Origin of the sequence: Vibrio sp. K4 (assembly GCF_051122595.1) — a bacterium.
Taxonomy (GTDB): Bacteria; Pseudomonadota; Gammaproteobacteria; order Enterobacterales; family Vibrionaceae; genus Vibrio; species Vibrio owensii.
The window spans coordinates 3690052-3805394 of the sequence record NZ_CP178577.1 but is presented as its reverse complement, the minus strand read 5'-3'; the positions used below and the strand labels follow the sequence as shown (position 1 = coordinate 3805394).

102 protein-coding genes and 14 tRNA genes (2 of these 116 only partly in view) are annotated in these 115343 nt (G+C 46.7%); 41 read left to right on the top strand and 75 right to left on the bottom strand.

What is annotated here, in order from left to right:
* A protein-coding gene (locus ACLIIY_RS17265; RefSeq protein WP_199483047.1) for a penicillin-binding protein 1A crosses the window boundary here: on the top strand, nt 1-1444 show its 3' portion. The gene continues 1127 nt to the left of window position 1, outside the view; 1444 of the gene's 2571 nt are visible here — the last part of the coding sequence; its start codon lies off the left edge, out of view; it ends in the stop codon at nt 1442-1444.
* 66 nt (nt 1445-1510) lie between these two features.
* Here ACLIIY_RS17265 and oxyR read toward each other — a convergent pair whose 3' ends face one another.
* Complete coding sequence (gene oxyR, locus ACLIIY_RS17260; protein WP_033005806.1) at nt 1511-2419, bottom strand: DNA-binding transcriptional regulator OxyR; 909 nt, start codon at nt 2417-2419, stop codon at nt 1511-1513.
* Nucleotides 2420-2594: 175 nt separating this feature from the next.
* Between oxyR and ACLIIY_RS17255 the strand changes: the two genes are divergently transcribed.
* The 3 genes from ACLIIY_RS17255 (at nt 2595) to ACLIIY_RS17245 (ending at nt 5691) form a co-directional block, all read left to right on the top strand.
* Entirely contained in the window at nt 2595-3323 is a 729-nt protein-coding gene (locus ACLIIY_RS17255; protein ID WP_005438421.1) for a redoxin family protein, read from the top strand.
* A gap of 227 nt (nt 3324-3550) precedes the next feature.
* A complete protein-coding gene (locus ACLIIY_RS17250) occupies nt 3551-5023 on the top strand; it encodes a dihydrolipoyl dehydrogenase (protein ID WP_434527948.1) in 1473 nt (490 codons plus the stop codon).
* Nucleotides 5024-5409: 386 nt separating this feature from the next.
* Nucleotides 5410-5691 (top strand): DUF3624 domain-containing protein, encoded by a 282-nt coding sequence (locus ACLIIY_RS17245; protein ID WP_027726698.1) that lies wholly within the window; start codon nt 5410-5412, stop codon nt 5689-5691.
* 154 nt (nt 5692-5845) lie between these two features.
* Here the strand turns inward: ACLIIY_RS17245 and argH are convergent, their stop codons facing one another.
* The 4 genes from argH to argC all read right to left on the bottom strand — a co-directional run bounded on the left by argH (nt 5846) and on the right by argC (nt 11093).
* Nucleotides 5846-7720, bottom strand: coding sequence for an argininosuccinate lyase (gene argH, locus ACLIIY_RS17240; RefSeq protein WP_005438408.1), 1875 nt, complete (start codon nt 7718-7720; stop codon nt 5846-5848).
* 250 nt (nt 7721-7970) lie between these two features.
* A complete protein-coding gene (locus ACLIIY_RS17235) occupies nt 7971-9185 on the bottom strand; it encodes an argininosuccinate synthase (RefSeq protein WP_009705512.1) in 1215 nt (404 codons plus the stop codon).
* A gap of 90 nt (nt 9186-9275) precedes the next feature.
* Nucleotides 9276-10067, bottom strand: coding sequence for an acetylglutamate kinase (gene argB, locus ACLIIY_RS17230; RefSeq protein WP_334423379.1), 792 nt, complete (start codon nt 10065-10067; stop codon nt 9276-9278).
* 21 nt (nt 10068-10088) lie between these two features.
* Complete coding sequence (gene argC / locus ACLIIY_RS17225; protein ID WP_434527947.1) at nt 10089-11093, bottom strand: N-acetyl-gamma-glutamyl-phosphate reductase; 1005 nt, start codon at nt 11091-11093, stop codon at nt 10089-10091.
* Between the two features lie 144 nt (nt 11094-11237).
* On the opposite strand from argC, the gene argE reads away from it, so the two are divergent.
* The 3 genes from argE to ACLIIY_RS17210 all read left to right on the top strand — a co-directional run bounded on the left by argE (nt 11238) and on the right by ACLIIY_RS17210 (nt 16266).
* On the top strand, nt 11238-12374 hold the full coding sequence (gene argE, locus ACLIIY_RS17220) for an acetylornithine deacetylase (protein ID WP_039842516.1): 1137 nt from the start codon (nt 11238-11240) through the stop codon (nt 12372-12374).
* Nucleotides 12375-12653: 279 nt separating this feature from the next.
* Nucleotides 12654-15287, top strand: coding sequence for a phosphoenolpyruvate carboxylase (gene ppc, locus ACLIIY_RS17215; protein WP_434527946.1), 2634 nt, complete (start codon nt 12654-12656; stop codon nt 15285-15287).
* A gap of 439 nt (nt 15288-15726) precedes the next feature.
* Nucleotides 15727-16266: a PadR family transcriptional regulator gene (locus ACLIIY_RS17210; RefSeq protein WP_009705507.1), complete on the top strand. Its 540-nt coding sequence runs from the start codon at nt 15727-15729 to the stop codon at nt 16264-16266.
* Between the two features lie 70 nt (nt 16267-16336).
* Here ACLIIY_RS17210 and metF read toward each other — a convergent pair whose 3' ends face one another.
* The 3 genes from metF to ACLIIY_RS17195 form a co-directional block, all read right to left on the bottom strand.
* On the bottom strand, nt 16337-17239 hold the full coding sequence (gene metF / locus ACLIIY_RS17205; RefSeq protein ID WP_005438398.1) for a methylenetetrahydrofolate reductase: 903 nt from the start codon (nt 17237-17239) through the stop codon (nt 16337-16339).
* Between the two features lie 272 nt (nt 17240-17511).
* Entirely contained in the window at nt 17512-19920 is a 2409-nt protein-coding gene (locus ACLIIY_RS17200; protein WP_434527945.1) for a bifunctional aspartate kinase/homoserine dehydrogenase II, read from the bottom strand.
* 17 nt (nt 19921-19937) lie between these two features.
* Complete coding sequence (locus ACLIIY_RS17195; protein WP_005438396.1) at nt 19938-21098, bottom strand: O-succinylhomoserine (thiol)-lyase; 1161 nt, start codon at nt 21096-21098, stop codon at nt 19938-19940.
* A 229-nt stretch (nt 21099-21327) separates the two neighbouring features.
* On the opposite strand from ACLIIY_RS17195, the gene metJ reads away from it, so the two are divergent.
* Nucleotides 21328-21648 carry a met regulon transcriptional regulator MetJ gene (gene metJ, locus ACLIIY_RS17190; protein WP_005432736.1) on the top strand — a complete coding sequence of 107 codons (321 nt, stop codon included), beginning with the start codon at nt 21328-21330 and terminating at the stop codon, nt 21646-21648.
* A 111-nt stretch (nt 21649-21759) separates the two neighbouring features.
* Here metJ and ACLIIY_RS17185 read toward each other — a convergent pair whose 3' ends face one another.
* The 12 genes from ACLIIY_RS17185 to fkpA all read right to left on the bottom strand — a co-directional run bounded on the left by ACLIIY_RS17185 (nt 21760) and on the right by fkpA (nt 31699).
* Nucleotides 21760-23037, bottom strand: a complete 1278-nt coding sequence (locus ACLIIY_RS17185; protein WP_009705505.1) for a malic enzyme-like NAD(P)-binding protein — start codon at nt 23035-23037, stop codon at nt 21760-21762.
* Between the two features lie 207 nt (nt 23038-23244).
* On the bottom strand, nt 23245-23721 hold the full coding sequence (gene bfr / locus ACLIIY_RS17180) for a bacterioferritin (protein WP_005438394.1): 477 nt from the start codon (nt 23719-23721) through the stop codon (nt 23245-23247).
* Nucleotides 23722-23795: 74 nt separating this feature from the next.
* Complete coding sequence (locus ACLIIY_RS17175) at nt 23796-23984, bottom strand: (2Fe-2S)-binding protein (protein ID WP_005451472.1); 189 nt, start codon at nt 23982-23984, stop codon at nt 23796-23798.
* 336 nt (nt 23985-24320) lie between these two features.
* Nucleotides 24321-25505, bottom strand: a complete 1185-nt coding sequence (gene tuf, locus ACLIIY_RS17170; RefSeq protein ID WP_005438393.1) for an elongation factor Tu — start codon at nt 25503-25505, stop codon at nt 24321-24323.
* A 155-nt stretch (nt 25506-25660) separates the two neighbouring features.
* Nucleotides 25661-27760 (bottom strand): elongation factor G, encoded by a 2100-nt coding sequence (fusA, locus tag ACLIIY_RS17165; RefSeq protein ID WP_005438392.1) that lies wholly within the window; start codon nt 27758-27760, stop codon nt 25661-25663.
* Between the two features lie 137 nt (nt 27761-27897).
* Nucleotides 27898-28368, bottom strand: coding sequence for a 30S ribosomal protein S7 (gene rpsG, locus ACLIIY_RS17160; protein ID WP_005438390.1), 471 nt, complete (start codon nt 28366-28368; stop codon nt 27898-27900).
* Between the two features lie 100 nt (nt 28369-28468).
* Nucleotides 28469-28843, bottom strand: a complete 375-nt coding sequence (gene rpsL / locus ACLIIY_RS17155) for a 30S ribosomal protein S12 (protein WP_004399892.1) — start codon at nt 28841-28843, stop codon at nt 28469-28471.
* A gap of 178 nt (nt 28844-29021) precedes the next feature.
* On the bottom strand, nt 29022-29297 hold the full coding sequence (gene tusB / locus ACLIIY_RS17150) for a sulfurtransferase complex subunit TusB (RefSeq protein WP_434527944.1): 276 nt from the start codon (nt 29295-29297) through the stop codon (nt 29022-29024).
* Between the two features lie 7 nt (nt 29298-29304).
* Nucleotides 29305-29661 carry a sulfurtransferase complex subunit TusC gene (gene tusC, locus ACLIIY_RS17145; RefSeq protein WP_005438386.1) on the bottom strand — a complete coding sequence of 119 codons (357 nt, stop codon included), beginning with the start codon at nt 29659-29661 and terminating at the stop codon, nt 29305-29307.
* Nucleotides 29658-30053: a sulfurtransferase complex subunit TusD gene (tusD, locus tag ACLIIY_RS17140; protein WP_434527943.1), complete on the bottom strand. Its 396-nt coding sequence runs from the start codon at nt 30051-30053 to the stop codon at nt 29658-29660. Before tusD ends, tusC begins: the two co-directional genes overlap by 4 nt.
* 2 nt (nt 30054-30055) lie before the next feature.
* Nucleotides 30056-30772, bottom strand: coding sequence for a helix-turn-helix transcriptional regulator (locus ACLIIY_RS17135; RefSeq protein WP_005438378.1), 717 nt, complete (start codon nt 30770-30772; stop codon nt 30056-30058).
* A 144-nt stretch (nt 30773-30916) separates the two neighbouring features.
* Nucleotides 30917-31699: an FKBP-type peptidyl-prolyl cis-trans isomerase gene (fkpA, locus tag ACLIIY_RS17130; RefSeq protein ID WP_009705500.1), complete on the bottom strand. Its 783-nt coding sequence runs from the start codon at nt 31697-31699 to the stop codon at nt 30917-30919.
* A gap of 128 nt (nt 31700-31827) precedes the next feature.
* On the opposite strand from fkpA, the gene ACLIIY_RS17125 reads away from it, so the two are divergent.
* Both ACLIIY_RS17125 and ACLIIY_RS17120 read left to right on the top strand, forming a co-directional pair.
* Complete coding sequence (locus ACLIIY_RS17125) at nt 31828-32814, top strand: WD40 repeat domain-containing protein (protein WP_434528563.1); 987 nt, start codon at nt 31828-31830, stop codon at nt 32812-32814.
* Nucleotides 32811-33038: a SlyX family protein gene (locus ACLIIY_RS17120; protein ID WP_005381455.1), complete on the top strand. Its 228-nt coding sequence runs from the start codon at nt 32811-32813 to the stop codon at nt 33036-33038. The genes ACLIIY_RS17125 and ACLIIY_RS17120 overlap by 4 nt, the downstream gene beginning before the upstream one ends.
* A gap of 79 nt (nt 33039-33117) precedes the next feature.
* On the opposite strand, the gene ACLIIY_RS17115 is transcribed toward ACLIIY_RS17120, so the two are convergent.
* The 5 genes from ACLIIY_RS17115 to kefG all read right to left on the bottom strand — a co-directional run bounded on the left by ACLIIY_RS17115 (nt 33118) and on the right by kefG (nt 37451).
* Nucleotides 33118-34059, bottom strand: a complete 942-nt coding sequence (locus tag ACLIIY_RS17115; RefSeq protein ID WP_039840868.1) for an isoaspartyl peptidase/L-asparaginase family protein — start codon at nt 34057-34059, stop codon at nt 33118-33120.
* Between the two features lie 130 nt (nt 34060-34189).
* Nucleotides 34190-34759, bottom strand: a complete 570-nt coding sequence (gene slyD, locus ACLIIY_RS17110; protein WP_005438368.1) for a peptidylprolyl isomerase — start codon at nt 34757-34759, stop codon at nt 34190-34192.
* Between the two features lie 88 nt (nt 34760-34847).
* On the bottom strand, nt 34848-35048 hold the full coding sequence (locus tag ACLIIY_RS17105; protein WP_033005797.1) for a YheV family putative zinc ribbon protein: 201 nt from the start codon (nt 35046-35048) through the stop codon (nt 34848-34850).
* 35 nt (nt 35049-35083) lie between these two features.
* A complete protein-coding gene (kefB, locus tag ACLIIY_RS17100) occupies nt 35084-36880 on the bottom strand; it encodes a glutathione-regulated potassium-efflux system protein KefB (protein WP_009705496.1) in 1797 nt (598 codons plus the stop codon).
* On the bottom strand, nt 36864-37451 hold the full coding sequence (kefG, locus tag ACLIIY_RS17095) for a glutathione-regulated potassium-efflux system ancillary protein KefG (protein ID WP_005438364.1): 588 nt from the start codon (nt 37449-37451) through the stop codon (nt 36864-36866). Before kefG ends, kefB begins: the two co-directional genes overlap by 17 nt.
* A 177-nt stretch (nt 37452-37628) precedes the next feature.
* Here kefG and ACLIIY_RS17090 point away from each other — a divergent pair, with 177 nt between their 5' ends.
* The 6 genes from ACLIIY_RS17090 (at nt 37629) to crp (ending at nt 43276) form a co-directional block, all read left to right on the top strand.
* Nucleotides 37629-39548, top strand: a complete 1920-nt coding sequence (locus ACLIIY_RS17090; RefSeq protein ID WP_434527942.1) for an ABC transporter ATP-binding protein — start codon at nt 37629-37631, stop codon at nt 39546-39548.
* The gene (locus ACLIIY_RS17085) at nt 39545-40024 is read left to right on the top strand and encodes a TIGR02444 family protein (RefSeq protein ID WP_009705493.1); all 480 of its coding nucleotides are present in this window, start codon (nt 39545-39547) and stop codon (nt 40022-40024) included. The genes ACLIIY_RS17090 and ACLIIY_RS17085 overlap by 4 nt, the downstream gene beginning before the upstream one ends.
* A 100-nt stretch (nt 40025-40124) precedes the next feature.
* Nucleotides 40125-41132: a hydrolase gene (locus ACLIIY_RS17080; RefSeq protein WP_285379083.1), complete on the top strand. Its 1008-nt coding sequence runs from the start codon at nt 40125-40127 to the stop codon at nt 41130-41132.
* 65 nt (nt 41133-41197) lie between these two features.
* Nucleotides 41198-41410, top strand: a complete 213-nt coding sequence (locus ACLIIY_RS17075) for a YheU family protein (RefSeq protein ID WP_005432763.1) — start codon at nt 41198-41200, stop codon at nt 41408-41410.
* Between the two features lie 124 nt (nt 41411-41534).
* Nucleotides 41535-42404, top strand: coding sequence for a phosphoribulokinase (locus ACLIIY_RS17070; protein WP_005438358.1), 870 nt, complete (start codon nt 41535-41537; stop codon nt 42402-42404).
* Between the two features lie 239 nt (nt 42405-42643).
* Nucleotides 42644-43276 carry a cAMP-activated global transcriptional regulator CRP gene (gene crp / locus ACLIIY_RS17065; protein ID WP_005381432.1) on the top strand — a complete coding sequence of 211 codons (633 nt, stop codon included), beginning with the start codon at nt 42644-42646 and terminating at the stop codon, nt 43274-43276.
* Between the two features lie 402 nt (nt 43277-43678).
* Here crp and ACLIIY_RS17060 read toward each other — a convergent pair whose 3' ends face one another.
* From ACLIIY_RS17060 to ACLIIY_RS17035, 6 genes are all read right to left on the bottom strand, one after another.
* Nucleotides 43679-44470: a DUF1338 domain-containing protein gene (locus tag ACLIIY_RS17060; protein ID WP_434527941.1), complete on the bottom strand. Its 792-nt coding sequence runs from the start codon at nt 44468-44470 to the stop codon at nt 43679-43681.
* A 262-nt stretch (nt 44471-44732) separates the two neighbouring features.
* Complete coding sequence (gene astD, locus ACLIIY_RS17055) at nt 44733-46190, bottom strand: succinylglutamate-semialdehyde dehydrogenase (protein WP_434527940.1); 1458 nt, start codon at nt 46188-46190, stop codon at nt 44733-44735.
* A gap of 28 nt (nt 46191-46218) precedes the next feature.
* Nucleotides 46219-47238 (bottom strand): arginine N-succinyltransferase, encoded by a 1020-nt coding sequence (gene astA / locus ACLIIY_RS17050; RefSeq protein WP_005438349.1) that lies wholly within the window; start codon nt 47236-47238, stop codon nt 46219-46221.
* A gap of 108 nt (nt 47239-47346) precedes the next feature.
* Entirely contained in the window at nt 47347-48558 is a 1212-nt protein-coding gene (locus ACLIIY_RS17045) for an aspartate aminotransferase family protein (protein ID WP_005432766.1), read from the bottom strand.
* 361 nt (nt 48559-48919) lie between these two features.
* Complete coding sequence (locus tag ACLIIY_RS17040) at nt 48920-49507, bottom strand: aminodeoxychorismate/anthranilate synthase component II (protein WP_434528562.1); 588 nt, start codon at nt 49505-49507, stop codon at nt 48920-48922.
* A gap of 189 nt (nt 49508-49696) precedes the next feature.
* The gene (locus tag ACLIIY_RS17035) at nt 49697-52645 is read right to left on the bottom strand and encodes an ExeM/NucH family extracellular endonuclease (protein WP_434527939.1); all 2949 of its coding nucleotides are present in this window, start codon (nt 52643-52645) and stop codon (nt 49697-49699) included.
* Nucleotides 52646-53173: 528 nt separating this feature from the next.
* On the opposite strand from ACLIIY_RS17035, the gene ACLIIY_RS17030 reads away from it, so the two are divergent.
* On the top strand, nt 53174-53548 hold the full coding sequence (locus tag ACLIIY_RS17030; protein ID WP_409593431.1) for a hypothetical protein: 375 nt from the start codon (nt 53174-53176) through the stop codon (nt 53546-53548).
* A gap of 62 nt (nt 53549-53610) precedes the next feature.
* Here ACLIIY_RS17030 and trpS read toward each other — a convergent pair whose 3' ends face one another.
* The 5 genes from trpS to nsrR all read right to left on the bottom strand — a co-directional run bounded on the left by trpS (nt 53611) and on the right by nsrR (nt 59421).
* Entirely contained in the window at nt 53611-54648 is a 1038-nt protein-coding gene (gene trpS / locus ACLIIY_RS17025; RefSeq protein WP_434527938.1) for a tryptophan--tRNA ligase, read from the bottom strand.
* Nucleotides 54649-54764: 116 nt separating this feature from the next.
* Nucleotides 54765-55451: a phosphoglycolate phosphatase gene (locus tag ACLIIY_RS17020; protein WP_005382834.1), complete on the bottom strand. Its 687-nt coding sequence runs from the start codon at nt 55449-55451 to the stop codon at nt 54765-54767.
* 124 nt (nt 55452-55575) lie between these two features.
* Nucleotides 55576-56319 carry a 23S rRNA (guanosine(2251)-2'-O)-methyltransferase RlmB gene (rlmB, locus tag ACLIIY_RS17015; protein ID WP_005438340.1) on the bottom strand — a complete coding sequence of 248 codons (744 nt, stop codon included), beginning with the start codon at nt 56317-56319 and terminating at the stop codon, nt 55576-55578.
* A gap of 72 nt (nt 56320-56391) precedes the next feature.
* Nucleotides 56392-58878 carry a ribonuclease R gene (rnr, locus tag ACLIIY_RS17010; protein WP_005438339.1) on the bottom strand — a complete coding sequence of 829 codons (2487 nt, stop codon included), beginning with the start codon at nt 58876-58878 and terminating at the stop codon, nt 56392-56394.
* 117 nt (nt 58879-58995) lie between these two features.
* Nucleotides 58996-59421, bottom strand: a complete 426-nt coding sequence (gene nsrR, locus ACLIIY_RS17005; protein ID WP_038896625.1) for a nitric oxide-sensing transcriptional repressor NsrR — start codon at nt 59419-59421, stop codon at nt 58996-58998.
* Nucleotides 59422-59532: 111 nt separating this feature from the next.
* Between nsrR and hmpA the strand changes: the two genes are divergently transcribed.
* Nucleotides 59533-60717, top strand: coding sequence for an NO-inducible flavohemoprotein (gene hmpA / locus ACLIIY_RS17000; RefSeq protein WP_434527937.1), 1185 nt, complete (start codon nt 59533-59535; stop codon nt 60715-60717).
* A gap of 106 nt (nt 60718-60823) precedes the next feature.
* Here the strand turns inward: hmpA and motX are convergent, their stop codons facing one another.
* Together motX and ACLIIY_RS16990 are read right to left on the bottom strand one after the other, a co-directional pair.
* Complete coding sequence (gene motX, locus ACLIIY_RS16995) at nt 60824-61459, bottom strand: flagellar protein MotX (protein WP_005432781.1); 636 nt, start codon at nt 61457-61459, stop codon at nt 60824-60826.
* A gap of 241 nt (nt 61460-61700) precedes the next feature.
* On the bottom strand, nt 61701-63017 hold the full coding sequence (locus ACLIIY_RS16990; protein WP_434527936.1) for an adenylosuccinate synthase: 1317 nt from the start codon (nt 63015-63017) through the stop codon (nt 61701-61703).
* A 173-nt stretch (nt 63018-63190) separates the two neighbouring features.
* Between ACLIIY_RS16990 and ACLIIY_RS16985 the strand changes: the two genes are divergently transcribed.
* A complete protein-coding gene (locus ACLIIY_RS16985) occupies nt 63191-63376 on the top strand; it encodes a DUF2065 domain-containing protein (RefSeq protein ID WP_005432777.1) in 186 nt (61 codons plus the stop codon).
* A gap of 113 nt (nt 63377-63489) precedes the next feature.
* Here the strand turns inward: ACLIIY_RS16985 and hflC are convergent, their stop codons facing one another.
* The 8 genes from hflC to tsaE all read right to left on the bottom strand — a co-directional run bounded on the left by hflC (nt 63490) and on the right by tsaE (nt 72656).
* Nucleotides 63490-64470: a protease modulator HflC gene (gene hflC / locus ACLIIY_RS16980; RefSeq protein ID WP_005438334.1), complete on the bottom strand. Its 981-nt coding sequence runs from the start codon at nt 64468-64470 to the stop codon at nt 63490-63492.
* A gap of 2 nt (nt 64471-64472) precedes the next feature.
* Nucleotides 64473-65678: an FtsH protease activity modulator HflK gene (hflK, locus tag ACLIIY_RS16975; RefSeq protein WP_045412746.1), complete on the bottom strand. Its 1206-nt coding sequence runs from the start codon at nt 65676-65678 to the stop codon at nt 64473-64475.
* 45 nt (nt 65679-65723) lie between these two features.
* Nucleotides 65724-67013, bottom strand: a complete 1290-nt coding sequence (gene hflX, locus ACLIIY_RS16970; RefSeq protein WP_005438331.1) for a ribosome rescue GTPase HflX — start codon at nt 67011-67013, stop codon at nt 65724-65726.
* Between the two features lie 38 nt (nt 67014-67051).
* Nucleotides 67052-67315 (bottom strand): RNA chaperone Hfq, encoded by a 264-nt coding sequence (hfq, locus tag ACLIIY_RS16965; protein WP_005438329.1) that lies wholly within the window; start codon nt 67313-67315, stop codon nt 67052-67054.
* Between the two features lie 192 nt (nt 67316-67507).
* Entirely contained in the window at nt 67508-68440 is a 933-nt protein-coding gene (gene miaA / locus ACLIIY_RS16960; RefSeq protein ID WP_434527935.1) for a tRNA (adenosine(37)-N6)-dimethylallyltransferase MiaA, read from the bottom strand.
* Nucleotides 68437-70455 carry a DNA mismatch repair endonuclease MutL gene (mutL, locus tag ACLIIY_RS16955; RefSeq protein ID WP_434527934.1) on the bottom strand — a complete coding sequence of 673 codons (2019 nt, stop codon included), beginning with the start codon at nt 70453-70455 and terminating at the stop codon, nt 68437-68439. The genes miaA and mutL overlap by 4 nt, the downstream gene beginning before the upstream one ends.
* 18 nt (nt 70456-70473) lie before the next feature.
* Entirely contained in the window at nt 70474-72198 is a 1725-nt protein-coding gene (locus tag ACLIIY_RS16950) for a LysM peptidoglycan-binding domain-containing protein (RefSeq protein WP_434527933.1), read from the bottom strand.
* Complete coding sequence (gene tsaE / locus ACLIIY_RS16945) at nt 72192-72656, bottom strand: tRNA (adenosine(37)-N6)-threonylcarbamoyltransferase complex ATPase subunit type 1 TsaE (protein ID WP_005438321.1); 465 nt, start codon at nt 72654-72656, stop codon at nt 72192-72194. Before tsaE ends, ACLIIY_RS16950 begins: the two co-directional genes overlap by 7 nt.
* A 284-nt stretch (nt 72657-72940) precedes the next feature.
* On the opposite strand from tsaE, the gene queG reads away from it, so the two are divergent.
* Nucleotides 72941-74068, top strand: a complete 1128-nt coding sequence (queG, locus tag ACLIIY_RS16940; protein WP_180824429.1) for a tRNA epoxyqueuosine(34) reductase QueG — start codon at nt 72941-72943, stop codon at nt 74066-74068.
* Between the two features lie 528 nt (nt 74069-74596).
* Here the strand turns inward: queG and ACLIIY_RS16935 are convergent.
* From ACLIIY_RS16935 to orn, 15 genes are all read right to left on the bottom strand, one after another.
* A tRNA-Met gene (locus ACLIIY_RS16935) sits at nt 74597-74673 on the bottom strand.
* Between the two features lie 155 nt (nt 74674-74828).
* Nucleotides 74829-74904 (bottom strand) — tRNA-Gly (locus ACLIIY_RS16930).
* Between the two features lie 34 nt (nt 74905-74938).
* Nucleotides 74939-75014: transfer RNA gene (locus ACLIIY_RS16925), tRNA-Gly, on the bottom strand.
* A 50-nt stretch (nt 75015-75064) separates the two neighbouring features.
* A tRNA-Gly gene (locus ACLIIY_RS16920) sits at nt 75065-75140 on the bottom strand.
* Nucleotides 75141-75243: 103 nt separating this feature from the next.
* Nucleotides 75244-75320 (bottom strand) — tRNA-Met (locus ACLIIY_RS16915).
* Between the two features lie 39 nt (nt 75321-75359).
* Nucleotides 75360-75435: transfer RNA gene (locus ACLIIY_RS16910), tRNA-Gly, on the bottom strand.
* Between the two features lie 18 nt (nt 75436-75453).
* Nucleotides 75454-75530: transfer RNA gene (locus ACLIIY_RS16905), tRNA-Met, on the bottom strand.
* A 39-nt stretch (nt 75531-75569) separates the two neighbouring features.
* Nucleotides 75570-75645: transfer RNA gene (locus tag ACLIIY_RS16900), tRNA-Gly, on the bottom strand.
* Between the two features lie 2 nt (nt 75646-75647).
* Nucleotides 75648-75724: transfer RNA gene (locus tag ACLIIY_RS16895), tRNA-Met, on the bottom strand.
* Nucleotides 75725-75763: 39 nt separating this feature from the next.
* Nucleotides 75764-75839, bottom strand: a tRNA-Gly gene (locus ACLIIY_RS16890).
* Between the two features lie 18 nt (nt 75840-75857).
* A tRNA-Met gene (locus ACLIIY_RS16885) sits at nt 75858-75934 on the bottom strand.
* A gap of 42 nt (nt 75935-75976) precedes the next feature.
* Nucleotides 75977-76052: transfer RNA gene (locus tag ACLIIY_RS16880), tRNA-Gly, on the bottom strand.
* Nucleotides 76053-76070: 18 nt separating this feature from the next.
* Nucleotides 76071-76147 (bottom strand) — tRNA-Met (locus ACLIIY_RS16875).
* 43 nt (nt 76148-76190) lie between these two features.
* Nucleotides 76191-76266, bottom strand: a tRNA-Gly gene (locus ACLIIY_RS16870).
* Nucleotides 76267-76422: 156 nt separating this feature from the next.
* Nucleotides 76423-76968 (bottom strand): oligoribonuclease, encoded by a 546-nt coding sequence (orn, locus tag ACLIIY_RS16865; protein ID WP_005443758.1) that lies wholly within the window; start codon nt 76966-76968, stop codon nt 76423-76425.
* A gap of 128 nt (nt 76969-77096) precedes the next feature.
* On the opposite strand from orn, the gene rsgA reads away from it, so the two are divergent.
* The 6 genes from rsgA (at nt 77097) to ACLIIY_RS16835 (ending at nt 86217) form a co-directional block, all read left to right on the top strand.
* Nucleotides 77097-78161: a small ribosomal subunit biogenesis GTPase RsgA gene (gene rsgA, locus ACLIIY_RS16860; protein WP_078608083.1), complete on the top strand. Its 1065-nt coding sequence runs from the start codon at nt 77097-77099 to the stop codon at nt 78159-78161.
* A gap of 116 nt (nt 78162-78277) precedes the next feature.
* A complete protein-coding gene (asd, locus tag ACLIIY_RS16855) occupies nt 78278-79135 on the top strand; it encodes an archaetidylserine decarboxylase (protein ID WP_005443754.1) in 858 nt (285 codons plus the stop codon).
* Nucleotides 79136-79395: 260 nt separating this feature from the next.
* The gene (locus ACLIIY_RS16850) at nt 79396-81450 is read left to right on the top strand and encodes a carboxypeptidase-like regulatory domain-containing protein (protein ID WP_434527932.1); all 2055 of its coding nucleotides are present in this window, start codon (nt 79396-79398) and stop codon (nt 81448-81450) included.
* A gap of 173 nt (nt 81451-81623) precedes the next feature.
* A complete protein-coding gene (locus ACLIIY_RS16845) occupies nt 81624-83039 on the top strand; it encodes an SLC13 family permease (protein ID WP_434527931.1) in 1416 nt (471 codons plus the stop codon).
* A 286-nt stretch (nt 83040-83325) separates the two neighbouring features.
* Nucleotides 83326-85206 carry a methyl-accepting chemotaxis protein gene (locus ACLIIY_RS16840; protein WP_041060860.1) on the top strand — a complete coding sequence of 627 codons (1881 nt, stop codon included), beginning with the start codon at nt 83326-83328 and terminating at the stop codon, nt 85204-85206.
* Nucleotides 85207-85329: 123 nt separating this feature from the next.
* Nucleotides 85330-86217: a DMT family transporter gene (locus tag ACLIIY_RS16835; RefSeq protein ID WP_434527930.1), complete on the top strand. Its 888-nt coding sequence runs from the start codon at nt 85330-85332 to the stop codon at nt 86215-86217.
* 119 nt (nt 86218-86336) lie between these two features.
* On the opposite strand, the gene gpmM is transcribed toward ACLIIY_RS16835, so the two are convergent.
* Nucleotides 86337-87869, bottom strand: a complete 1533-nt coding sequence (gene gpmM, locus ACLIIY_RS16830) for a 2,3-bisphosphoglycerate-independent phosphoglycerate mutase (protein WP_005425047.1) — start codon at nt 87867-87869, stop codon at nt 86337-86339.
* 486 nt (nt 87870-88355) lie between these two features.
* Here gpmM and ACLIIY_RS16825 point away from each other — a divergent pair, with 486 nt between their 5' ends.
* The 5 genes from ACLIIY_RS16825 to ACLIIY_RS16805 all read left to right on the top strand — a co-directional run bounded on the left by ACLIIY_RS16825 (nt 88356) and on the right by ACLIIY_RS16805 (nt 92774).
* Nucleotides 88356-88790, top strand: coding sequence for a rhodanese-like domain-containing protein (locus tag ACLIIY_RS16825; protein ID WP_005425033.1), 435 nt, complete (start codon nt 88356-88358; stop codon nt 88788-88790).
* Nucleotides 88791-88991: 201 nt separating this feature from the next.
* Nucleotides 88992-89456 (top strand): protein-export chaperone SecB, encoded by a 465-nt coding sequence (gene secB, locus ACLIIY_RS16820; RefSeq protein WP_005440506.1) that lies wholly within the window; start codon nt 88992-88994, stop codon nt 89454-89456.
* Nucleotides 89457-89661: 205 nt separating this feature from the next.
* Nucleotides 89662-90699 (top strand): NAD(P)H-dependent glycerol-3-phosphate dehydrogenase, encoded by a 1038-nt coding sequence (gene gpsA / locus ACLIIY_RS16815; protein ID WP_434527929.1) that lies wholly within the window; start codon nt 89662-89664, stop codon nt 90697-90699.
* A gap of 78 nt (nt 90700-90777) precedes the next feature.
* Nucleotides 90778-91599 carry a serine O-acetyltransferase gene (gene cysE, locus ACLIIY_RS16810; RefSeq protein ID WP_005440502.1) on the top strand — a complete coding sequence of 274 codons (822 nt, stop codon included), beginning with the start codon at nt 90778-90780 and terminating at the stop codon, nt 91597-91599.
* Nucleotides 91600-91625: 26 nt separating this feature from the next.
* A complete protein-coding gene (locus tag ACLIIY_RS16805) occupies nt 91626-92774 on the top strand; it encodes a murein hydrolase activator EnvC family protein (RefSeq protein ID WP_032803124.1) in 1149 nt (382 codons plus the stop codon).
* A 96-nt stretch (nt 92775-92870) separates the two neighbouring features.
* Here ACLIIY_RS16805 and ACLIIY_RS16800 read toward each other — a convergent pair whose 3' ends face one another.
* The 4 genes from ACLIIY_RS16800 to epmA form a co-directional block, all read right to left on the bottom strand.
* Nucleotides 92871-93827, bottom strand: a complete 957-nt coding sequence (locus ACLIIY_RS16800; protein WP_039840844.1) for an acetyltransferase — start codon at nt 93825-93827, stop codon at nt 92871-92873.
* 186 nt (nt 93828-94013) lie between these two features.
* Nucleotides 94014-94649, bottom strand: coding sequence for a TetR/AcrR family transcriptional regulator (locus tag ACLIIY_RS16795; RefSeq protein WP_005440488.1), 636 nt, complete (start codon nt 94647-94649; stop codon nt 94014-94016).
* A gap of 21 nt (nt 94650-94670) precedes the next feature.
* Complete coding sequence (locus tag ACLIIY_RS16790) at nt 94671-95045, bottom strand: VanZ family protein (protein WP_434527928.1); 375 nt, start codon at nt 95043-95045, stop codon at nt 94671-94673.
* 9 nt (nt 95046-95054) lie between these two features.
* Nucleotides 95055-96026 carry an elongation factor P--(R)-beta-lysine ligase gene (epmA, locus tag ACLIIY_RS16785; protein WP_009707851.1) on the bottom strand — a complete coding sequence of 324 codons (972 nt, stop codon included), beginning with the start codon at nt 96024-96026 and terminating at the stop codon, nt 95055-95057.
* A 449-nt stretch (nt 96027-96475) separates the two neighbouring features.
* Between epmA and frdA the strand changes: the two genes are divergently transcribed.
* From frdA to frdD, 4 genes are read left to right on the top strand one after another with little or no spacing between them, the layout of a single operon-like run.
* Entirely contained in the window at nt 96476-98296 is a 1821-nt protein-coding gene (gene frdA / locus ACLIIY_RS16780) for a fumarate reductase (quinol) flavoprotein subunit (RefSeq protein WP_434527927.1), read from the top strand.
* A complete protein-coding gene (locus ACLIIY_RS16775; protein WP_005440483.1) occupies nt 98296-99054 on the top strand; it encodes a succinate dehydrogenase/fumarate reductase iron-sulfur subunit in 759 nt (252 codons plus the stop codon). The genes frdA and ACLIIY_RS16775 overlap by 1 nt, the downstream gene beginning before the upstream one ends.
* A 2-nt stretch (nt 99055-99056) precedes the next feature.
* Nucleotides 99057-99440: a fumarate reductase subunit FrdC gene (gene frdC / locus ACLIIY_RS16770; RefSeq protein ID WP_005440480.1), complete on the top strand. Its 384-nt coding sequence runs from the start codon at nt 99057-99059 to the stop codon at nt 99438-99440.
* 12 nt (nt 99441-99452) lie between these two features.
* Entirely contained in the window at nt 99453-99830 is a 378-nt protein-coding gene (gene frdD, locus ACLIIY_RS16765) for a fumarate reductase subunit FrdD (RefSeq protein ID WP_434527926.1), read from the top strand.
* A gap of 91 nt (nt 99831-99921) precedes the next feature.
* Here frdD and ACLIIY_RS16760 read toward each other — a convergent pair whose 3' ends face one another.
* The 3 genes from ACLIIY_RS16760 to efp form a co-directional block, all read right to left on the bottom strand.
* The gene (locus ACLIIY_RS16760; protein ID WP_434527925.1) at nt 99922-100605 is read right to left on the bottom strand and encodes a nitroreductase family protein; all 684 of its coding nucleotides are present in this window, start codon (nt 100603-100605) and stop codon (nt 99922-99924) included.
* Between the two features lie 243 nt (nt 100606-100848).
* Complete coding sequence (locus tag ACLIIY_RS16755; protein ID WP_005440474.1) at nt 100849-102252, bottom strand: SPFH domain-containing protein; 1404 nt, start codon at nt 102250-102252, stop codon at nt 100849-100851.
* Between the two features lie 273 nt (nt 102253-102525).
* On the bottom strand, nt 102526-103092 hold the full coding sequence (gene efp / locus ACLIIY_RS16750) for an elongation factor P (protein WP_005440472.1): 567 nt from the start codon (nt 103090-103092) through the stop codon (nt 102526-102528).
* A gap of 32 nt (nt 103093-103124) precedes the next feature.
* Here efp and epmB point away from each other — a divergent pair, with 32 nt between their 5' ends.
* On the top strand, nt 103125-104147 hold the full coding sequence (gene epmB / locus ACLIIY_RS16745) for an EF-P beta-lysylation protein EpmB (RefSeq protein WP_434527924.1): 1023 nt from the start codon (nt 103125-103127) through the stop codon (nt 104145-104147).
* 94 nt (nt 104148-104241) lie between these two features.
* Nucleotides 104242-104739, top strand: coding sequence for an MgtC/SapB family protein (locus tag ACLIIY_RS16740; protein WP_005440468.1), 498 nt, complete (start codon nt 104242-104244; stop codon nt 104737-104739).
* A 97-nt stretch (nt 104740-104836) separates the two neighbouring features.
* Here ACLIIY_RS16740 and ACLIIY_RS16735 read toward each other — a convergent pair whose 3' ends face one another.
* The 3 genes from ACLIIY_RS16735 to ACLIIY_RS16725 all read right to left on the bottom strand — a co-directional run bounded on the left by ACLIIY_RS16735 (nt 104837) and on the right by ACLIIY_RS16725 (nt 107887).
* Nucleotides 104837-105400 carry a VC2662 family protein gene (locus tag ACLIIY_RS16735; protein WP_033006223.1) on the bottom strand — a complete coding sequence of 188 codons (564 nt, stop codon included), beginning with the start codon at nt 105398-105400 and terminating at the stop codon, nt 104837-104839.
* Nucleotides 105401-105876: 476 nt separating this feature from the next.
* Nucleotides 105877-107523 carry a chaperonin GroEL gene (groL, locus tag ACLIIY_RS16730; RefSeq protein WP_005440463.1) on the bottom strand — a complete coding sequence of 549 codons (1647 nt, stop codon included), beginning with the start codon at nt 107521-107523 and terminating at the stop codon, nt 105877-105879.
* 73 nt (nt 107524-107596) lie between these two features.
* On the bottom strand, nt 107597-107887 hold the full coding sequence (locus ACLIIY_RS16725; RefSeq protein ID WP_005440461.1) for a co-chaperone GroES: 291 nt from the start codon (nt 107885-107887) through the stop codon (nt 107597-107599).
* Nucleotides 107888-108115: 228 nt separating this feature from the next.
* On the opposite strand from ACLIIY_RS16725, the gene ACLIIY_RS16720 reads away from it, so the two are divergent.
* On the top strand, nt 108116-109495 hold the full coding sequence (locus ACLIIY_RS16720) for an MATE family efflux transporter (protein ID WP_039840837.1): 1380 nt from the start codon (nt 108116-108118) through the stop codon (nt 109493-109495).
* Nucleotides 109496-109602: 107 nt separating this feature from the next.
* Here the strand turns inward: ACLIIY_RS16720 and pfkA are convergent, their stop codons facing one another.
* From pfkA to ACLIIY_RS16705, 3 genes are all read right to left on the bottom strand, one after another.
* Nucleotides 109603-110565, bottom strand: coding sequence for a 6-phosphofructokinase (pfkA, locus tag ACLIIY_RS16715; protein ID WP_005440457.1), 963 nt, complete (start codon nt 110563-110565; stop codon nt 109603-109605).
* Nucleotides 110566-110850: 285 nt separating this feature from the next.
* Entirely contained in the window at nt 110851-111759 is a 909-nt protein-coding gene (gene fieF / locus ACLIIY_RS16710; protein ID WP_041060881.1) for a CDF family cation-efflux transporter FieF, read from the bottom strand.
* 123 nt (nt 111760-111882) lie between these two features.
* The gene (locus tag ACLIIY_RS16705; RefSeq protein ID WP_434527923.1) at nt 111883-112392 is read right to left on the bottom strand and encodes a CpxP family protein; all 510 of its coding nucleotides are present in this window, start codon (nt 112390-112392) and stop codon (nt 111883-111885) included.
* A 190-nt stretch (nt 112393-112582) separates the two neighbouring features.
* Here ACLIIY_RS16705 and ACLIIY_RS16700 point away from each other — a divergent pair, with 190 nt between their 5' ends.
* The 3 genes from ACLIIY_RS16700 to ACLIIY_RS16690 all read left to right on the top strand — a co-directional run.
* The gene (locus ACLIIY_RS16700; RefSeq protein ID WP_020194826.1) at nt 112583-113272 is read left to right on the top strand and encodes a response regulator; all 690 of its coding nucleotides are present in this window, start codon (nt 112583-112585) and stop codon (nt 113270-113272) included.
* Nucleotides 113272-114675: an envelope stress sensor histidine kinase CpxA gene (cpxA, locus tag ACLIIY_RS16695; RefSeq protein ID WP_005440446.1), complete on the top strand. Its 1404-nt coding sequence runs from the start codon at nt 113272-113274 to the stop codon at nt 114673-114675. Before ACLIIY_RS16700 ends, cpxA begins: the two co-directional genes overlap by 1 nt.
* A 72-nt stretch (nt 114676-114747) precedes the next feature.
* A protein-coding gene (locus ACLIIY_RS16690; RefSeq protein WP_434527922.1) for a superoxide dismutase crosses the window boundary here: on the top strand, nt 114748-115343 show its 5' portion. It continues 13 nt past the right edge of the window; 596 of the gene's 609 nt are visible here — the first part of the coding sequence; it begins with the start codon at nt 114748-114750; its stop codon lies beyond the right edge, outside the window.

Sequence of the window (115343 nt, the reverse complement as noted above, 5' to 3'; positions counted from 1 at the left end):
TTGGACTGGCATGAACTGGGCTCGCAAATACCTAACGGATGAACGTCAAGGTGCGGTGCCTAAATCAGCAAAACAGATTTTAGAATCAGGTCAACAAGTATGGGTTCGTGAAATCAGCACAACCGATAAAGAAGGCAACACCGTTAACAGCTGGAAGCTAAGCCAAGTACCAAGTGCCAACACTGCATTTGTGGCAATGAACCCAGAAAACGGTGCAGTACTTTCTCTGGTTGGTGGTTTCAACTTCGTTCACAGCAAGTTTAACCGTGCGACCATGTCTGTGCGTCAGGTAGGTTCAAGTATCAAACCTTTCATCTACTCTGCAGCACTAAACAAAGGTTTAACGCTCGCTTCACTTGTTAACGATGCGCCAATCAACAAGTGGGATGCTGGTTCTGGTTCAGCATGGCGTCCGAAGAACTCGCCACCGACTTACATCGGCCCTACCCGCCTACGTATCGGTCTTGCACAATCTAAGAACGTTATGGCGGTTCGTACGCTACGTGAAGTTGGCTTAGACGAAACCCGCGAATACCTAACTCGCTTTGGCTTTGATATTGACCAAGTGCCACGCTCAGAAACTATCGCGCTTGGTGCTGGTAGCTTAACGCCAATGAAAGTGGCGCAAGGCTACTCGGTGTTTGCGAATGGCGGTTACTATGTAGAACCGTTCTACATTGACCATGTTGAAGACTCGTTTGGTGAAGTGTTGTTTAAGGCAAACCCGAAAGTCATCTGCCAACAAGATTGTCCTCAAATGGAACAACATGTTCCTGCAGAAGATAAGTTTGCCGCTGAATTTGGCGAGCAAGACGTCGCGACAGAGAACATCGCTCCAGACAACGCACTTGAAAACGACACACCGCAATACGCGAAGCAAGTTATCTCAGCGCAAAACGCATTCCTGATGCGTGAAATGATGTACAGCAACATCTGGGGTGGCGGTAGCTGGCGTGATGGTACAGGCTGGAATGGTACTGGCTGGCGTGCACAAAAGCTTGAGCGTCGTGACATTGGTGGCAAAACCGGTACAACCAACGATTCGAAAGACACTTGGTACAACGGTTACGGCCCTGGCATCGTTGCGATTGCATGGGTTGGCTTCGATGATCACTCTCGTACACTAGGCCGCACAACAGTAAATAGCAACCTAGGTAAAGGCCAGATCTCTGGCGCTGAATCTGGTGCTAAAACGGCTGAGCCTGCGTGGATTGACTTCATGCGCGTTGCTCTTGAAGGTACTCCACAACAAGGTAAGAACATCCCTGGTGACATCGTACGTGTTCGTATCGACCGTGATAGCGGCCTACTGACACACAAAGTCGACGGTTCATCGATGTTTGAGTACTTCGAGAAGGGAACTGAGCCTACGGAGTACGTAGGTAACAGCCTTGAAGATAGCATCTACTCAGGTGGTGGCAGCGGTTCAGAAGAGCTGTTCTAACCTCATCATTGAGAGACTAAAAAGGGAGCCATTGAGCTCCCTTTTGTTTATTTGGCTTTTAGGCTATCAAGCAGCGATAGAGTCTTCTCTAGCCTCAAGTACACCTTTGATCATTGCGGCCAATGTTTCAAAGCGGGTACGTAATGGTGACCCCGGACGATAAACCAGTACGATACTGCGAGAAGGCGTTGGGTTAATTGCAGGAACGTAACACACGCCGTCTTTTTTCTTCTCATGAGGTACGGACAACTGAGGTAACAAAGTAATACCCGCGCCCGCTGCCACCATGTTGCGCAGCGTTTCTAAGCTCGTTGCTTTAAAACGCTCATCATCTTTCGCACCTGCCGCAAAACAGAATCCAAGTGCTTGGTCTCGTAAGCAGTGACCATCACCCAGAGCCAAAACTGTTCGGCCATTAAGATCCAACATATCGATATGATCTAGCCCAGCCCACTCATGGTCGCAAGGAACCGCCACGCTCAATGGTTCGTTGTAGACTTCAATCTCTTTAAATGGAGCCGTCTCATCCACTGAAGCTAATACTAGGCAATCCAGTTTGCCCTCTTCTAGCTGACGAACCAACTGATGGGTCTGCGCCTCATGTAAAAACAGTTCCAATTCAGGAAACTCTTCTTTTAGTCGAGGAACGATTTTAGGTAAGAGATAAGGACCAACAGTCGGAATAAAGCCGATGTGCATCGGGCCAGTCATAGCACCACTTTGACCACTCGCCATATCTTTAAAGGTTTTCACTTCACTTAAGATACGTTTTGCTTGCTCCACCAATTGCAAACCTGAATCGGTAAACAAAACACGACGACTGCTGCGCTCCAGCAATGCCGTACCTAATTCGTCTTCTAGTTTACGAATTTGGCCACTTAAAGTCGGTTGGCTGACAAAACAGGCTTCCGCTGCTTTTCGAAAATGCTTGTGCTCCGCAAGCGCCACCAAGTACTCAAAATCTCGGATATTCATAACGTACGATTCGCTTCTTGTTTGGCGATAGAAATAATCTATCAAAACCATAGCATTAAACGATTAGAGCTATCAAAGTTTTTTTTCAATAATGAGCTCAACAAAACGAAACTGAGCGCCAAATAACGCTAAGCTCGAAAACGAATTATTTCATAAATTTAAAAAGGAAATCATCATGTTTGCATCAAAAGAAGGTCAAGCTGTACCACAAGTTACTTTTCCGACTCGTAAAGGTGACGCATGGGTGAACGTAACCACGGAAGAACTGTTTAAAGACAGAACGGTTATCGTATTCAGCTTGCCAGGTGCGTTTACTCCGACGTGTTCATCAAGCCACCTACCTCGTTACAACGAATTGTTCTCAGTATTTAAAGAACACGGTGTGGATGAAATTCTATGTGTATCAGTTAACGATACGTTTGTAATGAACGCATGGAAAGCTGACCAAGAAGCAGAAAACATTACCTTCATCCCAGATGGTAACGGTGAGTTCACAGACGGTATGGGCATGCTAGTGGACAAAAACGACATCGGTTTTGGCAAGCGTTCATGGCGTTACAGCATGCTAGTTAAAAACGGCGTGGTTGAGAAAATGTTCATCGAACCAAACGAGCCAGGCGACCCGTTCAAAGTTTCAGATGCAGACACAATGATGAACTACGTAGCACCTGAGTACAAAACTCAAGAATCTATCACTGTGTTCACCAAACCAGGTTGTCCTTTCTGCATGAAGGCGAAACAAAATCTGATTGACCACGGTCTTCAATATGAAGAAGTGATTCTGGGTAAAGACGCAACAACAGTAAGTCTACGTGCAATCTCTGGTCGCACAACGGTACCTCAAGTATTTATCGGTGGTAAACACATCGGTGGTAGCGAAGAGCTAGAAGCGTACCTAGGTTAATAGTTTGCCTAATGGGCTTGGGTTGGCAATCTCGCTGTCCAGAACTCAGCCCTAGGTCTCCCGGAGCATCCCTCGCCCGGGAGACCATCCCTCTCAATCACTTCCTATGCTTAGTCTTGATAACTGGTCGTCTTCACCGTTCGACCAGTTATCAAGATTAATGAACTCAAATTCACTCATCCAGACTTAGTCACTTCAACTAGGTTTGGGAAAAACGAGAATCCATTATGAAACAGTTAAATGTCGACGTAGCAATTATTGGTGGTGGTACTGCAGGTCTTGGCGCATACCGCGCAGCAAAAGCACATACAGACAGTGTTGTGATGATTGAAGGTGGCCCTTACGGCACGACATGTGCTCGTGTCGGATGCATGCCATCGAAGCTATTAATCGCCGCAGCAGAAAGCGTACATCAAATCGAGAAAGCACCGGGCTTTGGTGTACACCCACAAGGCGAGATTTACATTAACGGTCGTGAAGTAATGGATCGAGTAAAGCGTGAACGTGATCGCTTTGTAGGCTTTGTGTTGGAAGGCGTCGATGAGATTCCTGCTGAAGATAAAGTGTCGGGTTACGCTAAGTTTGCCAACGACAACACGTTAATCGTTGATGACCACACTCAAATCACAGCTAAGCGTATTGTGATCGCAACAGGTTCGCGTCCTGCTTACCCTGCGGTATGGAATGAACTCGGCGACCGCTTAGTGATTAACGATGATGTGTTCGATTGGGATGACTTGCCAGAATCCGTTGCCGTATTTGGCCCTGGTGTGATTGGTCTTGAATTGGGTCAAGCGTTGCACCGTTTAGGTGTAAATGTGAAGCTATTTGGTCTTGGTGGTCAAGTAGGGCCATTGACCGATCCTGAAGTGATGGCGTACGCCGATAAAGCCTTCAAAGAAGAGTTTTACCTTGATGCCGATGTAAAAGTCGAAAGCATGAAGCGTATTACTTCGCCAGAAAATGACGGTGAAGATAAAGTCGAAATCCAATTCATCAACCACGATGGTGAACTAGAAACCTTTATTGTCGATTACGTATTGGCAGCAACCGGTCGTCGCCCGAATGTGGATAAACTCGCGATTGAAAACACCAATGTGGCACTAGATGAGCGCGGCGTACCAACGGCGGATCACTATACATTGCAAACTTCGGTAGAGAGCATCTTCATCGCAGGTGATGCAAGTAACCAAATTCCATTGCTGCACGAAGCGGCAGACCAAGGTCGTATTGCTGGTGACAACGCAGGCCGTTTCCCAGATATTCGTGCGGGTCTACGTCGCTCACCAATCTCTGCTGTGTTCTCAGACCCGCAGATTGCAATGGTAGGCGAAACCTTTAAGCAGTTGGAAGCTCGTCTAGGTAGCTGCGGCTGCTTTGCAACCGGTCAAGTATCGTTTGAAAATCAAGGACGTTCACGCGTGATGCTCCGAAACAAAGGCATTCTGCACGTCTACGGTGAACAAGGTACAGGTCGCTTCTTGGGTGCAGAAATGATGGGGCCAAACGCCGAGCACTTAGCCCACCTACTTGCTTGGGCACATCAGAATAAAATGACGGTTTCTGAAATGTTGGATATGCCGTTTTACCACCCTGTTATTGAAGAAGGCGTTCGTACTGCGCTACGTGACCTGAATGCGAAACTTCACTTAGGTCCAGAGACAATTAAGCACTGCCTAGATTGCGGACCTGGCTGCTAATACTCACTCTCTTTAGCTTCTCACAAAAAACAAAAGCCTCGTCTATGACGAGGCTTTCTCATTCCAACTCTATCAGTTCAAAACTGAGCAAAGTGGTTGTTTAAGCAGTCATCATTGCATAACGGCTTACAAGCACAATGGCAGTAAAACCAATTGTGAAGAAACCACCAGCAAGGCCTAGTGCTACTTTAAGTTCTGTCGACATTATAATTTTTCCTATTGTCAGGCTGACAGCGCACCATACACCAATTACGTGCTACACATTTTTAACCAAGTTAATTTTCCATTTTTGGTTCGATAGACACGACATAGAATCCTGACAAAGAGAAACTCAAACATGAGTTAGCCGTTATAATCAGGGACAAATAGATAGTGTGGATAGAACAATGGCTTGTCGAAGTTGCCAAGAGCACTGGTTTTGGAAAAAGATCGGACGTTGCCAACGATGCATGGATCAACTGACGGTACTTTCTGTTTTGTGTTGGATCGTGTGGTGGTTTGCGTTTAAAGATGATCCGCAAAGTATTGAATCGATCGCACTGATCTTTGCCGGATTTGCATTTAACGGCTTACTGTTTTTGCACCTATGGATGCGCTTTGTGGTTTTGCCGTGGCAACGCCGTCGTGGAAAAGAAAGTAAGGATGATCATCACTCAGATGATAGATAGAAAAAAGCCCCAAAACCAATACCGGTCTTGGGGCTCTCTTAGATTCTTCTAAGAAAAAGCAGTGGTACTTTAATAGACTGGGCTTCCTCTCAAAGGTTCCAAGTTTTTTTCCAATTTTTTTAGTATTTTCTTAAATACTAATAGAATCATCAACCTAGGCTACGTTACTTTTCTGGATCAATTGTTCGAACAAGTTGATCTCTAGTGCAACTTCATCACACGCATGCTGACGCGGACACTGATCGCAATCTTTCAGGACTTTCTCAGGCAACAATGACTTCGACGTTGGCAAGAAGCTCTGCTTCATAAAGAACTCTGGCGTACGTGTCAGCACAAAGACTTTCTTGATGGCCATTTGGCGCGCTTTCTCAACCAGATAGTTCACAATCGCACTGCCCTGCCCTTGGCCTTGCCAACCAGCTTCAATACCTAGAGAGCGAATCTCTGCCAACCCTGAGTCATAGACATACAAAGATGCACATCCGGTTACTTCTCCGTGGTGCTCGGCAACCGCGAAGGAGCCAATATCACGTACCAACTCATTGCGTGAGCGTGGTAAGTTTTCACCCATGTTTGCCCAGTATGCCACCATGCCTTCTAACGTTTCGATGTCCGTTAAGCGAGCAGGGCGAACGTTGACTGCTGATGTATCGCGTTGAGACAGACGCTTGTCTGCTTGGTCAACAGCGTAAGCCACTTGTTGAGGAGACACACCACCTAGTGCACAACGTTTCTCAAGACACGAGTCGATGGTTAAGATGTCATACACATCCGCTTCAATCACTTCAGAGAAAGCTTTCAGCTCATCAATCGACAGCTCTTCTAGTGCACATCCTTTGGCAATCGCACCAACGACGGCAACGCCAACGATATGGTGCGCTTCACGGAATGGGATACCTTTCGCTACTAGGTAATCAGCAAGCTCAGTCGAGTTTGCGTAACCTTGCTTCGCGGCTTCTAACGTACGCTCACCATTGACCTTGATGCCATCAAAACACAGTGCTGCCATTTCCATGCAGTCGTTCCATGTATCAAGTGCATCGAACAGGCCTTCTTTGTCTTCCTGCATGTCTTTGTTGTAAGCCAGTGGCAGCGCTTTCACTGTCATCATCATGCCAGCAAGTGCACCATATACACGGCCAGTCTTACCACGAATAAGCTCTAGGGCATCTGGGTTTTTCTTCTGTGGCATCAGAGAAGAACCTGACGTCACGGTATCGGCTAGTTCAATAAAGTTAGACTCACCCGAGTTGTAGAAGATCATGTCTTCTGCCAAACGAGACAGGTGCAGCATCGAGATAGATGCCACAGACATCAACTCCATCACATGGTCACGGTCAGAAACCGAGTCCAACGAGTTACGTGTTGCACGGTGGAAACCAAGGTTATGAGCCAACTCTTCACGATCGATTGGATAAGCGGTACCAGCAAGCGCACCCGATCCAAGCGGACAAGTATCCAAACGCTTAAGGGCATCACTCAAACGTGAGTAATCACGCTCAAACATTTCCACGTAAGCCAAACACCAGTGCGCAAACGTCACAGGTTGAGCACGTTGCAAGTGAGTGTACCCAGGAAGCACGGTACCTTGATGTTGCTTGGCAACGCCAACCATCTGAGTTTGCAGGCGATCAAGCGCAATTAACAATTGCTGACCTTGTTGACGACACCAAAGTTTAAGGTCGGTTGCCACTTGGTCGTTACGAGAACGGCCCGTGTGTAGCTTTTTACCTAGGTCACCGACCTTGTTGATCAGTTGCTGCTCTACCCAAGAGTGGATATCTTCCGCATCTGAGCGCAAGATTTGATGTGGGTCTTCCATCACTTCCAGCTTGAGCTCATTCAGTGCCAGCTCAAGCTTTTGTTGTTCTTCTGCAGATAACACGTCAACAGAAAGCAATGCTTTAGACCACGCAATTGAGCCTACGATGTCTTGCTCAGCCAATCGGTAATCGAAACGCAATGAATCGTTGAAGTCTTTAAATCTGGTGTCTGCCGCTTGGGTAAATCTTCCGCCCCATAATGCCATTGCGTCTCTCCTGATGACTATTGCTTACGCTAACGTGTTCTTCATTAAGTGTTGACCAAATCGGTGGTCATTTGCTCACTTTTTCTTATGTCTCAACGTTACGATAATCACGGATAAAAATAAAGTAGAAATTCAATATTTTTACATATTTATTCATGATTATTTTGTCTTTATGCCAATGAGGTCAGCAAAAACGAAAAAGACCTGCCAATAGTGGCAGGTCTCTTATCTTATAAGGCGTTAAATTGGCTTATTTTTTCTGGCTGTTCAACGCACGAATACGGCTTGATAGCGAGTAAAGGCGGATAAAGCCTTCAGCATGGCTTTGGTCATAAACTTCATCTTCACCAAAAGTAGCAAACTCTTCAGAGTACAAACTGTTATCCGAACGTTTTTGCGTGACCGTTGCGTGGCCTTTGTAAAGCTTCACAACCACTTCGCCATTCACGTCTTGCGCGAGCTCTTCAGAAGCCGCAAGGATAGACTTACATAGCGGCGTGAACCAACGACCATCATAAACAAGGTGTGATGCTTTCAGACCAAGCTCCTCGCGGAATTCAAATGACGCTTTGTCTAGCACCAGTTGCTCTACCGCACGCAGCGCTTCCATCATGATGGTGCCACCCGGAGTTTCGTAGCAACCACGAGACTTCATACCCACTAGACGGTTTTCGACAATATCAATACGACCAACACCGTGCTTCGCACCTTTTTCGTTTAGGTAAACCAACGCGTTGTATGGTGTCATCGCTTCGCCGTCTACCTCAACAACTTCACCTTTCGCAACTTTCAGCGTCACGGTTTCAGCTTCATTCGGTGCTTGCTCTGGATCTACAGTCCAAGCCCAGCAATCTTCATTTGGTGCATTCCATGTATCTTCTAGAACGCCACCTTCAGTAGAAATGTGCCATGCGTTCGCATCACGCGAGTAGATCTTAGTAAGAGAAGCCGTACAAGGGATATTGCGCTCTGCTAGGTAATCCAGACATTCTTCACGGCTCACTAGATCCCACTCACGCCAAGGCGCAATAACATGCAGATCTGGTGCTAGCGCTGCAAATGCACCTTCAAAACGAACTTGGTCGTTACCTTTACCGGTACAGCCATGACACAGAGCGTCTGCGCCAACTTTACGTGCGACTTCAACCTGCGCTTTGGCAATGATTGGACGCGCCATTGACGTACCTAGCAGGTATTTACCTTCGTAGTAAGCACCCGTTTTTAGAGTCGGGTAAATGTAGTCTGCAACCATTTCTTCTTTCAGGTCAGCGATATAGCACTCAGAAGCACCAGAAGCTTTTGCTTTCGCTTCAATACCTTCTAGCTCCTCGGCACCTTGACCAACATCGGCAACGAAAGCCACCACTTCACAGTCGTAGTTCTCTTTTAGCCACGGGATGATTACTGAAGTATCTAGACCGCCTGAGTATGCGACTACCACTTTATTTACGTTCACTTTGCTCATGTTTTTTCTCCAAACTTAACTGGCGCTGCTCTCGGCGGTCAGTGCCAACCACTTCCTAATGTTCAATTCTTTAACTGGTTTGCTTCTGCTCTATTGCGGCAGAAACTGCGTTCCGATACTTTCACCCGCGAATAGCTGGGTCAGTTTCTCTGGGTAACGCCATGTCGCGACTTCAATAGGACGGCCAAGATCATTGGCGGCCTCCAAAGCGGCTTTAACTTTGACGATCATGCCGTCGGTGATCACTTGCCCTTGGATCAACGCATCCGCTTCTTGCTCAGATAGCGTTTTGATCAAATGCCCTTTGCCATCGAGTACACCGCTCACATCAGACAGAAGCACTAACTCCGCATCCAATGCACCGGCCACAGCAACCGCGGCTTGGTCAGCATTCACATTCATCATCTGGCCTTTTTCAGTCAGACCAATTGAACTGATGATCGGCAGTGCACCTGCGTTTAGCACCGCTTGTAAAATGGTTGAATCACCTGGTGATGCTTTGCCTACAGCGCCTAGCTCTGGGTCAAGTTCTTCAACATGACATAACCCACCATCGGCGAGACTAAGACCCACTGCATTCAGACCATCCGCAATCGCTTGACCTTGAAGCAATTTGTTTGCTGTGCCTGCAAGCGCGCCTGCAATCACAGGAATCTGCTCATAAGGCGTCACGCGAAGACCGTTTTTCTTTACGGTTTCAAGCTGAAGCTTTGCCATCAACTCATCAACTAGGTAGCCACCGCCATGAACGATGGCGATTTGTCGCTGTGCCGACTTTTGGTAAGCCGCAATGGCGCCAAACAGTTGGCTTAAGGTTTGAGTGCAAGATAGAGCTGCACCACCGAGCTTAATGACTAAAGGAGCTTGATTGGTTTGCGTCATCGCATTTCCCTCTTTCAACGACTACAGCAACGCTGTCAGTTCTGGGTAACCGTAATGAATATTGAGACATTGCATCGCTTGACTCGATGCACCTTTAAGTAGGTTGTCGATCGCCGAAATCACAATGATGTGTTCGCCTTGTACCTTCCATCCGATATCACAGAAAGGGGTATTTTCGACATCCTGAATACGTGGAATACCATCACCTTTAAGGCGAACCGCTGGCTTGCCTTGGTAAGCTTGTTCAAACGCTTTCGCCACCTGTGCTTCCGTGACGCCTTGCGCCAACTTCATCGTGATAGTGGCAAGAATGCCGCGCTTAAAGTTACCTAGGTGTGGAGTAAAAATCACATCGCAACCCAAATGCTGAGCAATCTCTGGTTGGTGACGATGGTTAAAGACACCGTAAGGTTGCAAGCTCACTTCGCAGAAGCTATTAACCATGGACGCTTTACGCCCTGCACCTGATACACCACTGGTTGCGTTAATCACAGGCCATTGGTTGGTATCCAGTAATGCGTGTTCTAATAAAGGTTTGATTGCAAGCTGTGAAGCGGTCGGGTAGCAACCTGCCACTGCAATCAAAGGAGTGTTTTTTATTGATTCTTGGTTCCACTCTGCTAAGCCGTATGCTGCTTTATCTAGCCAGTTGTTATATTGATGTTCGAAGCCATAAAAGGTGTCGTAGAAGCCTTCGCTTTTCACACGGAATGTACCGGATAAATCGAATACCTGACAGCCCGCCTCTAAGAAAATTGGGGCTAAGTCGTGGCTCACTTCATGTGCTGTAGCCAGAAAGACCACATCTGACGCTTGAGCAACTTGCTCAGGGTCAGTCAGTGGCGAAACTGGCATATCAATCACACCCGCTAACTTGCCGTGCAATTGAGCAATATTCTTTCCTGCATCTACGCTATTGGCGGAAACGTATAAACCTGATAGCTTGAGTTCAGGGTGTTTGTTGACCATTAAAGCCAACTCTGCGCCGGTGTAGCCGCTGGCTCCGATAATCGTGGTTTTTAGCATTACATGACATCCATATACTTAAGGCCCAAAGTGATTATTCATATTTAATTTTTGCTTTATTTTGATTTTTTATTCAATAAATATGATTTAATATGTGTTTTACATTTTTGTGCTCTGTCTGTCAACAGGAGAATTGAAGAATCCATGCAATTACCAAGTTTTCTAGAGGTCTACGAAGGACTGATCAGTACCTCTTCGATAAGCTCAACCGATCCAAGTTGGGATCAAGGCAATGCCAAAGTGATCGAGAAGCTGGCATCTTGGTTTAAAGATCTTGGCTTTAGTGTTGAAGTGATCGAAGTGGAACCAGGCAAACACAATATGATCGCACGTATGGGTGACGGTGAAGGCGGCTTACTTCTCGCAGGCCACAGTGATACCGTGCCATTTGATGAAGGACGCTGGAGTTTTGACCCACATAAGCTGACCGAGAAAGACAACCGCTTTTACGGATTAGGTACGGCGGATATGAAAGGCTTCTTTGCCTTTATTTATGAAGCGGTAAAGAAAGTCGACTGGAGTAAGCAGACCAAGCCGCTTTATGTGTTGGCGACCTGTGATGAAGAAACCACCATGCTGGGTGCGCGTCATTTCACTGAGAACGCGCCGTTTAAACCGGATTACTGCATCATTGGTGAACCTACTAGCCTAGTGCCTATTCGTGGTCACAAAGGACATGTGGCAAATGCTATTCGCGTAACGGGTAAATCTGGTCACTCATCGGATCCAGCACTTGGTGTCAACGCCATTGAAATCATGCATGAGGTCATGTTTGCCATGATGCAACTGCGTGACAAGCTAGTGAAAGAGTACCACCATCCGGGTTTTGCCATTCCGAGCCCTACCCTAAACCTTGGTCATATTCATGGCGGTGACAGTGCAAACCGTATTTGCGGCTGCTGTGAACTGCATTATGACGTGCGTCCTCTTCCTGGTATTAGCCTTGATGGTTTAGAGAACATGCTGCGCGGAGCCTTGAAAGAAGTCGAAGCGAAATGGCCAGGGCGATTAGAAATTATTCCCCTGCACGAGCCAATTCCGGGTTACGAATGTCAACACGATCACCCATTTATTGGTGGTGTTGAAGAGATCTGCCAAACCAGTTCAGAAACCGTTAACTACTGTACTGAAGCACCATTTCTTCAACAGTTGTGCCCAACCTTAGTTCTTGGTCCTGGCTCTATTGACCAAGCCCACCAGCCAGATGAGTTCCTCTCTTTCGACTTTATTGACCCAACTATCGATGTGCTGTCACGTGCGATGGTGAAATATTGTTGTTAGTCGCATTCTGTACTTTCCTGACAATGCAGCTCGATTGGGCTGCATTTTGTTATCTACGCCACTCATCTTCTAGCACGCTATATCCTTCTTATAGTGAGCGATTTTGTAATTAATTTTCACTTCAAGCGGTATAAGCTGACCTAATTTTGCTCTAAATCAGGAGAGCAGTGGAATAATTGCAAACTTACTCTGCTTTATTTGACTAGAACTGGTGGTTTTCGCTAGATTGGAGTCTTAACAAGGACAATGGATGTAGTTTTTTTACGAGGCAGGATGACAATGAACGAGAAATACGCCGCACTCAAAAGTAATGTGCGCATGTTGGGCCACCTTCTGGGTAACACAATTCGTGATGCTCATGGCGAAGAAATCTTCGAGAAAGTGGAAACCATTCGTAAATTATCCAAATCGGCTCAAGCTGGGAATAATGCTGACAGAGACAGCTTAATAGAAGAAATTAAAAACCTACCAGATGAGCAATTGACGCCCGTGACCCGCGCGTTCAACCAATTTCTAAACCTGACCAATATTGCTGAGCAATACCACACCATTTCACGCCATTGTGAAGAGCACATCTGCGAACCTGACGCAATTAACTCGCTGTTCTCAAAGCTAGTGCAAAATGATGTGAGCAAGCTAGACACGGCACAAGCGGTTCGCGACCTGAACATTGAATTGGTTCTAACTGCGCACCCAACCGAAATCACTCGTCGCACCATGATCAACAAACTCGTGAAGATCAACGAGTGCCTATCTAAGCTAGAGCTGAGCGATCTCTCTTTCAAAGAGCGTAAGAAAACTGAACGTCGCCTTGAGCAACTTATCGTTCAAAGCTGGCACTCTGACGTTATCCGTCAGCAGCGTCCAACGCCTCTTGATGAAGCCAAGTGGGGCTTTGCGGTTGTAGAGAACTCACTATGGGAAGCCGTACCTGACTTCCTACGTGAAATGAACGACCGCCTGAAATCTTACCTTGGCGAAGGTCTACCAATTGATGCCCGCCCTGTGCACTTCTCATCTTGGATGGGTGGTGACCGTGACGGTAACCCATTTGTAACCCACAGCGTGACTCGTGAAGTACTGCTTCTGTCTCGCTGGAAAGCGGCAGACCTATACCTCAATGACATCAACGAACTGATCAGCGAACTGTCGATGACAGTGTGCAACGACAAAGTTCGTGAGCTTGCCGGTGATGATCAGCACGAACCATACCGTGCGATCCTAAAACAGCTTCGTTCACTATTGAACGAAACGAAAGACATTCTAGACGCGAAAGTTCATGGCCAGAAACTGGCAGTCAAAGCGCCACTGCAAAAAGTAGAGCAGCTTTGGGAGCCACTCTACGCGTGTTACCAATCACTAAACGAATGTGGCATGGGCGTGATTGCTAACGGCTCACTGCTGGATACGTTACGCCGTGTTAAAGCGTTCGGTATTCACCTAGTTCGTCTCGATATCCGTCAAGAAAGTACTCGTCATGCCGACGTTCTATCTGAACTGACTCGTTACCTAGGTATTGGTGACTACGAGCAGTGGAGCGAGCAAGATAAGGTAGCTTTCCTAACTAACGAACTTGCATCTAAACGCCCTCTTCTACCTCGTGACTGGGAACCATCAGCGCCAGTTAAAGAGGTTTTGGATACCTGTAAGATTGTTGCTGCGCAGCCTCGTGAAGCGTTTGGTGCTTACGTTATCTCAATGGCACGTACCGCTTCTGACGTACTTGCTGTGCACCTACTGCTGCAAGAAGCAGGTTGCCCTTACCGCATGGACGTATGTCCTCTGTTCGAAACGCTAGACGATTTAAACAACGCGGAAGCGGTAATCAAACAGCTGATGGGCATCGACCTATACCGTGGCTTTATCCAAAACCACCAAATGGTGATGATCGGCTACTCTGACTCTGCAAAAGATGCGGGCGTAATGTCAGCAGGCTGGGCGCAATACCACGCGATGGATTCACTGGTAAAAGTTGCAGAAGAAGAAGGCGTAGAACTCACACTGTTCCACGGTCGTGGCGGTACGATTGGTCGTGGTGGTGCGCCTGCTCATGCGGCACTACTGTCTCAACCACCTAAGAGCCTGAAAGGCGGTCTGCGTGTAACAGAGCAAGGTGAGATGATCCGCTTTAAACTGGGTCTACCTGATGTTGCCGTTAACAGTTTCAACCTGTACGCGAGTGCAATCCTTGAAGCTAACCTACTGCCACCACCAGAGCCTAAACAAGAGTGGCGCGACCTAATGGACGTGTTGTCTGAAGTGAGCTGTGAAGCTTACCGTAGCGTCGTTCGTGGTGAACCAGACTTCGTGCCTTACTTCCGCCAAGCAACACCTGAGCTTGAGCTAGGTAAACTGCCTCTAGGCTCTCGCCCTGCAAAACGTAATCCAAACGGTGGCGTAGAAAGCTTACGTGCGATTCCATGGATCTTCTCTTGGAGCCAAAACCGCTTGGTTCTACCTGCATGGCTAGGTGCTGGTGAAGCAATTCAATACTCGGTAGACAAAGGTCATCAGGCGCTACTGGAAGGGATGTGTCGTGAATGGCCATTCTTCTCAACTCGCCTAGGCATGCTTGAGATGGTGTACACCAAGTGCAACATGGAAATCTCTCGTTACTATGATCAACGCCTAGTTGAGACGCCACTTCAGCCATTAGGTGACCGACTACGTGAACAGCTTCAGCGTGATATTAAGTCCGTACTGAACGTAGAGAACAACGAGAACCTGATGCAAAGCGACCCTTGGGGCCAAGAATCAATCCGCCTACGTAACATCTACGTAGAGCCATTGAACATGCTTCAAGCAGAGTTGCTATACCGTACTCGTCAAACAGAAGAAGCTTCTGCAAATCTTGAAGAAGCATTGATGGTGACGATTGCTGGTATTGCCGCAGGTATGCGTAACACAGGTTAACTTAGCTACGCTAAAAGCATTAAAAGGCTGAGCTCTTGCTCAGCCTTTATTACTAATCACCAATCACTTCTACTATTTGAGCAATACGCAACCAGCTCATTAATCCAAAAAGAAAACAAAAAGTCTCTTAAAAACAAAATAAATCACTACACAAAAATACTATTGAGTATTTTATTAGTTTTTTTGGGTAATTTTGTCCTACTATTCCACTTCATGCTTATTATTTATATACTACTTGCCTGCTGGAAGCTCACAAGTCCAATCAAATAAGCTCCAGCTCGATGGAAACACCCATCACTCTAGGTGATAAACGGCTTTAAGGTGACAGGACCAACATTGTTGGTGCTATTTACACATAAAAAACTCAAGCGCCAATAAGAGCGCAACTGAAAGTGTAGATAGCTTGTTTACAAGTTTATTGACCATTTGGATTGAAGACATGTCATTACCACACGTAATTTTAACTGTACTTAGCACTCGCGACGCTACCGGTTACGACATCACTAAAGAATTCTCAGCTAGCATCGGTTACTTCTGGAAAGCAAGCCACCAACAAGTTTATCGTGAACTTAATAAAATGGCTGAGAAAGAACTGGTTACTTGCGTATTAGAACCTCAAGAAGGCAAACCAGACCGTAAGGTATACTCAATCACTGACGCTGGTCGTAGCGCTCTGGGCGAGTGGTTTGATCAACCAACTGCACACCCAACAGTACGTGATGAGTTCTCTGCAAAGCTAATGGCTTGTGCAGTGCAACCAGCGACGCCGTTCCGCGATCAACTTTCTGAGCTTGTAGAAGAGTCTCGCAAACTGGTTTCTCACTACAAAGAGATTGAAGCAGCGTACTACGCAACGCCATCAACACTAGACAAACAAGCGCGTCTTGAGCGTCTAACACTTCGTCGCAACTTAATGCTACGTGAAGCGTGGATTAACTGGGCAGAAGAAGTGCTAACAGAACTTGAAGTGATCGGCTAATTCGTCACTTTAAATGAAACGAAAAAGGCTTGCCGATGGGCAAGCCTTTTGTTTATTTAGGAAAAGCGTATTAAGCGCCTACTGCAACTTGTGGACGAACACCTAGAGTGTGGCAAAGTGCATAAGTCATCTCTGCACGGTTCAATGTGTAGAAGTGAAAATCTTTTACACCTTCACGGCTTAATACACGAACCATATCAATCGCTTGGCTTGCACCAACGAGCTGACGCGTCACTGGGTCATCATCTAGGCCTTCAAACTGCTTACTCATCCAGCCTGGTACTTTCACGTTGTTCTGAGCCGCAAAGCGAGAGGCTTGTTTGAAGTTAGAGACTGGCAAAATACCTGGGACAATTTCAACGTCGATTCCTGCCGCTACACAGCGGTCACGAAAGCGTAGGTAAGACTCCACATCGAAGAAGAATTGGGTAATTGCACGGTTTGCCCCTGCATCTACCTTACGCTTTAGGTTAAGCAGATCTGATTGAGCACTTTTTGCTTCTGGGTGAACTTCTGGGAAAGCGGCTACTGAAATATCGAAATCATGGCGCGCTTTAAGCAACTCTACCAAGTCCGAAGCGTACATATCTGGCGCACCGCCACCTGGTGGAATGTCACCACGTAGGGCAACAATGTTCTTGATACCGTTATTCCAATAGTCATCTGCAATGTTGATGAGTTCATCACGAGATGCATCGATACAAGTTAAGTGAGGCGCAGCAACAAGGCCTGTCGCAGCTTTGATTTCTTTAATGATCGAGTGAGTTCTGTCACGTTCGCCTGAGTTTGCGCCGTACGTAACAGATACAAATTTTGGTTGAAGAGTTTTAAGGCGGTGTACTGAGTTCCACAGTGTTTCTTCCATCTTCTCACTGCTTGGTGGAAAAAACTCAAATGAGACGTTGATATTGTCTGATAGTTCAGCGATATTCTGGTTTAAGGCATCGATGTGCCCTGCATGCGTGTATCCCATCTTACTCTCCCTGTGGCAACTCCACCACGAAATCAAAATTCCTTAAATCGCCGTTTAGACGTCTATATGTCTACAGAATGTATTGAATGTGATTTAATGTCAACCTTGTGATTATGAATTTTTCTCAAGTTCATGATGAGGATAGTTCAAGTTCCTGTATGACTAATCCTTAGCCAAAACTCCCAATCCAGTATGGCATTATCCAAATAATAAAAAACCCCGGAGACAGTCCGAGGTTTTGTTGTCGTTCGCAAAAATTGCTTCAGCGAGATTTAGAACAAGCCCGCTAGGCGGTTAAGGTCCGATTGAATCGCACCAGCCGTTACTTCGCGCCCCGCACCCGGACCACGAATCACCAAAGGATTGTCTTTGTACCACTTACTCTCAATGGCAAAGATGTTGTCGCATGGCAGCAAGTTCGCTAATGCGTGCTCACGAGATAACGCTTCGACACCCACCGTTGCTTTACCATTACGCTCTAGGCGCGCGACGTAACGTAGCACTTGGTCGTTTCTCTGCGCCTTGGTCAAACGTTCTTGAAGAATCTCGCTGAGAATATCACCTTGGTCGAAGAAAGCATCAATGCTCAAATCACGTAATTCCTCAGGAACAAGTGACTCAACCTTCACGCTCTCAGGCTCAATATTTAAACCAGACTCACGGGCTAAGATAACCAGCTTGCGCATAACATCAGAACCATCTAAATCGGAGCGAGGATCAGGCTCAGTCAAACCTTGTTGCCATGCCAAATCGACAAGCTCCGCAAAAGGTACCGAACCGTCAAACTGTTGGAATAACCAAGATAGCGTACCGGAGAAAATGCCTGATAGTGCGACAATATCATCGCCACTTTCACGTAAATCTCGAACGGTATGGTTTATCGGTAGCCCAGCCCCCACTGTCGCGTTGTAAAGCCAATGACGACCGATCTTCGCAAAAGCATCTTGCACTTGATGGTAGTACTGGCTGTCTGCTGAACCCGCCACTTTGTTTGCAGAGATCAGGTGAATACCTTGCTGTGCAATGTCTACATAGCGGGCAGCGAGCTCCTTGCTTGCCGTGACATCAAGCACGACCGCTTCATCGTAATTTTGCAGAGCGCCCAGTTTATTGAGCCAGTGACCGTCATTCTCAATGCTTTCATCATCGAAGCGCTGGGCAACCGTTGCTGCATCAATACCGTTTTCATCGAACCAATAAGTCTGGCTGTCTACAACGGCCACTAAATCAAAGCTCATTCCGTGGCGTTTTTCGAGCTCTTCTTTTTGCTCTGCAAACAGCGATAACCAACTTGAACCAATGTTACCTTTACCACACAAGGCCACCGCTACACGCTTTTGCGCTTGAAACAGCTGGCTATGAATACGTTGAACTAACTCTTCCACTTCTGCGCGGCGCAGTACGGCGACCAAGCTCAAGCCAGATTCCGTCTCTGAAATAAACTCAACAGGTGCATGCTTAAGTTGTTGGTAAAAACCAAAGCAGTGGTTTGCGTTTTTCGTCACACCAGCGCCAACGGCCGCTAGCAATGAGTACCCTTCTTTCAGTTTGATCTCTGCTTCAACGGCGAGCTCTTGTAGATAAGTCAATGCACCGCCAGCAATCTCTGCCGTGTACGCCAAACGCAAGGTTTGCTGATCCTCTTGCGCTTCAAATGCTAGTGGCTCTAATTGAGCACGCTTTAACGCCTGCAATACTTCTTTCTGCGCTCGCTCAAAATCATGGCCATGCACAAATGACAGTTGCACCAGTAGCACTTCATCAAGGGAAGTAATGATCTTCGCACCACGACCCGAGGCTAATACACGTTCAATACGCGTTGAGCCAGATTCTGGTTGATAGCTGCACTTTAAGTTCAAATCCATCGCACTTTGAGCAACGGGCTGAAGCGTACGGCTGTGCAATACTGGAGCGGCTAAACGAGCAAGCTCACTGGCCTCATCTAAACGCAGCAGAGGTAACAAGCAGGCATCCGACACCAAACGCGGGTCTGCACTATACACACCAGCGACGTCACTCCAGATTGTCACGGTATTTACTTCCGCCAAAGCACCAATCACAGTGGCTGAGTAATCTGAACCATTGCGACCTAACAGGACGGTTTCACCTGCATTATTCTGAGCCATGAAACCCGTAATGATGACGCGCTTATGGTTATGTTGAGTTAATGCTTCTTTAATAAGTGCATAAGAACGAGCACGATCAACTTCTGGCTGCGTACCTGCTTCTGCGCGCAAAAAGGCACGTGAATCTTGAGCGACTGCTGGCAAGTCTTGCTGAGATAACAATGCGGCTAGCAAACGTGAAGACCAGACTTCACCATGCCCCAGCACTGCGGCTTTTTGTGCTTCTGTTAGCGGAGCCGTTAACTCAGCTAAGGTACTGAATTCATCTTGAAGTGAAGCAAGCACTTGCGCTTGTACCTCTCCTTCTAACAAAGCTTCGACTAATTCTGTCTGGAACTGACGTAAGCTTTGCAGCGCCTCGTGTGCAATGCGGCCGTCTTTGTCCAACCCTTCCAAAAATTCAATCAAGCGGTTAGTCGTTTTGCCTGCTGCAGACACCACCACTAAATCATTTTCTGATGAATACTCTTTCAGGATCCCCACGACGCGTTGGTAACACTCTGGGTTTGCTAAGCTGCTACCACCAAATTTATGCAGCTGACGTTGTACACTCATGACCTTTTCTCTCCCAATTACTGTGCTGCTTTCGCGAATGCTTGCTCAAGATCGGCAATCAGATCTTGCGCATCTTCTAAGCCAACTGATAAACGCAGTAACTGTTGAGAAACACCTGCTTCAGCTAGAGCTTCTTCACCCATCGCACGATGCGTCATTGAAGCAGGGTGACAAATCAAGCTTTCTACACCACCTAGCGACTCAGCAAGGGAGAACAGTTCTAGCTCTTTAACGAACACTTTTAATTGCTCAAACGAACCGGCAAATTCAAAGCTCAGCATAGAGCCAAAGCCTGATTGTTGTTTTTTCGCGATGTCATGACCCGGATGCTCTGGCAGACTCGGATGATAAATCTTCGCCACCAAAGATTGTGTTTGCAGATACGCCAACACTTGCTGAGAGCTTTCTTCATGGACTCGCATTCGTGCACCCAGCGTGCGAATTCCACGGAGCGTCATATAACTGTCGAATGGCGTACCCGTAGCGCCAATGCAGTTACCCCACCATGCTAATTCTTCAGCATGCTCTTCGCTTTTGGTGATCACCACACCACCAATCACGTCAGAGTGACCATTAATGTATTTCGTTGTTGAGTGGATAACAAAATCCGCACCAAGCTCCAAAGGCTTTTGGTACACAGGTGTCAAAAAGGTATTGTCTACTGCGACTAAAGCGCCGACTTGTTTTGCTTTCTCACACACAGCCGCAATATCAACAACGCGTACGAGTGGGTTTGACGGTGTTTCTAGCAAGATAAGCTTTGGCTTTTTCGCAATCGCCGCATCCAACGCTTGCTGATCCGACTGGTCAACAAACTGCACTTTAAAATCGCCTTTGTTAGCACGAGTATTGAACAAACGGTAAGTACCACCGTAGCAATCATGCGGCGCAACAATTAAGTCATCAGGTCCAAGAAATGCCGATACCCAAAGGTTTAGTGCCGACGTACCGCAGTTAGTGACAACCGCGCCTTTGCCTGATTCAAGCTCGTACAGTGCTTTTTCTAATAAGCCTCGGTTTGGGTTACCAGAACGGGTGTAATCGTATTGTGGAACTTCACCAAACGCAGGGAAGCCGTAGTTAGTAGAAAGGTAGATTGGTGGTACAACAGCGTGATATTGACTGTCTGACTCGATACCAGTGCGTACAGCAATGGTCGCAGGCTTACGGGTGCTCATGGGTGTATCCTTTCACGGGTGGTGACATCTAAATGGGAATGCGCTATATCTAGCTTGTATTGCTCAATTGATTAACACTCTTCCCTAACTATTAACCTCACTTTACTTGTCTAAAAATGAGACGTCAACACTTCTAGACGTCTATATGTCTTTGCTTATGGCAGTAAATGCAGCTAAAATCAGCACCTATATTTATTTCTCTAACTTATTACATTAATGAAGGTGCGCAATGGCTGACTGGAATGGCGAATACATTAGCCCGTATGCTGAGCACGGTAAAAAAAGCGAACAAGTAAAAAAAATTACCGTCTCTATCCCGCTAAAAGTTTTAAAAGTGCTGACTGATGAGCGAACTCGCCGCCAGATCAACAACTTACGCCATGCGACTAACAGTGAACTACTATGTGAAGCGTTCCTACATGCTTACACAGGTCAACCATTGCCAACAGATGAAGACCTTCGTAAAGACCGTCCAGATGATATTCCGACGGAAGCGAAAGCACTGATGACAGCAATGGGCATCGAATTCGAAGCGTTTGACGAAGAATAATTGCTTACAAATTCGTCAAGATGAGAACCTGCACCGGGGGCAGTTTCAAACCAAACGAAAAAGGGACGCACTGGCGTCCCTTTTGTTTATCTGAAGCGTCTACTCTACTAATTACTCAGCCATGTAGTTTTCAGGCATCTCAATACGCGCGACACCTGAATCAACTGCAGCTTGTGCAACCGCTTTTGCTACGCGTGGTAATAGACGTGAGTCCATTGGTTTTGGAATGATGTAGTCAGAACCAAACTCTAGCTTGTCTACGCCTGCCGCCTTCAATACCGCTTCTGGAACTGGCTCTTTTGCCAATTCACGAATCGCATCAACTGCCGCTAGCTTCATTTCATCATTAATCTCGCTTGCACGCACATCTAACGCACCACGGAAAATGAATGGGAAGCAAAGCACGTTGTTTACTTGGTTCGGGTAGTCGCTACGACCAGTACCCATGATCAAGTCATCACGCACTTCGTGAGCCAATTCTGGTTTGATTTCTGGGTCTGGGTTTGAACATGCGAACACCACTGGTTTATCTGCCATTAGCTTCAATGCTTCTGCAGGTAGTAGGTTTGGACCCGATACACCCAAGAACAGATCCGCACCTTCAATCACATCTTCTAGCGTGCGCTTATCCGTGTTATTTGCGAATAATTGTTTGTATTCGTTTAGGTCGTCACGACGTGTATGGATCACCCCTTTACGATCCAGCATGTAGATCTTCTCGCGCATAGCGCCACATTTGATCAACAGCTCCATACATGCCACAGCCGCAGCACCCGCACCAAGACAAACGATGGTTGATTCTTCTAACTTCTTACCTTGCAGCTCGATTGCATTCAACATACCTGCTGCCGTTACGATCGCTGTACCGTGTTGATCGTCGTGGAATACAGGTACGTCACAACGTTCAATCAGACGCTTTTCAATCTCAAAACAATCTGGTGCTTTGATATCTTCTAAGTTAATACCACCGAATGTATCAGCAATGTTTGCTACTGTGTCGACAAATTCGTCGATCGTGCGGTGTTTTACTTCGATATCAATTGAGTCTAAACCAGCAAAGCGTTTGAACAATAGCGCTTTACCTTCCATTACTGGTTTAGAAGCTAGCGGGCCAAGGTTACCAAGACCAAGAATAGCCGTGCCGTTAGAAATAACCGCAACCATGTTGCCCTTCGCTGTGTACTTATACACGTTGTCAGCGTTCTGTGCGATTTCACGTACAGGCTCTGCAACACCAGGGCTGTATGCAAGAGCAAGATCATTTGCAGTTTCAGCAGGCTTAGTCAACTCTACTGCAATTTTTCCTGGAGTTGGGTATGCATGGTAATCCAATGCTTGTTGGCGGCGTTCTTCTTCTGGGGTGACTTCTTGGCGATTGTCTTCAGACATGGATCGTTTCTCTTTTGTTATTTTTTCGGTAAGGGGGAATAAATTCTAAAGGATAGAAGTCAATCTTCATAGGCTAGATTGCGAGCGATATCCTTAAAAAGGCCGATAATAAAAGAGATTAGACCAGATATTAGTGATGAGCACCTAGTTTACAGGTCAGGTGCTCTTTGAATCACTTCGTTCAGATGAGAAAACAGCGTTATCTTCTCACTCTTCATCAACGTACTGTGCTTGCAGATAATTCTCTATGCCGGACATTTCGATCAAGCCAAGTTGTGTCTCAAGCCAATCAACATGCTCTTCTTCATCCTCTAAGATCTCTTGGAAAAGATCTCGAGATACGTAATCACGAACGTCTTCAGCATAAGCAATCGCATCTTTTAAATCGGGAATCGCGGCCATCTCGAGCTTTAAGTCGCACTCAAGCATTTCTTTGGTATCTTCTCCAATCATTAGCTTACCGAGATCCTGCAAGTTAGGTAGCCCTTCTAAAAACAAGATACGTTCGATCAGATGATCAGCGTGCTTCATTTCATCAATCGATTCGTGGTACTCCTTGTCAGCAAGATGCTTTAAGCCCCAGTCTTTATACATTCGAGCATGAAGGAAATATTGATTGATAGCGACGAGCTCGTTGCCGAGCACTTTATTGAGATGTTGGATTATGATTGGATCGCCTTTCATGACAAAGCCCTCCTCTTTGGCTTCATTTAAATGTAGAAGCAAATGAGAAGGTGTCAAAAAGCCCTAACTAATAATTAGCTAGCTTGTTTCAGTGTTAAGTATTCCGTTTCAGCTAAAATTTCTTTTGCTTGCTTGATGCACTTGCCACATTGGCTACCAAGAGCAGTACATCGTTTGATTCCTTTTATGTCGGTTACGCCTTCATCTATCGCCAACTTCCTAATTTTCTTGTCAGAGACACCATGGCAAAGACAAACGTACATATTCAAAACCTTTAAATTTTACTTTGGAATGAAATATAAACAAGAATCGTTATTGTTACCAGTTGTATTAAGGCGAATTACAGAACGTTTTGTTATAACGATCTGGACCGTTTTAGCAGTTTTCAGTGACTTAGCGGATGGCTAAAAAGAAGAGAAAATCGAGTAGAACTAAGCTCATGTTTTTAAAAAATAAAAAGCATGACTAAGAATGATGGGCTTATAACCATATTGAAAAGAGGAATAGCAGGTATAAAAAAGGGAAGCCTTAGCTTCCCTTTTTCTAGCGCTTTCTTCAAAAAGAAGAAGAGTGCAAGATTACGATTAATTCAGTAAGAATTAGTCGAAGATCTTAGCAACAACACCAGCACCTACAGTACGGCCACCTTCACGGATAGCGAAACGTAGACCTTCGTCCATAGCGATTGGAGCGATTAGCTCAACTTGCATTTGGATGTTGTCGCCTGGCATTACCATTTCTACGCCTTCTGGTAGAGAGATGTCACCAGTTACGTCAGTTGTACGGAAGTAGAACTGTGGACGGTAGCCTTTGAAGAATGGAGTGTGACGACCACCTTCATCTTTAGAAAGTACGTATACTTCTGACTCGAACTTAGTGTGTGGAGTGATTGAACCAGGCTTAGCTAGTACTTGACCACGTTCAACTTCATCACGCTTAGTACCACGTAGAAGTGCACCAACGTTCTCACCAGCGCGACCTTCGTCAAGAAGCTTACGGAACATTTCAACACCAGTACATGTAGTAGTAGTAGTGTCTTTGATACCTACGATAGCAACTTCGTCACCTACGTTTAGGATACCACGTTCGATACGGCCAGTTACTACTGTACCACGACCTTGGATTGAGAATACGTCTTCGATAGGCATTAGGAATGGCATATCTACTGCACGCTCTGGCTCAGGGATGTATGAATCTAGCGCTTCTGCTAGTTCAACAATCTTAGCTTCCCATTGCTCTTCGCCGTTTAGTGCGCCTAGAGCTGAACCTTGGATAACTGGTAGGTCATCACCTGGGAAATCGTACTCAGATAGAAGTTCACGAACTTCCATTTCTACTAGTTCTAGTAGCTCTTCATCGTCAACCATGTCACATTTGTTCATGAATACGATGATGTATGGGATACCAACCTGACGGCCTAGTAGGATGTGCTCACGAGTTTGTGGCATTGGACCATCTGTCGCAGCAACAACTAGGATACCACCGTCCATCTGTGCAGCACCAGTGATCATGTTTTTAACATAATCCGCGTGTCCTGGACAGTCTACGTGTGCGTAGTGGCGAGTTGGAGTGTCGTACTCTACGTGAGAAGTAGCGATTGTGATACCGCGCTCACGCTCTTCTGGAGCGTTATCGATAGATGCGAAGTCACGAGCAGCACCGCCGTATACTTTAGCAAGTGTTGTACAGATAGCTGCAGTTAGAGTAGTTTTACCGTGGTCAACGTGGCCGATAGTACCAACGTTTACGTGCGGTTTTACACGTTCAAATTTTTCTTTAGACACAATCGTGTTCCTTCCTAGTTATGATTCGCCGTGATCATTATTGATCCCGACGCGCCAGAAATTGTTATTTTATGCGCCAACGCCTGTTAGCGCAATATTTGGACGCATTGATCTTTAAAAAAAGCTGGACTTTTTTTCAGCTCAAAGCGTTTTAATTAGTAACCACGGTCTGCAATGATTTTATCTGCGAAGTTTTTCGGTACTTCAGCGTACTCGTTAAACTCCATAGAGTAAGACGCACGGCCTTGAGTTGCAGAACGTAGGTCCGTTGCGTAACCAAACATCTCAGATAGTGGTACTTGAGCGCGGATGATCTTAATACCAGCCACACCATCGTCCATACCTTCGATCATACCGCGACGGCGGTTAAGGTCACCAACAACATCACCCATCCAATCTTCAGGAGTAGTTACTTCAACATTCATCATTGGCTCAAGAAGAACAGGCTGTGCTTCTAATGAACCCTTCTTGAATGCCATCGAGCCAGCGATCTTAAACGCCATCTCGTTAGAGTCAACATCGTGGTAAGAACCATCAAACAGAGTGGCTTTAATATCTAATACAGGATAACCCGCTAGAACACCGCTGTTCATTTGCTCTTCGATACCTTTCGCTACCGAGTTGATGTATTCCTTAGGAACAACACCACCCACAATTTCGTCAACAAAGACAAAACCTTCACCAGGTTCAGATGGCTCCAGTTTGATCCATACGTGACCATACTGACCACGACCACCAGATTGACGTACAAATTTACCTTCAACTTCCGCGTTGCCACGGATTGTTTCACGGTACGCAACCTGAGGTTTACCAACATTACAGTCAACGCTGAATTCACGTTTCATACGATCAACGATGATATCTAGGTGAAGCTCACCCATACCAGAGATCAGTGTCTGACCTGTTTCGTCGTCCGTTTTTACGCGGAATGATGGATCTTCTGCCGCTAGTTTACCCAGTGCAATACCCATCTTCTCTTGATCGGCAACAGAGCGAGGCTCTACCGCGATCTGAATTACCGGTTCAGGGAACTCCATGCGCTCTAGAATCACTTTGTGGTTCTGGTCACATAGCGTGTCACCTGTTGTAACGTCTTTCAGACCGATAGCAGCTGCGATATCACCAGCGCGAACTTCTTTTACTTCTTCACGCTTGTTCGCATGCATCTGTACGATACGACCGAAACGCTCTTTCTTGTCTTTTACTGAGTTGTAAACAGCATCACCTGAGTTCACAACACCTGAGTAAACGCGCATGAAAGTTAGCGTGCCCACGAATGGGTCAGTCGCGATCTTGAATGCTAGTGCTGAGAACGGTTCGTTGTCGTCTGCGTGACGCTCAACTTCGTTCTCTCTTTCGTCGATGCCTTTAATTGCAGGAACATCAACTGGCGACGGCAAGAATTCGATCACTGCGTCTAGTACAGCTTGAACACCTTTGTTTTTGAACGCACTACCACAAGTAGCCAGTACGATTTCGTTGTTTAGTGTACGAGTACGTAGAGCTTGTTTGATCTCAGCTTCAGACAGTTCACCTTCTTCAAGGTACTTGTCCATTAGCTCTTCAGTTGCTTCCGCTGCCGCTTCAACTAGGTTGTTGCGCCATTCTTCAGCAAGCTCTTGCATGTCTGCTGGAATTTCGTCGTATGTGAACGACATGCCTTGGTCGGCTTCATTCCAGTTGATCATTTTCATCTTGATAAGGTCGATAACACCACGGAAATCATCTTCTGCACCAACGTTCAGTTGGATTGGAACAGGATTCGCACCAAGACGGTTTTTAATTTGGTCCACAACGCGTAGGAAGTCAGCACCTGCACGGTCCATCTTGTTTACAAATACCATACGTGGAACGTGGTACTTGTCAGCTTGACGCCATACAGTTTCAGACTGAGGTTCAACACCAGATGAACCACAGAACACAACAACTGCACCATCAAGTACGCGCAGAGAACGCTCTACTTCGATAGTAAAGTCAACGTGTCCAGGGGTGTCGATGATGTTAACGCGGTGCTCTTGGAATTGTGCTTCCATACCACGCCAGAAGGTAGTAGTCGCCGCAGACGTGATTGTGATACCACGTTCTTGCTCCTGCTCCATCCAGTCCATGGTTGCTGCGCCATCGTGAACTTCACCGATTTTATGAGACAGACCAGTGTAGAACAGAATACGTTCAGTAGTGGTTGTTTTACCTGCATCTACGTGAGCACAGATACCGATATTACGGTAGCGCTCAATAGGAGTTTTGCGAGCCACGATTGAATCCTCTTACTTAGAGATAGGGACTATTGCTATAGCTAAAAAATGCTATCCCCTAGATATAGCAATAGTTCCTAGCATATGCATAGGAACTAAAGAAGTGCTGCAAGGAACCTTGCAGCACTGAAAAGGTATTACCAACGGTAATGAGCGAACGCTTTGTTTGCGTCAGCCATGCGGTGAACGTCTTCACGTTTCTTAACCGCAGTACCTTTGTTCTCAGACGCGTCTAGCATTTCAGCAGCTAGGCGTTGAGCCATAGATTTTTCACCACGCTTACGCGCAGCTTCAACCAACCAACGCATAGCAAGTGCGTTACGGCGAACCGGACGTACTTCTACAGGTACTTGGTAAGTTGAACCACCTACACGGCGAGATTTAACTTCTACCGCTGGGCGAACATTTTCAAGAGCTTCTTCAAAAATAGCTAAGTGGTCTTTACCAGACTTTTCAGCCATAGAATCTAGTGCAGTGTAAACAATTTTCTCTGCAGTAGATTTTTTACCGTCAACCATTAGGATGTTAACGAATTTTGCCAGCAGTTCAGATTTGAACTTTGGATCTGGAAGGATCTTACGCTGACCAATGACGCGACGACGTGGCATGGATTTTCTCCGTTGTCTTCTTCAGGTTTTATCCAAAACTTTTCAGTTTTTTCAAAAAATTAAAAATAATTTAGTGTTTGGCCTTACTTAACGGAATCCATTAAGACTTAGGACGCTTCACACCGTACTTAGAACGACCTTGTTTACGGTCGTTAACGCCAGCACAGTCAAGTGCACCGCGAACAGTGTGGTAACGTACACCCGGAAGGTCTTTTACACGACCGCCACGGATTAGTACAACACTGTGCTCTTGAAGGTTGTGACCTTCACCGCCGATGTACGATGTAACTTCGAAGCCGTTTGTCAGACGTACACGACAAACTTTACGAAGTGCTGAGTTAGGTTTTTTAGGTGTAGTAGTGTAAACACGAGTACATACACCACGTTTTTGTGGGCACGCTTCTAGTGCAGGCACGTTGCTTTTAACAACTTGCTTTGCACGTGGCTTACGTACCAACTGGTTAATAGTTGCCATTAACTAGCTCCTGATTTACTTGAAAGTAAGCTTTGTGAAAAATCTATCCCTAACAGCGGTTGGCAGTTAGGGACGCAAAATTCTATGCAGCAGTGAGAGGTGTGTCAAGAAATATACGGATCTTTTTTGTTCAATTAGGGTAATTAGTCCGTAAAGCTCAATCGACAGGAAAGAAGGGTTAATCCCAAGTCAGAGATTTGGCTTGTTTTGCTGTTAGTTCAACAAAGCCAGCATAGCCAATCACCTCAATAGATGGGCTGATACGATTGCTCATACCACGGGCTTCAATATCGCTTTGCAGCGCAAACACTGATGGACCTTTTACCTTGCTGAACGCCTTATGCTGAGGGTTCGCAGCGTACACGGCATCTTCAATCAACAAGACATCATCTTGCTCATGGTACAGTGCCATTGCATCGTCTAATGCAGCTACGGATTTGATGATATGTAACATGGCTTCCTCAGAATGACAGCAGTTTGCCCGCTTGTTGCAGTTTAGCTTTTAGTTGCTCAGTGTTTAGAGCCTCTGCATCAATGACTAAATCGGCTTGAGCCAAGCCTCGCTCGGCAAGCGAATCGGCACAAACAAACACTTGCTCAATGTCGTACAAGTCGAACAGCTTGAGCATTGGTGCGTAGTCTTTGCTTAAGATGCCATTAGGCTCTTGTCCAAGCAGTAACTGATACACACCATCGCCAACAAATAGAACGGTGATGTCTTCACAGTACGCAGATGCCGCTAGCAGTGCATCCACACCTTCACGTCCTGCATTACTACCATGAGGTGCGCTACGAAATAGGTAAGTTAGCTGACTCAAAACTGCACCACTCTATCTTGGGTTAACATGGCTTCGGCTAAGCTCCCCAAACCGGCTTGCTCGAACCCTGTAGCTAGGTTGTTCTGTTCAAGACCGTGTTGATTCGCTTCATCTTCGCTGATGATACCGCGACGCAATGCCGCTGCCACGCACGTTTCCAAACGAACATCGTGTTGCTGTACGAGTGATTGCCATGCTTTGGTTAGGTCAAACTCGTCGTTGGCAGGCACGCTCAGAGCCGTACCATTGGTGACGCCATCTTGGTAAAAGAACACACTCACCAGAGTATGTCCTTGTTCAATTACCGCTTGTGCGAATTGGTATGCGCTGCGTGCCGATTGACTGCCGTAAACTGGACCATTCACGACCAGCGTGTAAGTTAATCCACTCACGCTTATTCGTCCTCAGTTTTACGCTGACGAATGTATAGGTAAACGGTGTGTTTAGAAATGTTTAGACGGTCTGCGACGCGGTTGATGGCGTCTTTGATGTCGAAGATGCCTTTGTCGTACAACTCCATCACGATCTGACGGTTTTTGGTGTTGTTCGATACCGATTTGTCAGCGTTGATCTCTTCAATCGTGCGCTCAACCGTTTGGTCTACGAGTTCTTCAACATCGCTTGCGAAGTTAACAGAAGACGCCGCTTCTTTCGCTTCTTGCGTTGGCATGAACGATTGAAGAACTTGAGAGAAAGGTGCATCAAGGTTGACGTTGATACAAAGCAGACCAATCACGCGGTTTTCGCCGTTACGAATAGCAACGGTGATCGACTTCATCAATACGCCGCCTTTTGCGCGGGTAAAGTACGAACGCGAGAAGTTACGCTCAGAGCCTTCGATGTCTTTCAACATCTTAAGCGCTAAATCTGTGATAGGAGAGCCCACCTGACGACCAGTGTTCTCGCCGTTAGCGATTTTGATTGCAGAGGTATTGAGATCTTCGAGTGAGTGAAGAACGATTTCACAGAAAGGACCGATCAGACTGGCAATGCCGTCCACGACCGCTTCGTAAGATCTCAAGATGATTTTATCGTGCTCGGTAAATGGCATCACGTTGACAGATTCCATTTCGAGCAACATTTCCGCATTTATTGTTTCTGTAGTTGTCATAAGCCTTCGAGCGAAAAATCAACAAATTGGTGTAAGTTTATCAGAAAATTTGAAAGGCAACCTAGCAAACTCACCAACTAGTGACCTAGAACAAAAAAGGTCCGTAAAACGGACCTTTTTTCATCAAGTTATCGCTAACTGTAATTATTGAGCAGCGTTGTCGTTCTCAATTTTTAGTAGCTCAACTTCGAATACTAGCGTTGAGTTAGCAGGGATGCTTGGTGTGTCTTGATCACCGTATGCTAGCTCTGGCGGGATAACGAATTTGAACTTAGAACCCACAGGCATTAGCTGAACACCTTCAGTCCAACCAGGGATTACGCGGTTTAGTGGGAATGTTGCTGGTTCGCCACGATCGTATGAGCTGTCGAATTGAGTACCGTCGATCAGAGTACCTTTGTAGTGTACTTGAACAGTATCAGTGTCTTTTGGCTTCTCGCCTTCAGCTGGAGTCTCAACTTGGTACAGAAGACCAGAATCTGTCTTCACTACGCCTTCTTGTTTCTCGAACTCAGCACGGAAGTCATCGCCAGCTTTCTTCGCTTCAGCAGCTTTTTCAGCCGCTTGCTTTTGCATAGTTTCAGCAACGCGCTTGTCTAGAGATTCTAGAGCTGCACGAGTTTCTTCTTCGTTTAGCGCTGCTTTGTCTTTAAATACGTCTTCGATACCTTTAAGAACTAGGTCTTTGTTTAGGTCGATGCCAATCTCGCTTGGTTTCTCAATGCTAGTGCTTAGGTAGTTAGCAAATGAAACACCGATTGCGTAGGCCGCTTTGTCATCGTCGTTTTTAAAGTGAACTGCTTTACCAGTTTCTGCTTGAACTTGTTCTGCTTGAGGTGCTGCTTCTGGTTTTGTTTCTTCTTTTTGACAACCTACCGCTAGCATTACTGTTGCAGCAAGTAGCGACACTTTTAAAACTGATTTCATTAAATTCTCCCAATAATGGCTTAGCCACTGGTTGTTGTGCACAAATCTTCTATGAGACTAGTGAAGACAATCGTTATACCAATATACTAGCTATATGTCTTAAGACACAAACCGGATTATTAGATGTGATGCAAAGAATTTCTCATTTATTCCTATATTTAATTGTCATCACCACGTTAAATGGATGCTTTTTTACCGATCGCGATGTTCAACGTTGGTCACTCGAACCACAAGGTTCCACCAGCTTTGCGCTCAGTCGAGATGGTCGATTCGCGCTGCTGTACTCCAAAGAGCACCAGTTGGTTCTTTGGGATTTGGAGCAAAACAAACAGCTCGCAAAGCTGGGTGAACTCGATCAAGCCGCCAATGTGGTCTCCCATATTCGCATTTCAGACAATGGTCGTTATGCAGTCACAGCAAGCCAAATGAACTTCGCTGTGTGGGATCTCGGATGGACTCAAGCTGAAGGGCTGTGGTCTATCGATGACGCGCTGATTCGAGACGTTGATATCACCAGTAACGGTGAACAGGTATTACTTGGACTGTCCAACGGTAAAGCGATTTACGTCAACTTAGTCACTGGTCGTCGGCTAGAGTTCCTTGCGCACCAAGAAAAAGTCAATTCTGTTGCTATCTCGCCCAACGGTCGCTTCGCTCTCACAGGTGGCAACGACTACAAAGCGTATCTGTGGGATACCGAAACAGGCCAAGTACTGCGCAGCTTTGAACACGAACAACGCGTGGTAAGAGTCGCGCTTCAACGGGATGGGAAACTGGCCATGACGTCCGATGGCGGTAATCAAGCCATCATCTGGGACTTAGAAACTGGAGAAGAAGTGACACAACTCAGCAGTTGGTCTCGTCAATTGATCTTCTCGACGGCACGATTCTCAGACGATGGCCGCTTATTGGTTACAGGAACGCCTTCAGGGCGCGTGATGGTATGGGATACCCACACGGGTAAACGAGTGGATAGATTTGAAGTTGAGCCGAAAAAAGATACTCGCCCTCCCCGTGCGGTCGTGTATGATGCAGCCTTTGATTCCAAGCAACGTGTAATTACTGCCACTTCTGCGGGCATTGCCCAAGCTTGGCAGCTAGAGAACGGATCATGACAGAGAAAATCATTCAGCAATTGGAAGCACGCATTAATGACTTAGAATGTCAGCTTGCGTTCCAAGAACAGACGATTGAAGATCTGAACGGTGCCTTGTCACAGCAGCAACTGCAAATCACCAAGATGCTCGATCAGATGAAATACGTGGTAGGTAAAGTGAAGAATATGGATTCGTCGAATTTGGCCGATCCATCAGAAGAAACACCGCCACCGCACTACTGATTCATCCGAATCCCAGTGCAGTAACTAACACAAAGCCCAGGCTCTTATCTGGGCTTTGTTGTCTTTAAGAAGCGAATCGCTACTCGTCCGAGTAAATGTTTACGCTCAACTCACCTTGAGTGTTGATCCCTGCTCGGTACATACCAGAACTGTTCATCGCAAAGTGCAACTCACCTTGTGCATCGATAGCGATTAGACCGCCCTCTCCGCCCATCTCTTTAAGTTCACCTTGGATGATATGTTCACAAGCAGTATGGACGTTTTCTTGCAAGTAACGCATGCGGGCTGCGACATCTTCCGCCACTCGTTTACGAATAAAGAACTCACCGACACCTGTAGTGGAAACCGCAACAACGCCGTTCTCTGCCACCGTGCCACAACCAATCAGAGCGGAATCTCCCACTCGTCCGTATTTCTTGTTGGTCACACCGCCAGTACTGGTCGCTGCCGCTAAGTTACCGTGTTGATCCAATGCCACAGCGCCGACGGTACCGTGTTTACGATCATCTGGGTAACGGGACTCGGAAAGAGCAAACAAGCCTTTCTCACGCATAGAAATCAGTTGTTCATAACGACGATCAGTGAAGAAGTAATCTTGCTCGGTGTACTCATGGCCTTGTTCGAAAGCAAATTTCTCAGCGCCCTCGCCGACTAACAGCACATGGTTGCTGTTTTTCATTACATCACGAGCGAGCTCGATGGGGTTCTTAATATGACGAACACCGGCAACAGCACCTGCCGCTTGGTTTCTACCATCCATTACAGAGGCGTCCATTTCTACCATTTCATTATGGGTAAGAACCGAGCCTTTGCCTGCATTGAAATTAGGGGAGTCTTCAAGAACTTTAACCGCAGCAACCACAGCATCCAACGCTTCGCCGCCTTTTTCTAGAATTTGATGGCCCGCTTTTACCGCAGCTTCTAAATCCGCCAAGATGGATTGTTGCAGTTCATCACTCATCTGTTCACGTAAGATAGTGCCCGCACCACCATGAATCGCAATCGAGAAGGGTTTCGTCATCACTTTGTCCAACTGTTATTCCTTGTATGATTTGCACTACACCCTAGATAAACAAAAAGCGCAAGTTGAAACCTCAACTTGCGCTTTTCAAAGCTTTTCTAGATTAGGTTATCTAGTGAAGAGCGTGCGATTAGTGAGAACCGCAACCGCCGCCGCCACAACATTCGTGGTCGTCGCCTTTCTCTTCGCCACCACAGCAGCCGCCTTCTTTGTCGTCACCGCCACAGCAGCCACCACCTTGGTGGATGTGACCGTGCTCGATCTCTTCAGCTGTTGCTTCACGAGTAGCCATTACTTCTACTTCGAAAGTTAGAGTTTGGCCAGCTAGCATGTGGTTGCCATCTACAACAACTTCGTCGCCGTCTACTTCAGTTACTTCTACAGGGATTGGACCTTGGTCTGTATCTGCTAGGAAACGCATGCCAACTTCGATTTGGTCAACGCCTTGGAATACGTCTGCAGGAACACGTTGCACTAGTGCATCGTTGTGGTCGCCGTACGCATCTTCAGGAGCTACTGTTACTGAGAACTTGTCGCCAGCCACTTTGCCTTCTAGTTCGTTTTCAAGACCAGTGATCAGGTTGTTGTGACCGTGTAGGTAATCAAGAGGCGCGTCAGCTGTTGATTGATCAACAACAACACCGTCTTCCAACATTACTTTGTATGCAAGGCTTGCAACAACGTTCTTTTCAATTTTCATACTAACTCCAGGGAGATTAATTGACCTAACCAGAATGGGGTTAAGTACCGAGATGGTAGTATTATGGGGATCAATTAACGAAGTTCAATTACTCAGGCTTAAAAATCCCAATCATTTCTTGTTCTGAGTGTTTATTTTTTTCTACAGATTGCGGTTTACGCTGCTCGGTAAAATCACAGTCAACACACTCAACCAGTTCGATGTTGTTCTCGATCCACCAGCGTAAGGTATCCTGCTGGCTGCATTTCGGGCAGCTTGCACCCGCGATAAAACGTTTCTTGGCTTTCACTTTTATTCCTTTTCCCGCTTGATGCTGCGCGGGTACTACTTCCAATGATTTGGCGACTGTTGATCGCTTTCCATTTCGCGACCAAAGATTTCTTCTAGTTCTTTACGTGCTTCTTTTGAGCGTTGAGCAAGTTCTTTGTCCTCATTGTGCTGAGGCAACAAGTCCTTGAGCATAGCATTATCTAACTTACGAAAATGTGCTTCTGCCCGCTTTGCTTGATAAGGGTGCATGCCTAATTCTACGAGCGCTTGGCGACCTAGATCTAAGGCGCCTAAAAAGGTTTCACGCGAGTAATTCTGCACGCCATGATTCATCAACTGATACGCCTCCACACGGCTGCGAGCACGGGCGAGGATTTTTAATTTCGGGAAGTATTCACGACAAATATCGACAATCGCCATGACCTCATCTGGTGAGTCGGTACAGATCACTAAGGCTTCCGCTTTATCCGCGCCTGCGGCACGTAACAAATCAATTTGAGTCGCATCACCATAAAACACCTTATAGCCGTATTTACGCAGCAAGTGGATTTGACTCGCGTCACTTTCTAGCACCGTTACTTTGATCTTGTTAGCGTACATTAGGCGCCCAACAATCTGACCAAAACGACCAAAGCCTGCGATGATCACTCGTGGTCGACGATCAACAACATTGCTGGCCACGCTCTCTTCTTCTTGATTCAGCGTATGAGCAAACCATTTTTTCTGTCCCATGAGCAGCAATGGTGTCGTCACCATCGACAAACTCACCACAACCAATAAGAAGGAAACTTGCTCTTTAGTTAAGATACCTTCTTGGCTTGCTGCGGTGAAAATCACAAACGCAAACTCACCACCTTGGCTCAAAATCGCCGCCATACGACTACGTGATTTAGCACGGACTCGAGCAGTGCGAGCCAAGACATACAGCACCAAACCTTTGACGACAACAAGGGCAATCACGGCACTAATTATTGCGAACGGTTGGAGTGCTAATAAGCCCAAATTCACCGCCATACCAACAGCGATAAAGAACAAGCCAAGCAGCAGACCTTTAAAAGGTTCAATCGCGATTTCTAGCTCATGACGGTATTCACTTTCTGCCAGCAGTACGCCCGCAAGGAAAGTGCCGAGTGCCATCGACAGCCCCAGCTTTTGCATCGCAACAGAGATACCAAGTACCACTAGAAGAGCGGCAACGGTGAAAAGTTCACGCACGCCACTCATCACCACAAAACGGAACAGAGGACGCAATAGGAAATGGCCGCCCACTAATAACGCAGCCACACTGCCTAGTACCCAAATAGCATCTAACCAATCACCGCCACCTTGCCCACCAGCAAGTAACGGCAACATAGCGAGCATAGGGATAACAGCAATGTCTTGGAACAACAGTACCGCAAAGCCAGACTGCCCGGTTTCTGTGCCGGCTTGCCCCTGCTCTTCTATCACTTTGAGTGCAATTGCCGTCGACGAGAGCGCCAAACCCATACCAATGACGAGACTGACTTGCATGCTCAATCCAAACAAGCTGACGATACTGCCGATCACTGCCGTGGTCACGATGACTTGAGCGCCACCTAAGCCGAGTATCGGCCCACGCATTTGCCATAATTTTTTGGGGTTCAGTTCCAAGCCAATTAAGAACAGCAGCAACACCACCCCGAGTTCAGCAAAATGGAGAATCGCATCCACATCGCTGATCAACCCCAGCCCCCAAGGGCCAATTAAAACACCTGCAATCAAGTAACCAAGTACCGATCCCAAACCAAGTCGCTGAGCAATCGGTACGGCAACAACGGCGGCAGAAAGAAAAACGACGCTACTTTGAAGAAACTCACTGGTCATCGCCATGTTGGCCTCCTTGCTCTCCCCACTCTCTCAGGGGATGATTGAGCCATTGACGATACTGCTCTGCATGCTGATAACGTTCGATATCCGAAACATTACGCGACCAATACAACACTAAAGGTTCCATCCAGTGCATTTGACATAGTGCCGCGGTCAACTCGAACGGTTGTAGAATTTGCTCAAGTGGGTACTTGTTGTAGCCCATAGGACTAAACGCATCTTCTTTCCCTCCGGTGGTAATGACGCTACGCCAATACTTACCTTCTAATGCGCAACCATCGCCAAACGCAAAGCCTTTGCCTAACACGCGATCCATCCACTCTTTTAGCAACGCTGGGCAGGAATACATATAGAGGGGATGGTGAAAAACGATCACATCATGTTCCGCCAACAAGTGGTGTTCATAGTTAACATCGATAAAGAAATCAGGGTACGCACCATAAAGATCGTGCACCGTGACATGATCAAGCGATTCGATTTTTTTAATCATCACTTGATTCGCAATGGAGTTTTGCGGCTCTGGGTGAGCATAAATAACCAGAACTCTTGGGGGAATAGACGCTGCAACAGCCAAATGGTCGTCCTTGTGTTGATTTCCTAGTAAAAATTATCGTTATCAGATTGTTATACTTTTTTGTATAGCATAATGCAATTAAAGCTCAGAGATCGACTTTTCCCGCCAATACCCCTACTATTCATCGCGAGATCAACGACCAAGAAACGCGCACTGCGCAAAGTGAATTAAAACTCTATGATTACCTTCTCTGATATTCAGTTACTGCGTGGCGGTAAACCTCTTTTAGACCAAGCTTCTGCAACCATTCACCCAGGCGACAAAGTGGGTCTGGTTGGTAAAAATGGCTGTGGTAAATCGACTCTGTTCGCACTACTGAAAGACGAATTGTCGATTGATGCGGGCTCATTTAGTCAGCCGCAGCATTGGGAGTTGGCATGGGTAGCACAAGAAACCCCTGCACTAGATCGCAGCGCAATTGAATACGTTATTGATGGTGACCGAGAGTTCCGTGATCTTGAAGCTAAACTGGCTATTGCAGAAGAGAAAGACAACGGCACCTTAGTTGCGGAGATCCACGGCAAGATTGAAACCATTGGCGGTTACAGCATTCGCGCTCGCGCTGCCGAACTGCTTGATGGCCTAGGCTTTAGCCAAGAGCAAATGAGTTGGAACCTGACTCAGTTCTCGGGTGGTTGGCGTATGCGTCTTAACTTGGCTCAAGCGCTCTTGTGTCGTTCTGATCTATTGTTACTCGACGAACCAACCAACCACTTGGATTTGGACGCGGTAATGTGGTTAGAGCGTTGGCTACAAAACTACCCTGGCACGCTGATTCTGATCTCGCACGACCGTGACTTCTTGGACCCTATCGTTGGTCGCATCATTCACATCGAGAACCAGCAGTTGAACGAATACACGGGTAACTACTCGTCATTCGAAAACCAACGCGCACAAAAGATGGTGCTACAACAAGCGATGTTCGAGAAGCAACAGAAACAGATGTCGCACATGCAAAGCTACATCGACCGCTTCCGTTACAAAGCATCAAAAGCGCGCCAAGCACAAAGCCGTATTAAAGCGCTGGAGCGTATGGAAAAGGTACTGCCAGCGCAGTTCGATAACCCATTTAGTTTCCAGTTCCGCGATCCTGCAGCCCTACCAAACCCAATCATGATGATGGATGAAGTGTCAGCAGGCTACGGTGACAACCTGATCCTAGAGAAGATCCGCCTTAACCTTGTTCCGGGCAGCCGCATTGGTCTACTTGGTCGTAACGGCGCGGGTAAATCAACCTTGATCAAATTGCTGTCTGGTGAGCTAAAAGCGCAAGGCGGCGATCTGACTTACTCGCAAGGCGTGAAGATCGGTTACTTCGCTCAGCACCAACTAGAAACACTGCACCCAGAAGAAACACCGCTGCAGCACATGATGCAAATCGCACCGGATCAAACCGAGCAGCAGCTACGTGATTACCTAGGTAGCTTTGGTTTCCAAGGTGATAAAGCACTTGAGAAAGTCGCACCGTTTTCTGGTGGTGAAAAAGCACGTTTGGTATTGGCACTAATTGTGTGGCAGAAACCGAACCTATTGCTACTCGATGAACCAACCAACCACTTGGACTTGGACATGCGCCAGGCATTAACCATGGCACTGCAAACGTTCGAAGGTGCGATGGTAATTGTTTCGCACGACCGCTACCTATTGCGTGCAACCACAGATGATTTGTACCTTGTGCACGATCGCCAAGTAGCACCATTCGACGGTGACTTGAGCGATTACTACAAGTGGTTGACCGAGCAACAAAAAGCCGAGCGAAAAGAAGCACAAGCTGCTCAGCCAGTTAAAGATAACGCCAACAGTGCAGCGGCGAAAAAAGAGCAAAAGCGACGCGAAGCAGAATTTCGTAAGCAGACCGCACCAATTCGCAAAACGCTGACACAGTTAGAAAACAAAATGGATAAGTTAGGTGAAGCTCTAGCGAAAGCAGAAGAGCAATTAGCGGATAACTCGCTGTATGAAGCCGAAAACAAGGCTAAACTTAACGAAGTGTTGGCGCTTCAAGCATCTAGCAAAGCAGATCTTGAAGAAGTAGAAATGGAATGGATGTCTGCCCAAGAAACACTCGAGCAGATGGAGCTAGAGTTTAATCAATGACAAACGAGCACGCAGAATACACTCTTACCCTAGAACACCTTTGGCAGTTCAGTCTGCAATTTTATGGTGTGCGAGAAGTGAAGGAAGCGTGCTTATCATTGCAAAATAACTACCACGGCAACGTGAACCTATTACTGCTGCTCAGATGGCTCGATGAGCAGCAGGTGATTTTCCAAGAACAAGATTGGCATTTAGTTCAAGGCTGTCTTGGTCGAAGCGAAACCCTACTCCACTCTTACCGCGAACTTCGTCGCCACCTCAAAGCGCAAGTCAACGACGCACTTTATCGTGAAGCATTACAGTTCGAATTGCAGCTCGAAAAGCAGCAGCAATCAGACTTAGTTGACTGTGTTAACTCACTTCAATTAGTCAAAAACGATGGTGACCCACTGACGCTGAGATATTGCCGCCAATTGGGTGGAGAGCATTTGCAACAGGCGTTCTCAATTCCCGTTCCGAACATTCACCATCCATAAATCCGTCATAAACCAGTAAAATATCTATACTAAAGCTATAAAGGATTATATTAATAAGTTCTTCAGCGAACATTGAAGGACCATATAAGAGCAGTTAGGTATGACACAATTTTTCGCAGCCGCCGGGATTAAAAACCCGCATCTTCAGACACTATTGCCGCGCTTTATCCGCAAAAAAGCGTTGTTTACGCCTATTTGGCAAACACTCGATACACCGGATGGTGACTTCCTCGATTTGGCATGGTCACAACAGCCAGATTCAGAAGCCGCACGCAACAAACCTATCTTCGTCCTATTCCATGGCTTGGAAGGCTGCTTCTATAGCCCATATGCGAACGGCTTGATGAACGCCTTCTCTAAATCGGGTTGGCTGTCGGTCATGATGCACTTTCGTGGTTGCAGCGGTAAGCCAAACAAAAAAGCCCGCGCTTATCATTCTGGCGAAGTGACCGATGCTCGCTTCTTCCTTGAGCAGCTCAATCAGCAGTTTCCCAATAACCCAAAAGTCGCGGTCGGCATTTCTCTTGGCGGGAACATGTTGGCGAACTACTTAGCTCAGTACAAAGATGATCCAATCTTGAGCGCAGCAACCATTGTGTCAGCACCACTGGATTTGGCAGCCTGTGCTAACCGTATTGAGCAAGGCTTCTCCAAAGTCTACAAACGCTACCTACTATCTTCGCTCAAACGCAATGCGCTGCAAAAACACGACTTAATCCAAGGTGAACTCGCCTTGTCGTATAACTCGATCAAACGCGTGACTCGCTTATACGAATTCGACGATCTGATCACTGCCCCTTTGCATGGTTTCAAAGACGCGCAAGATTATTACGACCAGTGTTCAGGCTTAAGCAAGCTGCAACAGATCACCTTACCAACCTTGATCATTCACGCCAAAGACGATCCGTTTATGACCGAAGAGGTGATCCCGAAATTCGTGTTGCCAGACAACATCGATTACCGACTTTATGAGCACGGTGGTCACGTTGGCTTCCTGACAGGCACGGCATTAAAACCTAAGTTCTGGTTGGAAGAAGCCTTGCCTTCATATTACGAAAGTATCGCCGCAGACTACCTTTCTGCTGTATCCGTACCGCGAACACAGTAAACTACTGGGCGTGCCAGACATAAGGCTTCTGCACGCACTAAACATCATAAAAGTTTGAGGTATTTATGATCATTCCATGGCAAGACATTGCGCCAGAGACATTAGAAAACCTGATCCGCGAGTTCGTGCTACGCGAAGGCACCGACTACGGCTCAGTCGAAGTTTCATTGCAGAGTAAAATCGATCAGGTCAAATCCCAATTAGAGAAAGGCGAAGCGGTCATCGTATTTTCTGAGCTTCATGAAACGGTTGATATCCAACTAAAAGCAAAGTTTTAGACCCTTCACATTTTACCGTATCCCACTCGATGACAAGGGCTTGTTACGTGCTATAGTGGGTTATCGACCGTGCAGCATACGTGTGCTGCACTTTACAGGTAAGTAATTTTCGACAAGGTTTGTCATGTCAGCGAAACACCCAATCATTGCGGTTACTGGTTCGTCCGGTGCCGGCACAACCACCACTTCTGAAGCCTTCCGTAAGATGTTCAATATGATGAACGTCAAACCAGCGTGGGTTGAAGGTGACAGCTTCCACCGCTTTACACGTCCAGAGATGGATGTCGAAATCCGCAAAGCGCGTGAGCAAGGCAAACACATCAGCTACTTTGGTCCACAAGCTAATGACTTTCCGGGGCTAGAAGAGTTCTTCCGTAAGTTTGGTGAAGATGGCACTGGCAGCGTGCGCCGCTATCTGCACACTTTTGATGAAGCCGTTCCATACAACCAAATGCCGGGCACCTTTACGCCTTGGCAAGATCTACCAGAAAACAGCGATGTGCTGTTCTACGAAGGTTTACACGGTGGCGTGGTAGATGGTGATGTCAATGTGGCGCGACACGTTGATTTTCTGATTGGCATGGTGCCGATTGTGAACTTGGAGTGGATTCAAAAGTTTGTTCGTGACACGCGCGATCGTGGTCATTCAAGAGAAGCGGTGATGGATTCGATCGTGCGCTCGATGGACGATTACCTAAACTACATTACCCCGCAATTTTCTCGTACACATATCAACTTCCAGCGCGTACCGACCGTCGATACTTCTAACCCACTTAACGCCAAAGGCATCCCAAGTTTGGATGAGAGTTTTGTGGTGATCCGCCTACGCGGTATCAAGAATGTCGACTTCCCGTATTTGTTGGCGATGATTGATGGCTCATTCATGTCTCGCCATAACACCATTGTGGTTCCTGGCGGCAAGATGAGCTTTGCAATGGAGCTCATAGTAAGGCCGATTCTGCAACAACTCATCGAAACAGGGAAAATTGGCTAAAAACCTCCCTACTGGAGTGTTTACTTTTCATACCGTGATCATGTGCACAGTTTTGCTTACAAAATCTCAATCATGGCACGATTAAAATCAAGAAATCGTTTTCGAAAAAGGATACTATTTCTAACCGAAACACAAGAGAGCTTGCAGCATATAAAAAGTGCTCTTATTCTAGTAGGCCAATTCAGGCTTAGCTAAAATATGGATAGCGCAAGCGTACCCTGCAGAGGAAGTGAGATATTATGGTTCTAGGTAAACCTCAAACCGACCCAACATTAGAGTGGTTTCTTTCACACTGTCATATTCATAAGTACCCATCAAAAAGCACGCTAATTCACGCGGGCGAAAAAGCAGAGACTTTGTACTACATCGTTAAAGGTTCTGTTGCGGTTCTTATCAAAGACGAAGAAGGTAAGGAAATGATCCTTTCTTACCTAAACCAGGGCGACTTCATTGGTGAACTTGGTCTATTCGAAGAAGACCAAGAGCGTACAGCTTGGGTTCGCGCTAAATCTCCTTGTGAAGTGGCTGAGATTTCTTTCAAAAAATTCCGTCAACTTATCCAAGTTAACCCAGACATCCTAATGCGCCTTTCTGCGCAGATGGCTCGTCGTCTACAAGTTACTAGCCAAAAAGTGGGTGACCTAGCGTTCCTAGACGTAACTGGTCGTATCGCTCAGACTCTTCTGAACCTTGCTAAACAGCCAGATGCGATGACGCACCCAGACGGCATGCAAATCAAGATCACTCGTCAAGAAATCGGTCAAATCGTTGGCTGTTCTCGTGAGACAGTAGGTCGTATCTTGAAGATGCTAGAAGAGCAGAACCTAATTTCTGCGCACGGTAAAACTATCGTTGTTTACGGGACTCGTTAATCTCGATTAACGTTTAAAAAATTTAAAAGCCACCAAATGCAAGTTTGGTGGCTTTTTTGTTTTTTGGAATCGGGAACGGAAAGCAAAGAATCGAGAATCGAGAATCGGGAACACTGCATTCCGAGAGCGGACTTCGTCCTTCGAGATGAAAAGACAAAGAGCCGAGAATCGGGAACGCTGCGCTTCAGGATCGGACTTCGTCCTTCGGGATTAAGCCCTCTCAGATTTCGAGTTTTCAACTCTCCCAAGACGAAGCGTTTCCGAATCCACAAGTCATAGCCCGTTCTGATATCCCAACAAACTCCAACCTTCAAAGCAGAAACATTCAGCTTTTCAGAATGCAAACTCTCTCGAAGCGAAGCGTTCCCGCATCTCTAGTACGTAGCACGTTCTCGATTCTTTCTACCCGTTAGTACTCTCGAAGATCTTATCTGCCGATGCAGCCACAAATCCTGGGTACAACTCACCATTATCCATTGGGTAGCGCTTAGCAAACTCGTAGAAGCCTCCAGGAATCACCTCAACGCCTTCAGTAAAGGTCACTGGCACTTTGTCTGCCATGGTCGATGATTGCTCTAGTAGCACCTCTGGCGTGCCTTTTACTTCACCGCCATTCTCGTTGATGGTGAACCCTACTGTACGTAGGTGGTCGTTCACTTGCTTTACTTCTTCATGCTGGTTGAGTTGATTCACACTCACTGTGAAGTGGTTTGCTCCGTAACCGTGCGCGGCAAGCCAAGAAGCGTATTCACTCTCTTTCGCCAAGATTTGGAAGTCAGCGTAACTGAGGTCCCACAAACGTCCGCCGTACAAAAAGTCACTGCCTGTCAGTTTAGAAGCATCAACCTGCTCTACCAGCTTATGAACAATGACTTGCAGCTCTGGTGAGCACTCATCCACTTTCAATTCACTGATGAAGACTTTTGGTTGTTTCGGATCTGGGTGCTCAAAATGTTTTGCCACCAGCTTTTTGCTTTCAAATACGTAGTCACCACAGGCTTTGTAACCCACCGCTAGGAATGGCTTCGCTAACGTTTCAATGCCTAGGGGAGCGACATTAAACGTACGTAGCGCAATATGGTCATTAATCAGAGGCTCATCTTCTTGAAGAAGTTGATGGACTTTAGCAGCGGAAGGGCAAAGACGTTGAATGTAGTCTTGCCATAGCGATTCAAATAACACATCGGGCGTCATAACGACTCCTTGTTATGAAATGTAGAGTTAGGGGTAAGAGGAAGTTGACCGCTCGTTCACAGCCCTAAAGCTGTCCAGAATCACGAACGAGCGGCCATCAACCTGTGACGGTATGTGTGGCATAAGTGCCAGTCAGTCAACACGCTCTGGAGAGTCTTAAGCTCGCCTTTGGCGTTTGCCAGCGCGCTTACCAGAATCCTAACTTGGTAAATAGCTCCGGCAGAGAAGCAGTGATACTTTGTCACCGCTTCGTATTTCTCTATTACAGGCTTACACCCGGGCTCAATGTGGCAGGCAAGACCGTCTCTTGTCCTTCCATTGATGCCATTGGGTACGCACAGTAGTCTGCTGCGTAGTAAGCACTTGGACGTAGGTTACCCGACGCCCCCGGACCACCAAATGGTGCATCACCACTTGCGCCTGTTAGCTGGCGGTTACGGTTCACGATGCCAGCACGAATGTGGTCAACGAAGTATTCCCACTCTTGATCGTCGGTTGAAACCAGACCTGCAGAAAGACCAAAGCGCGTATCGTTCGCCAGTTCTACCGCTTTCTCTAGCCCTTCGTAGCGCACCACTTGCAGAAGTGGACCGAAGTACTCTTCATCTGGCAACTCAGCAATGTTCGTCACATCGATGATGCCTGGAGAAACAAACGCCGCTTCGCCCGCTTTCGCTTCGATCAAGCTTTCACCACCCAGTGCTTGCAAGTTCGCTTGAGCATCGAGGATGAACTTAGCTGCCGCTACCGAAATTTGCGGTCCCATGAAAGGCGCAGGCTCTGCAAATGGTTGGTCTACGCGAATATTGAGTGTCGCTTCCACCAGCTTAGTAATGACGGCATCACCCTTGTCGCCAAATGGAATGTATAGACGACGAGCACAGGTACAGCGTTGTCCTGCACTGATGAAGGCAGATTGGATAATGGTGTAAACCGTTGCGTCTAGGTCGCCATAGTTATCCGAGATAACCATCGGGTTGTTGCCACCCATTTCAAGCGCCAGCATTTTGCCCGGCTGACCAGCAAACTGACGATGCAGAACATGACCTGTGTTTGCACTGCCAGTGAACAGCACGCCATCAATGCCTTTCGCATCTGCCAGCGCAATACCGGTTTCTTTCGCGCCTTGGACTAGGTTAATCACACCTTTTGGTAGACCGACCTCTTCCCACAGCTTCATAGCAAGTTCACCCGCCCATGGCGTTTGCTCAGACGGTTTGAAGACTACAGTGTTACCAGCCAGTAGTGCTGGCACGATGTGACCATTTGGCAGGTGACCTGGGAAGTTATAGGGACCAAACACTGCCATCACGCCTAGTGGACGATGACGCAATACAATTTGGTTGCCTGCGGCTTCACGTGTCGCTTCGCCAGTACGGTCGTGGTAAGCACGAATAGAAATCGCAATTTTACCTGCCATCGCAGCCGCTTCGGTACGTGTTTCCCAGATTGGCTTGCCGGTTTCTTTGGCAATCACTTCAGCGATTTTTTCGCTGTTCTCTTTTACTTTCTCTGCAAAAGCCAACACGATCGCTTCGCGCTCTGCGAATGGACGCTTCTTCCAATCAACAAACGCTTCACGCGCCGCAGATACCGCTTGGTTAACCTGCTCTGCGGTTGCGCCGCTACCTTGCCAGATCACTTCTTGGTTGTAAGGTGACAGAGACGTAAATGCTTCACCCTGACCTTGTACCCATTCACCTGCAATCCAATGTGTCATTGTTTCTATCCTTAAATTCTGTCGTCAGTTACTGCGGAAGAAGGCGAACAAAATCCCCTTCCTCAACCAAGAGTGCATCCGCCAATTCTGGTGCAAGCACTACGCTTTGCGTTTCTGCGTCATACGCTGCTTTTGCTGCCGCTGCTCGGAAGTTCTCGAATGACGAGTTACACATCAAGAAGTCTTGTGTGCTGGTGTGCTCCGAGATTTTGACTTGCGCGCGGAATGAATGGCGTACCGATTCGATATTACGTAAGTCACACTCCACCGTTGGACCACCATCGAAAATGTCGACGTATCCACGGTTGGTAAAACCTTCACGCTCAAGCAGCTTCAATGCTGGACGTGTGTTGTCGTGTACTTTACCAATCACAGCTTGCGCTTCTGGGCTCAGTAGGTTGATGTAGATTGGCAACTTCGGCATCAAGTCGGCGATAAAGCCTTTCTTGCCGATACCAGTTAGGTAATCCGCAAGCGTAAAATCGATTGAGAAGAAATGCTCTTGAAGCCACTGCCAGAATGGCGAGTTACCGTTCTCGTCTGATACGCCACGCATTTCAGCAAAGATGGTTTCCGAGAAACGTTCTGGGTGCTCTGCCATCATTAAGAAACGACACTTGGACATCAGACGCCCGTTCAAGCCACCACGGAATTTCTCACGTAGGAACAAGGTACAGATTTCGCTGTTACCCGTGTAGTTATTACCAAACGTCAGCAGCTTCACCACGTTGTTTACGCCAAGCTTTGGTGACGAGTGCACCACTTTGCTGATGTGGTAAGAATAAAAAGGCACATCCCAGCCGATCGAAGCTTCAATACCTGTGGTACCTGCCACTTCACCAGTTTCAGATTCAAAGCCCACCATTAGGTAGCCTTCATCACCGGCTTCCTTCACGTCAGGTTTGCCAAAACTGTATTCTGAGTGTTTGATTCGATTGGTTAACAGTTCTTCGTTAACCGGTAGAGATGTAAATCCATGACCTGACTCAACCGCACAGGTGTGCAGCGCGTCATAATCCGACATTGCGATAGGGCGAACTACTAGCATCAATACTCCCTCCAGATGCAAGAAGATCCTAACTATATTGTAGGAACAATACCCCCATCAGAGATCCTTGATGGGGGTGTCTAGGTTGACGATAAGCGGAGATCGCGCTTAAACCAGCGTTGCGATCGCTTTATCCAGCTTAGCCAAACCTTCTTCGATTTCTTGTTGTGTGATAACGAGTGATGGTGTGAAACGTACGACATTGGCACCCGCAACCAATACCATGAGACCTTGTTTACCTGCAGCAACCAATACGTCACGCGCACGACCTTGCCACTCTTCATTCAGTGCTGCACCAAGCAGTAGACCTTTACCACGCACTTCAGAGAAGATGTTGTATTTCGCGTTAATCTTCTCCAGACCTTCACGGAACATGGCTTCACGCTCTAGTACGCCAGCCAATACTTCTGGTTTTGTCACTTCATCAACAACCGCTTCTGCAACCGCACACGCTAGTGGGTTACCGCCGTAAGTTGAACCGTGCGTGCCCACTTTCATGTGCTCAGCCAGTTTTGCCGTCGTTAGCATGGCACCGATAGGGAAACCACCACCCAGTGATTTCGCTGTGCTTAGGATGTCTGGCGTGATGCCTAGACCTTGGTATGCGTAGAAGTGACCCGTACGACCGTTACCAGTTTGCACTTCATCGAAGATCAACAGTGCGTTGTGCTTGTCGCACAGCTCACGAACTGCTTGAGCGAACTCAGGTGTTGGTGGAATGATGCCACCCTCACCTTGCAGAGGCTCCATCATTACCGCACAAGTGCGGTCAGACATGTGTGCTTGTAGTGCTTCGATATCGTTGTAAGGAAGGTGTGTCACATCGCCTGGCTTAGGGCCGAAACCGTCTGAGTAAGCCGCTTGACCGCCTACCGTTACCGTGAAGAAAGTACGACCGTGGAAACCTTGTTTGAATGCGATGATTTCAGATTTCTCAGTACCATGAACGTCTGCTGCGTAACGACGAGCTAGCTTTAGTGCTGCTTCGTTTGCTTCTGCGCCAGAGTTAGCGAAGAACACGCGCTCAGCAAAGCTGACTTCTGTTAGCTTCTTCGCCAATCGCAATGCTGGCTCGTTAGTCATAACATTACTTAGGTGCCAAAGCTTGTTACCTTGCTCAGTCAATGCGTTCACCATAACTGGGTGACAATGACCAAGACAGCTCACCGCAATACCACCAGCAAAGTCGATGTATTCATTTCCGTTCTGATCCCAAATGCGTGAACCTTCACCTTTTACAGGGATCATTTCCATCGGGTTATAGCAAGGTACCATTACCTCATCGAATAAACCGCGCTCTACTTTGTTTTCCGTTGTCATTGCACATTCCTTCTTGATACCGCATGCCTAGCAGATAAGCGAATTTAACCGGCACTCTTTGCCAGCAAATAATGTTTTGCATTTAAGCTATTGCGGCATTGTATTTACATTTAATTAACCATTTCAATAGTGATTTATTCTTTTCGCTTTAGAGCGCAACCACCCATACTCACTATCTATGATTATTTATGCACCAAGAAACGTAAATAGAGAAGCGATTTTTTATAAAAGTTATGTATAGCAAGGTTTAGAAAGAAAGGAGAAAAATGAATAGCCGCCACCAAATAGACAGAACGCATAGTTTTGCATTCCCATTCTCAGGCGAAAAACATGAAGAATTTGTTAAGAAAGGTGATCGCGATCAGATCGCTTTGCGCGCAAGAAAGTTCGCAAGCAACTCGTGACCTTGTTCTGTCTTAATCGACTCAGGATGGAACTGTACCGCGTCAATTGGCAGGGTTTTATGCTGATAACCCATGATTTCGTCCATGGCTCCGTCAGGCAGTTCAGTCCAAGCGGTCAATTCAAACGCATCAGGTAACGTGCCATTTTTCACCACCAGAGAGTGGTAGCGGGTTACCGTCAGTGGGTTATTAAGGTTTTTAAACACACTGCGACCGTTGTGACGAATTGGTGAGGTCTTACCGTGCATCACTTGTCGAGCACGTACCACTTCCCCTCCAAACACCTGCGCAATCGCCTGATGGCCAAGACAAACGCCTAAGATTGGTAACTTACCAGCAAAGTATTCGATAGCTTGTAGAGAGATACCCGCTTCGTTAGGGGTACAGGGACCTGGAGAGATCACCAAATGAGTTGGGTTGAGCGCCTCAATGCCTTGGATGTCGATTTCATCGTTACGCACCACCTTTACGTCTGCACCAAGCTCGCAGAAGTATTGGTAAAGGTTGTAGGTAAAAGAATCGTAGTTATCGATGATCAACAACATAAAGGGTCGGTTGCTCCAATCCGTTTTGGCAATGCTTACGTAGTGAATCGCCACGTTCGTGACAATCAAGGGCGGTATTTTGCTATACCAAGCAAGAAAGGCAAGTTTTTGCTGAATAAAAAGGCCAGCATAGGCTGGCCTTTGGTCTTTACAGCTATTTAGGAACTGTTTGTCAGGAAATAAATTCGCTTAGCGGCGACGGCGGAATAAGCCTAGACCTAGCAGCGCAATTAGCGCACCAAAGCCAAATGAACCACCATCATCATCGTCTGATGGGTTAGTGCTCGACGGCTCTAGCGTAACATCGCGAGAATCACTGAACTTAACCGTGTTACCGGTAGAATCTGTCACTTTCTCTTCTAGAACGTACTGGCCTTCCGTTGGTGCTTTGTCGAATTCCACACTCACGCGACGAGCATCAATGTCCGTTTGTGTCAGAGTTGCACTCGCTTCGTAACCATCAGCATCTGACGTTGACGACGCCGCTTGAGTTGCTTCCGTTAGGCTTACTGTCACGATATCCCCCACAACTGCGTTTGGTGGCAGACGTACTTCCACTGCTAAGTTTTCACCTGAGCTTGGTAGATCGATGTCTGTATCTGGGAAATCAATCGCGATGATCACAGGATCGTGGTCAGACGCCGAGAACGCATCTTTGTACTTCGGCATATCACCTGTGTACTTGCTGCTGTATTCGAACAAGTTACTTTCTAGTGAGTTGATGTGCCAATCTTCAATCGCCACCACTTTTTGTGCCAAGCTGTTGCTCGCCAACGCGTGGTCTAGGTTGCCTAGCTCACCAGAGTAGGTGTATGAGAAGGTGTCTGCGCCGTGAAGTACCGTGTTTAGGTTATGGTAACCGTAGCCTTTTTCAATTTTGGTCTTCTCGACTTGAAGCTCACCACCACCAATGGTTGTGTAAGCAGCTGTGTAGATGTCACGGCCGTATTTCTCTTTCGAGTAATCAGTCAGTGTAAGCAGAGGATCTTCCATGCCATACGCATTTAGGTCACCCATTACTAGCACATCACCTTCAATGCCTTTCAGAGCGTCACCCACAACATTGGCTGCAGAAACACGGAAGTTGTTACAGTTGCCTTGCAGATCCGCCGGCTCAGAGTCTTCTACACCCGCAATCCACTCTTCAATACATTCAGAACCTTTCGATTTGAAGTGGTTAACAACAACAGACAGATCTTTACCTGTCTCTTTCACCGTGAAGGTTTGTAACAAGCTATGACGTTGGTATTTGTCGTAAGCAGGGTTGCCTTCCGCACCGTCATTACGCGTAATGGTGTTTTCTTCGATGTGCTGCTCTGGCGTCACAATCACTTTCGCAGCTTCTTTTGGCGTCACTTCGTTTGCGCGGTATAGGATCGCCACCATGATCGCATCGCTACCAAAGTATTCGTCTTGGTATTTGTCTTGATCCGCGATTTCAACGTAAGTGTAATGATCTTCTGCATCTTCGATTTCAGCATTCAATGCGTCAACCAAGTTCTTCACTGCACTGCTGTCACCAAAGCCATTGTTCTCGACTTCCATCAAACCAATAATGTCAGCGTCCATCTTGTTCATCGCCGCAACGATTTTCGCTTGTTGGATCAGGAACTCGTCTAGGTTAGTCGCACCACGGTTTTGTCCGGTTGGGTTTTCATGGCCACTGTCAGCCACAGAGTTGAAGTAGTTTAGTACGTTGAAGCTGGCGATACGCAAATCTGAATCCGCAATCGCTGGAGCATCTTTACGAGCCACGTCGAAGCCTTCACCTGAAGTCACGAAGTTGGTGTTATCAACTTCATTGGTCGCAATCAGGCGGTATTCATTGTAGCTGTATGCCACTACGCCCTGCAGACCTTCTACTCGCGAACCAAGGCGAATGTGCTGCTCAGAAGAGCCATCTTGGTCTGCATCTTTCGCAAAGTCAGGGTAGTAAGGGATTTGGCCGTTTGGTGCTTTGCCATCAGATTCTAGGTATACGCGGTTCGCTGCGTTGTCTTTTGCAAGCTCAACGGCAGCATCACTCTCTGCAGCGTGCAATTGAGTCGGCTTAAACAGTGGCGCTTCATGAGACAGCATCATGTTGTTACGACGTGAATCGTAGTCGTAAGAGAAGTTGCGAGTTACAAACAGGTCACTTGCCGAGGTCAGTTCAACTTGCATGCCTTCATGACGCTCTAGCGCATCACGTAGTGTCTCACCTTCTTTGATAACAAGATCGGTAACTAGAGGAATATCCGATGTGCCTGTTTTCACATAGCTGTTAGCATCAGAAGCTAGCTGAGTATTGCTGTAGTACTCTTGAACTTTACCTTTCACACAAACAACGTCACCAGCTTTTAGCTCCGTGTCTGCCGCGTCAGTATGAATGAACAAGCCCTCTGAGGTCTTGTCGTTGTTATCACTTTCTAGTGCTTGTAGGTAGAAGCCTTTGGTTAGGCCAGTGGTAACAGCAGTCACGACACCAGTTACGAAATGATCTTCGTCGGTAATGTATGGGTAACCATCAATGAATGGAGACGTATCGCCTTCACCTTGAATATCTTGGATAGTAGTGAAGTTAGGTTGCTGACCGTCTACTTCACAAGCGAATGGTGCTGGTGGCTCAGTCGCATTTAACTCACCAAGGCCGTCAATGTTGTCTTTCTCAAATGCCGTCCACTGAGATGCATCATAAGTAGCAGAAGGGGTTAGTGCATCACTGTTACGAACTAATGTGGTGTCTTTACCAAAATCTACGTCACCCATCACACCGATGATGTCGTGCACTTCACCATCTTTAAGCAGTGCGATCGGATCATCACCGTTAAAGTTCGCGACGCTTTTATCTGTGATATCTGCGACAGCTTTGATGGCGTCGCTCGCGTCACCATGCGCCAGTACATACACTTGGTTAGCTTGTAGCGTCACTTGGCTAAGATCGAGTGTGCTACCCCAAGTACCGCCACCGTTTGATGATTTCGCTAGCTCGTAACCAGTTAGCGTTACCGCTGCATCGCCTGTGTTCGCGATCTCTACTGCTTTGTTGTATGAACCACCTTCTACATACTGAGAGATGATAATTTCTGCGTTAGCGTTAGCACTAAGCGCGCTAGCAATCGTCAGTGCCAGTAAAGAGGGTTTGATTAACGTATCCATTGTCGTACCTGATATTTATTTAAATGCAAACTAAGCCCTAAGCAGAGCCCACCATTTGCGCCTACTATCAGGTTTATTTATGAAATAAATAAGAAAGACCAGTAAAAGCCGTGAAATAAATCACATGTGGATACGTAAAATTATGCCAGGGCTGTTCATTTAAACAGTTTTTGTAACAAATACAGTAACTAAACCAATAAAGAGCTAGAATTAGACTTATTACTCAGTTTTATATTTCTCAACATGTTATGTGAATATCTGGATATTTATTTTGAATTCACTTCATTCTAGTAACCCAAACCAAATATTAATTAATGCTAATTTAGAATAACAAAACTTATTATTTCCTTCCTTTTTACCGTGTGAATCAAAATAAGCTTTCTGGTTATTTAAGCCTGTTAAGTTCAAATTTTTATAAATCAAACATCATTTTCACCACACAACACTAGCCAAATCCATAATCACTCGTTATAAAACCCGCAAGAGACAGAGAACAAGGTCTCCAATAACGACTATCAGGATAAGAAAATGAAACAATTTCAGCAGATTGCGCTAGCCCTTTCGGCTTCAATGTTAATGGCGGGGTGTCAATTGACCTCGAGTGAGCCCATCGAACCAAGCACCTCTGAGCATCTGGTCGAAGTGGCTAAGCAAGAACTCAGTGAGTTCGAAATGTTTAAAGTAAGTGATAATGGCTTAATCACCTATACCGCCCGATTGCCTGGCCCTGGCTACTATTGGAAACCCGCAAGGATAAAAGAAATCAGTTATGAAATATCATGTATTGAGTTGAGCTATTTCGTCGATCGCGGGCTCGTCGTAAAGTCAGAGTTCTTGGGAAAAAGAGGACGTGTGGAGTATTACGATATGGAACGCTGCGAACAAGACACTCCATTCCAGTAATACAAGTATAAAAAAAGCTCCACCGATGGTGGAGCTCTTAAATTCTGAACGCTCTTTAGCAACTATGGGCGAGCAACAAAACCTACTGCTTCGTACGCTTTCTTCAACGTTTCAGCCGCACGTGCCGATGCTTTCTCAGCGCCTTGCTTCATGACTTCGTTCATGTAAGCGCGGTCAGCACGGATACGGTGGTATTCAGCTTGAATAGGCTCAAGCATAGTAACTAGAGCTTCACCAACGTCTTTCTTGAATGGACCGTACATTTCAACGCCTTGGTATTTCGCTTCAATCTCTTCAAAGCTCATACCTGTTGCCGCAGAGTACAGACCCATTAGGTTAGAGATACCTGCCTTGTTGTCCCAATCGTGAGCGATACGAGGTGGTGTTTCTGTGTCAGTTTGCGCTTTGTTGATCTTCTTAATGATCGACTTAGGCTCTTCCAACAGCGTGATAACGTTCTTACGGTTGTCATCAGATTTAGACATCTTCTTCGTTGCGTCTTGAAGGCTCATTACACGCGCGTTTACCGTCGGAATGTAAGGCTCTGGCACTTGGAAGATTGGCCGCTCTGGTGAGTAGATGTTGTTAAAGCGGTTAGCAATATCACGCGCTAGCTCTAGGTGTTGCTTCTGGTCGCTACCTACAGGCACTTGGTGCGCGCCGTAAAGCAGGATGTCTGCCGCCATCAGTACTGGGTAGTCAAACAGACCCACGTTTACATCACCAAACTGGCTTGAGCTGTCGTTTGAGTAACGTGCAGATTTGTCTTTAAACTGCGTCATTCGACCCAGTTCACCCATTTGAGTGTAACAGTTAAGAAGCCAACCAAGTTGAGCATGCTCTGGTACGTGTGACTGAACAAATAGCGTGCTCTTCTTCGGGTCAACACCAACTGCCAGACAGATCGCCAGTGCGTCTAGAGTCGCTTCATGCAGCGCTTTAGGGTCCTGACGAACCGTAATAGCGTGAAGGTCTACCACACAGTATTGGCAATCATAATCGTCTTGCATCTGCTGCCATTGACGTAGAGCACCCAAGTAGTTACCGATACTTAGTTCACCTGAAGGTTGAACACCACTCAATACAATGGGTTTGCTCATTAGAATGATTCCTTTGACTTCTTAATCTAATTAAATGAAAAAAACCGTGCAGTAATAGGTGCACGGTTTACTCAGTGTACTCATTAACGAGTATTTTGGAAGCTCTTTTGTAGCCGTTATGCAGAAACCGCTACAACGTCCAATAATTCTGCCAAACTGTCAGCGACGAAATCTGGATTTGATGCAGAAATCGGTTCACCGTGGTTGTAACCATATGTCAGACCAAATGAGGCGCAACCTGCGTTCTTCGCTGCAAGAATGTCGTTTTTCGAGTCGCCAACCATCAGCATTTCACTAGGTTGGATTTGGTGTTTTTCCATCAGCCAATTCAGTGCGACTGGGTTTGGTTTTTTCTCTGGGAATGCATCACCGCCAAGAACATCAACGAAGTATTTTGCGATGTCGTGCTTTTCCAAAACGTCAGGCACAAACTTTGAAGGTTTGTTGGTCACCAACGCCATAACAAAACCCGCTTTATGCAGCTCTGCTAGTGTCTCTTTTACCGTTGGGTAAAGGTGACTTAGCTTGTGACCGCTTTGCTCGTAGTAATCATCAAACAGTACACGCGCTTTTGCACGAAGCTCTTCGCTCAACTCTGGATTGATAGTCAAGCTTTGGCTTAGTGAGCGTCCAATCAGCACGTCTGCACCGTTACCAACATAGTCACGAACCTGCTCTTCTGAAACAGATGGAAAACCAAGTGCTTGAACGGCTTGGTCTGCCGCAACCGCTAGATCCGGCACGCTATCAAGCAAAGTACCGTCTAGGTCAAAGGCAATGAATTTAATGTCTTGTTGAGTCATAACTTCCCTGAAGATTTTTATTTATAAATCGGTGAAAACGACAAAGGATGGCACCCCATCCTTTGTTTTTATCATTATGTCTGAATTTGCAGTAACTATTTGTTTATTAAAACTTGTTTAGCAATTACTTTGCAGCAATACGCTGACGAACCGCTTCAAACAAACAAATACCTGACGCCACTGATACGTTCAAACTTGAAACGCTGCCAGCCATTGGGATCTTAATCAAATCGTCACAGGTTTCGCGAGTTAGACGACGCATACCGTCACCTTCTGCACCCATTACGATAGCAAGAGGGCCCGTCAGTTTTGCTTGGTAGATGTCGTGCGTTGCTTCGCCCGCCGTACCAACAAACCAGATACCTTGCTCTTGCAGTGTACGCATAGTACGAGCCAAGTTAGTCACTCGGATCAATGGCACGACTTCAGCTGCACCACAAGCCACTTTGCTTACGGTTGCGTTCATCGGTGCAGAACGATCTTTCGGTACGATGATCGCCGCTACGCCAGCTGCGTCTGCATTACGTAGGCAAGCACCTAGGTTGTGTGGATCAGTCACGCCATCCAATACCAATAGTAGCGGTGATTCATGCTGCGCTAGGATGCCATCAATGTCATTTTCATTAAGCTGTTTCGCAGCTTTAACACGAGCAATGATGCCTTGGTGGTTAGCACCGTGCGCTTTGTCGTCTAGCGTTTTACGCGTCATTTGTTGAATCGAAACACCACAAACCTGAAGGTCATTCAGGATTGGCATTAAACGATCGTCTTGGCGGCCTTTTAGGACGTATGCTTCGATAAAACGCTCTGGTTCGCGTTCTAATACCGCTTTCACTGCGTGAATGCCGTAAATAAATTCGTTACTCATTGTTTAACCTGTTGTTCTGGTCGTCTTGCCTTCACCAATCTACTCCTTTTCGGACTAGATTAGCGCTTCAGCCTACTCAGCGTCGCTCTTAGTACGCTTAGTCTTTCTCGGCTTACTGTGTGGCTTTTTCTTGCGTGCTTTCTTCGGCTTTTTCGTACCTTCAGCGTCACCGCGTTTCGCGCTACCTTTGCGAGCACTGCCTGCTTCCGCAGGTTCTGGGTGCTTGGTCGGTTCAATCATCGGCTTCGCGCGAGTACCGCCTTTGGTTGCCGCACGCTTTTTCTCTTTTGCTTTGCGTTTGGCATCTGCTGCGCGTTTCTTCGCAGTCTTACCTTTGCCGCGTAGCTTACGGCTTGTTTCGATTAATTCAAAGTCAATTTGCTTGTCATTTAAGTTAACCGCAAGCACTTTCACTTTCACCGCATCGCCTAGACGATAGATGTTACCGAAGCTTTCACCGATAAGTCTTTGACCAATCGGATCAAATTGGTAGTAGTCGTTCGCTAGCGTTGAAATGTGCACCAAACCATCGATATGCAGCTCAGTCAGACGAACAAAGAAACCAAAACTGGTTACATTGGCAATAACACCATCCAGCTCGTCGCCAACATGGTCCTGCATGTATTCACACTTCAACCAATCAGCTACTTCACGAGTTGCGTCGTCTGCACGGCGCTCTGTCATCGAACATTGCTCACCGTAGAAGTCCATGTCGTCAAACGAGTAGTGGTAACCGCCAGTTGGTGTCCAACGATCTTGGTTGCGACCTTCTTCTTTAGCAATCAGGTACTTGATTGCGCGGTGCAACAGTAGGTCTGGGTAACGACGAATTGGCGACGTGAAGTGTGCGTAACGTTTCAGCGCGAGACCAAAGTGACCGGCATTGTCTGCGTTGTAGACCGCTTGCTTCATTGAGCGCAGCAGCATGGTTTGAATCAGTTCTTTGTCCTGACGTTCTGCGATTTGTTTTACCAAATCAGCGTAGTCGGTTGGTGATGGCTCTAGACCACCTTTCAGATCCAGACCTAGCTCACTGAGGAAGTCACGGAAACCCTGCAGGCGCAGTTCACCCGGAGATTCGTGAACACGGTACAACGCTGGCTCTTTCGCTTTCTCAACGTAAGACGCTGAAGCGATGTTCGCTAGGATCATACACTCTTCGATGATCTTATGTGCGTCGTTACGAATTACCGGCTCGATGCTTTCAATCTTACGATCCGCGTTGAAGATGAACTTAGCTTCAACGGTCTCGAATTCAATCGCACCACGGTTATCACGCGCTTCTTTAAGGACTTTGTACATCGCGTGCAGCTCTTCAAGGTGAGGAACGACAGCGTGATAACGCATGCGTAGCTCTTCATCCCCTTCTAGAATCGCGCCCACTTTGTTGTAAGTCAGACGAGCGTGCGAGTTCATCACGGCTTCGTAGTGCTTGTAGCCCGATAGTTTCCCCGTCTCTGAGATGGTCATTTCACACACCATACACAGACGATCAACTTGTGGGTTAAGTGAACATAAGCCGTTTGATAGTACTTCAGGTAGCATTGGCACTACTTGAGATGGGAAGTACACTGAGTTACCACGGTTGATGGCTTCTTTATCCAGCGCAGAGTCTGTACGTACGTAGTAACTTACGTCAGCAATTGCGACCCATAGACGCCAACCGCCGCTCTTTTTCTTCTCACAGTAAACCGCATCATCAAAGTCACGAGCGTCTTCGCCATCAATGGTTACTAGCGGCAAGTCACGTAGATCGACACGACCTTCTTTTGCTTCTTCCGGAACTTCTTCGCCCAGATTTTCGATCTGTTTATCGACGGCTGCTGGCCAATCGTGGGGAATTTGGTGGGTGCGGATTGCTATTTGCGTTTCCATACCCGGCGCCATGTTCTCGCCAAGAACTTCAACCACTTTACCCATCATGCCACGTGAACGAGAACCGCGATCAGTAATCTCAATAACGACCACATTACCCATACGAGCACCTGCTTTGTGCTCATTTGGGATCAGAATATCTTGGCTAATGCGAGAGTCATCAGGCACAACGTATGAGTAGCCGTATTCAAGGAAGAAACGACCTACGATCTGCGTGTTGCGCTCTTCTAACACGCGAACAAGACGACCTTCACGACGACCACGCTTGCTGTTGTCAGTTGGTTGCACCAACACGTAGTCACCATGGATGATGTGCTTCATCTGATGGTGCGGCAGTACAATGTCATTATCCTTGCCGACACTGCCTTCAGGACGAACCCAACCATGACCATCTTTGTGGCCAATTACGTAACCTTTCACCATCTCTAGTTTTTCTGGTAGCGCATAGCATTGACGGCGTGTAAACACGAGCTGTCCATCACGCTCCATTGCACGCAGTCGACGGCGTAAACCTTCGTATTGTTCTTCACCTTCTAGCTTTAATGCTTCGAACAAATCATTGCGATTCATCGGCACACCAGCTTGCTGTAGAAACTCGGTGATGAACTCTCGGCTTGGAATTGGGTTTTCGTAATTTTTGGATTCACGATCTGCGAAAGGATCGTTTGGAATATTGTCTGACATAGGCACGCCTATCTAGCAAGGAAGGTATAGAGCTAGTATATCCGAGTCTCTCGATAAGCTACAGAAATTGCTTTAAAAAAGAGTGTCAGTAAGAAGATTTATAAAGCGTTAAGAAGACTAAGGACGAGCAAGTAAGATCAGCAGTTCAGAATTGTCACTTAACAGCTCTTCAATCGTGCAACCATCCAATTCAGTCAAAAACGCCATTTTCGCTTTTGCTAACTTTTCTTTAAGACGACACGCCGGCGTGATGTGACAAAATTCTACGGAGCAATTGACCAAATCTAATGGCTCTAAATCACGCACCACACCACCAACTGTGATTTCTTTAGGTGCTTTCAGTAATCGAATACCACCATTTTTTCCGCGTACCGTATGCACATAACCAAGCTGACCAAGACGGTTGATCACTTTCACCATATGGTTACGTGATACACCAAATAAATCAGTCACTTCGGTAATGTTTGTTAGCTCATCTTTTGGCAATGAAGCCAAGTAAATCAAGGTTCTGAGCGCATAATCGGTAAAGCTAGTTAACTGCATGTTGCTATCCTCTGTAGTAGCAAAATTGTAATTCTTTTCTTGATCGAAAGATACATTTGAGATACAACTTTAAACATGCATTACAAATACAACTTTAAATAGGAAGCCATTATGCTCAGCAACCAAACCATTGATATCGTGAAAGCAACAGCTCCACTTCTTGCAGAAACCGGCCCGAAGTTAACGGCGCACTTTTACGATCGCATGTTCACCCATAACCCTGAGTTGAAAGACATTTTCAACATGAGCAACCAGCGTAATGGTGACCAACGTGAAGCTCTATTTAATGCAATCTGCGCTTACGCAACCAACATCGATAACCTACCAGCACTACTTGGTGCTGTAGAGAAAATCGCGCACAAGCACACCAGCTTTATGATCACTAAAGATCAGTACCAAATCGTTGGTACACATCTACTTGCGACGATCGACGAGTTGTTCTCTCCGGGTCAGGAAGTGATTGATGCATGGGCAGAAGCTTATGGCGTGCTGGCCAATGTATTTATTCAGCGTGAAGAGCAAATCTACCAAGAGAATACAGCACTGCAAGGTGGCTGGCGTGGTCTGCGTGAATTTGAGTTGGTGGGTAAACAGCTTGAGAGTGAAAACATCTGTAGCTTTGTTTTCAAACCAACCGATGGTGAAGTGGTTTCTGAGTACAAACCGGGTCAATACCTAGGTATCTACATCAACAGTGATAAGTTCGAAAACCAAGAGATTCGCCAATACAGCCTCTCCTCTGCGGTTCAAGAGAACACTTACCGTATCTCGGTAAAACGTGAAGAAGGCGGTAAAGTATCGAACTTCCTTCACGATGAATTGAACATCGGCGATAAGGTGCAACTTGCCGCACCTGCGGGTGATTTCTTTATGGATGTGGACGCGACTACACCGGTTGTTTTGGTGTCAGCGGGCGTAGGTCTAACTCCGACTCTATCGATGCTTGAGAGCCTTTCTGAGCACCAAGCGCCAGTAACATGGGTGCACGCTGCAGAAAACGGTCAACAACATGCATTCAAACAGCACGTAAACCAGATCGTGAATGCTAAAGAGAACATGAACTCGTTGGTTTGGTACAACCAACCAACAGCAGAAGACAAGATTGGTGAAGACTTCCACTTCACAGGCTTCGTCAACCTAAATGAAATTGAAGCAGCCCTTAAGCAAGACAACGTACAAGTCTACTTCTGTGGCCCTGTTGGATTTATGCAGCACGTCGCGAAACAATTGCTTGAGCTTGGTGTAGCGCAAGAGCAGTTCCATTACGAGTGCTTCGGCCCACACAAAGTCGTTTAATCGCCTGCGATTACGCTTCGGGAAAAACAACAAAGCCCACATGGTGTGGGCTTTGTTGTATCTATTGGCAGAGATTTATGAAGTTACTGGAGTTTTAAGAGTACACCTACCAGAAGGTGTCGCGGCGCTTAGCGCGCGCAATAATGTTTTGTGGCATACGTTGCTCAAGACCGTTTCTCAGCATCGCAATACGTTTGTGCTTTCTTTGGTCGGCAGTCACCGAGTTATATAACCAACGGTAAGCATCTTCGTAATCTAACGGGCTACCGTAATCACGTAGCAATAGCTCAGCAAGATGAATACGCGCATTCAAGTTACCCATTGCCGCCGCTTCTCGCAGGTATGGGATTGCACGTTCTTTATCTTGTTGGACTAAAGTACCGCGAGAGTAATAGCGACCTAGCTGCTCTAGTGCAGCAGGCAAACCTTGGTGTGCTGCGTTTTCCATGTAATAAAGACCAAGTTCGACATCTTGATCAACACAAACGCCCCACGCCAACATATCACCATAAAGGAATTCATAAGACGGCAAGTTAATGCGCGTCGCACGTGCCACGATATCTTCCACTAGCTGGCAGTTATCAGCGCGCACGCGCTCTAGATGCTTATTCTGCTCAATAAGCTTTATAAGCTCTGCTTCGGTGTAGATGGGGACAGGCGCCCCTACATCGGCAACATTTGCCTTAGCCGATGTCGCACTCAGCATCAATAACAGTGAAGCAGCCACTGTTCGTAACTTCATAAATGTACTCTTTAAGGTATCTAAGAAACCAAAGATCAGCCAAGGATCTCCTCTGCTTGATAACCTTATCGGCAAAGGTCAGTTAAGCTTTAGGCAATTTTTGCCTCCTACTTAAGCTTAACGGCAAATATTTGCCACAGCGAGTCGCATTTTTCAGCAGTTTTTCAATAGTGAACACAACTCACAGATACAAAAAAACCGGCGATAAAAGCCGGTTTTTATAATCTCTAACGAGTATCAATTAAGCTTCGAATGGGTGAACCTTAATGATAGTTTCGTTACGGTCAGGACCTGTTGAGATGATGTCTACTGGCACGCCAGTTAGCTCTTCAATGCGCTTGATGTAATCTAGAGCAGCTTGTGGTAGCTCTTCGATTGATTTCGCACCGAATGTGTTCTCAGACCAACCAGACATTGTTTCGTAGATAGGCGTTGCTTTTTCGAATGCTTCAGCAGCCATCGGAGAAACTTCTAGCGTAGAGCCATCTTCCATCTTGTAACCAGTACAGATTTTTAGCTCTTCTAGACCATCTAGTACGTCTAGTTTAGTTAGACAGAAACCAGATACAGAGTTGATTTGGATTGCACGACGCATAGCAACAGCATCGAACCAACCAGTACGGCGTAGACGACCTGTTGTCGCACCGAACTCGTGACCAACTTCACCTAGGTGTTTACCTACTGGATCTTGCTTGTCTAGACCGTCGTATAGCTCAGTCGGGAATGGACCTGCACCAACGCGAGTACAGTAAGCTTTCGCGATACCAAGGATGTAACCGATGTGACGAGGACCGAAACCAGAACCTGCAGCAACACCACCAGCAGTCGTGTTAGAAGAAGTTACGTACGGGTAAGTACCGTGGTCGATATCAAGTAGAGTACCTTGTGCACCTTCGAACATGATCTTATCGCCGCGCTTACGTGCTGCGTCTAGTTCGTCAGTTACGTCGATAACCATTGAAGTTAGTAGATCTGCGTAGCCTTTAGCTTGCTCAAGTACTTCTTCGTAGCTTACTGGTTCAGCTTTGTAGAAGTTAACTAGTTGGAAGTTATGGTATTCCATTACTTCTTTTAGTTTCTCTGCGAAAGCTTCCATATCGAATAGGTCACCAACGCGTAGACCGCGACGAGCAACTTTATCTTCGTATGCTGGACCGATACCACGGCCAGTTGTACCGATAGCTTTTTTACCGCGAGCGATTTCGCGAGCTTGGTCCATTGCAACGTGGTAAGGAAGAATTAGAGGACATGCTTCAGAAATGAAAAGACGCTCGCGTACTGGAATGCCGCGCTCTTCAAGAGGTTTCATTTCTTTAATTAGAGCTTCAGGCGATAGTACAACACCGTTACCGATAACGCATTTTACGTTATCGCGAAGGATACCTGATGGAATTAAGTGAAGAACGGTTTTTTCACCGTCAATTACAAGTGTGTGACCTGCGTTGTGACCGCCTTGGTAGCGTACCACGTATTTTGCATCTTCAGTTAAAAGGTCTACAATTTTACCTTTACCTTCGTCACCCCATTGGGTGCCTAGAACGACTACGTTATTTCCCATCTTTCCAAGTCTGATTGCTAGTTAAAAATGGATTCTAGCACCGAATCACTCTTCTTGCAGTCATTTTTGTTCACAGAGTTGATACTAGAATGCAAACATCACCGATGTTGTTCATTTCGAAATCACTACATCACTGATAATATTTACCTTTCTTAAATCCACAAGGAATCGCAATGTCTGAGTCAATTTGGCTAGCGATAGGGCTAGTATTGATTGTTGAAGGGATTGGCCCTCTGGTCGCCCCAAATGGCTGGCGCAACATGGTTGCCCAACTGAGCGAGCAACCTGATAACCATCTGCGTCGCATTGGCGGTTGCTTGGTCGTAGCCGGCGCTGTGATCGCTATCATGATGAGTTAATCACTCTATCGTTCCAACTCTGACCTATCAGGCCGTTAGCAATCGGCACAGCAAAAAATAGATACAAAAAAGGCTCCATAACGGAGCCTTTTCAATTTGCTTGAACGCGGAGCTTATTTCGCTTCTGCGCCTTTCGCGTTGTTCATGTATTGGAAGAATTCGCTCTTCGGATCCAGAACAAGGATGTCACTCTTAGAGCTGAACGATTTCTCGTAAGCTTTTAGAGAACGTAAGAAGCTGAAGAACTCAGGATCTTTGTTGTACGCATCTGCGTAGATCTTCGCTGCTTCTGCATCCGCTTCACCTCGTGTTACACGAGCTGTTTTGTCTGCTTCAGCAAGAATCGTTGCTACTTCAAGCTCAGCTTGTGCGCGGATTACTTCTGCTTTCTCACGACCTTGGGAACGGTGTTTACGAGCTACCGACTCACGCTCTGCACGCATACGGCGGTAGATAGATTCACTGATCTCATCTGGTAGGTTGATCTTCTTCATACGGAAGTCAACGATACGAACACCCAAGTCTTTCATTGCGCTGTCGCGCGTGTCTTTCAACACTTCAGACATGATTAGGTCACGTTCGCCATCGATTTCCAATGCTTCACGAGCTGCCTCTGTGCTCACTTCATCACTGCTTGCGTCTTCTGGAAGTACGTCGTTATTACGTGGGCCAGATACGATTTGCTTGATTTCACGAGAACCGATTTCTGCACGTAGAACGTCTGTTACTTTACGCTCAAGAAGCGCTTCAGCAGTCAGCGTGTTACCGCCGCCAGTTGCCAGGTAGTAACGACCGAAATCTTCAATACGCCACTTCACGTAGGTATCGATGATTACGTCTTTTTTCTCAGACGTTACGAAACGGTCAGCACGGCCGTCCATTGTTTGGATACGCGCATCAAGTGTTTTCACGCGGTCAAACAAAGGCATTTTGAAGTGCAGGCCCGGCTCGTAAATACGAGTGATGTCGTTGTTGTCTTTCAAGACACGACCAAATCGAACCACAATACCGCGGTCACCTTCAGGAATCACAAACAGTGACATCAGCATTAATGCCAGTGCGATTACCAGTACAGGGATCATTAACTTACGCATTCTTAGTATCTCCCTTGACGTGTACCAGTTGAACGAGACTGCGAGCTCGAAGTGTCTTCTTGCGTACGCTCAGATTCCAATTGGATATGGTCGTACGTTGAAGTCGATTTCGATTTACGTTTAGTGTCTGTTTGACCATCTTGACCAGCCAACTTATCAATTGGAAGGTAAAGAAGGTTGCCGCTAGATTCAGAGTCAATCAGCACTTTAGATGTGCTTGAGTAAACTTCTTCCATCGCGTCTAGGTACAGACGGTCACGAGTTACACCCGGTGCCGCTTGGTATTCGGGCAGTAGTTTTTCAAACTGAGCTACTTGACCAAGTGCTTCGTTAGTTACACGCTCGTTGTAACCTTGCGCTTCTTTCTTCAAACGCTCTGCACGACCAGTTGCTTTAGGCAAGATTTCGTTCTTGTAAGCTTCTGCTTCACGGATGAAACGCTCTTCATCCTCACGTGCTGCGATTGCGTCATCAAACGCATCTTTAACTTGCTCTGGTGGACGTGCAGACTGGAAGTTGACGTCAACAATCACGATGCCCATATCGTAGCTATCGATGATTTGGTTCAGAGTTTCTTGTGTTGTTTGACGGATTTGCTGACGACCACTTGTTAGGATGCTATCCATCAGTGAGTCACCAATTACCGCACGTAGCGCAGAATCCGTTGCTTGACGCAAGCTGTCGTCCGCATTGGTTACGCGATATAGGTATTTGTATGGGTCAGCAACACGGTATTGAACGTCCATCGCTACCGTTACTACGTTTTCATCTTTAGTCAGCATTAAACCAGATGCACGTAGCGAACGAATCGCTTGCACGTTAACCGCTTCGTATTCGTCGATAAAACGAGGACGCCAGTTCAGACCTGGGTCTACGATACGGTCGTATTTACCTAAACGCAGCACAACACCGCGCTCTGCTTCACCGATGGTGTAAAAGCCAGCGAAGAACCACACCGCAATCGCGATAACTGCAATGACACCAAAGCCAATCGCACTACCACCACCGCCGATAGGTGAACCACCACCGCCGCCTTTTTTACCAAATTTGCCACCCAGCTTTTGACTCAGTTTGCTGAACACTTCATCTAAATCTGGCGGACCTTGATCTCGGCCACCAGGACGCTGGCCACCACGATTATTATTACCCCAAGGGTCATTATCGCGGCCATTGTTGCCGTTGTTATTTCCAGGCTCATTCCACGCCATTAGAAAGCTCCATCATTTGATATGACGTTATACTGTAGCAGTCCTTTAAGTGACTATAAAGTCGACTAAAACTGCCCCTTCTCTTTTTTCAAGTCTAGACCAATCTACCTGTTGCATTCGAATATTGATCAACAAGTTACCTTCCTGGTCATATTCCTCACGTTGAATACACTTCATTTGGAAGAATGTACTACGGAATCGTCCTTGATACTGTGGAGGAATTCGCAACTGATGCTCAACCATTTGCGACGCTAAACGCTCGGTCAGCGCGTCAAACAGAAGATCAATGCCTAATCCGTCCATCGCGGAAACCCAGACCGTACGAGGCACGCCTTCCTCATCACGTTCTATACGTGGTTTCTGCTCTTCTAGATTGTCAATCTTGTTCATTACTACGAGTGTCGGCACTTCATGTGCGTCGATCTCTTCTAAAACTTCATGAACAGCTTGAATATTCTCACGAAAACGCTCGTCACTGGCATCAACAACATGTAACAAAATGTCAGCTTCTTGCGTTTCCTGCAAGGTTGCTTTGAAGGCCGCAACCAAATCGTGAGGCAGGTGTCGGATAAAACCAACGGTATCTGCAAGTATCGCAGGTCCTACGTCTGCTAACTCTATCTTACGTAAAGTTGGGTCAAGAGTAGCAAACAATTGATCTGCCGCGTAAACGCCAGCTTCTGTAATACGGTTGAAGAGTGTCGACTTACCCGCGTTGGTGTAGCCCACGAGAGAAATCGTTGGGATCTCTGCTCTGTTTCGGGCACGGCGTCCTTGTTCACGCTGCTTCGCGACTTTTTCAAGACGACGAAGGATAGCTTTGATTCTGTCACGCAATAAACGACGGTCGGTTTCTAACTGGGTTTCACCTGGCCCACGTAGACCGATGCCGCCTTTCTGCCTTTCAAGGTGCGTCCAACCGCGAATTAAACGAGTAGAAATATGACGAAGTTGGGCTAGCTCTACTTGCAGCTTACCTTCGTGTGTTCGTGCTCGTTGAGCAAAGATATCGAGGATGAGACCGGTGCGGTCGAGGACTCGACATTTGCACAGCGCTTCGAGGTTACGTTCTTGGGCAGGAGAGAGGGAGTGATTAAAAATCACAATTTCAGCACCAGTTAATTGTACCGCAGTAGCAATTTCTTGTGCCTTACCCTCTCCGACATAGTATTTCGGGTGTGGGGATTGACGACTGCCAGTCACAACTTGCAGCGCCTCTACCCCAGCGGAAGAAACCAGCATTTCAAATTCAGCCAGATCTTCCCATTCACCTTCTTGCGTGAAGTTGATATGAACAAGTACGGCTCGCTCACCGGATTCATAACGGTCAAACAAGCAATCAACTCCTTATTTTTGCAATACTAAATGAAGAATTAATCTTCAGATTTCTCTTGTGGGCGATCACCTTGAGGACGATCACCACTGTGGTGGCTCACTGGACGAGCCGGAACAACGGTAGAGATTGCGTGCTTGTACACCATTTGATTTACAGTGTTTTTCAGCAGGATCACGAATTGATCGAAAGATTCGATCTGACCTTGTAGTTTAATACCGTTCACAAGGTAGATAGATACCGGGATACGCTCACGACGTAGCGCATTTAGGAATGGGTCTTGTAGAGATTGCCCCTTAGCCATTTTATTTTCCTTATTTAATTTGTAGTTGTAATTATTTAGCTAGTGGTGCAATGCAAAAGATACTGCTTTTGCATCTGAGCTAAACGAATCAAAATGCACCCTAAGTAATTAGCAGCATAGTATAAAAACCGCCAATAACAGATCCTTTGAGAGTGCGTTCACGCAAAAACGATCACATTATACACAGCTATCTCAATCAGATGCTATTGCTTCTGACATAGTTTCAAGTGCCTGTTCAATGTTATCGCTATCCAACCAAGTTAAATCATTCCAGCTGCGTAACCAGGTGATTTGACGCTTGGCCAATTGACGAGTTGCACAGATGCCACGAAAAACGGCTTCGTCGCGCGTGCAGTCCCCATCTAAGTACTCCCACATCTGTCTGTAGCCCACGCAACGGATAGAAGGAAGATCAGGGTAAAGATCTTTGCGCGCATACAACGCTTTCATTTCTTCTTCAAAACCCGCTTCCATCATCTTATCGAAACGCAGCTCAATTCGACGGTGAAGTTCTGCCCTGTCCTTGGGAGCTATTGCAAACTGTTTGACTCGGTAAGGCAAGCTGTCGCCTTTCGTTTGAGTCAACTCAGTAAGAGTTTCACCTGAAATGCGGAATACTTCCAATGCCCTAGATAAACGTTGAGGATCGTTTGGATGAATTCTCGCAGCTGATACAGGATCAATCTCTTTCAGCTCATCGTGCAACACCGACCAACCTTTAGTCAATGCCTCTTGCTCAATTTGCTGACGAATTTCAGGATTTGCAGCAGGAAGAGGTGATAAGCCTTCAAGTAACGCTTTGTAGTACAGCATTGTTCCGCCGACTAATAACGGAATTTTTCCTTCTGCAACAATGTCATCCATTGCCTGTAGTGCATCACGACGGAAGTCCGCCGCAGAGTATGATTCGCTCGGGTCAAGAATATCGATGAGACGATGCGGCGCTAGACTAAGCTCTCGCTCATCTGGCTTTGCAGTGCCGATATTCATGTCTTTGTAGATCAACGCCGAGTCCACGCTGATGATCTCAACTGGGTATCTCTGGCGAAGTCGAATCGCTAGCTCTGTTTTACCTGATGCTGTTGGCCCCATTAAAAATAGCGCCAAAGGTAGTTTGTCTGTCATGGTCTTAATTTGGCAATCGTGGCAGAGAAATCAACAGCAGACACAAATTTTGTATCTTCTAATGGCAATTGACCATGTCTTAGCTGTTCAAGTTCCGCAATAATTTGAATGGCTTCGGAAAGAGTATAGTGGCTCTTAACGGTGGTGACCTGCAAAGCAAGCCAATCTATCAGCTCAGATAGCAGCTGAACCGTTGCCACCTCTCCTCTCACGCGAGTTTGCGCGTAAGATAACAGATCTGGTATCAAATTTTGTAAGTTTTGTTGACGCAGCGGTGATGGCACGCCCATGACCATCAGCGCTTTGTCATTTCGAGCTTTCAGTTGAATGCCCAACTGCGCAAAATCTTGCTGATAATCGCGTGCAAGCTCCACTAATTCCGGCTCCAACTTAACAGATAATGGAACCAACAGTGGCTGAGCTTTTAACGCTCCGTCACTTGGTGTGAGCTGACCTTTGGTTCGATAGAACTCTGCTCTTGGCAACGCTACCAAAGCTGCACCACTATCGCTGCTCATCAAGACAAACTGCTCGTCCACCACAGCCAGCGCTTTACTTAATGCCGTAACTGGCGGTAAAGCAGCTTCTCCCGATGTGCTAACTGACGCTTTTGGAGCTTCTTTTTGAGGCTCAAAATCTGGCGTTTGAAGCAATTCATGATAAGCGCGCACTTCTTGTTTACTTGGCGCAGGCTCAGCATGACGTTGTTCTCTGTTAGAGCTTGGTTTAGGCGCAGGTTTTGACTCAACCCAATCTGTTCGTCTGAAAGAGTCTGCCGGACGTGCTTCTCGCACAGAAGAATCACTTGGTGCCCTATCGCGAGGTTTCGCTTCATAGTCTGAACGCCCCGGATAAGCTGGAGTGTTATCAATCGCTTGATAGACTTGTTCTGGCACAGGAGAGATCACAGGCTCTGGTGCGCTGACTGGTTCTTGATTTGCCGTGCTCGCCTCAAAAGATTCAACAGGATCGGCATGGTGGAACGCGGATTCGTTGACGTGGGGTTTATCAATCACTGAGCTTTGTGCAAGCGCATCTGCCAAAGCTTGATAGATAAAGTCATGCACTAAACGGGCTTGATGGAAACGCACTTCATGCTTAGCAGGGTGCACGTTAACATCCACTTGGTGCGGGTCGAGCTCAATAAACAAGACATACGCGGCGAACTGATCCGGCTTTAAGCTGGTTTCATAGCTTTGACGAATCGCGTGATTGATCAATTTGTCACGCATCATACGCCCATTCACGTAACAGTATTGTAAATCACTCTGCTGTCTCGCCCCTTCTGGCGTGGTGATCCAGCCATGAAGCTTGAGACCCTGATGCTCCAATTCGATGCGCAGCATATTACGCACAAAAGCATTGCCACATACCGCAGCAATGCGTTTTTCTGTTTGAAGTTGATTTTTTGCCGCGCGGTATTGGCGAATCATTTTGCCGTTGTGGCGAACATTGATAGTGACATCAAAGCGACTTAACGCAATGCGCTTTAGCAGCTCGTCGATGTGAGCAAATTCGGTTTTCTCAGTGCGGAGGAATTTACGGCGTGCGGGCGTATTAAAGAACAGATCTAAGACTTCAACCGAGGTACCAATTGGGTGTGCCGTCGGCTGGAGCTTAACCTTCATGTCACGCCCTTCCGAGTAGGCACTCCACGCTTGTTCTTGCGCTGCCGGGCGAGAAGTCATGGTTAAGCGCGACACAGAGCTAATACTCGCTAACGCCTCACCGCGGAATCCCAAACTCATGATGGCTTCTAGATCGTCCAATGTGTGGATCTTAGAAGTAGCATGGCGACTCAACGCCAGACCTAACTCATCTTTCACAATCCCTTTGCCGTTATCGCGCACGCGAATCAGCTTGGCGCCACCTTTCTCGATATCAATATCAATACGAGTCGCGCCAGAGTCGAGACTGTTCTCTACCAGTTCTTTCACGACAGAGGCGGGTCTTTCAACCACTTCCCCTGCCGCGATTTGGTTTGCCAGTCGAGCTGGCAAAATCTTGATGGTCATGATGAGTTATCAGCTCACTTATTTGTTTGGAATGATCAGCACCTGCCCAACCGCTAGTTCATCAGAACGTAAGTTGTTCGCCTTACGAATACTTGACACGCTAACGCCATACTTCGATGCAATCTTACCTAGGTATTCACCGCGAGCAACCTTGTGCTTGCGGATTGGTTTGTCTTTCACTGCGACAGTGATCTTCAACTTCTGGCCAACCCAAAGCGTATCTGATTTCAGATTGTTCTCACGGCGAATATCCGCAATTTTCACTTTGTAGTGACTGGCAATCTTGCCAAGGAACTCTCCGGATTTAACCGTGTGTGTGATCGTCTCAGTTTCAACGGTATTTGGCTTGCTCGGAATAGAAACCGACGCCGCACCAGAACCAGGAATTTTCAGTTTTTGACCAACCGCCAAACCACTCGATTTAAGCTTGTTCGCGCTCATGATTGCTTTGGTCGACGTACCGTATTTCTGAGCAATAACTGACAACGACTCACCACGTTTCACAGTATGAATCGATGGCTTGGCAGAAGACGAGAACACTGTGCCTTCTGGCGGGTTATCTTTCAGATATTGTACAACCGCTTTGGTGATAGCTCGTGCTAACTTGTCTTGGTGAGATCGTTGGAACAATAACTTCTCTTCCGTTGGGTTCGAGATAAAACCTGTTTCAACTAGAACTGAAGGAATTTGCGGAGAACGCAGAACCGCCAAGCTGGTATTGATTGGCTTCGAGTTATGCAAGCGAGCAACTTTACCCATCTCGCCAAGAATGTTGGTTGCTAGCTTGTAGCCTTCTTTCTGCGAATGGCTGAACTGAAGATCTAACAATGTTTGGTTCACGTTACGATCATTAGTGTTGCTAACAAACGCCGTACCCGACCCGCCAAGCAACTCAGATTGTCTCTCGTGGTTTTCAACCCAACGTGAAATTTCTGTGTTTGCACGACGCGTGTTCAATACGAATACCGAACCACCACGAGGTTTTGGAGAGGTGAACGCATCAGCGTGAATCGAAATCAGCAGGTGGGCATTGTTCTCACGCGCAATCGCCACACGACGGTTGAGGTTAACAAAGTAGTCGCCAGTACGAGTCATACGAGTTTTGATACCGGGAACCGCATCTAACTGAGCCGAGAGCTTACGAGAAATGCTCAGCACCGCATCCTTTTCATATTTACGACGCGATGGGCCGATTGAACCAGGATCTTCACCACCATGACCAGGGTCGATGACAATAAGAATTTCTTGTGCGCGCTTCACCGAGCTCATGTCTTTACTTGGTGTTGCTGGGGTACTTGGTTTTGATGTACTGGTTGCTACTGTCGATGTCTTCGCGCCATGTGGTAAGTCAATAACCAAACGGTGGCCATATTGCCCAGTTGGCTTTAGCGTAAAGAGTTCAGCTTTAACGTTCTTCTTGAGCTCAAATACCAAACGGTATGTACCTTTGCTCGGAGGAGAACTCTTGCGAACCCGCTTTAGAACCGGGCTGTCAGTTACTGTGACAGGCAATTTGGCTTGCATCGTGGTGTTTTTAATATCCACGACTAAGCGGTCTGGTCCAGACAAAGAAAAATATGAATAATCTGCTTCCGAGCTCAAATCGATGACGACACGCGTCTCATCTGGTGAAGGCCAAACTCGGAAACTTTTTACGACGTTAGCAAATGCTAAATTGGGGATGATAAGGAGAAAAGTGGCGACAAACGCCGCCACTACTCTAAATTTAGGAAGACTCAACATAGCTCCAATCGACTGAGTAACTGCACACCATATTCATTGTTCGCCGTTAGTTCGGCTACACGCTGCTCGCCTTGGTAACGAATGTCCACATCAAGATCTGGTTGTGGCAGCATTCCTTGCCCTTTCTCTGGCCATTCCACCAAACAAATCGCATCATCCGTGAAGTAGTCTCGAATCCCCATGAATTCCAACTCTTCCGGATCCGCTAATCGGTAAAGATCAAAATGGTAAACTTGCCACTTATCTAGCTGATAAGGTTCAACCAAAGTATAGGTCGGGCTTTTTACATTTCCTTGATGGCCAAGAGCACGGACAAAACCACGACTGAAGGTTGTTTTACCCGCACCCAGATCACCGTGCAGATAAATGGTGGTTTGTTGAGAACAAAGCTGAGCCAATGCGGTACCTAGTGCCACCGTTTCATGCTCATCTTTAAGATTAAATTGTTTCGTGCTCATTGATGTTTCTCTAACTAATGATCGTTGACTATATAAAAATCAAAAGAACAGGAATAGTAAACTGTGTTGGTTTTGAGAGACAAGCTCTCAAATGTCATATATGCGAAAAAATGACCAAAAAAGACAAATCCTAATTACCTGATTCTATTGAATGCATAAGGAAAATTGCTCATGCCCACGTCAACTTTTGCTGACTTTGTTTCAAAATACTTATCTAGACTTTCTGGTAGCACCAATTCATAAGATCCGGTAAGATCCGCCCCCCTTTATCTCGGTGATAAAACATGAACTTCGAACAACTCGCTCAACAGATCAAAATTTGGGGTAAAGAGCTCGGCTTTCAAAAAGTCGGTATCTGCGATGTTGATCTTAGTGAACATGAAGCGGCTCTGCAAAAATGGCTTGATGCTGGCTATCACGGTTCAATGGATTGGATGGCTCGTCACGGCATGATGAGAGCCAGACCCAATGAACTTCTACCGGGAACCGTACGTGTCATCAGCGTGCGCATGGACTATCTGCCACCTGAAGCTAAGTTCGCTTCCAATTTGGCAAACAAAAACCATGCTTACATCAGTCGCTATGCGCTTGGTCGTGATTATCACAAGTTGGTGAGAAAGCAGCTAAATAAACTTGGCAAACTTATTGAGCAAGAAGTCGGACAATATGGCTATCGCCCCTTTGTCGACTCAGCCCCTATCCTTGAACGCCCACTCGCTCAAAAAGCTGGGTTAGGCTGGACAGGCAAGCACTCACTCATTTTAGATAAAGACTGTGGTTCATGGTTCTTCCTTGGCGAATTGCTTATCGACTTGCCATTACCCGTGGATGAACCAAGCGTCGATCAATGTGACAAGTGTAAAGCATGTATCACATCCTGTCCGACGCAAGCTATCATTGACGATAAAATCGTAGATGCACGACGCTGTATCTCTTATCTCACGATCGAATTTGATGGTGTTATCCCTGAAGAGTTCCGCAAACCGATGGGGAACCGTATCTACGGATGCGACGATTGTCAGTTAGTTTGTCCATGGAACCGATACGCGGAAGTCACAATTCAAGAAGACTTTCACCGCCGTGATAGTTTTGAAGACCCAGATCTCGTTACTATGTTCAATTGGGATGAGGCAACGTTCCTTAAACAAATGGAAGGGTCTGCGATCCGCCGAATTGGCCACTTACAATGGTTGCGTAATATTTCTGTCGCACTTGGTAATGCAGAATACAGCCAAAAGGCCATTGACGCTTTAGAGAGCCGTCGTGGTGAAAGTGAATTACTAGATGAACATATCAATTGGGCTCTAGAGCAGCAATTCAGCCAATTTCCTACCAACGAATCAGACTCTATCGAGACGAAGAAGAAACGCTTAATCAGAATCGTCGAAAAAGGCCTTCCAAGAGACGCCTAACGCGTAGCTCATATGCAAGAGATTGAAAACACTTTTTACATGTTCAATTCATGACCTTGTTCTCAATTCTGAAATGTGGAAAAAAAGTCAAGACTCGAAAGATTTCAGGGAAGAGAAAAAAGTTAAACACAACCTGAAGAAATGATTAGGATCAAAAAAATACAAATTAATGATCCTGATTTAACGCACCCGATCCGCAATAAAATCAACTTTCCCCATAAATAACATACACTTATGCCGCAAAGGGAAGTTTTTATTGTTGTCGAATAAAGAAAAGATCTTTCTTTGCAGCCCTTTAAACCCAAGCTGAAAACACTTTATCAACCAACTTATCCACAGAATGATGTATGTGGATAACTCTGTTAATTAAAGGGCAGAAAGCACTCCGAACACCAGATAATTCGTTGCTCAGACAAGTCGTCTCATGTTTAAAACACAAACGAAATCGTCCGGCATCGACTGATGCGGATTAAAATATGATTTTCAGGGGTTCATGCTTCGCAGCATTATGAAAAGAGCGATGTGAATTGGTTGCGGGAGCCGGATTTGAACCAACGACCTTCGGGTTATGAGCCCGACGAGCTACCAAGCTGCTCCATCCCGCGTCCATGTATCACTGCTTTAAGCAGTAATAAGAATTGGAACGACACACGAAGTTCCCTATCCATAACAGAAAGGCGTAACCTCAACCTTGGTAAGTTTGCTCTGTAAACGAGCGAGTGTCGCAATTCACTGTTAAGCACAATGAAAGCTATCAAATTGGAGCGACACACGAGGTTCGAACTCGTGACCTCAACCTTGGCAAGGTTGCGCTCTACCAACTGAGCTAGTGTCGCATGTCACTGTTAAGCACAATGAGGACTATAAAATTGGAGCGACACACGAGGTTCGAACTCGTGACCTCAACCTTGGCAAGGTTGCGCTCTACCAACTGAGCTAGTGTCGCATATCACTGTTAAGCACAATGAGGGCTATCGCTTTCTACCTTGAGAAAAGTGGAGCGACACACGAGGTTCGAACTCGTGACCTCAACCTTGGCAAGGTTGCGCTCTACCAACTGAGCTAGTGTCGCATATTCTCAAAGAGAATTGGTTGCGGAGCCGGGATTTGATCCGGGCGGCGCATCCGTCGACGGTCTGAGGGTTATGTAAATAACGATCAAACTGTCTTGAATTTGGTTGCGGGAGCCGGATTTGAACCGACGACCTTCGGGTTATGAGCCCGACGAGCTACCAAGCTGCTCCATCCCGCGTCCGTATTTCATTGTTAAGCACAATGAGAGCTATCAAATTGGAGCGACACACGAGGTTCGAACTCGTGACCTCAACCTTGGCAAGGTTGCGCTCTACCAACTGAGCTAGTGTCGCATATTCTCGAAAGAGAATTGGTTGCGGGAGCCGGATTTGAACCGACGACCTTCGGGTTATGAGCCCGACGAGCTACCAGGCTGCTCCATCCCGCGTCCGTATTTCATTGTTAAGCACAATGAGAGCTATCAAATTGGAGCGACACACGAGGTTCGAACTCGTGACCTCAACCTTGGCAAGGTTGCGCTCTACCAACTGAGCTAGTGTCGCATTGGTTGCGGGAGCCGGATTTGAACCGACGACCTTCGGGTTATGAGCCCGACGAGCTACCAAGCTGCTCCATCCCGCGTCCGTATTTCATTGTTAAGCACAATGAGAGCTATCAAATTGGAGCGACACACGAGGTTCGAACTCGTGACCTCAACCTTGGCAAGGTTGCGCTCTACCAACTGAGCTAGTGTCGCATATTCTCAAAAGAGAATTGGTTGCGGGGGCCGGATTTGAACCGACGACCTTCGGGTTATGAGCCCGACGAGCTACCAAGCTGCTCCACCCCGCGTCCGTATTTCACCATTTGAGGCATGATGAACGCCTTTTAATTTGGAGCGACACACGAGGTTCGAACTCGTGACCTCAACCTTGGCAAGGTTGCGCTCTACCAACTGAGCTAGTGTCGCATATTCTCAAAAGAGAATTGGTTGCGGGAGCCGGATTTGAACCGACGACCTTCGGGTTATGAGCCCGACGAGCTACCAAGCTGCTCCATCCCGCGTCCATAGTTCACCATTTAAGGCATGATGAAAGGCCTTTTAATTTGGAGCGACACACGAGGTTCGAACTCGTGACCTCAACCTTGGCAAGGTTGCGCTCTACCAACTGAGCTAGTGTCGCATCAACAACGTTTCCGTCGTTCAGGGCTGCGAATTATAAGAGCATTTTTTTGTGATGCAAGTCCTTCGTTCAAAAAAACTTTATTTTTTTACCAACAGATGAAAAAGCAAGCAAAACGCTCATTAATTACAACAATTTGGATCGCAGCCTTAACAGTTAGATCTTAAAGATCGTTTCGCGGTAGTACTTTAGCTCAGCAATCGACTCACGGATATCATCCAATGCCAGATGCGTGCCCTGCTTCGAAAAACCGTCTAACACTTCTGGTTTCCAGCGGCGAGTCAGCTCTTTTAGCGTACTCACGTCCAAATAGCGGTAGTGGAAGTATTCTTCCAACTCAGGCATATGTTTGTACAAGAAACGACGGTCTTGACCAATGCTGTTACCACAAATTGGAGAAACGCCCTTTGGTACCCATTTTTCGAGAAACTCAATGGTCTGCGCAACAGCATCTTGCTCTGAAATCTGGCTGTTTTGAACACGCTCAACCAAACCACTTGCCGTATGTGTATTGGTACACCAGTCGTCCATCTTAGCCAATTCTTCTTCTGGCTGATGGACAGCAAGAACAGGACCTTCAGCCAAAATATTCAATTCACTATCCGTGACGATAGAAGCAATTTCGATGATTTTATGCGTTTCAGGATCGAGTCCTGTCATCTCTAAATCCACCCAAATCAGGTTTTGATCGCTAAAGGACATGATTACGCCGCCTATTTGTTTATCGATAAAAGAGGTACTATACCTGAAAATACTTGAAACACGATACTCACTCGATTGACGAAGATTCCGTTTAATCAACTGAGTTAACTCACATTAAGTACAAGATTGTGGCAAAAAAGAAAAAGTTAACCAAAGGTCAGGTGCGCCGCGTACGCAGCAACCAACAAAAACGCCTAAAGAAGCAAGAAGAGTCCATCCAGTGGGATGAGAACATGCTAGGCGCAAGTAAACAGGGTCTCGTTATCACTCGTTTCGGTCAGCACGCTGACATCGAAGATTTAGAAACTGGTGAAGTGCAGCGCTGTAACCTTCGTCGTGGTATCGAATCACTGGTATCAGGCGATCGCGTGCTATGGCGCGAAGGTCTTGAATCAATGGCTGGTATTTCTGGTGTTGTTGAAGCCGTTGAACCTAGAACATCCATGCTGACTCGCCCTGACTACTATGATGGTTTGAAACCCGTCGCCGCGAACATCGATCAAATGGTGATCGTTTCTTCGGTTTTGCCAGAGCTTTCACTCAACATCATCGACCGCTACTTAGTGGCGTCCGAAACACTGAACATTGCCCCGCTGTTGGTACTCAACAAAATCGACTTGCTTGCTGAAGAAGATCGAGCAATGTACGAAGAGTGGCTAGAAGAATACAAACGTATTGGCTACAAAGTATTGTTTGTAAGTAAGCAGTCAGGCGAGGGCATTGCAGAACTTGAAGAGCAGCTACGCGACCGTATCAACATCTTCGTTGGGCAATCTGGTGTAGGTAAATCAAGTCTAGTGAACGCGTTAATGCCAGAACTTGAGCAAGAAGTTGAAGAAGGCGAGATCTCTGAGAACTCAGGCTTGGGTCAACACACCACTACAGCTGCTCGCTTGTACCACATCCCTACTGGCGGCGATCTGATTGACTCTCCAGGGGTACGTGAGTTTGGCCTGTGGCACTTAGAAGCAGAAGAAGTGACCAAAGCGTTCGTTGAATTCCGTCCTTATCTTGGTGGGTGTAAGTTCCGCGACTGTAAGCACAACGACGATCCTGGCTGTATCTTGCGAGAAGCCGTGGAAAAAGGCGAAGTCAGTGAAGTCCGTTTTGAAAACTACCATCGCATCCTAGAAAGCATGAGTGAAAACAAAGCAAACCGTCAGTACTCACGCAGCAAGAAAGCGGATCTGTAGCTGAGTTAAGACTGCAACTGTGTAAGAAATCATCACCTAATACTGACAAGCAGATTAAATTTCAGTAACATCACGCGCCCTAAAGCGAGAATCAAACAGAAGTATCGGAATTAAAGATGGACAAGATTAAAGTTGGACTGCAGTACTGGATCCCACAACATGGGTTAACACGCCTAGTGGGCAAACTGGCTTCAGCAGAGGCTGGCGGTCTAACAACAGCAATCATTCGCTGGTTTATCAAGCAATACAACGTGAACATGGATGAGGCGAAGCACTCCGATCCTAAACACTTCAAAACCTTCAATGAGTTCTTTGTACGTGAGCTAAAGGAAGGCGCACGCCCAATTGCTGAAGGCGATGCGGTGATTACTCACCCTGCGGACGCGTGCGTAAGCCAATTCGGTCCAATTGAAGACGGCCAGCTTATCCAAGCCAAAGGTCATAACTTCTCAGCACAAGAACTACTTGGCGGCGACGCAAAACTAGCGGAAGAGTTCCAAGACGGTTCTTTCGCAACCTTGTACCTATCACCTCGTGATTACCACCGTGTGCACATGCCATGTGACGGTACACTGCGTCAGATGATTTACGTACCTGGTGACCTATTCTCGGTAAACCCACTAACTGCCGAGAACGTGCCAAACCTATTCGCACGTAACGAACGCGTGGTATGTATCTTTGATACTGAGTTTGGTCCAATGGCACAAGTACTGGTTGGTGCAACCATCGTAGGTAGCATCGAGCAAGTATGGGCTGGCACTATCACGCCACCACGTGGAAACTCGGTTTACAAATGGGATTACCCTGCAGAAGGCGATAAAGCAGTTATCTTGAAGAAAGGCGAAGAAATGGGTCGCTTCAAGCTTGGCTCAACCGTTATCAACCTGTTCGCAAAAGATGCTATCGCATTCGATGAAAGCATGGAAAATGGCAAGCCAACCGTAATGGGTACTCCTTACGCCCACCAGCAGTAAGCTTTTCCGCTCAAACTGATTTTAAAGCCTCCGCTCGCGGGGGCTTTTTTGTATCTTAAACCCCATCCCTATCCAAATGTACACAATAACAACGTTACAAAAAAGTTAAGATCGAAGATCAAATAATCAACAAACTAAGTATTCATACGGTTGATATAAACCAAATTGCTTTTTAGAGTGGTTGCTCTTTTGCTTGGGAAATCAAGCATCAATGGAGCAAAAGCTTCAGACAAGGAAGACACACTAACAAGGAATATAAAATGCGATTAACCAAAGTTGGCTTAGCAGTGCTCACTGCTCTTTTGGCTAGCGGCTGTAGCGATGACGACTCGACGTCTTCGGCCTCCACCCCCGCGAAACTTAACTTCTCCATTCAAGGCATTGCAACCGATGCTCCTATCGCTAATGCGCTTATAACAGCAAAAATTGGCGATAGAACCGTTACAACGACGGCAAATGAGACAGGAAACTACTCATTAGATTTCGAATATGACGAAGGCTCGCTGGCGGGGACTGAGATGGTTGAAGTAACAGCGAAAGGTGAAGGTCAACAATCACACATCGAACTCATCGGTCAACTGGGCTCTTTTAACATGTTATTAGAGCAAGCAGGAGACGATAACACGCTGCAGCAAGAGGAATCATCCAGAACAGCTATTACCCAAATTAGCACTGCGATGCACTTTTTAAGTCAGCAATCAGGACAAGAGCTTTCCAATGACGAAGCTTTAGTGGCTGCAGAATCGCAAGTCGATGTTGAGGAACTACTGGAAATAAGTGCCATCATCAAAGTTCTGGCTGACAACCCAGATTATACGCCAGAGGAAGAAAGCAGTATTCTGGATATTCTGAGTTCATCAGAAGAAGGGGTCGAAAAGGCGCTTGAAGAGTACTTCGCTAACAATCAACTTTTGGATGAATCAGGTGAGCTTATTCCTGAGTTTTCTAAAGCTATTGAAGAAGCAAAACAACAAACTATCGATGATCCTCTCGTGACTCCAAGCTTTGATGCTGTTGGTCTTGAAGGCACTTACCTTCTGCACAGTTCAGTCGCCAATGGATGGGTTGCGGGGTATGGTGAGGTCATTCGCATTGATGAAGAGAACCAAGCCTGGCTAAGTGATTCTCAGACACCTTATCAACTCTCGTCAGACAAGGATTCGCACTGGAACCTAACTCCAACAGGAAAGCTCTACATATCTACCTTGAACAGCTCTGAAAGCGTTAGCTTTATGTCTGGAGAAGACATCGTTCAACTGTTCGGAGATGAAGTGAAAGAGGTGTTACCAAGTCTCGATACATGGCTGGAGGTGAAGCAAACACTAAGAGGCATCACTCTAACCAAGTTAACTAAAGGCACTGAAAGTAAAGTCGCGACGACATTCACTTACCAACACATTCTTGATGTTCCGGGTTCAGCATTGTTAACTGCCACCACCGAGGTGAATTCAACCGCAGTGTTGAGTAAAACCAATAACGAAAATGAGATTTGGAAAGAAGCCCCTAGTGGCACATGGGCACTGCCTATCATTGCTGACATCAAAGGAGTCTACGATGAACAGGCACAAGATTACCTAATTCACCAACAAGTAACGTTAGAAGAGAACTCAACTGTTTTAGATTCAGACGGAGACAATCTAGGAACGTGGCACTTTGAGTCGGGTGAGCTATCGATAAAAGCTTCTGAAGGTTGGGAAGTAACATACTTACCACATCGCTCTGAGGAGGGTTTAATTAGTGCGTTGGTCACGGTAAGTGTCGACAGTAAAGAGCAAAGCACCATCAATTGGTTAGCGCCTTTCTCTCAAGAAGAAAGCACTCTTAAAGATGATTTTCTCCAAGAAATGCCTTATGTACTCGGCGCTTGGGTTAACAGTTGGAAGGCCAGCGAGAGTAATGCAGGGCTGCCGGATATCAATACCGTTTATGGTTATACATTTACACAAAGTGGCCAAGCATCCTGGACCTGGACAAGTTATGACGAAGAAGATAACCCGTACTTCATGACGGAATACACTAGCTTCCAACAATGGGTATCACCTGAAGAGCATCAATACGTTCTTAAAGGTACCAGTGACATGTATGGCTACATGAGAGAGCGAGAACGCACATGGACGACTATCAGTACTCTAGAAAATGGACGCCACCTTGTTCTGGAGCAGTCAAGCATGCGCCAAGGTTACACCGATGATCAAGAAAGCTTTGAGGAAGGTTACTGGATTTTCCCTCGCATCAATGTACTAAAGCCTATTGATCTCTCTACCTATGCAGAGGCTTATCAGCGAAGTAAAGATAAGGGATCTATCCTCGAGTAGATTTTCCTCTTCCCCTAGCCTCCGACGTTATTAATCTTCGGAGGCTTTTTTGACAAAAAGCAAAACTCTGTTCGAAATTTCGCCTCTCTTTTTCAAACTCGTACTTGCCTCTAAGTACCTAAAAGCGCAATCAATTATTCTGCGTTGAGGGATGATTATAAAAGGGGCTGCCAATGCCAAAGATGAGTGCGAACACACTGGTCAAGTTACTGGTGTGTTTTTTGATTCCACTCGGTGTCTTAATGATGCCGATAGATGCCATTCCAATTGACGATCTCACTTTAATTCAGCATCGTCTTCTGGCTATTTTCCTTCTTGCTGCACTACTTTGGGTTTTAGAACCGGTTCCCGTCTTCGCTACTTCGATTCTTATCATCGCACTTGAATTGATCATGATATCGGACAAGGGATTACACCTATTTCGCAATCCACCAGCGGGACATGATTTGGGTGAGTTGATTGCTTACACCGATATTTTCTCCGCCTTCTCCTCTCCCATCATCATCCTTTTCATGGGTGGCTTCGCACTCGCTATTGCTGCCTCTAAATACGAGCTTGATAACAACCTTGCTCGTGTGCTGCTCAAACCGTTTGGCACTCAACCTAAGTTCATCATGTTAGGCTTAATGCTGATCACCGCCGTGTTCTCGATGTTTATGTCGAACACTGCGACGACCGTGATGATGCTAGCTCTCCTTGGCCCCATTGTTGCTTCAGCACCAAAAGGAGACTTGGGGATCAAAGCGCTGGTTTTGTGTATTCCTATTGCCGCTAATACGGGTGGTATCGCAACGCCAATCGGTACACCACCCAACGCGATTGCCTTGCAATATTTAACCGGAGAAAACAGCATCGATTTCCTATCTTGGATGATGATGGGCTTGCCTTTTGTCTTAGTGCAACTGACGCTGGCTTGGTTCTTATTGCAAAAGCTCTTCCCTTCTAGCGAACCAGAAATGAAGCTGCGTCTGGATGGTAAGTTCAAGAAGAGCTGGCGTGCGATCGTTGTTTACGTCACCTTCGCCATGACCATTCTGCTGTGGATGACAACCAAAGTGCATGGTATGAATACCTATGTCGTCGCCATCATTCCACTCGCTGTGTTCACGCTAACAGGTATCATGGGTAAAGAAGAGCTCAAGCTTATCAACTGGGATGTGCTGTGGCTGGTAGCCGGTGGTATCGCCATTGGTATTGCACTAGATAAAACTGGCTTGGCAGAAGCACTCGCTCATGCAATAGATTATGAGTCCCTCTCTCCATTTGCGGTCGTCGTTGCCCTATCGGTCGTGTGTTGGCTAATGGCAAACTTTATGTCCAACACCGCCACCGCGAACTTATTGATGCCGATTGCAGCAGCGATTGGGGCTTCTATGCCGAGCCTGGTTGCTATCGGTGGCTTGCAGGGTTTGTTGGTTGTGGTCGCCTTCTCGGCATCGCTCGGTATGATTTTGCCAGTCTCTACACCACCTAACTCACTCGCTTACTCAACAGGATTAATTGAAAGCAAAGACATGGCAAAAGTCGGTTTGATTATCGGCTTGGTTGGCCTGTTCATCGTCTATGGCGCTGTGATTATCTTGTTCTAACACGCTAACTTCGGGGTGGTTCACGCCACCCCAGACTCTTTCCTTCCAGCACTTTCAACCCATAGCGATATTTACGAAATCTATATCGATTTTCGAATCCAGAAAAATCACTTTTATAATCAACATATTGAATAAAAATCACGCTATTTATCTCAAGTTTCTACGTAAAACGTCGATAAATTAGCTACAGCCTTTCATGTAACTTTCAGTGCTTGAATCGTCTCACACCCTTTGAAGTCACGGCTCGTGACATTGATCTTTTTGTCTGTTTTATGAAGGTAAGGCAATGAGAAATACCATCAAACTTAAAATACAGATTGCGATTGCAGTCATTATCGCCATTGTTAGTGGCGTTCAAGCTTGGGTTTCCGTCAATCAACTGCGCGAAGAAACCACTTCTACCCTTAATCGAGAAATTCAAAACATCTCTCAATCGACCAACCGTTACATCAGCGATTGGCTAGCGATTCGCAGCGACATGATGCTCGCGAATGAAAACATCATCGCTGGCACTGATAACGCCGATCGCGAGATGCTACTGACCAAGCGAGCTGGTAAGTTTTTATCGGTCTACGCTGGCTTCTCTGACGGCTCAATTGCCTACGGTGATAAGTCTGAATCTTGGCCTTCTGACTACGATCCTCGCACTCGCCCTTGGTACCAAGATGCAATGGCGAAATCGGGGTTGATCATCACAGAGCCATACCAAGATTTCGATGGCAGCATTGTGGTTAGCTTTGCTAAGGCATTCAATCAAGGTAAAAAAGGTGTACTTGCCGCTGACTTAGCAGTAACTGACATCATCAAAGAAGTCCTTAACATTCAGCTTGATAACGATGGTTTCGCGTTCCTAGTTGATGGCAACAATAACTTGGTGGCTTACAAAGATGAAAAGCTTAGCCAAAAACCGCTAACAGAACTCAACCCAGCCTTAACTCATAGCACGATGATGACGCTAGCTGGCGATGCGAAGCTAGACACCATTCAATGGCCGAGCCAAGGCGATAAGCTGATTTACGTGGCTAAAGTGCCTAACACCGATTGGTCTCTAGGTATTGTGCAAGACAAACAAATGGCATTTGCGTCTGTCTCTGAGCAAGTAACGTTTACCGCTATTGCTTCGATTGTGTTGTACCTGATTATTGCGGCAATCAGCACTTACATCATCACCCGCCTACTGCAGCCACTTCAAACACTGTCTGATGCGCTTTCAGAGTTATCACAGGGCGAAGGTGATCTTACTCAACGCATCAAGATCGAACGCATGGATGAGATTGGGGAACTTGCCACTCACGTGAACCAGTTCCTTGCTCAAATGCAGACCATGTTGAAGAGTATTGTTGAAAACAGTGAGCAACTTTCTGAGCAGGCTAATCAAGCAAATGAGCTTTCTGCGATGGCTGCAGGTCGTGTTGAACATCAGCAAAATGACGTCAACCAAATTGCCACAGCCATTCATGAGATGTCAGCGACAGCAGCAGAAGTAGCGAGCCACGCAGAACTAACTGCAAGCGCTTCACAAAACTCCGCATCTGCTTGTATGGAAGGACAAAACGTTATCCAGAAAAACCGTGAAGCGATTGTCGAACTGGCTGAACAAGTCAGTGATGCCGCCAGCGTGATTTCAGAGCTAGAAGCGAACACGCAAAGCATCAACCAGATCCTATCGACGATCCAAGGCATTGCCGAACAAACTAACTTGTTGGCACTCAACGCGGCAATTGAAGCAGCTCGTGCTGGTGAGCAAGGTCGCGGTTTTGCCGTGGTTGCAGATGAGGTACGTGTACTTAGCCAGCGCACCCATGGTTCAACGGAAGAAATCCGTACCATGATCGAAACGTTGCAAAACAACACCAAGCTGGCAGTCAATAGCATGCAAACCAGCACCAGTTTGGCAGATACTAGCGTGGATTATGCTCAGCAAGCACACGACAGCTTAACCAGCATTACTAACTCGATCACTGAGATCAACGACATGGCGATGCAAATCGCAAGCGCTGCAGAAGAGCAACGCGCGGTAAGCGAAGACATCAGCCGTAACACACAAGGCATTAAAGACGATGCCGACATGATTGCCGAACAATCGCTTAAGAGCAGTGAAGGCGCACGCCAGATGTACGATACCGCCAATACCATGCGTGAGAACATCAGTCGCTTTAAAGTGTAACCTTCTTCATCAAAAGCAGCTCAACGAGCTGCTTTTTTATTAGCGATAAGATGCTCTTTTACATCTCTATAAATTGATGCATATTAAAGCCTCTCCCCTGCTCTACAAGGATGTCTCGCAATCATGGGTTATGAATGGCTGGCGCTATGCGCTGCTTTCCTATGGGCTGTTTCTAGCTTAATTTCTGTTGTTCCCGCTCAGCACCTCGGGGCGTTTGCTTATAGCCGATGGCGTATGGGCTGCACCGCGATAATTCTTTCCACGATGGCGTGGATAACGGGTGGTTGGCTCAGTGTCTCGGCGGAACACATTACGCCGATGATGGCGTCCGGTTTGATTGGTATCTTTATTGGCGATACCGCGTTATTCGCTTGTTTGAACCGCATGGGGCCACGCCAAGCAGGCTTACTGTTTTCTTGTCATGCCGTCTTCTCTGCCATTTTAGGTTACTTTCTATTTAGCGAAAGCATGACGGGTATGGAGCTGATTGGAGCCGCATTAGTTTTTAGCGGTGTCGTCATGGCGATTTTCTACGGCCGACGCGGACAAGCCAGTAACACGCTAGAGGAAATCAAAGGCAACGTTTGGATTGGCGTCGGGCTCGGTTTAACCGCCGCTATGTGTCAGGCTCTGGGTGGCATCATCGCTAAACCTGTCATGCAAACCACTGTTGACCCTGTCGCCGCCTCTGCCATTCGTATGATCAGTGCTTTCGTCGCACATTGTGCACTTTGGTTAATTGGCGCCAAAGTCGCTCGCGCGACTCAAACCATCACATGGAAAGTCTTTGGCATTACCGCATTAAACGGCTTTTTGGCTATGGCGGTGGGTATGACATTGATTCTTTACGCCCTGCGTGAGGGTAACGTGGGAATGGTAGCGCTGCTTTCTTCAACAACACCTATCATGTTGTTGCCATTGTTGTGGATTTACACCAAGAAACGCCCAAATCGATTTGCTTGGTTAGGCGCTGCACTAGCGGTTATTGGTACGGGCATCCTAGTGCAATAATTCAGGTTCAATTAGGGTCTATTGACCTTAATAACTCTTCGCCTTACCCAACACAGGATCGCAGACACAAAAAAGCCCGAGTCAAACTCGGGCTTTTATCATTCTGAATCGTCAGTTAATTACTTAACTAGCACTTCACCAGACATTTCCGCAGGGATTTCTAGACCTGCTAGAGAAAGCATTGTTGGCGCAAGGTCAGACAGTTTACCGCCTTCTTTGAACTCAACCGCTTTGTCACCTACGTAGATTAGAGGTACTGGTAGGTTAGTGTGAGCAGTGTGGATGCCGCCAGTTTCTGGGTCGATCATCATCTCTGCGTTACCGTGGTCCGCAGTGATCAGTAGCTGACCACCCACTTCTTTGATTGCTTCAACCACTTTACCAACGCTTTCGTCTAGTGCTTCGATAGCTTGCTCAGCCGCTTCGTAAACACCAGTGTGACCAACCATATCTGCGTTCGGGTAGTTACAGATGATAGTGTCGTACTTACCAGACTTGATAGCCGCAACCATCTTCTCTGTTAGCTCTGGAGAGCTCATTTCGGGCTGCATGTCGTAAGTTGCTACTTTTGGAGAAGCAACAAGTTGACGCTCTTCGCCTTCGAATTCGTTCTCAATACCACCGTTAAAGAAGAACGTTACGTGCGCGTATTTCTCTGTTTCAGAGATACGTAGCTGAGTTTGACCTTGCTTAGATAGCCACTCACCGTAAGTGTTTTCTAGAGACGCAGGTGGGAATGCGATAGCTAGAGGGATATCAGCTGCGTATTGAGTCAGCATCACGAAGTTGATTGCTGGGAATACAGCGCGCTCGAAGCCGTCAAATGCAGGAACGAATGCACGAGTGATTTGACGTGCACGGTCAGCACGGTAGTTCATGAAGATAACCGCATCGCCATCTTGCATGATTGCGTCTTCTTGACCTTCTGCTTTGATAGCTGTTGCTTTAACGAATTCGTCGTTTTCTTCACGAGCGTAAGCCGCTTCTAGACCTGCAACTGCCGTTTCTGCTGTGAACTCAGCTTTAGCTTGAGTTAGAAGATCGTAAGCAACTTGAACGCGATCCCAGTTGTTGTCACGGTCCATTGCGTAGTAACGACCCACTAGAGAAGCAACGCGACCTTTACCTAGTTTCGCAAATAGGTCTTGGAAACGTTGTAGTGAGTTTTCAGCACTACGTGGTGGCGTGTCACGGCCGTCTAGGAAGCAGTGTAGGTAGATTTTCTCAGCGCCACGAGCTGCTGCCATTTCAACCGCTGCGTAGATGTGATCTTCATGGGAGTGAACACCACCAGGAGACATAAGACCCATGATGTGTACTGCTTTCTCAGCTTTTACTGCAGAGTCGATAGCTTCAACTAGTGCTGCTGTTTCAGCGAATTCACCGTCAGCGATAGACTTAGTGATACGAGTTAGATCTTGGTATACAACGCGACCTGCACCGATGTTGGTGTGACCAACTTCTGAGTTACCCATTTGACCGTCAGGTAGACCAACGTCCATGCCTGAAGCAGAGATTAGAGTGTTAGGGTTGTTCGCAATTAGTGCATCCATTACTGGTGTTTTAGCATTTGCAATTGCGTTACTTGCTGTGTCTTCACGGTAACCGTAACCGTCAAGGATAACTAGAGCCAATGGCTTCTTAGCAGACATAGTGATGACCTCATCAAATTTAAGTAACTTTCGGTGTAGAGCTTCGCTGCTCTATCTAACCTTGAAACAAAACTAGCGTAATTTTACTACACTTTTTAACCAAAACTGTAGGTTAAGATCAAATAATGTTTGCGATTTATTGTTGCTATCTTACAAGTTAGCAAGCAATCCGACTCAGTCAGCAAACGTGTTCCACAAGCATAGTCACTTTCAAGACGCTTTGTACGACCACCGAAATACTTTGGTGAAAAACTTTTTGTTGTGACTCATTGTGCGCTTTTTCGACCAGAAGTGAAGTCAATTACGCCGATTGAATTGATAGGAGGAAGTGATAATAAGATTGCATGAATAGCGCATCAGAAAAGCCTTGGGGCAAGCGCGTAGATCTCAATTATTCGTTAGAAAATTTTAACCCTCTCGCCTAAGACGGCTAACCCCGCTATACTCCTGCTTTATTTTTCCGCCAACATTGCAAGAGCTCAAGACATGCAAGAGTACATTGATTTTTTCCAACAGAACATGATTCTATCTTTGGTTTGGGTAGGTCTTCTTGTCGCATTTATCATGAACCTCGTGAAATCAGCGACAGCCGCATACAAAGAGATTAACGTAAACCAATTGACTCACCTTATGAACCGTGAAAACGGCGTTGTGGTGGATATCCGCTCTAAAGATGAGTTCAAACAAGGTCATATCACCGACGCACTTCACATTTTGCCGTCTGATATCAAAGCAGGTAACTTTGGTAGCCTTGAAAACCGTAAATCAGACCCAATCATTGTGGTATGCAAAACGGGTCAAACCGCTCAAGAAAGTGCAAACCTACTAGCGAAAGCAGGCTTCGAAAACGTAAGCCTACTGAAAAACGGTTTGATTGCATGGAACGAAGCGAACCTTCCACTAGTACGTGGTAAGAAATAAGGTCGCGGTAAAACAATTTTGCCAGCCTCGTTTATATAAACTGAGCAAATAGAAAGCAGTTGAAGCACTAAGTTGTGATGCTTTGCACGTAATAAGCGCTTCATCTAGTCAAGGTAGATTTGCTCAGTTAGTCTCAGGACAAACCATATTTCTGGGTTTAGATAATCCTAGACCCAACAAATGTTTATTAAGGATTTAAAAATGGCTGAAGCAGCACCACAAGACGCACAACAAAACTTTGCAATTCAACGCATCTTCCTAAAAGACGTTTCTTTCGAAGCGCCTAACTCTCCAGTAATCTTCCAAAAAGAGTGGAACCCAGACGTTAAACTAGACCTAGACACTCAAAGCCGTGAGCTTGGTGAAGGTGTTTACGAAGTAATTCTACGTCTAACTGTTACTGTTAAGAACGAAGAAGAGACAGCGTTCCTATGTGAAGTTCAACAAGGTGGTATCTTCACTGCTGAGCAAATGGAAGCAGGTCAACTTGCACATTGCCTAGGCGCATTCTGCCCGAACATCCTATTCCCATACGCTCGTGAAACTATCTCAAGCCTAGTGGTTAAAGGTACGTTCCCTCAACTGAACCTAGCGCCAGTTAACTTCGACGCGCTATTCATGAACTACCTACAACAGCAAGCTCAACAAGGCGAAGCTGAAGCGTAATTCACGTTTTGTAAGTGACGTGTTGTCCTTCATAGAGAATGAGCACACGTCATATACCTGAAGAAAATGCACAAAGCGTCCTCTCAGTGATGCAATGTGCATTTTTTATTTCTGATAAAAGTTCCTAGTTCCTAACCCCTTGAGAGCGTAAACTCTAGCGATTATGAACTAGATTCTACTAGTAGAAAGACAATTAGGCGGTAGCATGACACAAGCAAATACAAACAATGCTTACGGTAAAGACATCGCAATGACTGTGATCGGTGCTGGCTCATACGGCACTTCTTTGGCAATCTCCCTTGCTCGTAACGGCGCGAACGTCATCCTTTGGGGTCACGAGCCAGAGCACATGGCACGCCTTGAAGCAGACCGTGCCAACCACGAATTCCTACCTGGTATTGATTTCCCAGAGAGCTTGATCATTGAATCGGATTTAGAAAAAGCCGTTCAAGCAAGCCGTGACTTGTTAGTTGTGGTTCCTAGCCACGTTTTCGGCATCGTACTAAAAAGCTGTCAGCCTTTCCTACGTGAAGATTCTCGCATCTGTTGGGCAACCAAAGGTCTTGAGCCAGAAACCGGTCGTCTACTAAAAGAAGTGGCGTTCGACATCATCGGTGACAGCTATTCACTAGCGGTACTGTCTGGCCCTACGTTTGCTAAAGAGCTTGCGATGGGCATGCCTACTGCCATCTCTGTTGCCTCTCCAGACGCAGACTTCGTTGCTGACCTGCAAGAGAAAATTCACTGCAGCAAAACTTTCCGAGTCTACGCAAACAACGACTTTATCGGCATGCAACTTGGCGGTGCGGTGAAGAACGTTATCGCGATTGGCGCAGGTATGTCTGATGGTATCGGCTTTGGTGCCAATGCTCGTACCGCACTGATTACACGTGGTTTGGCAGAAATGAGTCGTCTTGGCGCAGCTCTGGGCGCACAACCAGAAACCTTTATGGGCATGGCTGGCTTGGGCGACCTTGTTTTGACTTGTACCGATAACCAGTCGCGTAACCGCCGTTTTGGTTTGGCACTAGGTCAAGGTAAAGACGTCGACACTGCGCAAGAAGAAATCGGTCAAGTCGTTGAAGGCTACCGCAACACCAAAGAAGTTTGGATGCTCTCTCACCGCATGGGCGTAGAGATGCCAATTGTTGACCAAATTTATCAAGTATTGTATCAAGGAAAAGATGCACGCCTGGCAGCGCAAGATTTACTTGCTCGTGACAAAAAAGCCGAAGGAAAGTAGCACCCTAGCTCCCTTTGCACCTCATCTGAGAAGAATAGAAGTTGTCGGGTCACGGAAGAACCACTCAGGATATTGAGAATGAAACACTGCGAAAAACAAAAAGTCTGGAACAAAATCGTTTCAGAAGCCCGTGAGATGTCAGAGCAAGAGCCTATGCTGGCGAGCTTTTATCATGCGACCATTATTAAGCATGACAGCTTGTGTGCCGCATTGAGCTATATTCTGGCCAACAAATTAAACACTGCGTCGATGCCTGCTATGGCAGTGCGTGAAGTGGTTGAAGAGGCATTTGCTGCCGATCCTACTATCACGGACGGCGCAGCTTGTGATATTTGTGCCACGGTCAATCGCGACCCTGCGGTTTCTATGTACTCAATGCCATTATTGTACTTAAAGGGCTACCATGCTCTGCAAGGCTACCGAGTAGCAAACTGGTTGTGGAAGCAAGGTCGTCACGCTCTTGCGACTTACCTGCAAAATCAGATTTCTGTGGCGTGTCAGGTCGATATTCACCCTGCAGCGCGCATCGGTAGTGGTATCATGCTAGACCATGCAACTGGCATCGTGATTGGTGAAACGGCTGTCGTAGAAAACGACGTGTCTATTTTGCAGGACGTCACCCTTGGTGGTACCGGCAAAGAATGCGGTGACCGTCACCCGAAAATTCGCGAAGGCGTAATGATCGGCGCAGGTGCAAAGATTCTTGGCAATATTGAAGTCGGTCAAGGGGCGAAAATCGGCTCTTGTTCTGTGGTATTGCAAGCAGTGCCACCCCACACAACTGTGGCTGGTGTGCCTGCAAAAATCGTTGGTCGTCCGAAAACGGACAAACCTTCTCTCGATATGGATCAAGGCTTTAATGGCAAATCGCAAAGCTTTATCCATGGAGATGGTATTTAATCGTCATCTGATCCTTTGACAATAATGTGGTAGGTAACTCTCAAGTGCGAAAACAAAATCACCCAGTGCTACGCTCGGCTATTTTATTAACTTGTGCTTTATCTGCCACATATCCCCTCACCTCTTCCGCTGCCAGTCAGCAAGAGTTAAAAGGCGTTTCTAGCGAAATCAGCCGTCAGCGCAAGTCGCTCACTTCTCAAGAAAAACAACTTAACGATCTGCAAAAGTCGCTTAAAGACCAAGAGCTTGGTATCTCGAAACTAGAAAGAGAAATTAAGCAAACTAAGGCGGAATTAGCGCAAGCCGATCAGAACATTAATAAGTTGGAAGAGAAAATTGCACTGCAAGAAGGCCAACGCCAAGCGCAAGAGGAAGAGCTAAAACAGCTCATTCAAACCTACTACGTGACGGAACGCGCCAAAGCCAATGGACATCTGCTCAATGAAGGGGTTGAAGAGGATCGCATCAGTCAATATTTCCAACACTTAGCGAAAGCACGTGCGGAGGTGATTGATGCCATAACCAAAACTACTCAAGAGTTGGCACACAATAAAAACCAACTTGAATTAGAAAAAGAACAGATAGAAACCTTGCTTAAGCAGCAATCGGAAAAGCGCTCGTCATTGGCAAGCACGCAATCGAAACGTAAAGGCACGCTAAGCAAGATTCAGAAAAGCATCAAAGACGACAAACGCTACCTTTCAGAACTGCAACGCAACGAAACCCGCCTAAAAGCGGAAATTGCGAAAGCAGCGAAACGTAACGCAGTACCGATGGATGGTATCGCGAAACAACGTGGCAAACTGCCTTGGCCACTCAAAGGCCGAGTCCTGCATAACTTCGGCACCAGACAGACTGGCCAAGTAAACTGGAAAGGCATGGTGCTTTCAGCAAGCTACGGTCAACAAGTCAAAGCCGTTTACCCAGGTACCGTTGTATTCGCCGAATACTTGCGTGGTTATGGTCTAGTCGTTCTGCTCGACCATGGTAAAGGCGACATGACGCTCTACGGTTACAACCAAGCATTGACCAAGAAAGAAGGCGATAAGGTAACAGCCGGTGAAGTAATTGCCCTTGCGGGTGATACAGGTGGTCAAGACAGACCTTCACTCTACTTCGAAATTCGCCGTAACAGTGAAGCGCAAAACCCGAAATCTTGGTTAAAGCGTATGTAGCTGTCGTTTATCATCGCAGTTCTAATCAGCACTATCACGACACAAAAAACAAAGGAGCCACTCGGCTCCTTTGTTGTATGTATATTTTGGAAAGTGCTATGCGTAGTAGGTCTCGACCGCATCAATAAAGGCACTAACATCATCTTTGCTTAGCGCATTGATGCCCGCCGCAGCCTCTCGACCACCACCTGTCGGGAACTGTCCACACACCGCCACGGCACCTTGCTTGTTATTCAGTGGCGCGCGAAGAGAAACCGTGTAAGTACCGTCTGCATTTTCAGTTAACACCGCATGCGCAGAGTCTGGGGTTTGGTTTGCAAGCCAGTTGCCATAAACGCCACTGATTCGGCGTGATGCTGCATTGTTTGGCAGTTCAAATAGCTTGAGCTTCGCACTCTCGTGAGTAGCAGGAACCGCCTGTGCCGCATCCATATCTTGTTGATAAGCCGATTGTAATTGGTAGTAAGGTGACGCTTTATCTGCAATCGCATCAAATGGTGAAACGTATTGTTTTAACGCTTGGTACAAGTCCGCTGGGTGAAAATGAAGGTCGTCTACTTTAGAGCCATAACCGTTGTAGTTGATTAAAGTGCCAAGCTCTTTTAGTTGTGCTTTCTGCTCTTGATTAAGTCCGGCTTTGTCCGCCAATGCATCCGCTTTAGCGATCAAGTTATCGCCATAAGCAGCGGTAATCGCCCATGTATGAAAACGGCCATCAAGCAGTTTATCGACAATCAACGCAGTACACATGTTGGCATCGAGATCGATGTGCGCGTCCAAATTACCGTGTTGAGGAATCTCGCCCGCTTTGTGGTGATCAGCGTAGAAAACATGCGCGCCTTGAGCCAAAGCTTGCTCTAGACCTACCATGTTCTTTTCCATTGAAATGTCCAACACTGTCAGCTCATCGCCCGCTTGCACACCCACTTTTTCCACCAGTTTGATGTCGCGCTTTACGCCTGTCACCAACTCAGCGTTGATAGGATCCGCTAAGCGCAATTGCAGCAATGCGATGATACCGTCGGCATCACCATTAAAAATGTCGTAATTCATTGAACGATAGTTCCTTTATCGAGAATCATCTTCCACTAGAAAGTATGGAAGAGCATGAGTTCTATTGTGCGAAATGAGCACAGCAAGTCAACTCAAGGAAGGAGTTGAAAATGAGAGCTGCGCTCTAAACCTTAAGCGTTGAGCCATACTCTCATTTTCTGAAATGAATAAGGAGGGAAAATAGTATTAACTGTGCAGACGACTCACTGCTTCTTCAAGCAAAAGCAACTGTTCCATGCCCTGCTCGGTCGCCACGGGTTTCACCACGTTAAGCATTTGCAACATGCCTTGTTTCACCATTAGCTCGGTAATGTCGGTCTTTGATGACATCGCCGATTGGTAAGCTAACCAACTACACGCAATAAGGTGCAGCGTGCAAACTAGGGATTTCAACTGCTCTTGGTCGACATTCAACAGCTTCAGCGACACAAACTCTTGCATGATTGCAATGAGGTTGGCTTGCAGCTTCTCTTGAACATCAATGTACTCATCATGCAGTTGCTCGTCTCGAGAAAGGATTTCTGGCAGGTTCGCGTAGAAAAAACGGTACTTCCACATCAGAGTGAAGATTGAATCGAGGTAGCTTTTCAGCATGGTCAGGCTCTCTTGAGAACCTTGAATTGGAGTAAAGCGTTCTAACAGTTCCGCAGAGTAAAGCGCGAAAATCTCACGCACGATTTCTTGTTTGTTGCGGAAGTGGTAGTAAAGATTGCCTGGGCTAATTTCAATATGGTCAGCAATGTGGTTAGTTGTGATATTGCGCTCACCATGTTGGTTAAACAACTCCAGTGCGGCATAGACGATTTTGTCGCGCGTTTTCATGGTTATCGTATTCCCTCTTCATTATCGAATCGAGTATAGCGACTTCACCAACCTAGGTCGATAGAGGCTCCAAATACGGTAACATAGCAGACCAGTTAGAATGCCAATCGAGTTCGCAATCAAGTCGTGCCAAGAGGTTTGACGCCCCACATAACCTTGTAAAACTTCAATCACAGCGCTGAATAACAGAATGCTCAGAGCCACCGTCCAACGCTGACGCCAATTTGCGACACAAAAGCAGCCCAAGAAGCCAAAACCGCTGTACGCCATCGCGTGCTGCATCTTATCTAAGTACGCAATATCCCCCCAATCTTGCAACTCTCCAGAGCTCAAAGATAGGTAAGCAATTAATGTCGCGTAACTCAATAGCACCAAACGCGCAGCGGTCAGATTCATCGTCAATCCTTAAGCAATTGGGAATGGGAAAGCAGTTACTTGGTCAATATGGTCACAACCAAGAGCCAACATAATCAGGCGATCAACGCCGAGCGCCACACCGGCACAATCTGGCAAGCCTGCTTCTAACGCACCAATCAAGTGGTAGTCGATCGGCTGTGGCTTCAAACCCATTTCAAGACGCTTAGCATTATCTTGTTCAAAGCGCGCCAATTGTTCTTTCGGGTTATCTAGCTCGTGGAAACCGTTCGCTAACTCAATACCTTTGAAGTACACCTCAAAGCGATCAGCAACGCGATTGTCTTGTGGATTGATCTTTGCCAGTGCCGCTTGCGATGCAGGGAAATCATAAACAAATGCCGGTACTTGCTGGCCAATCTTCGCTTCGACACCGATGCTGAACAGCAGTTGCAGTAAAGTATCGCGATCTTCTTCAGGCTCGGCAATGTCACTCAGACCCAACTTTGCCGCGACTACTTTTAGCTCTTGCATCGAGCCCTCTAACGGGCACACGCCAAGCACGTCAATAAAGGCTTGCTGGTAAGTCATTCGCTCAGCAGCACCGCACTTCAATACCAGTTGCAGCAGATCGTCCATTTCGTCCATCAGCTTGTGGTGATCAAAGCCGATGCGGTACCACTCCAACATAGTGAATTCAGGATTGTGGTGACGACCATTCTCTTCATTACGAAACGCTTTGTTGATTTGGTAGATGCAACCACTGCCTGCAGCAAGTAAGCGCTTCATGTGAAATTCAGGGCTAGTCATAAAGAACAGCTTGCTGCCGTCGGCATAGCCCGGTCCAACAAACTCTGTTTGGAAGGTATGCAAATGAATGTCGGTCACCGTGGCGTGGCTCATGGCTGGCGTGTCGACTTCCATCACCTGTCGCTCGGCAAAGAATTGACGAATAGCGGTGATCAACGCGGCTCGTTGACGAAGTTGTTCCATAGAAGCAGTAGGTTGCCAGGTCGTTTGCATAACAAGACTCTCAATACATAAGTGAGCGAGGAAAATAGCAATTTTGGCACGCTTTGCCTAGCTCGGCGAGGGGGGATTCATCTTAATTGCATTGGTCTAAATACGAATAAAACTCGATCAGAATTGAAGCAAGCATTCCACGTTCTACAGTACAAAAAACACTCACAACTTACCCTATTATCAATGAGGGTAATGTCGTGCAACACCTGTGTAACATTGAGCAGCTTTACGTTTATCCCTCAACTGTTTCGTGCCGTGATAGCAGTCACATAACCTAGAATTTCTATGCTCTCGTGTGCATTACCGGAGAAAAAACCCAAATACATCAATTTTTCTGCCATAAGGCTCCCCTACACTAACCCTACTACTTTTGAGGGATAGCCTAAAAATGGTGCCCTCACACTCACAATAACAAGCGGATTTCCGCAATCACACACTGGAGGATAACTGTGCAAACTATCACCACAGATATCGCAGTCATCGGCGCAGGCGGCGCTGGTCTTCGTACTGCTATTGCAGCGGCTGAAGCAAACCCGGACTTAGAAGTAGCGCTTATTTCTAAAGTTTACCCAATGCGCTCCCATACGGTTGCTGCAGAAGGTGGCTCAGCAGCAGTTATCAAGGATGAAGATAGCTTAGACAACCACTTCAACGACACTGTTGGCGGTGGTGACTGGCTATGTGAACAGGACGTTGTTGAATACTTTGTAGAGAACGCGACTCGCGAAATGATCCAAATGGAGCAATGGGGTTGCCCATGGAGTCGTAAAGAGAACGGTGAAGTCAACGTACGCCGCTTTGGTGGTATGAAGGTTGAACGTACTTGGTTCGCTGCAGATAAAACTGGCTTCCACATGCTTCACACGCTATTCCAGACGTCGATGAAGTACGACAACATCAAGCGCTTTGATGAGTATTTTGTTGTCGACTTGCTTGTTGATGAAGGTGAAGTACAAGGTCTGATTGCAATCCACATGTCTGAAGGTGAACTAGTTACGATTAAAGCGAAGTCTGTCGTACTAGCAACAGGTGGCGCAGGTCGCGTTTACCACTGTAACACCAACGGCGGTATCGTAACGGGCGACGGCATGGCGATGGCTTACCGTCACGGCGTTCCTCTACGTGATATGGAATTCGTTCAGTACCACCCAACAGGTCTTCCTGGCACAGGTATCCTGATGACTGAAGGTTGTCGTGGTGAAGGCGGTATCATCGTCAATAAAGACGGCTACCGTTACCTACAAGACTACGGCATGGGCCCAGAAACTCCAGTGGGTCAGCCTAAGAACAAATACATGGAACTTGGTCCTCGTGACAAAGTTTCTCAAGCTTTCTGGCACGAACAACAGAAAGGCAACACCATCAAACACCCTCTTGGTGATGTGGTGCATCTAGACCTTCGCCACCTAGGTGAAGAGTACCTACAAGAGCGTCTACCGTTCATCTGTGAGCTAGCGAAAGCTTACGTGAACGTTGACCCTGCAAAAGAGCCAATTCCAATTCGTCCAACGGTTCACTACACCATGGGTGGTATTGAAACCAACGGCGAATGTGAAACTCGCATTAAAGGTCTATTCGCAGTTGGCGAATGTGCGTCTGTTGGTCTTCACGGTGCAAACCGTCTAGGTTCTAACTCGCTGGCTGAGTTCGTAGTATTCGGTCGCGTTGCGGGCGAACAAGCGGTGAAACGCGCGGCAGAATTCAAAGGCTGGAACGAAGAGTCTATCGCGACTCAAGTGAAAGCTGTAGAAGATCGCATTGCTGCTCTAATGAACCAAGAAGGTGATGAAAACTGGGCAGATATCCGTACTGAAATGGGTCACACCATGGAAGCGGGTTGTGGTATCTACCGCCAAGAAGATTTGATGCAAGCAACGATTGATAAGATCACTGAACTTAAAGCTCGTTACAAGAAAATCAGCATCAAAGACAAAGGCAAAGTGTTCAACACTGACCTCCTATACGCTATCGAAGTGGGTTACGGCCTAGAAGTCGCAGAAGCGATGGTTCACTCTGCAATCCTACGTAAAGAATCTCGTGGTGCGCACCAACGTCTAGACGACGGTTGTACAGAGCGTGACGACGTGAACTTCCTGAAACACTCGCTTGCTTTCTTCAAAGAAGATGCAGCACCAAGCATCGACTACAGCAACGTGAAGATCACTAAATCTCAGCCTAAAGCGCGCCTATACGGTGAAGCGGCAGAAAAAGCAGCAGCAGCTGAAAAAGCCGCTGAAGCAGAAGCGAAGAGCGCAGAGGAGCAAGCATAATGTCAGCAAACCGCATTCAAAAAGTAGACATTCTGCGTTACGACCCTGAGAAGGACGCGGAACCATACACGCAAACATTCGAAGTTCCATTTGATGAAACCATGTCTGTACTTGACGCACTTGGCTACATCAAAGATCACCTAGATAAAGATCTGTCTTACCGCTGGTCTTGTCGTATGGCGATCTGTGGTTCTTGCGGCATCATGGTAAACAACGTGCCTAAGCTAGCTTGTAAGAGCTTCCTACGTGATTACCCGAATGGCGTAACTATCGAGCCACTAGCAAACTTCCCTATCGAGAAAGACTTGATCGTGGATATGACGCCGTTCATCGAGCGCCTAGAAGCAATCAAACCTTACATCATTGGTAACGACCGCAAACCAGAAGACGGCACAAACCTACAAACACCAGAGCAAATGGCGAAATACAAGCAATTTGCTGGCTGTATCAACTGTGGTCTTTGCTACGCGGCATGTCCTCAGTTCGGTTTGAACCCTGAGTTCATTGGTCCTGCTGCACTGACTCTGGCACACCGTTACAACCTAGACAGCCGTGACAACGGTAAAGATGAGCGTATGAAGCTGATCAATGGTGAAAACGGCGCTTGGGGTTGTACATTCGTAGGTTACTGTTCTGAAGTTTGTCCGAAGAACGTTGACCCAGCAGCGGCAGTAAACCAAGGCAAAGTGGAGTCTTCAATGGACTTCGTGATTGCGATGTTGAAACCTGATGGTTCACCAAAGAAAGTGGAGGCATAAGGATGAGCAACCGTAAACCTTACGTTCGTGAAATAAAACGCACATGGTGGAAGAACCATCCTTTCTACCGCTTCTACATGGTACGTGAAGCAACGGTGCTTCCTCTGATCCTATTCACTATCTTCCTGACTTTCGGTCTAGGTTCACTAGTGAAAGGTCCTGAAGCTTGGCAAGGTTGGTTGGAGTTCATGGCAAACCCTATCGTGGTAGCGATCAACATCGTTGCACTGCTAGGTAGCCTATTCCACGCACAAACTTTCTTCAGCATGATGCCACAGGTAATGCCAATTCGTCTGAAAGGCAAACCTGTAGATAAGAAGATCATCGTTCTGACTCAGTGGGCAGCGGTAGCGTTCATCTCACTGATCGTTCTCATCGTGATGTAAGGAGCTTGAGTAATGAAACCGAATTATAGTGTTAATACAGCACCGAAACGTTCTGATGAGCCAATCTGGTGGGGTCTATTTGGTGCCGGTGGTACTTGGTTTGCGATGATCACGCCAATCACAGTACTCGTAATGGGTATCCTAGTTCCACTAGGCATCATTGATGCAGAAGCAATGAGCTATGAGCGTGTATCTGAATTCGCGACTAGCATCATTGGCGCACTGTTCATCATCGGTACGCTAGCATTGCCAATGTGGCATGCAATGCACCGTGTACACCACGGCATGCACGACCTTAAATTCCACACAGGTGTGGTAGGTAAAATCGCATGTTACGCGTTTGCAGGTCTTATCTCTGCACTAGCCGTTATCTTTATCTTCATGATTTAAGATACCGACGGAAATGAAAAAAGCTGGCACCTCGCCAGCTTTTTTATTGCCTGCTATTTGTGTTTATCGTCAGTGCTATTCGTTTCAGGCACTATTCAATAAAGGTCGCGATTTCATCCAACGACTTTTTGTGCATCGCATGCTCTGGAATGGTCGCATCTTCTTCCGGATAACCGGTCACAATCAACATGTACGGACGGTCAACATCGTTGTCTCGCCCACAAATCTTGCTCAAGAAACTCATCGGCTTTGGCGTGTGCGTCAAGGTACCCAAACCGGCGTTATGTAATGCTTGAAGCAAAAAGCCCGTCGCAATCCCGACTGACTCGTGCACGTAATAGTTGGTTTGTTCCCCATCGTTGCTCATACCGCCTTTCTTTTGCGAAAACACCGCGATCAGCCACGGCGCTTTTTCCAAATACGGCTTACTGGCATTCGTGCCAAGTGGCTTCAGTGCATCTAACCATTCTTGCCCTGCTCGACCTTCATAGAAAGAACGTTCTAGTTCTTCAGCGGCTTGACGGATCTGCCCTTTCACTTCTGCACTGTTAATCGCAACAAAATGCCAAGGTTGATGGTTTGCCCCACTCGGAGCTGTACCTGCCGCTCGAATGCAGTGCTCAATCACTTCTTTCGCCACTGGGCGATCTGAGAAACTTCGAATCGAATGACGGCGCTGGAGTTGCTCAAAATTATGTACAGCTCTTGCTGCCATTTCCTCTGGAGGGTATTCAACAAAATCAGCGAGTGGGTGATGTTGTTCTTGAGTCGACATAGTGCTTCCTTGCGCTTGTTGGGTATTGATTCACTATAGCCACAAATTTCGCCCTCGCCTTTTTATCTTCATAAAATCAATGTGATATTGAGATAAAGCGCAAATATTCAGCCGCATTTCACCAACAAAAAAGAGAGGCTGATAACACGTATCAGCCTCTGCATTACTCTGGTTTGTACAGCTACCAGAGCTTTTGGTCACCTATGATCTTTTTGCTTTTTGAGCTTTTGACCACCCATGATCTTATTGCTGTGTGACCTTCTTGGTTTGGTCCATTAAGCCCAACGCGCCAAAGCCAGTAATCACATCGAGGTTAGTCTTCAGACCCGTCGCTTCACCACCACCGATGTAGTTTTGTGGCATCTGCACTTGGAAGTTTTGCAGGTTGTTGTACAGCGAGTTCGCCACATCTCGGTTCAACTCTGCCAAGTACACTTCTCGGTTTGCACCCAGTGCTGCGTACTTCGCTTTCAAGACTTCCGCTTCTGCACGGCCTTTTTCAAGAATCGCTTTTGCTTCAAATTCCGCTGATAGAGCGTTGGCTTTTTGAATCGCTAGGTTCGCTTCTGCAATCGCTAACTCTTTCTCTTTTTCCACCTCAGCCAGTCGCTTGGTTTTTTCGACTTCGACGATTTCACGCTCTGCAATCTGACGTGCAACTTCGACTTCTTTTTGCTGTGCGATGATCGCAAGCTCTTTACTACGTTGAGCATCTTGTACTTCACGGGTACGTTGAATCTCTTTACGTAACTGCTCAGTCTCTGCTTGTGCTTTGGAGGTCTCTTGCTCCTGAATCGCACGGATACGGTCTGCTACTAAGCGCTTTTTATCTGCGAGCAATTGATCAAGCTGCTTCTCTGGTTGCGGGTCACCGATGGTCACCTGCGTCACTTGAATACCGTATTGCTGTAGCGGGTTATCCTGTCGGATTGGTTGGCCTGTGTTATCCACGACCGGCACCGTCTTCCAAACCAATTGGTTAGTACGCTGCAGTTGGTTCGCGTTCGACTGATTCGCACCCACCGGAGCAAGATCTAGCTCTTCCACTTCTACCTGACGACGCTCAGTCAGATAAATACCTTCACGCAGTTGGTCACCCAATTTGGATTTGAACTGGTTCAAGCCGCCTTGGAAAAACTCTTCACCTGTGTATTGAGTCGCGGTAATCACCGTCACGTTACGTGCGTTCTTCACTAACAATGCATCGATTAGGTTGCTGTTGTTGCGGAACTCTTTATGCATCTTTTTAACCGCTTCTGGGTCATTACTCAGCTTGAAGCGGAATGTCACTGGGATCTGACCAATGTAGGTATCGGCAAAGCGAACCTGAATCGCATCAAGGCGTTGATAAAAATCTTCGCCCTTGCTGTTACCAAATGACACGGTGATCACTTGGTCATACTTGGTAATCTTGGACAGAAACGGCATGCGAAAATGAATGCCCGGTTCTGTGAATACGTCCAATTCACCAGTAATGTTGTTCTGATGCACATAGCTGTAACCCGCATCGGTCATCAGCACTGAGCTGTTAATCGTTAAGCCTATTGCCAGCAGCGGAATACCAAATACGGCTGCTTTCAATCCTTTATGTAGTAACTGACGTCTCTCTTCCACCTTTAAACCTCGTCCTAAGCCTCTGCTTTCCATTTTGTTCTCCTTTTTGGATTGTCATTGAGTTAAATCGATAAAAATCAAATTGCTATGCAACTCGCTGACAACGAGGACTAATGTATCAAATTGTTACATTAAGAAATAATCGAAAGATTCATGAAATAAATAAGATTTTTACGAATAATACAAAATCATCAGAAATTTGCGGAGGATATCGATGTTTTGCACAGAGGAGTCAAAGAGAGGAAAATGACAGGCAATAAAAAAGGCCGCCGAAGCGACCTTTTCAATCAGAAAGTCTAAGGTGAATTACTTCACACGACCTACGTATTCACCAGTACGAGTGTCAACTTTAATCACTTCGCCGATTGCGATGAATAGTGGTACACGTACTACAGCGCCAGTTGATAGTGTTGCTGGTTTACCACCTGTACCTTGAGTATCACCTTTCAGACCTGGATCTGTGTCAGTAACTTCTAGTTCAACGAAGTTTGGTGGAGTAACAGTAATTGGGTTACCGTTCCAAAGCGTGATCATACAAGTGTTGTTTTCTACCAACCACTTAGCGTTTTCACCAACCGCTTTCAAGTCAGCAGCGATCTGCTCGAAAGTTTCGTTGTTCATAAAGTGGTAGAATTCGCCGTCTGAATATAGATAATCTAGGTCGATATCCATTACGTCTGCCACTTCACAAGTGTCACCAGACTTGAATGTTTTCTCTAGCACTTTACCAGAAAGAAGTTTACGAATTTTAACGCGGTTGAACGCTTGGCCTTTACCTGGTTTAACGTATTCGTTTTCCAGAATTACACAAGGCTCGTTATCAAGCATTAACTTAAGGCCGCCTTTAAATTCATTGGTGCTAACTGTAGCCATTTTTTCCTCTTACATTCTTAGAGCTAAATTCAATGCCGCACATAATAACCCGAAAAGTCGAATCTGTTGAGCAAAACTGGCTCAAACAGTTAGCGAATGGGATCTCCGATCCTGCAAAATTGCTGGAAATGTTGGAAATCGATCCTTCACCGTGGCAGGACGGGTTCGCTGCGCGTAAGCTGTTTGCACAGCGTGTACCGCAAAGTTTTGTCGATAGGATGGAAAAAGGCAATCCTTACGATCCACTTTTGCGCCAAGTATTACCTTTGAGCGAAGAGTTTGAGGTACATGAAGGCTATTCGAATGATCCTTTGGAAGAGCAAGACAACGAGCTGCCTGGATTACTGCACAAATACCGCAATCGCGCATTGATGATAGTGAAAGGTGGTTGTGCGGTGAACTGCCGTTACTGCTTCCGTCGCCACTTCCCATATCAAGAGAATAAGAGTGGCAAACAGGCGTGGACGAAGTGCTTGGAGTACATGGCACAGCAACCAGAGCTCAATGAAGTGATCTTCTCTGGTGGCGATCCTCTGATGGCGAAAGACGATGAAATTCACTGGCTGCTTGAACACATCGCAAAAATCCCACACATCAAACGCCTGCGTATTCACAGCCGCTTGCCTGTAGTGATCCCTGCACGTATCACCGATGAACTATGCCAACTACTTCGCGCTTCTCGTCTGCAAATCATCTTGGTAACTCATATCAACCACGCCAACGAAATCAACGCTGAGTTTGCCGCTCAAATGGTAAAGTTGAAGCAGGCTGGCGTTACCTTGCTAAACCAGGGTGTACTGCTGAAAGACGTTAACAACAGCGTTGAAGCACAGGTTGCGCTGAACGAAGCGTTATTCGATGCTGGCATTTTGCCGTACTACTTGCACGTTTTGGATAAAGTCCAAGGTGCGGCGCATTACTTTGTTTCCGACGAAGAAGCCAAAGAAATCATGCGCGGTGTGATCACGCGAGTTTCTGGCTACCTGGTGCCAAAGCTCACCCGTGAAATTGGTGGTCGCCCAAGTAAAACACCACTGGATCTGCATCTAGAATAAGTTGCTTACCGTATAAAGATTGTCGTTACGAGCAAAAGCTTTTGTTCGATCAGGCGGTCTTATCTATGCATACTCCGCAAATTTGGAGGTTAAGATGCAAGCAACTTTTGAACACCTTTTCGATCTTGGCCCTTTTAGTTGGGCTGCGCTGCTTTGTTGTGCCATCAATGGTTTGATGATTGGCATAGAGCGTCAAACTCGCGGTAAACCCGTTGGTATTCGTACCGCAATTTTAGTTATCTCAGGCACTTACCTATTTATGTCAATGGCGGTATCGCTCTCGCCAAATACATTAGATCAAGCCCGTGTACTGGGTCAGATCATTACTGGCGTCGGCTTTTTGGGTGCCGGTGTGATGATGACTCAAGACGGAAAAATTCACGGCGTGACTTCTGCCGCCGTCATTTGGGTGTTGGCGGGGCTAGGCTTGATGATTGGCTTAGGTTACTTATCACAGTCGATCATCATTACCGTATTGGCACTGACCGTTTTACTCGGTGTGGACAAAGCGGAAAACCGCGTCAAAGCATTGCGCCGTGGTGTGCACCAGAAAATGCAGCAACGAAAAACATCAACGCGTTTAGTTAAGTAATCAAGCACAATAAAAAAGACCCCGACATCAAGCCGGGGTCTTTTTGTATCTGGCGTTAAGTTAGGAAGGTGACTTAACTTTTGGCGAAGCTCGCTGATTATTTAGCGAAGTTCACGATTGGGAAACACTTGAAGAAGCCGTTGTCCGCACAGTTTAGAAGACCAATTTGAACACCGTCGATTTGGTCAGTCATGTTGAAGAAACCTAGCTGGAAGTTAGATTTTTTAGAGATACTTGCCAGACCGATGTCTGCCATTGTGTAACCTTCAGAGTAGTTCACAGCACTCCAGTTTAGACCTTCAACGTTGTTAGTTACGTTTACCGCACCTAGGTTAAGACCCGTTGTTTGGCCTTGGTTCCAGTTGAATAGACCTAGAGAAACACCCTTCATTTCTTGGTTTACTTTAGACGCACCAAAGAAAAGACCGAAGTTCACACCAGTAGTACGGTCTGTTTCAGACATACCTAGTAGAGAGAAATCGACACCTTTTACTTCGTTCACTTGACCGTGAAGAACCGCAAGACGAACACCGCCAACAGAAGAGTTAGAAGGTGCGTTAGTGTTGTCGATAGTAGAAAACATAACTGGTGAGCTATCAGCAAGAGCAACAGGTGAAGCGATAACGGCTGCAACAGCCAGTGACGTCATTAGCTTTTTCATTTTTATCTCCATGGGGGAATTTAGTGTTTACAACACACTGTAATGTTCAAAGTTTGCGTCATTTTAACCAAATAAATGTTAGCGGGAAGTCATATTTAACTGCTTGAATAAATAAGCAATTAATTCATCAAACTTATTTTTCTGCATTTTCCCTGACCGTTTGCGCACAATAGCCACACAATTGCGTATTTTTAAACCAATTAACCTGATAAAAATTAAGCGTAATAATTACTCGCTAACTATCAGATTAAAAAGAAAAAAGTAAGAATAAACCTACAAGCTTACATACAAAGGCTCAGTACCAAAGTAATAGGCACAAAAAAGCCGAGGCATTCACCTCGGCTTATCGAACTTTATCGGTAGTCTAGCTCACCGCTATAAGGTTTTAGAACAAGGAGAGCACGCGCAGTTTACGCTAGTAAATGAGCATGCTCGACGCTGTTATCAAGCCTTAGAGCAAAGAGATAGGCTGGCTATTACATCATGCCGCCCATACCACCCATACCGCCCATACCACCCATGTCAGGCATACCTGCGCCGTCTTTTTGTGGTAGGTCAGTAACCATCGCTTCAGTTGTGATCATTAGACCCGCTACTGATGCTGCGAATTGTAGTGCGCTACGAGTTACTTTAGTTGGGTCTAGGATACCCATCTCTAGCATGTCGCCGTATTCGCCTGTTGCTGCGTTGTAGCCGTAAGAACCTTCACCCGCTTTCACGTTGTTCGCTACTACTGACTCTTCGTCACCTGCGTTCTTCGTGATTTGACGGATTGGCGCTTCCATTGCACGTAGTGCAACGCGGATACCAACGTTTTGCTCTTCGTTGTCACCTTCTAGGTCAACAATCTTAGATGCAGCGCGGATTAGTGCAACACCACCACCAGCAACTACGCCTTCTTCAACCGCTGCGCGAGTCGCGTGTAGTGCGTCTTCTACGCGGTCTTTCTTCTCTTTCATTTCAACTTCAGTTGCTGCACCAACTTTGATTACTGCAACACCGCCTGCTAGCTTAGCAACGCGCTCTTGTAGTTTCTCTTTGTCGTAGTCTGAAGTTGCATCTTCGATTTGCTGACGGATTTGAGCAACACGACCTTGGATCATTGCTTCTTCACCCACGCCATCGATGATGGTTGTGTTTTCTTTTGTGATTGCAACGCGCTTCGCTTGGCCTAGGTCTTCTAGTGCTACTTTTTCTAGCTCTAGACCGACTTCTTCAGAAATCACGATACCGCCAGTTAGGATAGCGATGTCTTGTAGCATTGCTTTACGACGGTCACCGAAACCAGGCGCTTTCACTGCTGCTACTTTAACGATGCCACGCATGTTGTTCACAACTAGTGTTGCTAGTGCTTCACCTTCTACGTCTTCAGCGATGATCAGTAGTGGGCGAGATGCTTTTGCTACTGCTTCTAGTGCTGGAAGAAGTTCACGGATGTTCGATACTTTCTTATCGATCAGAAGGATGAATGGGTTTTCTAGATCAACGCTGCCTGCTTCTTGGTTGTTGATAAAGTAAGGAGATAGGTAACCGCGGTCGAACTGCATACCTTCTACAACGTCTAGCTCATCTTGTAGCGCTTGACCTTCTTCAACAGTGATAACACCGTCACGGCCAACTTTTTCCATTGCTTCAGCAATGATGTTACCTACGCTTGAGTCAGAGTTTGCAGAGATAGTACCAACCTGTGCGATTGCTTTAGTGTCGTTACACTCAACAGATAGCTCTTTTAGTTGCTCAACCGCTGCGATAACGGCTTTGTCGATACCGCGCTTAAGATCCATTGGGTTCATACCCGCTGCTACTGCTTTTAGACCTTCGTTTACGATTGCTTGCGCTAGTACGGTTGCTGTTGTTGTACCGTCACCTGCTGCGTCGTTTGCTTTAGACGCAACTTCTTTAACCATTTGTGCGCCCATGTTCTGGAACTTGTCTTCCAGCTCAATTTCACGCGCTACTGATACACCATCTTTAGTGATTGTTGGTGCACCAAAAGATTTGTCTAGAACTACGTTACGACCTTTAGGACCCAGTGTTACTTTCACTGCGTCCGCTAGAACGTTTACGCCTTCTAGCATTTTAACTCGTGCGTCATTACCAAATTTAACGTCTTTAGCAGCCATCTTTGATTTCCTTTCTAAATTCTGTTTTTGATTGCGTTTTGAATCAGAGCAAAAAATTACTCAACGATTGCTATTAGTCGACAATAGCCATGATGTCGTTTTCAGACATGATAAGAACTTCTTTGCCGTCGATCTTCTCAGTCTTAGTGCCGTAACCTTCAGCGAAGATAACGGTATCACCAACTTTAACGTCCAGCGGTAGCACTGTGCCGTTCTCTAGGATGCGGCCTTTACCCACAGCTAGAACAACACCGCGAGTCGATTTTTCCGCAGCAGAACCAGTTAAAACGATGCCACCAGCTGACTTAGATTCAACTTCTTTACGTTCAACGATAACTCGGTCATGTAATGGACGAATGTTCATCGGTCGTCTCTCCTGAAAATTTCCATGATTATTTGATAATTGCCCGCTCAGGGGCACGTGATCTGTATATAAGGGCAAAGCTAAGGATCCCAAGGGGTAGACGTGAAATTTTTGTGACTTAGTTAAAATAACCAGCAGCTAAGCAACGGTTTGCGTGCGAAATGCTCGCTCGCCGAGGCAATGGCTTTCTTGTATCCTTGCCCTTCCCTCACCAGATAGACGTCAAAAATGTTGGAAAAGAATAAGCCGGGCAACCAGGCCGAAGACAAACATGGTTTGTTGACCGCCCCCATTCCCGACACCTTACGCAAAATGACCGTACCCATGACCATGGGCATGATCGCGATTTTGATGTTTAACTTGGTCGATACCTTCTTCATCTCGTTATTAGGCACTCAAGCGCTCGCGGCGATCAGTTATACCTTCCCAGTAACCTTTGCGGTGAACTGCATCACCATGGGTATTGGCATGGGGCTGTCGACCAATATTGGCCGCCTGCTTGGTCAAGGACATGCATCTCAAGCAGCTCGCTTTACTAGCCATGGTTTACTACTGGCAGTTGTTTTAGTCACCATCGCCTCGACGCTGGGTTTCTTTACTATTGAGCCACTGTTCAGCTTACTCGGAGCAAAAGAAGACTCGATTCCACTGATTGAGCAGTACATGCAGGTCTGGTATCTGACCATTCCCCTGCTGGTGATCCCAATGGCAGGCAATAGCGCTATTAGGGCGACGGGTGACACCAAAACCCCAGCCAAGATCATGATGCTCGCTGGGCTTATCAACGGCATTCTCGATCCTCTGCTGATCTTTGGTTACGGCCCTTTTCCTGAGCTCGGCATTCAAGGCGCTGCGATTGCCAGTGCATTCAGTTGGTTTGGTGCGTTGTGCGGGTCGTTCTATGTATTGGTGAAACGCGAGAAATTACTTGCTGCACCGCACTGGTCGCTCATCAAACAAGACTGGCAACAAACCTTAAAAATAGGCACACCGGCAGCACTCTCGAACGCAATGAACCCATTATCGGGCGCGATTTTGATGATGATTTTGTCTAGCCATGGCACCGCAGCGGTTGCAGCTTATGGCGCAGCGCAACGTATTGAATCAATCTTGATTTTGGTACTGATGTCTCTGACCTCTGCACTCACCCCGTTTATGGCGCAAAACTTTGGGGCGAATAACCCTGCTCGTGCATTCTCTGGCTGGTTCCTGAGCATGCGCTTTGCGGTGGTGTTCCAAGGCTTTATCTTTTTGATGATGGTGCCTCTCAGCATTCCTCTTGCTGCGCTTTTCTCTCAAGAAGCAGCGGTAAAAGACTTGCTGTGGCATTACCTATTAGTCGTGCCATTTAGCTACGGCTTCCAAGGAATTGTGATGATGTTGGTGAGTGGCTATAACGCGATGCACAAACCGCTTCGCGCCTTTCAATGGAGCTTTATGCGCTTATTCGTCTTTACGTTACCAGCGGCATGGATAGGCAGTCAGCTTTATAGCATCGAAGGTTTGTTTATTGGTATTGCTCTGGGTAACACACTGGGCGGCTTGTTAGGCTATCTCTTTGCCTTGCGCGAGCGTCGCCTAACGTTAGCAGAGCACGCTAGTTCTTAACTCGGCACAAAACCTGTCTCAAGCAAACTTCAGCTCAGACAAATTTCAGATAATAAAAAACCGCGGATAACCGCGGTTTTTTTAGATTTTGACTTTATCAAGCAGGCTTAGAATAGCTCTTCAGCAACTTGGTATAGGTCGTTGCGTACTGGACGCTTCATGTTCTCGATTGCATCGATGATGTCGTGGTGAACCAGTTGCTCTTTCACGATACCAACACAACGGCCGCCGTGGCCTTCCATTAGTAGGTGAACAGCGTAGTTACCCATGCGAGATGCTAGAACACGGTCGAATGCTGTTGGACGACCACCACGTTGGATGTGACCAAGAACCGTTGCGCGAGTTTCACGACCTGTTGCCGCTTCGATCTCTTTCGCAAGTTCGTTTGCATCCATCATCAGCTCAGTTAGCGCGATGATTGCGTGTTTCTTACCTTTAGAGATGCCATCTTGGATGTTGCTGATTAGCTTCTCTTTATCTAGACCAGTTTCTGGAGTGATGATGTACTCACAGCCACCTGCGATTGCAGACATCAGAGTTAGGTCACCACAGTGACGACCCATGATTTCTACGATAGAAATACGCTGGTGAGAAGAAGACGTGTCACGTAGACGGTCGATTGCATCGATAACTGTGTTTAGTGCAGTTAGGTAACCGATTGTGTAATCCGTACCCGCGATGTCGTTATCGATTGTGCCTGGTAGACCGATACATGGGTAACCCATTTCAGTCAGTTTCTTAGCACCCATGTAAGAACCGTCACCACCGATAACAACTAGTGCATCGATACCGTGCTTTTTAAGGTTCTCAATCGCTTGTTCGCGTACTGCCACTTCCTTGAATTCAGGGAAACGTGCAGAGCCTAGGAATGTACCACCCTTGTTGATCACATCAGAAACACTAGAACGATCTAGCTTTGCGATGCGGTCTTCGTAAAGACCTAGGTAGCCATCGTAAACACCGTAAACTTCCAATCCCTCAGATAGTGCTGTACGAACTACGCCGCGTACTGCAGCGTTCATACCAGGTGCGTCACCGCCACTTGTTAAAACACCGATCTTCTTAATCATGCTCACCCTCGATCTTTGGCAATCAATTTATTTAATTTTCTTTTAGGCCCCTTGTTACCAAGCAACCTGCATAATCCAGAACTGTGCGTTATGTTACATTTCCTCTACAGGAATACCAATGAAAACACACTTTTTTATGTAACTTTTCTACTTATGTAAGAGTATTACAGTTTCTCTTTGCAACTTCGTTGATTCACATCAGGATCACGATTCTTAGCAAGTAGTGATGGAAAGATAGTCAATAAGCGTCTATTTGTCGTCACGCTTGGTCTGATTTTTCGACCGCTACCAATCTTGTGCTTTTTGCTCTTTCTCTGGTCCAAATATCACCGATAACGGATCTTGGTGGATCAGCACATCTGCTTCTGGGAACAAGGCTAACAAATTCGCTTCCACTTCATCTGCAATATGATGGGCTTCTATTAAAGGTAGATGATCATTCAACTCTAAATGCAATTGAATAAAACGCGTTGGCCCAGACATGCGAGTACGGAGCTGATGTACACCCAACACACCTTCGACCTTCAAACACTCTTGGCGAATTTGCTCCAACTCTTCATCAGGCAACTTTCTATCAAGTAACGTTTGAATCGCTTCGCTGACCATCTTGAACGCGCTGTACAAAATAAAGATACCGATACCGACCGCAAACACCGCATCGGCTTGCGTTACCCCAAAATAGCTCAAACCTAGCGCCACCATAATGGCACCGTTCATATAAAGGTCTGTTTGGTAATGCAGAGAATCAGCAGCGATAGCTTGGCTGCCCGTCATGCGCACTACACGCTTTTGGAACATCACAAGTCCAAATGTCATCACCATAGCAAACAGTGAAACGTAAACGCCGAGCTCTGGCGATTGCAGATCTTGCGGACGGAAGAAACGCTCGATACCGTTTAGGATCAAAAACACCGCGGAGCCCGAGATAAACATCGCTTGTGCCAACGCAGCTAAAGACTCGGCTTTGCCGTGCCCGAAGGTGTGTTCTTTATCTGCTGGCTGGAGGGAATAGCGCACCACAATAAGGTTCACTACCGATGCGGCAATATCCAACATGGAGTCAATTAATGAGGCAAGTAAGCTGACAGAGCCCGTCACCCACCAAGTGATGACTTTGACAATCAAAAGAAGCGTCGCCACGATGGTTGCCGTCCAAGCTGCCATCGTCACTAAACGTGCGTATTGCTGTTTCATAATCAAATAGTTAACTCAAACCGTGCTTTGAGTATACCTTGAGAATGATTTAATGAGTATGAAATCGCCAAGATCAAAAAGAGGCAGCACTCTGGCTACCTCTCTTACTTTATCTTTCAGCGATTAGCTGTTGTGGTGCTTTTCCATGCGTTTTTGCATTTTTTCGCCACACTTCTGTTGACGCTCTTTTTGTAGCTCAACAAATTTTGTTTTTTGCTCAGGAGTCAGAACACTCAGCATTTGGTGCTTTTTCTCCATCATCTTAACGCGACGCTCAGTTTGCTTCTCAACCATTTCTTTCGCTAGGTCGTTTGCTGCTGCTTCGTCGAAGTTATCCGCCAATAGTAGCGCTTGTACTTTGTCGTGGTGTGCTTGACGCTCTGCCATGAGAGCTTCGTGACCGTCGGCGAATTTCGCTTTCATTTCTGCTTTGTTCGCTTCACGCATTTCTTTTAGCTGGTCTTTTTGAGCATCAGTTAGGTCTAGTTGACGCATGATGCCGCGGTCCATACCCATACCACACTCACCGCGATGACCTTTGTGGTCTTTACCGCCGAATGCGAATGCACTCGCTGTACCTAGAGTTAGAGGTAGAACAACAGCCGCTAGTACTAATTTCTTTGCAGTTTTCATAATGAGATTCCTTACACAGGTTAGTGATTCTTCTGAGCTGTTCTCACAGCGCTTGAGTGTAGAATACGACCTACTAGGTAAAGCGACGTATAGAGACCGTAAAGAATCGTAAAGAGTGATTTTTACACTCATTCCTCCTCGTCATTACCATGTAATATTAAAGCAACCACGATGATAAATAGGTATTCAAATGGCGAACATTCTTTTGATTGATGACGACACAGAGCTAACCAGCCTACTTAAAGAAGTGCTGAGCTTTGAAGGGTACGAAGTCAGTGAAGCCAATGATGGTGAAGCAGGCTTATTGGCGATTAACAGTGAGATCGATCTTGTACTGCTTGACGTCATGATGCCAAAACTCAATGGAATGGAGACTCTAAAACGCCTACGCGAAAACTGGGAGACACCAGTCTTGATGCTCACCGCTAAAGGTGAGGAGATCGATCGCGTGATTGGCCTAGAGCTTGGCGCGGATGATTACCTACCAAAGCCTTTTAGCGACCGTGAACTGTTAGCGCGTATTCGAGCTATCTTACGCCGCACCACTAGTACCCAAAAGAACACCAAGAACAGCGATTGCATTGAGTATCGAGAAATCAAACTCTACCCAGGTAAACAAGAAGCCTACTGTGAAGAAGCCCTACTGGATTTAACCACGACCGAATTTGCGCTGTTAACACACTTTGTGCAGAACCCAGGCCAAGTACTGACGAAAGAAACCCTCAGTCTTGATGTGCTTGGTAAGCGCCTTGCTGCCTTTGACCGTGCGATCGATATGCACGTCTCCAACCTACGTAAAAAATTGCCAGACCAAAGCAACGGTAAGCCACGCATTAAAACCCTACGAGGGCGCGGCTACATGTTGATTGAGGAGGATTAATGCGAGCACCACGCTTCAAACTGCCGAAGATAAACAGCTTGTATGGACGCATCTTTGCCATCTTTTGGTTCACTATGTTCTTGGTTCTGATGGCGGTGCTGTCATTGCCACACCTTGACCCACGAAAAGCACGCGACATCCCGCAAGACCACTATCAGCGTATGATTGACATACGTGACGGCATTGAGAAGAAGTATCGCAAGCAAGATAACCTTGGCAAGATTTTGTTCAGCATCGAAGGTCAGCGACGCAGCAAGCATGATCCGCGTCCGCGTATCTTCTTTTCTGATCACGAAGGCAATGTCTTAACTACATCGAGCCACAAAGACTTCAAACTGCGTGCGCTGCAAAACTTTGTCACTAGCATTGAAGATCAGTCTCAGCCGAAACAAAAACTCTACGGCCGCTACATGATCGCAGGCCCAGTCCCGATCAAAATCGCCAACTCTGACTTACTGATGTACGTCGGTTTCAAATGGAACGAGCCGCCTCCGATCATGTTGCGCCTGTTCGATCACCCATTGCAATTGCTGCTCGCCGTCATGTTGGTGAGCACACCGCTACTGCTGTGGCTTGCATGGGCATTGAGCCAACCAGCTCGACGACTAGAAACCGCGGCACAGCGCGTTGCCAAAGGTGAGTTTGTCATCGACCCTAATCTGGAAAAAGGCACTACGGAGTTTCGCCAAGCAGGTACCAGCTTTAACCAAATGGTTGAGGCAGTGAATCAAATGATTTCTGGCCAGCAGCGCTTGCTCTCAGATATCTCACACGAACTGCGCTCCCCACTCACTCGCCTGCGTATGGCAAGTGCGTTGGCGACGCGTAAACAAGGTGAAAGCCCAGAGCTGACTCGTATTGATACCGAAGCCCAGCGCTTAGAACAGATGATTGCCGAGCTGCTTGAGCTGTCACGCATGCAAGTGAACAGTCACATGACGCGTGAAACCCAGCCGATTGCTAGCTTATGGGAAGAGATCATTAAAGACGCACAGTTCGAAGCGGAACAGATGGGTAAAACGCTTAGCTACTCTGCTGTGCCAGAACGCAGTATCTCAGGTAACCCGAAACTGTTGATGAGCGCGGTAGAGAACATCATCCGCAACGCGATTTACTACGGCAAAGACGAAGTGAAAATCAACATTCAGGATTCATTCGATACGCTACGCATTGTGGTGGATGACAACGGCGAAGGCGTACCAGAGGAAGAGTTAGAAGCGATTTTCCGTCCGTTCTATCGTGTGTCGACCGCGCGCGACCGCCATTCAGGTGGTACAGGGTTAGGCTTAACCATCACCGAAAGTGCGATTCGTCAGCACAGTGGTTCGATTATCGCAAGTCGCAGCCCATTGGGTGGTTTACGCGTCACCATTACCCTGCCATTGATCAGTGAGGCAAAATAACCCCACAAAGACCAATGTTGATAATGATTTTCATTAACATTAAAGTAAATCCTCCATTAAGGAGGATTTACAATGTCGCACACTTTCCCAGAGCTTCCGTACAGCTACGATGCGTTAGAGCCTTACATCGATGCGAAAACCATGGAAGTTCACTACAGCAAACACCACAAAACCTATTACGATAAATTCATGGCTGCCGCAAAAGGCAGCGTTCTCGAGACCCAAAGCCTCGATGACATCTTCGCTAGCATTTCTCAACACAGCCCAGCTATCCGCAACAATGGCGGTGGTTACTACAATCACATCATTTACTGGAACTGCATGTCACCAGATGGTGGCGGTGAGCCTCAAGGTGCTCTTGCAGAGGCCATCAACGACAAGTTTGGTGACTTCGAAAAATTCAAAGACGAGTTCGCACAAGCAGCTATCAATACCTTCGGCTCAGGCTTTGCTTGGCTAGTCGTAAAAGATGGTGAGATTCACATTACCTCCACCAGCAACCAAGACAATCCTCTGATGGACGTTGCTGCAGTACAAGGTGAGCCAGTTCTAGCATTGGATGTGTGGGAGCACGCTTACTACATCAGCTACCAAAACCGTCGCCCTGAGTACATCGACGCCTGGTGGAATGTGGTCAACTGGCGCGCAGTCGAAGAGAACTACACTCG

What these genes read in the sequence shown, in the direction of transcription:
- ACLIIY_RS17120 (WP_005381455.1), top strand. Translation starts at nt 32,811, where the DNA reads ATGACAGAGAAAATCATTCAGCAATTGGAAGCACGCATTAATGACTTA.
- ACLIIY_RS16845 (WP_434527931.1), top strand. Translation starts at nt 81,624, where the DNA reads ATGCCAAAGATGAGTGCGAACACACTGGTCAAGTTACTGGTGTGTTTT.
- ACLIIY_RS16755 (WP_005440474.1), bottom strand. Translation starts at nt 102,252, where the DNA reads ATGGAAAGCAGAGGCTTAGGACGAGGTTTAAAGGTGGAAGAGAGACGT.
- orn (WP_005443758.1), bottom strand. Translation starts at nt 76,968, where the DNA reads ATGTCCTTTAGCGATCAAAACCTGATTTGGGTGGATTTAGAGATGACA.
- ACLIIY_RS16840 (WP_041060860.1), top strand. Translation starts at nt 83,326, where the DNA reads ATGAGAAATACCATCAAACTTAAAATACAGATTGCGATTGCAGTCATT.
- argC (WP_434527947.1), bottom strand. Translation starts at nt 11,093, where the DNA reads ATGCTAAAAACCACGATTATCGGAGCCAGCGGCTACACCGGCGCAGAG.
- epmA (WP_009707851.1), bottom strand. Translation starts at nt 96,026, where the DNA reads ATGCAAACGACCTGGCAACCTACTGCTTCTATGGAACAACTTCGTCAA.
- ACLIIY_RS16790 (WP_434527928.1), bottom strand. Translation starts at nt 95,045, where the DNA reads ATGAATCTGACCGCTGCGCGTTTGGTGCTATTGAGTTACGCGACATTA.
- rpsG (WP_005438390.1), bottom strand. Translation starts at nt 28,368, where the DNA reads ATGCCACGTCGTCGCGTCATTGGTCAGCGTAAGATCCTTCCAGATCCA.
- ACLIIY_RS17245 (WP_027726698.1), top strand. Translation starts at nt 5,410, where the DNA reads ATGGCTTGTCGAAGTTGCCAAGAGCACTGGTTTTGGAAAAAGATCGGA.
- argE (WP_039842516.1), top strand. Translation starts at nt 11,238, where the DNA reads ATGCAATTACCAAGTTTTCTAGAGGTCTACGAAGGACTGATCAGTACC.
- ACLIIY_RS17135 (WP_005438378.1), bottom strand. Translation starts at nt 30,772, where the DNA reads ATGACAACTACAGAAACAATAAATGCGGAAATGTTGCTCGAAATGGAA.
- ACLIIY_RS16700 (WP_020194826.1), top strand. Translation starts at nt 112,583, where the DNA reads ATGGCGAACATTCTTTTGATTGATGACGACACAGAGCTAACCAGCCTA.
- ACLIIY_RS16800 (WP_039840844.1), bottom strand. Translation starts at nt 93,827, where the DNA reads ATGAATTACGACATTTTTAATGGTGATGCCGACGGTATCATCGCATTG.
- ACLIIY_RS17090 (WP_434527942.1), top strand. Translation starts at nt 37,629, where the DNA reads ATGATTACCTTCTCTGATATTCAGTTACTGCGTGGCGGTAAACCTCTT.
- rnr (WP_005438339.1), bottom strand. Translation starts at nt 58,878, where the DNA reads ATGTCAGACAATATTCCAAACGATCCTTTCGCAGATCGTGAATCCAAA.
- ACLIIY_RS17080 (WP_285379083.1), top strand. Translation starts at nt 40,125, where the DNA reads ATGACACAATTTTTCGCAGCCGCCGGGATTAAAAACCCGCATCTTCAG.
- ACLIIY_RS17070 (WP_005438358.1), top strand. Translation starts at nt 41,535, where the DNA reads ATGTCAGCGAAACACCCAATCATTGCGGTTACTGGTTCGTCCGGTGCC.
- ACLIIY_RS17125 (WP_434528563.1), top strand. Translation starts at nt 31,828, where the DNA reads ATGCAAAGAATTTCTCATTTATTCCTATATTTAATTGTCATCACCACG.
- ACLIIY_RS17255 (WP_005438421.1), top strand. Translation starts at nt 2,595, where the DNA reads ATGTTTGCATCAAAAGAAGGTCAAGCTGTACCACAAGTTACTTTTCCG.
- rpsL (WP_004399892.1), bottom strand. Translation starts at nt 28,843, where the DNA reads ATGGCAACTATTAACCAGTTGGTACGTAAGCCACGTGCAAAGCAAGTT.
- ACLIIY_RS16825 (WP_005425033.1), top strand. Translation starts at nt 88,356, where the DNA reads ATGCAAGAGTACATTGATTTTTTCCAACAGAACATGATTCTATCTTTG.
- ACLIIY_RS17185 (WP_009705505.1), bottom strand. Translation starts at nt 23,037, where the DNA reads ATGTCTGAAGACAATCGCCAAGAAGTCACCCCAGAAGAAGAACGCCGC.
- oxyR (WP_033005806.1), bottom strand. Translation starts at nt 2,419, where the DNA reads ATGAATATCCGAGATTTTGAGTACTTGGTGGCGCTTGCGGAGCACAAG.
- ACLIIY_RS16950 (WP_434527933.1), bottom strand. Translation starts at nt 72,198, where the DNA reads ATGTTGAGTCTTCCTAAATTTAGAGTAGTGGCGGCGTTTGTCGCCACT.
- secB (WP_005440506.1), top strand. Translation starts at nt 88,992, where the DNA reads ATGGCTGAAGCAGCACCACAAGACGCACAACAAAACTTTGCAATTCAA.
- frdD (WP_434527926.1), top strand. Translation starts at nt 99,453, where the DNA reads ATGAAACCGAATTATAGTGTTAATACAGCACCGAAACGTTCTGATGAG.
- ACLIIY_RS16725 (WP_005440461.1), bottom strand. Translation starts at nt 107,887, where the DNA reads ATGAACATTCGTCCATTACATGACCGAGTTATCGTTGAACGTAAAGAA.
- epmB (WP_434527924.1), top strand. Translation starts at nt 103,125, where the DNA reads ATGCCGCACATAATAACCCGAAAAGTCGAATCTGTTGAGCAAAACTGG.
- gpmM (WP_005425047.1), bottom strand. Translation starts at nt 87,869, where the DNA reads ATGTCTGCTAAGAAGCCATTGGCTCTAGTTATCCTTGACGGTTACGGT.
- queG (WP_180824429.1), top strand. Translation starts at nt 72,941, where the DNA reads ATGAACTTCGAACAACTCGCTCAACAGATCAAAATTTGGGGTAAAGAG.
- ACLIIY_RS17200 (WP_434527945.1), bottom strand. Translation starts at nt 19,920, where the DNA reads ATGAGTGTACAACGTCAGCTGCATAAATTTGGTGGTAGCAGCTTAGCA.
- ACLIIY_RS16795 (WP_005440488.1), bottom strand. Translation starts at nt 94,649, where the DNA reads ATGAAAACGCGCGACAAAATCGTCTATGCCGCACTGGAGTTGTTTAAC.
- metF (WP_005438398.1), bottom strand. Translation starts at nt 17,239, where the DNA reads ATGGGATACACGCATGCAGGGCACATCGATGCCTTAAACCAGAATATC.
- groL (WP_005440463.1), bottom strand. Translation starts at nt 107,523, where the DNA reads ATGGCTGCTAAAGACGTTAAATTTGGTAATGACGCACGAGTTAAAATG.
- metJ (WP_005432736.1), top strand. Translation starts at nt 21,328, where the DNA reads ATGGCTGACTGGAATGGCGAATACATTAGCCCGTATGCTGAGCACGGT.
- ACLIIY_RS16775 (WP_005440483.1), top strand. Translation starts at nt 98,296, where the DNA reads ATGTCAGCAAACCGCATTCAAAAAGTAGACATTCTGCGTTACGACCCT.
- ACLIIY_RS17210 (WP_009705507.1), top strand. Translation starts at nt 15,727, where the DNA reads ATGTCATTACCACACGTAATTTTAACTGTACTTAGCACTCGCGACGCT.
- ACLIIY_RS17020 (WP_005382834.1), bottom strand. Translation starts at nt 55,451, where the DNA reads ATGACTCAACAAGACATTAAATTCATTGCCTTTGACCTAGACGGTACT.
- cpxA (WP_005440446.1), top strand. Translation starts at nt 113,272, where the DNA reads ATGCGAGCACCACGCTTCAAACTGCCGAAGATAAACAGCTTGTATGGA.
- frdC (WP_005440480.1), top strand. Translation starts at nt 99,057, where the DNA reads ATGAGCAACCGTAAACCTTACGTTCGTGAAATAAAACGCACATGGTGG.
- fieF (WP_041060881.1), bottom strand. Translation starts at nt 111,759, where the DNA reads ATGAAACAGCAATACGCACGTTTAGTGACGATGGCAGCTTGGACGGCA.
- ACLIIY_RS16850 (WP_434527932.1), top strand. Translation starts at nt 79,396, where the DNA reads ATGCGATTAACCAAAGTTGGCTTAGCAGTGCTCACTGCTCTTTTGGCT.
- ACLIIY_RS16740 (WP_005440468.1), top strand. Translation starts at nt 104,242, where the DNA reads ATGCAAGCAACTTTTGAACACCTTTTCGATCTTGGCCCTTTTAGTTGG.
- tusB (WP_434527944.1), bottom strand. Translation starts at nt 29,297, where the DNA reads ATGTTACATATCATCAAATCCGTAGCTGCATTAGACGATGCAATGGCA.
- ACLIIY_RS17060 (WP_434527941.1), bottom strand. Translation starts at nt 44,470, where the DNA reads ATGACGCCCGATGTGTTATTTGAATCGCTATGGCAAGACTACATTCAA.
- ACLIIY_RS16835 (WP_434527930.1), top strand. Translation starts at nt 85,330, where the DNA reads ATGGGTTATGAATGGCTGGCGCTATGCGCTGCTTTCCTATGGGCTGTT.
- hfq (WP_005438329.1), bottom strand. Translation starts at nt 67,315, where the DNA reads ATGGCTAAGGGGCAATCTCTACAAGACCCATTCCTAAATGCGCTACGT.
- crp (WP_005381432.1), top strand. Translation starts at nt 42,644, where the DNA reads ATGGTTCTAGGTAAACCTCAAACCGACCCAACATTAGAGTGGTTTCTT.
- ACLIIY_RS16705 (WP_434527923.1), bottom strand. Translation starts at nt 112,392, where the DNA reads ATGAAAACTGCAAAGAAATTAGTACTAGCGGCTGTTGTTCTACCTCTA.
- trpS (WP_434527938.1), bottom strand. Translation starts at nt 54,648, where the DNA reads ATGAGCAAACCCATTGTATTGAGTGGTGTTCAACCTTCAGGTGAACTA.
- ACLIIY_RS17195 (WP_005438396.1), bottom strand. Translation starts at nt 21,098, where the DNA reads ATGAGCACCCGTAAGCCTGCGACCATTGCTGTACGCACTGGTATCGAG.
- ACLIIY_RS17075 (WP_005432763.1), top strand. Translation starts at nt 41,198, where the DNA reads ATGATCATTCCATGGCAAGACATTGCGCCAGAGACATTAGAAAACCTG.
- ACLIIY_RS17030 (WP_409593431.1), top strand. Translation starts at nt 53,174, where the DNA reads ATGAAACAATTTCAGCAGATTGCGCTAGCCCTTTCGGCTTCAATGTTA.
- miaA (WP_434527935.1), bottom strand. Translation starts at nt 68,440, where the DNA reads ATGACAGACAAACTACCTTTGGCGCTATTTTTAATGGGGCCAACAGCA.
- ACLIIY_RS17235 (WP_009705512.1), bottom strand. Translation starts at nt 9,185, where the DNA reads ATGAGCAAAGTGAACGTAAATAAAGTGGTAGTCGCATACTCAGGCGGT.
- hflK (WP_045412746.1), bottom strand. Translation starts at nt 65,678, where the DNA reads ATGGCGTGGAATGAGCCTGGAAATAACAACGGCAACAATGGCCGCGAT.
- ACLIIY_RS17085 (WP_009705493.1), top strand. Translation starts at nt 39,545, where the DNA reads ATGACAAACGAGCACGCAGAATACACTCTTACCCTAGAACACCTTTGG.
- efp (WP_005440472.1), bottom strand. Translation starts at nt 103,092, where the DNA reads ATGGCTACAGTTAGCACCAATGAATTTAAAGGCGGCCTTAAGTTAATG.
- motX (WP_005432781.1), bottom strand. Translation starts at nt 61,459, where the DNA reads ATGAAGTTACGAACAGTGGCTGCTTCACTGTTATTGATGCTGAGTGCG.
- slyD (WP_005438368.1), bottom strand. Translation starts at nt 34,759, where the DNA reads ATGAAAATTGAAAAGAACGTTGTTGCAAGCCTTGCATACAAAGTAATG.
- fkpA (WP_009705500.1), bottom strand. Translation starts at nt 31,699, where the DNA reads ATGAAATCAGTTTTAAAAGTGTCGCTACTTGCTGCAACAGTAATGCTA.
- astD (WP_434527940.1), bottom strand. Translation starts at nt 46,190, where the DNA reads ATGACACATTGGATTGCAGGTGAATGGGTACAAGGTCAGGGTGAAGCA.
- nsrR (WP_038896625.1), bottom strand. Translation starts at nt 59,421, where the DNA reads ATGCAGTTAACTAGCTTTACCGATTATGCGCTCAGAACCTTGATTTAC.
- rlmB (WP_005438340.1), bottom strand. Translation starts at nt 56,319, where the DNA reads ATGAGTAACGAATTTATTTACGGCATTCACGCAGTGAAAGCGGTATTA.
- argB (WP_334423379.1), bottom strand. Translation starts at nt 10,067, where the DNA reads ATGACGCAAACCAATCAAGCTCCTTTAGTCATTAAGCTCGGTGGTGCA.
- ACLIIY_RS17175 (WP_005451472.1), bottom strand. Translation starts at nt 23,984, where the DNA reads ATGTACGTTTGTCTTTGCCATGGTGTCTCTGACAAGAAAATTAGGAAG.
- astA (WP_005438349.1), bottom strand. Translation starts at nt 47,238, where the DNA reads ATGCTAGTAGTTCGCCCTATCGCAATGTCGGATTATGACGCGCTGCAC.
- ACLIIY_RS17035 (WP_434527939.1), bottom strand. Translation starts at nt 52,645, where the DNA reads ATGGATACGTTAATCAAACCCTCTTTACTGGCACTGACGATTGCTAGC.
- ACLIIY_RS16990 (WP_434527936.1), bottom strand. Translation starts at nt 63,017, where the DNA reads ATGGGAAATAACGTAGTCGTTCTAGGCACCCAATGGGGTGACGAAGGT.
- kefB (WP_009705496.1), bottom strand. Translation starts at nt 36,880, where the DNA reads ATGGCGATGACCAGTGAGTTTCTTCAAAGTAGCGTCGTTTTTCTTTCT.
- mutL (WP_434527934.1), bottom strand. Translation starts at nt 70,455, where the DNA reads ATGACCATCAAGATTTTGCCAGCTCGACTGGCAAACCAAATCGCGGCA.
- hflC (WP_005438334.1), bottom strand. Translation starts at nt 64,470, where the DNA reads ATGCGTAAGTTAATGATCCCTGTACTGGTAATCGCACTGGCATTAATG.
- tsaE (WP_005438321.1), bottom strand. Translation starts at nt 72,656, where the DNA reads ATGAGCACGAAACAATTTAATCTTAAAGATGAGCATGAAACGGTGGCA.
- ACLIIY_RS16720 (WP_039840837.1), top strand. Translation starts at nt 108,116, where the DNA reads ATGTTGGAAAAGAATAAGCCGGGCAACCAGGCCGAAGACAAACATGGT.
- asd (WP_005443754.1), top strand. Translation starts at nt 78,278, where the DNA reads ATGGACAAGATTAAAGTTGGACTGCAGTACTGGATCCCACAACATGGG.
- cysE (WP_005440502.1), top strand. Translation starts at nt 90,778, where the DNA reads ATGAAACACTGCGAAAAACAAAAAGTCTGGAACAAAATCGTTTCAGAA.
- ACLIIY_RS16735 (WP_033006223.1), bottom strand. Translation starts at nt 105,400, where the DNA reads ATGAAAAAGCTAATGACGTCACTGGCTGTTGCAGCCGTTATCGCTTCA.
- pfkA (WP_005440457.1), bottom strand. Translation starts at nt 110,565, where the DNA reads ATGATTAAGAAGATCGGTGTTTTAACAAGTGGCGGTGACGCACCTGGT.
- hmpA (WP_434527937.1), top strand. Translation starts at nt 59,533, where the DNA reads ATGCTCAGCAACCAAACCATTGATATCGTGAAAGCAACAGCTCCACTT.
- ACLIIY_RS17115 (WP_039840868.1), bottom strand. Translation starts at nt 34,059, where the DNA reads ATGACGAAACCCTTCTCGATTGCGATTCATGGTGGTGCGGGCACTATC.
- gpsA (WP_434527929.1), top strand. Translation starts at nt 89,662, where the DNA reads ATGACACAAGCAAATACAAACAATGCTTACGGTAAAGACATCGCAATG.
- ACLIIY_RS17040 (WP_434528562.1), bottom strand. Translation starts at nt 49,507, where the DNA reads ATGTTGTTGATCATCGATAACTACGATTCTTTTACCTACAACCTTTAC.
- ACLIIY_RS17250 (WP_434527948.1), top strand. Translation starts at nt 3,551, where the DNA reads ATGAAACAGTTAAATGTCGACGTAGCAATTATTGGTGGTGGTACTGCA.
- bfr (WP_005438394.1), bottom strand. Translation starts at nt 23,721, where the DNA reads ATGAAAGGCGATCCAATCATAATCCAACATCTCAATAAAGTGCTCGGC.
- ACLIIY_RS16985 (WP_005432777.1), top strand. Translation starts at nt 63,191, where the DNA reads ATGTCTGAGTCAATTTGGCTAGCGATAGGGCTAGTATTGATTGTTGAA.
- argH (WP_005438408.1), bottom strand. Translation starts at nt 7,720, where the DNA reads ATGGCATTATGGGGCGGAAGATTTACCCAAGCGGCAGACACCAGATTT.
- ACLIIY_RS17045 (WP_005432766.1), bottom strand. Translation starts at nt 48,558, where the DNA reads ATGACAACGGAAAACAAAGTAGAGCGCGGTTTATTCGATGAGGTAATG.
- ACLIIY_RS16760 (WP_434527925.1), bottom strand. Translation starts at nt 100,605, where the DNA reads ATGTCGACTCAAGAACAACATCACCCACTCGCTGATTTTGTTGAATAC.
- ppc (WP_434527946.1), top strand. Translation starts at nt 12,654, where the DNA reads ATGAACGAGAAATACGCCGCACTCAAAAGTAATGTGCGCATGTTGGGC.